The 91,189-nt window shown below is 69.9% G+C and carries 94 protein-coding genes, 2 tRNA genes and 1 pseudogene; 39 read left to right on the forward strand and 58 right to left on the reverse strand.

The window, feature by feature from the left end; translation table 11 throughout:
- A partial coding sequence (locus tag DJ75_RS14490) for a 3-keto-5-aminohexanoate cleavage protein (protein ID WP_094525140.1) occupies positions 1–790 on the forward strand: 790 nt, incomplete at its 5' end.
- A gap of 392 nt (positions 791–1,182) precedes the next feature.
- Here DJ75_RS14490 and DJ75_RS14495 read toward each other — a convergent pair.
- On the reverse strand, positions 1,183–3,054 hold the full coding sequence (locus DJ75_RS14495; protein WP_094525141.1) for a biotin carboxylase N-terminal domain-containing protein: 1,872 nt from the start codon (positions 3,052–3,054) through the stop codon (positions 1,183–1,185).
- Positions 3,055–3,195: 141 nt separating this feature from the next.
- On the opposite strand from DJ75_RS14495, the gene DJ75_RS14500 reads away from it, so the two are divergent.
- On the forward strand, positions 3,196–3,414 hold the full coding sequence (locus DJ75_RS14500) for a hypothetical protein (protein ID WP_094525142.1): 219 nt from the start codon (positions 3,196–3,198) through the stop codon (positions 3,412–3,414).
- 192 nt (positions 3,415–3,606) lie between these two features.
- Here the strand turns inward: DJ75_RS14500 and DJ75_RS19425 are convergent, their stop codons facing one another.
- Together DJ75_RS19425 and DJ75_RS14510 are read right to left on the reverse strand one after the other, a co-directional pair.
- Complete coding sequence (locus DJ75_RS19425) at positions 3,607–4,032, reverse strand: hypothetical protein (protein WP_094525143.1); 426 nt, start codon at positions 4,030–4,032, stop codon at positions 3,607–3,609.
- Positions 4,032–5,576 (reverse strand): acyl-CoA carboxylase subunit beta, encoded by a 1,545-nt coding sequence (locus DJ75_RS14510; protein ID WP_094525144.1) that lies wholly within the window; start codon positions 5,574–5,576, stop codon positions 4,032–4,034. The genes DJ75_RS19425 and DJ75_RS14510 overlap by 1 nt, the downstream gene beginning before the upstream one ends.
- A gap of 343 nt (positions 5,577–5,919) precedes the next feature.
- On the opposite strand from DJ75_RS14510, the gene DJ75_RS14515 reads away from it, so the two are divergent.
- The 4 genes from DJ75_RS14515 (at position 5,920) to DJ75_RS14530 (ending at position 8,278) form a co-directional block, all read left to right on the forward strand.
- A complete protein-coding gene (locus DJ75_RS14515; RefSeq protein ID WP_094525145.1) occupies positions 5,920–6,558 on the forward strand; it encodes a 50S ribosomal protein L1 in 639 nt (212 codons plus the stop codon).
- On the forward strand, positions 6,555–7,604 hold the full coding sequence (locus DJ75_RS14520; RefSeq protein ID WP_094525146.1) for a 50S ribosomal protein L10: 1,050 nt from the start codon (positions 6,555–6,557) through the stop codon (positions 7,602–7,604). The genes DJ75_RS14515 and DJ75_RS14520 overlap by 4 nt, the downstream gene beginning before the upstream one ends.
- An 18-nt stretch (positions 7,605–7,622) precedes the next feature.
- Positions 7,623–7,964: a 50S ribosomal protein P1 gene (rpl12p, locus tag DJ75_RS14525; RefSeq protein WP_094525147.1), complete on the forward strand. Its 342-nt coding sequence runs from the start codon at positions 7,623–7,625 to the stop codon at positions 7,962–7,964.
- A gap of 122 nt (positions 7,965–8,086) precedes the next feature.
- Positions 8,087–8,278, forward strand: a complete 192-nt coding sequence (locus DJ75_RS14530) for a hypothetical protein (RefSeq protein ID WP_094525148.1) — start codon at positions 8,087–8,089, stop codon at positions 8,276–8,278.
- On the opposite strand, the gene DJ75_RS14535 is transcribed toward DJ75_RS14530, so the two are convergent.
- Complete coding sequence (locus DJ75_RS14535; RefSeq protein WP_249269144.1) at positions 8,259–8,966, reverse strand: SWIM zinc finger family protein; 708 nt, start codon at positions 8,964–8,966, stop codon at positions 8,259–8,261. The genes DJ75_RS14530 and DJ75_RS14535 overlap by 20 nt on opposite strands.
- 171 nt (positions 8,967–9,137) lie before the next feature.
- Here DJ75_RS14535 and DJ75_RS14540 point away from each other — a divergent pair, with 171 nt between their 5' ends.
- Positions 9,138–9,353, forward strand: a complete 216-nt coding sequence (locus DJ75_RS14540; RefSeq protein ID WP_094525149.1) for a hypothetical protein — start codon at positions 9,138–9,140, stop codon at positions 9,351–9,353.
- Between the two features lie 13 nt (positions 9,354–9,366).
- Here DJ75_RS14540 and DJ75_RS14545 read toward each other — a convergent pair whose 3' ends face one another.
- Genes DJ75_RS14545 through DJ75_RS14555 form a run of 3 tightly spaced genes read right to left on the reverse strand, consistent with a single transcriptional unit; the run spans position 9,367 to position 11,884 of the window.
- Positions 9,367–10,593, reverse strand: a complete 1,227-nt coding sequence (locus DJ75_RS14545; protein ID WP_094525150.1) for a DNA primase — start codon at positions 10,591–10,593, stop codon at positions 9,367–9,369.
- A gap of 54 nt (positions 10,594–10,647) precedes the next feature.
- The gene (locus DJ75_RS19235) at positions 10,648–11,199 is read right to left on the reverse strand and encodes a DUF5518 domain-containing protein (RefSeq protein ID WP_249269145.1); all 552 of its coding nucleotides are present in this window, start codon (positions 11,197–11,199) and stop codon (positions 10,648–10,650) included.
- A 7-nt stretch (positions 11,200–11,206) separates the two neighbouring features.
- A complete protein-coding gene (locus tag DJ75_RS14555) occupies positions 11,207–11,884 on the reverse strand; it encodes an HVO_2922 family protein (protein WP_094525151.1) in 678 nt (225 codons plus the stop codon).
- Between the two features lie 122 nt (positions 11,885–12,006).
- On the opposite strand from DJ75_RS14555, the gene DJ75_RS14560 reads away from it, so the two are divergent.
- On the forward strand, positions 12,007–12,756 hold the full coding sequence (locus DJ75_RS14560; protein WP_094525152.1) for a pirin family protein: 750 nt from the start codon (positions 12,007–12,009) through the stop codon (positions 12,754–12,756).
- 43 nt (positions 12,757–12,799) lie between these two features.
- Here the strand turns inward: DJ75_RS14560 and DJ75_RS14565 are convergent, their stop codons facing one another.
- Both DJ75_RS14565 and DJ75_RS14570 read right to left on the reverse strand, forming a co-directional pair.
- On the reverse strand, positions 12,800–13,432 hold the full coding sequence (locus DJ75_RS14565; RefSeq protein WP_094525153.1) for a protein sorting system archaetidylserine decarboxylase: 633 nt from the start codon (positions 13,430–13,432) through the stop codon (positions 12,800–12,802).
- Between the two features lie 2 nt (positions 13,433–13,434).
- Positions 13,435–14,484: an AAA family ATPase gene (locus DJ75_RS14570; protein ID WP_094525154.1), complete on the reverse strand. Its 1,050-nt coding sequence runs from the start codon at positions 14,482–14,484 to the stop codon at positions 13,435–13,437.
- 498 nt (positions 14,485–14,982) lie between these two features.
- On the opposite strand from DJ75_RS14570, the gene DJ75_RS14575 reads away from it, so the two are divergent.
- The 4 genes from DJ75_RS14575 (at position 14,983) to DJ75_RS14590 (ending at position 19,377) form a co-directional block, all read left to right on the forward strand.
- Positions 14,983–16,140: an ABC transporter substrate-binding protein gene (locus DJ75_RS14575; RefSeq protein ID WP_094525221.1), complete on the forward strand. Its 1,158-nt coding sequence runs from the start codon at positions 14,983–14,985 to the stop codon at positions 16,138–16,140.
- A gap of 10 nt (positions 16,141–16,150) precedes the next feature.
- The gene (locus tag DJ75_RS14580) at positions 16,151–17,194 is read left to right on the forward strand and encodes a carbohydrate ABC transporter permease (RefSeq protein ID WP_094525155.1); all 1,044 of its coding nucleotides are present in this window, start codon (positions 16,151–16,153) and stop codon (positions 17,192–17,194) included.
- Complete coding sequence (locus tag DJ75_RS14585) at positions 17,191–18,138, forward strand: carbohydrate ABC transporter permease (protein WP_094525156.1); 948 nt, start codon at positions 17,191–17,193, stop codon at positions 18,136–18,138. Before DJ75_RS14580 ends, DJ75_RS14585 begins: the two co-directional genes overlap by 4 nt.
- A gap of 93 nt (positions 18,139–18,231) precedes the next feature.
- Positions 18,232–19,377 carry an ABC transporter ATP-binding protein gene (locus tag DJ75_RS14590; protein WP_094525157.1) on the forward strand — a complete coding sequence of 382 codons (1,146 nt, stop codon included), beginning with the start codon at positions 18,232–18,234 and terminating at the stop codon, positions 19,375–19,377.
- 52 nt (positions 19,378–19,429) lie between these two features.
- On the opposite strand, the gene DJ75_RS14595 is transcribed toward DJ75_RS14590, so the two are convergent.
- The 3 genes from DJ75_RS14595 to DJ75_RS14605 all read right to left on the reverse strand — a co-directional run bounded on the left by DJ75_RS14595 (position 19,430) and on the right by DJ75_RS14605 (position 21,250).
- Entirely contained in the window at positions 19,430–20,110 is a 681-nt protein-coding gene (locus DJ75_RS14595) for a DUF4013 domain-containing protein (RefSeq protein WP_094525158.1), read from the reverse strand.
- Between the two features lie 154 nt (positions 20,111–20,264).
- Positions 20,265–20,675, reverse strand: coding sequence for an SHOCT domain-containing protein (locus tag DJ75_RS14600; protein ID WP_094525159.1), 411 nt, complete (start codon positions 20,673–20,675; stop codon positions 20,265–20,267).
- Positions 20,676–20,770: 95 nt separating this feature from the next.
- Positions 20,771–21,250 carry a DUF192 domain-containing protein gene (locus DJ75_RS14605; protein WP_094525160.1) on the reverse strand — a complete coding sequence of 160 codons (480 nt, stop codon included), beginning with the start codon at positions 21,248–21,250 and terminating at the stop codon, positions 20,771–20,773.
- A gap of 61 nt (positions 21,251–21,311) precedes the next feature.
- On the opposite strand from DJ75_RS14605, the gene DJ75_RS14610 reads away from it, so the two are divergent.
- Positions 21,312–21,385 (forward strand) — tRNA-Val (locus DJ75_RS14610).
- A gap of 327 nt (positions 21,386–21,712) precedes the next feature.
- On the opposite strand, the gene DJ75_RS14615 is transcribed toward DJ75_RS14610, so the two are convergent.
- Positions 21,713–22,642, reverse strand: coding sequence for a hypothetical protein (locus tag DJ75_RS14615; protein WP_094525161.1), 930 nt, complete (start codon positions 22,640–22,642; stop codon positions 21,713–21,715).
- Positions 22,643–22,795: 153 nt separating this feature from the next.
- Here DJ75_RS14615 and DJ75_RS14620 point away from each other — a divergent pair, with 153 nt between their 5' ends.
- Positions 22,796–23,878, forward strand: a complete 1,083-nt coding sequence (locus DJ75_RS14620) for a CNNM domain-containing protein (protein WP_094525162.1) — start codon at positions 22,796–22,798, stop codon at positions 23,876–23,878.
- Between the two features lie 49 nt (positions 23,879–23,927).
- On the opposite strand, the gene DJ75_RS14625 is transcribed toward DJ75_RS14620, so the two are convergent.
- From DJ75_RS14625 to gvpA, 4 genes are all read right to left on the reverse strand, one after another.
- Complete coding sequence (locus DJ75_RS14625; protein ID WP_094525163.1) at positions 23,928–24,737, reverse strand: SDR family NAD(P)-dependent oxidoreductase; 810 nt, start codon at positions 24,735–24,737, stop codon at positions 23,928–23,930.
- Between the two features lie 6 nt (positions 24,738–24,743).
- Positions 24,744–25,427, reverse strand: a complete 684-nt coding sequence (locus tag DJ75_RS14630) for a haloacid dehalogenase type II (protein WP_094525164.1) — start codon at positions 25,425–25,427, stop codon at positions 24,744–24,746.
- 199 nt (positions 25,428–25,626) lie between these two features.
- Positions 25,627–26,196 carry a gas vesicle protein GvpO gene (gvpO, locus tag DJ75_RS14635; RefSeq protein WP_094525165.1) on the reverse strand — a complete coding sequence of 190 codons (570 nt, stop codon included), beginning with the start codon at positions 26,194–26,196 and terminating at the stop codon, positions 25,627–25,629.
- 43 nt (positions 26,197–26,239) lie between these two features.
- Entirely contained in the window at positions 26,240–26,551 is a 312-nt protein-coding gene (gene gvpA / locus DJ75_RS19430) for a gas vesicle protein GvpA (protein WP_094525166.1), read from the reverse strand.
- Between the two features lie 150 nt (positions 26,552–26,701).
- On the opposite strand from gvpA, the gene DJ75_RS14645 reads away from it, so the two are divergent.
- The 9 genes from DJ75_RS14645 (at position 26,702) to DJ75_RS14685 (ending at position 31,931) form a co-directional block, all read left to right on the forward strand.
- Entirely contained in the window at positions 26,702–27,328 is a 627-nt protein-coding gene (locus DJ75_RS14645; protein WP_094525167.1) for a GvpL/GvpF family gas vesicle protein, read from the forward strand.
- Position 27,329: 1 nt separating this feature from the next.
- Positions 27,330–27,581 carry a gas vesicle protein GvpG gene (gvpG, locus tag DJ75_RS14650; RefSeq protein WP_094525168.1) on the forward strand — a complete coding sequence of 84 codons (252 nt, stop codon included), beginning with the start codon at positions 27,330–27,332 and terminating at the stop codon, positions 27,579–27,581.
- Positions 27,578–28,513, forward strand: a complete 936-nt coding sequence (locus DJ75_RS18745) for a hypothetical protein (protein WP_176451467.1) — start codon at positions 27,578–27,580, stop codon at positions 28,511–28,513. Before gvpG ends, DJ75_RS18745 begins: the two co-directional genes overlap by 4 nt.
- The gene (gene gvpJ, locus DJ75_RS19435; protein ID WP_394338282.1) at positions 28,506–28,961 is read left to right on the forward strand and encodes a gas vesicle protein; all 456 of its coding nucleotides are present in this window, start codon (positions 28,506–28,508) and stop codon (positions 28,959–28,961) included. Before DJ75_RS18745 ends, gvpJ begins: the two co-directional genes overlap by 8 nt.
- The gene (gene gvpK / locus DJ75_RS14665; protein ID WP_094525169.1) at positions 28,958–29,284 is read left to right on the forward strand and encodes a gas vesicle protein GvpK; all 327 of its coding nucleotides are present in this window, start codon (positions 28,958–28,960) and stop codon (positions 29,282–29,284) included. Before gvpJ ends, gvpK begins: the two co-directional genes overlap by 4 nt.
- The gene (gene gvpL, locus DJ75_RS14670) at positions 29,277–30,098 is read left to right on the forward strand and encodes a gas vesicle protein GvpL (protein WP_094525170.1); all 822 of its coding nucleotides are present in this window, start codon (positions 29,277–29,279) and stop codon (positions 30,096–30,098) included. The genes gvpK and gvpL overlap by 8 nt, the downstream gene beginning before the upstream one ends.
- Positions 30,079–30,318, forward strand: coding sequence for a gas vesicle protein GvpM (gvpM, locus tag DJ75_RS14675; protein WP_094525171.1), 240 nt, complete (start codon positions 30,079–30,081; stop codon positions 30,316–30,318). The genes gvpL and gvpM overlap by 20 nt, the downstream gene beginning before the upstream one ends.
- Positions 30,319–30,588: 270 nt before the next feature.
- Complete coding sequence (locus DJ75_RS14680; RefSeq protein WP_249269148.1) at positions 30,589–30,972, forward strand: low molecular weight phosphatase family protein; 384 nt, start codon at positions 30,589–30,591, stop codon at positions 30,970–30,972.
- Positions 30,973–30,977: 5 nt separating this feature from the next.
- The gene (locus DJ75_RS14685; protein WP_094525222.1) at positions 30,978–31,931 is read left to right on the forward strand and encodes a halo transducer protein; all 954 of its coding nucleotides are present in this window, start codon (positions 30,978–30,980) and stop codon (positions 31,929–31,931) included.
- 118 nt (positions 31,932–32,049) lie between these two features.
- Here DJ75_RS14685 and DJ75_RS14690 read toward each other — a convergent pair whose 3' ends face one another.
- From DJ75_RS14690 to DJ75_RS14715, 6 genes are read right to left on the reverse strand one after another with little or no spacing between them, the layout of a single operon-like run.
- A complete protein-coding gene (locus DJ75_RS14690) occupies positions 32,050–33,090 on the reverse strand; it encodes an AbrB/MazE/SpoVT family DNA-binding domain-containing protein (RefSeq protein WP_094525173.1) in 1,041 nt (346 codons plus the stop codon).
- A 2-nt stretch (positions 33,091–33,092) separates the two neighbouring features.
- Positions 33,093–33,761 (reverse strand): phosphate signaling complex protein PhoU, encoded by a 669-nt coding sequence (phoU, locus tag DJ75_RS14695; protein WP_094525223.1) that lies wholly within the window; start codon positions 33,759–33,761, stop codon positions 33,093–33,095.
- 5 nt (positions 33,762–33,766) lie between these two features.
- On the reverse strand, positions 33,767–34,708 hold the full coding sequence (gene pstB, locus DJ75_RS14700; RefSeq protein WP_094525174.1) for a phosphate ABC transporter ATP-binding protein PstB: 942 nt from the start codon (positions 34,706–34,708) through the stop codon (positions 33,767–33,769).
- Positions 34,705–36,273, reverse strand: coding sequence for a phosphate ABC transporter permease PstA (gene pstA, locus DJ75_RS14705; RefSeq protein ID WP_094525175.1), 1,569 nt, complete (start codon positions 36,271–36,273; stop codon positions 34,705–34,707). Before pstA ends, pstB begins: the two co-directional genes overlap by 4 nt.
- Positions 36,270–37,397, reverse strand: coding sequence for a phosphate ABC transporter permease subunit PstC (pstC, locus tag DJ75_RS14710; RefSeq protein ID WP_094525176.1), 1,128 nt, complete (start codon positions 37,395–37,397; stop codon positions 36,270–36,272). The genes pstA and pstC overlap by 4 nt, the downstream gene beginning before the upstream one ends.
- A gap of 51 nt (positions 37,398–37,448) precedes the next feature.
- Positions 37,449–38,642, reverse strand: coding sequence for a substrate-binding domain-containing protein (locus DJ75_RS14715; RefSeq protein ID WP_094525177.1), 1,194 nt, complete (start codon positions 38,640–38,642; stop codon positions 37,449–37,451).
- 332 nt (positions 38,643–38,974) lie between these two features.
- Between DJ75_RS14715 and DJ75_RS14720 the strand changes: the two genes are divergently transcribed.
- The 3 genes from DJ75_RS14720 (at position 38,975) to DJ75_RS14730 (ending at position 40,107) form a co-directional block, all read left to right on the forward strand.
- Entirely contained in the window at positions 38,975–39,496 is a 522-nt protein-coding gene (locus tag DJ75_RS14720) for an Lrp/AsnC family transcriptional regulator (protein WP_094525178.1), read from the forward strand.
- Positions 39,497–39,638: 142 nt separating this feature from the next.
- Positions 39,639–39,773 (forward strand): hypothetical protein, encoded by a 135-nt coding sequence (locus DJ75_RS19240; RefSeq protein ID WP_254921650.1) that lies wholly within the window; start codon positions 39,639–39,641, stop codon positions 39,771–39,773.
- Positions 39,774–39,918: 145 nt separating this feature from the next.
- The gene (locus DJ75_RS14730) at positions 39,919–40,107 is read left to right on the forward strand and encodes a hypothetical protein (RefSeq protein ID WP_094525179.1); all 189 of its coding nucleotides are present in this window, start codon (positions 39,919–39,921) and stop codon (positions 40,105–40,107) included.
- A gap of 51 nt (positions 40,108–40,158) precedes the next feature.
- On the opposite strand, the gene DJ75_RS14735 is transcribed toward DJ75_RS14730, so the two are convergent.
- Complete coding sequence (locus DJ75_RS14735; RefSeq protein ID WP_094525180.1) at positions 40,159–40,674, reverse strand: redoxin domain-containing protein; 516 nt, start codon at positions 40,672–40,674, stop codon at positions 40,159–40,161.
- Positions 40,675–40,849: 175 nt separating this feature from the next.
- Here DJ75_RS14735 and DJ75_RS14740 point away from each other — a divergent pair, with 175 nt between their 5' ends.
- Positions 40,850–41,635 (forward strand): TSUP family transporter, encoded by a 786-nt coding sequence (locus DJ75_RS14740; protein ID WP_094525181.1) that lies wholly within the window; start codon positions 40,850–40,852, stop codon positions 41,633–41,635.
- Positions 41,636–41,739: 104 nt separating this feature from the next.
- Here the strand turns inward: DJ75_RS14740 and DJ75_RS14745 are convergent, their stop codons facing one another.
- The 5 genes from DJ75_RS14745 to DJ75_RS14765 form a co-directional block, all read right to left on the reverse strand.
- The gene (locus tag DJ75_RS14745) at positions 41,740–43,926 is read right to left on the reverse strand and encodes a type B DNA-directed DNA polymerase (protein WP_094525182.1); all 2,187 of its coding nucleotides are present in this window, start codon (positions 43,924–43,926) and stop codon (positions 41,740–41,742) included.
- Positions 43,923–44,186, reverse strand: coding sequence for a hypothetical protein (locus tag DJ75_RS14750; RefSeq protein ID WP_094525183.1), 264 nt, complete (start codon positions 44,184–44,186; stop codon positions 43,923–43,925). The genes DJ75_RS14745 and DJ75_RS14750 overlap by 4 nt, the downstream gene beginning before the upstream one ends.
- Positions 44,186–44,884 carry a hypothetical protein gene (locus DJ75_RS14755; RefSeq protein WP_094525184.1) on the reverse strand — a complete coding sequence of 233 codons (699 nt, stop codon included), beginning with the start codon at positions 44,882–44,884 and terminating at the stop codon, positions 44,186–44,188. The genes DJ75_RS14750 and DJ75_RS14755 overlap by 1 nt, the downstream gene beginning before the upstream one ends.
- Positions 44,885–45,186: 302 nt before the next feature.
- A complete protein-coding gene (locus DJ75_RS14760; RefSeq protein WP_094525185.1) occupies positions 45,187–45,555 on the reverse strand; it encodes a DUF5615 family PIN-like protein in 369 nt (122 codons plus the stop codon).
- Positions 45,552–45,896 carry a DUF433 domain-containing protein gene (locus DJ75_RS14765; RefSeq protein ID WP_254921999.1) on the reverse strand — a complete coding sequence of 115 codons (345 nt, stop codon included), beginning with the start codon at positions 45,894–45,896 and terminating at the stop codon, positions 45,552–45,554. Before DJ75_RS14765 ends, DJ75_RS14760 begins: the two co-directional genes overlap by 4 nt.
- A gap of 65 nt (positions 45,897–45,961) precedes the next feature.
- Between DJ75_RS14765 and DJ75_RS18750 the strand changes: the two genes are divergently transcribed.
- A complete protein-coding gene (locus DJ75_RS18750) occupies positions 45,962–46,102 on the forward strand; it encodes a hypothetical protein (protein WP_176451468.1) in 141 nt (46 codons plus the stop codon).
- A 70-nt stretch (positions 46,103–46,172) separates the two neighbouring features.
- Positions 46,173–46,502 (forward strand): hypothetical protein, encoded by a 330-nt coding sequence (locus tag DJ75_RS14770; protein WP_094525187.1) that lies wholly within the window; start codon positions 46,173–46,175, stop codon positions 46,500–46,502.
- Positions 46,503–46,710: 208 nt separating this feature from the next.
- On the opposite strand, the gene DJ75_RS14775 is transcribed toward DJ75_RS14770, so the two are convergent.
- Positions 46,711–46,783 (reverse strand) — tRNA-Arg (locus tag DJ75_RS14775).
- Positions 46,784–46,967: 184 nt separating this feature from the next.
- Here DJ75_RS14775 and DJ75_RS14780 point away from each other — a divergent pair.
- The 4 genes from DJ75_RS14780 to DJ75_RS14795 all read left to right on the forward strand — a co-directional run bounded on the left by DJ75_RS14780 (position 46,968) and on the right by DJ75_RS14795 (position 52,568).
- Positions 46,968–48,524, forward strand: coding sequence for a PAS domain S-box protein (locus DJ75_RS14780; protein ID WP_094525188.1), 1,557 nt, complete (start codon positions 46,968–46,970; stop codon positions 48,522–48,524).
- A gap of 82 nt (positions 48,525–48,606) precedes the next feature.
- A complete protein-coding gene (rimI, locus tag DJ75_RS14785) occupies positions 48,607–49,080 on the forward strand; it encodes a ribosomal protein S18-alanine N-acetyltransferase (protein WP_094525189.1) in 474 nt (157 codons plus the stop codon).
- Between the two features lie 91 nt (positions 49,081–49,171).
- The gene (pepF, locus tag DJ75_RS14790) at positions 49,172–50,971 is read left to right on the forward strand and encodes an oligoendopeptidase F (protein ID WP_094525190.1); all 1,800 of its coding nucleotides are present in this window, start codon (positions 49,172–49,174) and stop codon (positions 50,969–50,971) included.
- 439 nt (positions 50,972–51,410) lie between these two features.
- The gene (locus DJ75_RS14795; RefSeq protein ID WP_094525191.1) at positions 51,411–52,568 is read left to right on the forward strand and encodes an aminopeptidase; all 1,158 of its coding nucleotides are present in this window, start codon (positions 51,411–51,413) and stop codon (positions 52,566–52,568) included.
- Between the two features lie 21 nt (positions 52,569–52,589).
- Here DJ75_RS14795 and DJ75_RS18755 read toward each other — a convergent pair whose 3' ends face one another.
- The 3 genes from DJ75_RS18755 to DJ75_RS14805 form a co-directional block, all read right to left on the reverse strand.
- Positions 52,590–52,754 carry a hypothetical protein gene (locus DJ75_RS18755; protein ID WP_158217301.1) on the reverse strand — a complete coding sequence of 55 codons (165 nt, stop codon included), beginning with the start codon at positions 52,752–52,754 and terminating at the stop codon, positions 52,590–52,592.
- A 123-nt stretch (positions 52,755–52,877) separates the two neighbouring features.
- Entirely contained in the window at positions 52,878–54,614 is a 1,737-nt protein-coding gene (pheT, locus tag DJ75_RS14800) for a phenylalanine--tRNA ligase subunit beta (protein WP_094525192.1), read from the reverse strand.
- Positions 54,614–56,122 carry a phenylalanine--tRNA ligase subunit alpha gene (locus tag DJ75_RS14805; RefSeq protein WP_094525193.1) on the reverse strand — a complete coding sequence of 503 codons (1,509 nt, stop codon included), beginning with the start codon at positions 56,120–56,122 and terminating at the stop codon, positions 54,614–54,616. Before DJ75_RS14805 ends, pheT begins: the two co-directional genes overlap by 1 nt.
- 360 nt (positions 56,123–56,482) lie before the next feature.
- On the opposite strand from DJ75_RS14805, the gene DJ75_RS14810 reads away from it, so the two are divergent.
- The gene (locus DJ75_RS14810) at positions 56,483–56,788 is read left to right on the forward strand and encodes a HalOD1 output domain-containing protein (RefSeq protein ID WP_094525194.1); all 306 of its coding nucleotides are present in this window, start codon (positions 56,483–56,485) and stop codon (positions 56,786–56,788) included.
- A gap of 38 nt (positions 56,789–56,826) precedes the next feature.
- Here the strand turns inward: DJ75_RS14810 and DJ75_RS14815 are convergent, their stop codons facing one another.
- The 8 genes from DJ75_RS14815 to DJ75_RS14850 all read right to left on the reverse strand — a co-directional run bounded on the left by DJ75_RS14815 (position 56,827) and on the right by DJ75_RS14850 (position 65,058).
- Positions 56,827–57,543: a peptidase gene (locus DJ75_RS14815; protein ID WP_094525195.1), complete on the reverse strand. Its 717-nt coding sequence runs from the start codon at positions 57,541–57,543 to the stop codon at positions 56,827–56,829.
- Positions 57,544–57,604: 61 nt separating this feature from the next.
- Positions 57,605–58,255, reverse strand: a complete 651-nt coding sequence (locus DJ75_RS14820) for a P-loop NTPase (protein ID WP_094525196.1) — start codon at positions 58,253–58,255, stop codon at positions 57,605–57,607.
- Positions 58,252–59,019: a hypothetical protein gene (locus tag DJ75_RS14825; RefSeq protein WP_094525197.1), complete on the reverse strand. Its 768-nt coding sequence runs from the start codon at positions 59,017–59,019 to the stop codon at positions 58,252–58,254. Before DJ75_RS14825 ends, DJ75_RS14820 begins: the two co-directional genes overlap by 4 nt.
- Positions 59,020–59,071: 52 nt before the next feature.
- The gene (locus tag DJ75_RS14830) at positions 59,072–59,842 is read right to left on the reverse strand and encodes a hypothetical protein (RefSeq protein WP_176451061.1); all 771 of its coding nucleotides are present in this window, start codon (positions 59,840–59,842) and stop codon (positions 59,072–59,074) included.
- Positions 59,839–60,177 (reverse strand): hypothetical protein, encoded by a 339-nt coding sequence (locus DJ75_RS14835; protein WP_094525198.1) that lies wholly within the window; start codon positions 60,175–60,177, stop codon positions 59,839–59,841. The genes DJ75_RS14830 and DJ75_RS14835 overlap by 4 nt, the downstream gene beginning before the upstream one ends.
- Before the next feature lie 39 nt (positions 60,178–60,216).
- Positions 60,217–60,543 (reverse strand): hypothetical protein, encoded by a 327-nt coding sequence (locus tag DJ75_RS14840; protein WP_094525199.1) that lies wholly within the window; start codon positions 60,541–60,543, stop codon positions 60,217–60,219.
- Positions 60,544–64,602, reverse strand: coding sequence for an LAGLIDADG family homing endonuclease (locus DJ75_RS14845; protein WP_094525200.1), 4,059 nt, complete (start codon positions 64,600–64,602; stop codon positions 60,544–60,546).
- Between the two features lie 93 nt (positions 64,603–64,695).
- Complete coding sequence (locus DJ75_RS14850; RefSeq protein ID WP_094525201.1) at positions 64,696–65,058, reverse strand: TRAM domain-containing protein; 363 nt, start codon at positions 65,056–65,058, stop codon at positions 64,696–64,698.
- Positions 65,059–65,266: 208 nt separating this feature from the next.
- Here DJ75_RS14850 and DJ75_RS14855 point away from each other — a divergent pair, with 208 nt between their 5' ends.
- Positions 65,267–67,609 carry a DEAD/DEAH box helicase gene (locus DJ75_RS14855; RefSeq protein ID WP_094525202.1) on the forward strand — a complete coding sequence of 781 codons (2,343 nt, stop codon included), beginning with the start codon at positions 65,267–65,269 and terminating at the stop codon, positions 67,607–67,609.
- A 6-nt stretch (positions 67,610–67,615) separates the two neighbouring features.
- Here the strand turns inward: DJ75_RS14855 and DJ75_RS14860 are convergent, their stop codons facing one another.
- A complete protein-coding gene (locus DJ75_RS14860) occupies positions 67,616–68,965 on the reverse strand; it encodes a RimK/LysX family protein (RefSeq protein WP_176451469.1) in 1,350 nt (449 codons plus the stop codon).
- A gap of 130 nt (positions 68,966–69,095) precedes the next feature.
- On the opposite strand from DJ75_RS14860, the gene DJ75_RS14865 reads away from it, so the two are divergent.
- Entirely contained in the window at positions 69,096–69,851 is a 756-nt protein-coding gene (locus tag DJ75_RS14865; RefSeq protein ID WP_176451470.1) for a topoisomerase DNA-binding C4 zinc finger domain-containing protein, read from the forward strand.
- Positions 69,852–69,875: 24 nt separating this feature from the next.
- On the opposite strand, the gene DJ75_RS14870 is transcribed toward DJ75_RS14865, so the two are convergent.
- From DJ75_RS14870 to panB, 3 genes are all read right to left on the reverse strand, one after another.
- Positions 69,876–70,862, reverse strand: coding sequence for a tyrosine--tRNA ligase (locus DJ75_RS14870; RefSeq protein WP_094525203.1), 987 nt, complete (start codon positions 70,860–70,862; stop codon positions 69,876–69,878).
- Positions 70,863–70,961: 99 nt separating this feature from the next.
- Complete coding sequence (locus DJ75_RS14875; protein WP_094525204.1) at positions 70,962–73,022, reverse strand: DUF460 domain-containing protein; 2,061 nt, start codon at positions 73,020–73,022, stop codon at positions 70,962–70,964.
- Positions 73,023–73,553: 531 nt separating this feature from the next.
- Positions 73,554–74,360, reverse strand: a complete 807-nt coding sequence (gene panB, locus DJ75_RS14880) for a 3-methyl-2-oxobutanoate hydroxymethyltransferase (protein WP_094525205.1) — start codon at positions 74,358–74,360, stop codon at positions 73,554–73,556.
- Positions 74,361–74,495: 135 nt separating this feature from the next.
- Between panB and DJ75_RS14885 the strand changes: the two genes are divergently transcribed.
- On the forward strand, positions 74,496–74,924 hold the full coding sequence (locus DJ75_RS14885; RefSeq protein ID WP_094525206.1) for a DUF5822 domain-containing protein: 429 nt from the start codon (positions 74,496–74,498) through the stop codon (positions 74,922–74,924).
- Here DJ75_RS14885 and DJ75_RS14890 read toward each other — a convergent pair.
- The 8 genes from DJ75_RS14890 to DJ75_RS14925 form a co-directional block, all read right to left on the reverse strand.
- On the reverse strand, positions 74,921–75,520 hold the full coding sequence (locus DJ75_RS14890) for an HAD family hydrolase (protein WP_094525207.1): 600 nt from the start codon (positions 75,518–75,520) through the stop codon (positions 74,921–74,923). The two genes, DJ75_RS14885 and DJ75_RS14890, sit on opposite strands and share 4 nt — an antisense overlap.
- Positions 75,517–76,677, reverse strand: a complete 1,161-nt coding sequence (locus DJ75_RS14895; protein ID WP_094525208.1) for an acyl-CoA dehydrogenase family protein — start codon at positions 76,675–76,677, stop codon at positions 75,517–75,519. The genes DJ75_RS14890 and DJ75_RS14895 overlap by 4 nt, the downstream gene beginning before the upstream one ends.
- A 95-nt stretch (positions 76,678–76,772) precedes the next feature.
- A complete protein-coding gene (locus tag DJ75_RS14900; RefSeq protein ID WP_094525209.1) occupies positions 76,773–77,792 on the reverse strand; it encodes an AIR synthase family protein in 1,020 nt (339 codons plus the stop codon).
- Positions 77,789–79,129, reverse strand: coding sequence for an alanine--tRNA ligase-related protein (locus DJ75_RS14905; protein ID WP_094525210.1), 1,341 nt, complete (start codon positions 79,127–79,129; stop codon positions 77,789–77,791). Before DJ75_RS14905 ends, DJ75_RS14900 begins: the two co-directional genes overlap by 4 nt.
- 600 nt (positions 79,130–79,729) lie before the next feature.
- A complete protein-coding gene (locus DJ75_RS14910; protein WP_094525211.1) occupies positions 79,730–79,930 on the reverse strand; it encodes a dodecin in 201 nt (66 codons plus the stop codon).
- 56 nt (positions 79,931–79,986) lie between these two features.
- Positions 79,987–80,325, reverse strand: coding sequence for a hypothetical protein (locus DJ75_RS14915; protein WP_094525212.1), 339 nt, complete (start codon positions 80,323–80,325; stop codon positions 79,987–79,989).
- Positions 80,326–80,451: 126 nt separating this feature from the next.
- On the reverse strand, positions 80,452–80,697 hold the full coding sequence (locus tag DJ75_RS14920) for a DUF5816 domain-containing protein (RefSeq protein WP_094525213.1): 246 nt from the start codon (positions 80,695–80,697) through the stop codon (positions 80,452–80,454).
- A gap of 69 nt (positions 80,698–80,766) precedes the next feature.
- Positions 80,767–81,132, reverse strand: a complete 366-nt coding sequence (locus DJ75_RS14925) for an iron-sulfur cluster assembly accessory protein (RefSeq protein WP_094525214.1) — start codon at positions 81,130–81,132, stop codon at positions 80,767–80,769.
- A gap of 215 nt (positions 81,133–81,347) precedes the next feature.
- Here DJ75_RS14925 and DJ75_RS14930 point away from each other — a divergent pair, with 215 nt between their 5' ends.
- Positions 81,348–83,660: a glycoside hydrolase family 32 protein gene (locus DJ75_RS14930; protein WP_094525215.1), complete on the forward strand. Its 2,313-nt coding sequence runs from the start codon at positions 81,348–81,350 to the stop codon at positions 83,658–83,660.
- A 59-nt stretch (positions 83,661–83,719) separates the two neighbouring features.
- Here DJ75_RS14930 and DJ75_RS14935 read toward each other — a convergent pair.
- Positions 83,720–84,903: pseudogene (locus DJ75_RS14935) on the reverse strand (glycoside hydrolase family 68 protein).
- 224 nt (positions 84,904–85,127) lie between these two features.
- Here DJ75_RS14935 and DJ75_RS14940 point away from each other — a divergent pair.
- The gene (locus DJ75_RS14940) at positions 85,128–86,201 is read left to right on the forward strand and encodes a TrmB family transcriptional regulator (RefSeq protein WP_094525226.1); all 1,074 of its coding nucleotides are present in this window, start codon (positions 85,128–85,130) and stop codon (positions 86,199–86,201) included.
- A gap of 311 nt (positions 86,202–86,512) precedes the next feature.
- Here the strand turns inward: DJ75_RS14940 and DJ75_RS14945 are convergent, their stop codons facing one another.
- The 4 genes from DJ75_RS14945 to DJ75_RS14960 all read right to left on the reverse strand — a co-directional run.
- The gene (locus DJ75_RS14945) at positions 86,513–87,691 is read right to left on the reverse strand and encodes an ABC transporter ATP-binding protein (protein ID WP_094525216.1); all 1,179 of its coding nucleotides are present in this window, start codon (positions 87,689–87,691) and stop codon (positions 86,513–86,515) included.
- A 6-nt stretch (positions 87,692–87,697) separates the two neighbouring features.
- Positions 87,698–88,672, reverse strand: a complete 975-nt coding sequence (locus DJ75_RS14950) for a carbohydrate ABC transporter permease (RefSeq protein WP_094525217.1) — start codon at positions 88,670–88,672, stop codon at positions 87,698–87,700.
- A gap of 1 nt (position 88,673) precedes the next feature.
- Positions 88,674–89,651: a carbohydrate ABC transporter permease gene (locus tag DJ75_RS14955; RefSeq protein WP_094525218.1), complete on the reverse strand. Its 978-nt coding sequence runs from the start codon at positions 89,649–89,651 to the stop codon at positions 88,674–88,676.
- 184 nt (positions 89,652–89,835) lie between these two features.
- Positions 89,836–91,189 (reverse strand): extracellular solute-binding protein (locus DJ75_RS14960; RefSeq protein WP_094525219.1); only part of this gene is annotated, 1,354 nt, incomplete at its 5' end.

The following is a 91,189-nucleotide window of genomic DNA, read 5'->3' on the forward strand; positions in this document are numbered from 1 at the left end:
CACCGGCGGCGTCCACGGGAAGGAGGCCCACCCGGACCACCCGGAGACCCCCGGGGAGATCGCGTCGGCCGCGGCGGCCTGCGAGGCCGCGGGCGCCAGCGTGCTCCACCTGCACGCGCGCCGCGACAACGGGGAGCGCGCCTTCTCGGCCGAGCGGTTTCAGGCGGTCTCCGACGCCGTCCGCGAGGCCACCGACGACGCCGTCCTCCAGCACTCGACCGGCGGGACCGCCGCGCCTGACGCCCTCCGGCACGAGCCGCTCCGGACCGACCCCGCGCCGGAGATGGCGTCGCTCGACATGGGGCCGCTCAACCGCTACGAGCGGCTCACCTCGGAGAACACCCGCGAACTGGTCGCATCGCTGCACGCGGAGATGCGAGAGCGGGGAATCAAGCCCGAACTGGAGGTGTTCAACGACGGACATTTCAACGAGTCGCTGTCGATCTTAGAGGAGCTGGAGGACCCGCCGTACCTCAACTTCCTGTTCGGCGGCGGGACCACGTCGCCGCCGCACCCCCGGAACCTGGTGAACCGGGTCGAGGCCCTGCCGGAGGGCGTCGAGTTCAACGTGATCGGGTTCGGGCCGCACCAGCTCCCCATGACGACGCAGTCGCTGCTGCTCGGGGGGCACGTCCGGGTCGGGCTGGAGGACAACCGGTACTACGAGCGTGGGGAGCTGGCGACGAACGAGCAGTTGGTGGCGCGGGCGACGCGGATCTCCGAGGAACTGGGTCGGCCGGTTGCGACGCCCGCGGAGACGCGAGAGCTGTTGGGACTGCGCGGTCGGTAACGGGGCCCTTTTCGAGTCCGGCTGGTCGGATAGTTATAATCAAAGGCGGGATGTTGCTGCCGGCTGTTTATGTGCGGTCGACGATGCGGTGCCCACGTCCAAAGCCCCAGCCAGCGAAGCGGGCGCACGCTCGCTGCGGTCCTCAGTCGCTCGCTTCGCTCGCTCCCTGTGGTCCTTGCGTCGCCTCCGCCCGCTTCGCTGGCTGCCCCTTTGAATCCCACCCCGCACAGCACCGCAGCCTCACACCTCCCCAGCCTCGCCGCTCGCGCTTATCAGCGCTCGCGGCGTCCCTCGCACGCGCTCCTCGCGGCCGTCGATGGCGGCCGCTCTGAGGCGCGCGCCACCGCATCATAATTAAAACGCCGTTTCGCCGTTTCGTCGTGGTCGCCGATCTATTCGAGGACGACCAGCACGTCGCCCATGTCGACGCTGTCGCCCTCGCCGACGTGGACGCTCGCGACGGCGCCGCCGCGCTCGGCGACCACGTCGTTCTCCATCTTCATCGCCTCGAGGACGCAGACCACGTCGCCCGCGGCCACCTCGTCGCCCTCGTCGACGTCGACCGAGAGGATCGTGCCCTGCATCTCCGCCTCGATCGCCTCGCCGCCCTCGGCGACGTCGACGCCGTCGTCGCCCCCGTCGTCGGACGTCGCCTGCGGCGGTCGCTGCTTGCGGCCGCCCGCGCCGCTCCCGCCGCTCGCGGGCGTCGGGACCGCGGGCGCGCCGCGCTCCTCGAGTTCCACGTCGAAGCGCTTCCCGTTCACTTCGACGGTGAACTCGCGTTCGGTCACCTCCTCGTCGTCGTCGCTCGACGCCGACTCGGTCCCCCACTTCTCCTGCGCCTCGGTGACCAGCTCCCGGTCGAGCTCCTCGTCGAGGTACTTCGTGGTGTGGGTGCCAGCGACGAACCGCTCGTCGTCGAGCATGAGGCGGTGGAACGGGACGACGGTGACGACGCCCTCCAGGTCGTACTCCGCGAGCGCGCGCTTCGACCGGGCGAGACACTCCTCGCGGTCGGCGCCCCACACGATCAGCTTCGCGATCATCGAGTCGTAGTCGGTGACCAGCTCGTCGCCCTGCCGGAGCGCGTCGTCGACGCGGACGCCGATCCCGCCCGGCGGGTCGTACGTGTCGAGCCGGCCCTCGTTAGCGGGCTGGAACTCCTCCGCGGCGTTCTCGGCGTTGATCCGGAACTCGATCGCGTGGCCCTCCAGCTCGACGTCGCCCTGCGAGACGGAGAGCCCCTCGCCGCTGGCGACCCGGAGCTGCTCTTTCACGATGTCGATCCCCGTCAGCTCCTCGGTAACGGTGTGTTCGACCTGGATGCGCGTGTTGACTTCGAGGAAGTAGAACGGCGTGTCCGGGCCGAGCGGCTCCGACGGGTCGCGGTCGAGGTCCTCCTCGACGAGGAACTCGACGGTGCCGGCGTTCGTGTAGTCGGCCGCGGCGACCCCGCGGCGGGCGGCCTCGCCGATCCGATCGCGGAGCTCGTCGGAGAGCGCGGGGGAGGGGCCCTCCTCGATCACCTTCTGGTGGCGGCGCTGGAGCGAGCAGTCGCGCTCGCCGAGGTGGACGACGTCCGACTCGTCGGCGGGGACGTCCCCGTCGCCCGCGTCCGCGACGATCTGCACCTCGACGTGGCGGGGGTTCTCGAGGTAGCGCTCGAGGTAGACGGAGTCGTTCGAGAAGTACGCCTCCCCCTCGCGCTTGGCCGACGCGAGGGCCTCCTCGGCTTCCTCGGCGCTCTCGACGACCTTCATCCCGCGGCCGCCGCCGCCCCCCTCGGCTTTGATCGCGACGGGATAGCCGTGCTCGTCGCCGAACTCGGTGACCGCCTCGACCTCGGTGACGGGCTCCGTCGTCCCCGGGACGATGGGGACGTCCGCGTCGTCCATCACGCGGCGCGCGTGGGTCTTCTCGCCGAGCCGCTCCATCGCGTCGCTGGCGGGGCCGACCCAGGTGATCCCGTCGGCGTCCTCGACGCGGGCCGCGAAGTCCGCGTTCTCGGCGAGGAAGCCGTAGCCCGGGTGGATCGCGTCGGCGTCGGCCGCGCGCGCGGCCTCGACGACCGCCTCGCCGTCGAGGTACGAGTCGGCGGCGCGGGCCGGGCCGACGTTGTACGCCTCGTCCGCGTACCGGACGTGGCCGCCGTGCTTGTCGGCGTCGCTGTACACGGCGACGGTGTCGACGTCCAGCTCGGCACAGGCGCGCATCACCCGAACCGCGATCTCTCCGCGGTTCGCGACGAGAACCTTATCGAACATTCTTACACCGTCATTCCACGATAACCCACCTCATTCTATCGGTCCGCGACGACGGTCGGTGACGACGATCGTCGTACTCTGTCGGCGCGCGCCGCGGCTTCCCCCGAGACGGTTAAGGGCTGCCCGCTTCCATATCCCGACATGCTCTCGCCCGGAAACCCCTACGTCTTGCCGTCGACGCTGGTCGCGGCGGGCGCGTACCTCGCCGCGACGCTCCTGACGGACGCCTCGATACTCGTCCGAATCGGGATCCTCGTCCTCCTCGCCGGCGTCGTTCCGATCGTTCTCAACCGGGTCCTCGGCGGATCGCCCGCGGGGACCGCCGCGGAGGAGGGCGCCGAGGAGCCGCCCGAGGCGTGACCACAGATATATATGTTATCCAACGTATCTTCTAACGCTCCCTGAGAAGGGTTGGCGTGGCAAGGCGCTCGGCGGGCGTCTCGCCGGGGAATGCACGCGCTCGGGCGCTCTCGCGTCCGGGGTAGCCGTTCGAAACCCGGACAGCCGCGGCGCCGCCTCGATACGCCGGGTTCGGCGGACGGGGCGTCCCCGTCAGAAGCGGTCGGCGCGGCCGGCCGCCGTCCACGGGTCGGTCGGCGCCTCCGTCGGCACGCGGACCGACCGGCCAGTGAGGCGGTCGACCCGGTCGGCGAACGCCCACCGCTTCCCCTCCCACCCGGTCTCCTCGTCGGTCGCGGCCGCCGCCGCGGCCAACTCCCCGTCGCGGAGATGCGCCGCGACCGCGGCGGCGATGGCGGCGGCCTCCGCGTCGGCGGCGTCGTCGGGGACGGTCAGCCCGTCGAGGACGGCGGCGACCGCTGGGCCGTTCGGTCCGCTTTCCGCGTCGGCCGAGGCGGCGTCCGCGTCGGCCGAGGCGGCGTCCGCGTCGGTCGAGGCGGCGTCCGCGTCGGTCGAGGCGGCGTCCGCGTCGGTCGAGGCGGCGTCCGCGTCGGACGGGTCGGGCGAGTCGGTCGCCATCAGATCGGGATGTTGCCGTGTTTCTTCTCGGGCCGGTCCGAGCGCTTCCCCTTCAGCATCTGGAGGTCGTCGATCAGGCGCGCTCGCGTCTCAGCGGGCTCGATGACGTCGTCGACGAAGCCGCGGTCGGCGGCGCTGTACGGGTTCGCGAACTCCTCGCGGTACTCGTCGATGAGCTCCTGCCTTCGCGCGTCGGGGTCGTCGGCCGCCGCCAGCTCCTCGCGGTAGAGGACGTTGACGGCGCCCTTCGGCCCCATCACCGCGATCTCGGCCGTGGGCCACGCGTAGTTGACGTCGCCGCCGATGTGCTTCGACGACATCACGCAGTAGGCGCCGCCGTACGCCTTCCGGGTGATCACGGTGAGGAGGGGGACCGTCGCCTCGGAGAAGGCGTACAGCAGCTTCGCGCCGTGGCGGATGATCCCGTTGTGCTCCTGGTCGGTGCCGGGCATGAAGCCGGGCACGTCCTCGAAGGTGAGGATGGGGATATTGAACGCGTCGCAGAAGCGGACGAAGCGCGCCCCCTTCTGGCTCGACTCGATGTCGAGGGTGCCGGCGTTCACCCGGGGGTTGTTGGCGACGATCCCGATCGAGTGGCCGTCCAGCCGCGCGAAGCCGACGACGACGTTCTTCGCGAAGTTCTCCTGCACCTCGAAGAAGGAGCCCTCGTCGACGACGCTGCCGATCACCTCCTTCATGTCGTACGGCTTCCGGGGGGCGTTCGGAACGATCTCGGCCAGCTCCTCGTCGGCGCGCTCGGGGTCGTCCCACGGCTCGACGCGGGGCGGGTCCTCGACGTTGTTGGCGGGGAGGTACGAGAGCAGCCGCGCGATGTCGTCCAAGGCGTCCTCCTCGCTCTCCTCGGCGAAGTGGGCCACGCCCGAGGTCGACGTGTGGGTGACGGCGCCGCCGAGCTCCTCGAAGCTCACCTCCTCGCCCGTCACCGTCTCGATGACGTCCGGGCCGGTGATGAACATGTGCGAGGTGTCCTTCACCATGAACGTGAAGTCCGTGATTGCGGGCGAGTACACCGCGCCGCCGGCGCACGGCCCCATGATCGCCGAGATCTGTGGGATCACGCCGGACGCCTCCGTGTTGCGCCGGAAGATCTCCGCGAAGCCGCCGAGCGAGGCGACCCCCTCCTGGATCCGGGCGCCCGCGGAGTCGTTGAGCCCGACGACGGGCGCCCCCACGTCCATCGCCTTGTCCATCACCTTGCACACCTTCTCGGCGAACACCTCGCCGAGCGACCCGCCGAAGACGGTGAAGTCGTGGGCGAAGACGAACGTCTTCCGCCCGTTCACTTCGCCGTATCCGGTGACGACGCCGTCGCCCGGGATCTGCTGTTCCTCCATCCCGAACTTGTGGGTCCGGTGGGTGCGGAACCGATCGAACTCGTGGAACGTCCCGTCGTCGAGGAAGTAGTCGACGCGCTCGCGCGCGGTCATCTTCCCCTTCTCGTGTTGGGACTCGATCCGGTCCTCGCCGCCCCCCAGCGCCGCCCGTTCGCGGCGCTCGCGGAGGTCCTCGATGCGGTCGTCCATCGTCACGCCGGACCACCCTGAGTCATTACCTCGTGGGTCGACCAGCGGCGTCAAAAGGGTTCCCCTATCCGACGTTTCGGAGTTCGACGCGCGTCGAATCCGGAGACCGCGTCGGGTTCCGCGTCCGCCGCCGCGGCGGCCACCTCGCTTCGGCGGCGATCGCCTCTCTCCCGGTGCGGACGTCGCCCGTCCGGCCTCGACCGCCCGCACGAGCCCTGTCGCCGATTCGCACGGGCACGGGCGGTTCGACGCTTTTAAACCTCGGATGGACCACTCTCCGGTGAGACAGGCTTCGCCTGTTTCACTGACCCGTAGGAGCGACCTGCGTACTACGGAGGTGAAAATGGCAGACACAATACAAGAGGCCGTAACTCTCGCACTCGACGATGCGCCCGAGCGGAACTTCCGCGAGACAGTGGACATCGCGATCAACCTGCGAGACCTCGACCTCAACGATCCGTCGAACCGCATCGACGAGTCCGTCGTGCTGCCGGCTGGAACGGGGCAGGAGACACAGATCGTCGTCTTCGCGGAGGGCGAAACCGCCGTCCGCGCTCAGGAAGTCGCTGATGAAGTGCTTGACAGCGACGACCTCGAGGATCTCGGAGACGACGACGACCGCGCAAAGGACCTGGCCGGCGAAACCGATTTCTTCGTCGCGGAGGCCAACCTGATGCAGGACATCGGTCGGTACCTCGGTACCGTCCTCGGTCCGCGCGGGAAGATGCCTACCCCACTACAGCCGGACGACGACGTCGTCGAGACCGTCAACCGGATGAAGAACACCGTGCAGCTCCGGTCCCGCGACCGGCGCACGTTCCACACCCGCGTCGGCGCCGAAGACATGGGCGCCGAGGCGATCACGGACAACATCGACGTCATCATCCGGCGACTCGAAGCGGACCTCGAAAAGGGGCCGCTCAACATCGACGGGATCTACGTGAAGACCACGATGGGTCCCGCTAGGGAGGTGCCCGTATGAGCTCGGTCCGCAAGACCGAGACGATCCCGCAGTGGAAGCAGGACGAGGTCGACGAGCTCGTCGAGTTCATCGACTCGTTCAACTCCGTCGGGGTCGTCGGCGTCGGCGGCATCCCGAGCCGACAGCTCCAGGCCATGCGCCGCGAGCTGCACGGCTCGGCCGATCTCCGCGTGAGCCGGAACACCCTCACCGTCCGCGCCCTCGAAGAGGTCGACGACGGCGTCGAGGAGCTGACCCAGTACGTCTCGGGTCAGGTCGCGCTCATCGGCACGAACGACAACCCGTTCGGCCTCTACAAACAGCTGGAAGCCTCGAAGACCCCCGCCCCCATCAACGCGGGCGAGGTCGCCCCCAACGACATCCTCATCCCCGAGGGTGACACCGGCGTCGACCCGGGACCGTTCGTCGGCGAGCTCCAGACGATCGGCGCGGCCGCGCGCATCCAGGACGGCTCGATCATGGTCACCGAGGACTCCACGGTCCTCGAGGAGGGCGAGGTCGTCGACGAGGACCTCGCGAACGTCCTGGTCGAACTCGGCATCGAGCCGAAGGAAGTCGGGCTCGACCTCAAGGGCGTCTACTCCGAGGGCATCCTGTTCGAGCCGGACGAGCTCGCGATCGACGTCGACGAGTACGCGGCGGACATCCGGTCCGCCGCCGCCGCCGCGCGCAACCTCTCGATCAACGCCGAGTACCCGACGGCCGCCACGGTCGGCAGCCTTCTCGCGAAGGCGTCCGGCGAGGCGAAGTCCGTCGGCCTGTACGCGGAGATCGAGAGCCCGGACGTCGTGCCCGACCTCATCGGGAAGGCCGACGCCCAGTTGCGTGCGCTCGCGGCCCAGATCGACGACGAGGAGGCGCTCCCCGAGGAGCTGCAGGGGGTCGAGGCGGCCCCGGCTCCGGAGACGGACGACGCCGACGAGGAGGAACAGGCGGAGGAAGACGACGACACGGACGACGCTGAGACGACCGACGACGCCGCCGACGACGCCGACGAGGACGACGGCGACGACGGCGGCGACGGTCTCGGCGCGATGTTCGGCTAACACTACGAGGATACACCAATGGAATACGTTTACGCTGCGCTCATCCTGAACGAGACTGGCGAAGAGATCAACGAGGAGAACATCACCGGCGTGCTGGACGCCGCCGGCGTCGACGTCGAGGAATCCCGCGTCAAGGCGCTCGTCGCCGCGCTGGAGGACGTCGACATCGAAGACGCCATCGAGACGGCCGCCGCGGCGCCCGCCGCCGGCGCCGCCGCTGGCGGCTCCGCGGACGCCGCGGAGGCCGACGAGGCCGACGACGAGGCCGACGAGGCCGACGAGGCAGAGGAAGCCGCGGACGAGGAAGAGGAAGACGACGACGAGGACGGCGGCGAGGGCCTCGGCGAACTCTTCGGCTAACCTCGGACGCACCGCGACCGACCGTCGCGTCGACCGCATCCATTTTATGCCGACGCCGCTATCCGGAGTGATAACGTCGGGCGCGCCTTTTTATATCGATCGCCGGAAGTCACGGCCGTCCAATGAAGATCGTCGACGGCGACAAGGTCGAGTGCGACCGTTGCGAGTCGGTGCTTCCCATCGGAGACGCCTCGCTGCTCGAGAAGGAGACGAACCGCGACTACGAGCGGACGCTGTGCGCGGACTGCCTCGGCGCCGTCGGCGTTCCGCAGGGGTACACGCTGCGTCGCGACATCAGCCACCTCGCTGGGTGAGCCGCGAGGCGGGGAAGGCGTACCGCTCGCAGTCCGACAGGCCGCGCCCCGGCCGGACCGCGTCGACGTACACGGCCTCGACGACGGGCTCGTGCGCGCCGTACGCGGCGTTCGTGGCGTACTCGTCGACCGTCCGGTCCTCCTCCGTCCGGTAGGCGTCGGCCCGCTCGGTCGTGACCGCGACGACGACGAGGCGCTCGCCGCTCTCGCGGTCGCGGACGGCGTCGCCCGGATCGAACGCGTGGCGCGAACAGAGGTGCGATCCCGGGTCGTCGAGCGGGACGAACGTCTCCGCCCCGCAGACGGCGCAGGCTCCCACGCGCTCGTCCGGGGCGGGGACCGACCCCGCGGTCACCTCCATGGCGACCCGCCGGAGGTGTTTACACCGCGAGCCGCGGATCGCGTGGTCGGGACAGGTGCAGGTGCCGGCGTCGAGCGCGACGACGTAGGTGCCGCCGTCGGTCTCGACGACGTACCGCCGGTCGCGGAGGGGCCGCACCGTCATCTCCTCCGCGGCGGCGCGCGCCGACCGGTCGTCGGCGTCGGCGTCGGCGCCCGGCGAGCGGTCGGTCTCGTCGTCGACCGCGGCCGAGTCGCGTCGATCCGGCGTTCGCTCCGCCGGCGGCGCGGCTCGGGCGGCGTCCGGTTCGGGGACCGTCGACGCGGGCGGGTCTCGGGGGTGCGTCATGGGTGACCGCGAGGGGGACCCTCGCTTCCCGTGAAAATAGGCCCCGTAAACGGTTAAATTCGCCGCTGAAGGGGGTCGAGCGTCAGATATTCCGGACACGGTCGCCGGAGCCGTTGGACCCCGGCCGCCCTCATCGAAGTCCTTTTTTAGCGGCGACGGAAACTCGCGGGCATGGAAATCGACGCGGAGCTTCGTCGGCAGATCACGGTCTCTCTGGCGGCGGCCGCCGTTTTCATCGTCGGGCTGGTCGGGATCGGGGTCACCTTCGGCGGGTCGGCCGGACTGCCGGCGTCCGGCGCGCTCGCGCTCGTCGGACTGCTGGCCGGGTTCGTCCTGTTGATGGCGCTCGTCGGCGCGTACCTCATCCGCGCGAGCGACGAGGCGTAGGCCGGCGGCGCGGTTACTTCGTTCCGCCGGCGTCCGTGGTTTCTCCGGCGTTCGTGGATTCTCTGCCATCCGTGGCCTCGTCCGCTTCCGCCTCTCCGCTCTCGTTCTCCCCGTTCCCGGCCTCGCGCTCTCGCCAGTCGGTGATCTCGTCGGCGGCCGCGACCCGCTTCTCGTAGTACGCGAGGGGGTCGGCGGCCACCTGCATGTGGTCCTCCTCGTTGTGGCAGATCCCGTAGTTCGCCAGCGTCTCGCAGGTGGGCGGCGGGTACTGCGTGCCGCGGTCGTCTTTTAAATACTCCGTCTGGTAGCGGATCCCCTCGGCGTCGAGGCTCGTGTCGGCGCAGAACGTCACCACCTCGTCCGGGGTCATCCCGATCCCGACGAGGAACGCCATCAGCGCGAACGACTCCGGCGGCGAGAGGTCCGCGTCGCGCTCGGCCTTCTCGATCAGGTTCGTCATGCACGGCGGGAACAGCTCGGGGGCGACGACGTCGACCGGCCCCGTGTAGCTCCGCTCGGAGAGCAGGCGCTTGAGGTCGGCGACGCCCTCCTCTAACTCCGCGGCGATCCCCTCGCCGGCCGCCAGCTCGAACGGGAGCCCCTCGCGCACCCGCTCCTCGACCGCGGCCTCCAGCGCGTCCAGCAGCTCCCCGCGGGAGACGCGCACCGCGCCGTCGGCGAGCGCGCGGTTGACCAGCCGCCACGACTCGCCCCACGACGGCGACGTGAGCCGGAGGTACGGGCCGACGTCGATCCAGTAGTTGGCGGGGTCGCGGTCGGGGGCGCCGACGCCGGCGCCCGAGGCCGATCGCGGCGACTCCGGGCGGACCGCGTCGGCGAGCTCGAACTCGGCGAGCACGTCGCCGAGGGCGACGGTCGGCGTCGACACCGACCGAAGCTCGTCGTCGGTCGCGAGGTCCCCGCGGATCCGGTCGACCGCGGTCGCGGCCTCCGCGGCGGCGTACTTCTCGATGGCGGGCTCCGAGTCCAGAAGCGAGACGAGGATCCGCGCGACGGGGTACGAGAGCAGCTCCGCCTGCACGTCGTAGGCGGACTCCCCGGGGAACCCGCCGCTCTCGGACTCGACCGTCCCGTCCATCAGGGCGCGCTCGACGCGCTCGCGCCCGCGCTCGACAGCGGGCGCGTCGGCCGCGACGAGCTCCGGCAGCGACACCGCGGCGTTGGCGACGGCCTCGCGGGCGGCCGCGAAGAACGGGTACTTGGCGTCGAGCGCGTCCATGTCCGACCCGAGGTAGCGACGGGCGTCGAATAAGCGGTGCGGTCCGCGGTCGCGCTACAGCTCCCCGCGGAGGTAGTGGCCGAGGTAGCCGCCGACCACGCCCGAGCCGAGGGTGTAGGCGGCGCCGACCCCGACAACGAGGAGCGCGAAGACGCCGAACTCCGCCGGCGCTCCGGCGAACCCGAACAAGAAGAGGAGGAAGGCGACCACCGCGACGAACGGGAGCGTCATGACCGCGCCGGCGACCGCGCCCGTCTTGAGCGCGTCGGCCGACGTGCCGCCGCAGAGGTAGCCCGCGAGCGCGCCGCCGAGGACGGTCGCGAAGGGGACGAACGACAGCACCGACCCGGCGATCCCGCCCAGCAGACCGTAGAGGAGGATATCGCCCAGATCCGCGGGCGCGTCGTCCCCGGGCGAGAGGTACCCGCCCGAGTCGTCGTCCGGGTCGTATCGATCGCCGGCGACGCGGCGGTCCGAGGCGTCTCGGCTCTGCGCGTCGCTGGCAGTGGGGGCCGCTCCGGCATCACCGGTGGTCGGCTCTGCTCTCGTGTCGTCGGTGGAGGGCTCTACTCCCGCGTCGTCGGTAGAGGAATCGTCGGGGACCATGACCGCCTCACTCCTCGTCGTCCTCGGCCGGCTCGTCGCCGTCGAGCTCTTCGACGAGCGCCCCCGGTGCGTTCGACTTCACGCTGTTGAGCCCCTGTTTCGCCTTCTGCTTCGAGGCGTACCCCTGTCCGCCGTCGGCGATGACGTTGCCGTTGTCGTGGCGGAGCCGCCAGCGGTACTCGCCGGCCTTGTCCCTGAACAGCTCGAAGACGGCGTCGCTCCCGCCATCCTCGGGCGGCTCCTCGTCGCGGCTCTCGTCGATCACGTGCGCGCCCGGCGCGTTCCGCTGGACGCTCTCGATCCCCGACCTCGCGTCGCGCTTGTCCGCGTACCCCTCGCCGCCGTCGGCGATGATGTTCCCGTTGTCGTGGACGAGGCGCCAGCGCCACTGATCGGCGCTGTCGGCGTACAGCTCGAAGGCCGCCTTGCTCGCGGCGGCGTCGACGTCGACCGCGCCCTCCGCCTCGTCGAACTCGACCTCCACCTCGAAGTGGACGGTGCCGTCCTCGCGTTCGAGCTCGACCTCGACCTCGGACTCGGCGGCGGGGTCGACCGTCACCGTCCCGGCGTCGTCGACCGGGAGCGGCTCGCCGCGACCGAGCGCCTTCGCGATGCGCCGGAAGTACGTGGCCAGGGCCTGTCGACTCCGCGACCCCTTCGACTCGTGGATCGTCTCTTCGGGCATGCACGATCCGTGTCGCAGGGGGCACACAAAACGCTATGCCCGCGGGCCCGCCGCCCGTCGCTCCGCACCGTCTCGGCCACCGCCGACGAGACCGTTATGCGTGCCGAACCGGTGGGTCACGTATGGTCACCGACGAAACGGCGGGCGACGGCGGCGGAGTCGTCCCGGGCGAGCCGGTTCGCCACGGGACCGGCGTGAACTCGAACCGCGCGTTCCCGACCGGGAGTCACCCGGCGAACCTCGACCCGTTCGTGCTGTTCGAGCGGTTCCACATCGAGCCGGACACGGGGTTCCCGATGCATCCGCACAAGGGGTTCGAGATCGTCTCGTACATGATCGAGGGCGGCATGGAGCACGCGGACTCGCTCGGCGTCGAACACACCGCCCGCGAGGACGAGGCGATGCGGATCACGGCCGGGGGCGGCATCCGTCACTCGGAGTTCCCCGCCGACGGCGCGGCGTGCAATGGGCTCCAGCTGTGGGTGAACCTCCCGCGGGACGAGAAAGATGTCGACCCCGACTACGTCGACGCGAGCGCGGCGGCGCTCCCCACCCGAGAAACCGACGGCGCGACCGTCACGACCGTCGTCGGCGAGGGGTCGCCGATCGACCTCCACACCCCGACGGAGTACCTCGACGTCCGCGTCGACGACGAGTGGACGTGGGCGGTGCCGGACGGGTGGACCGGCTTCCTCTACGGGGTCGCGGGGAGCGGGTCCGTCGAGGGCGACGCGTTCGGCGAGGGCGACGTCTTCGCGACCCGCGAGGGCGGCGAGTTCGCGGTCGCGGCCGACGGCGACCTCCGGCTCGTCGCCGTCGCGGGGCGGCCGCACGGCGAGCCGATCCGCCAGCAGGGGCCGTTCGTCCTGTAGGCGACCGCCGTGCGAGGGGGTCGCTCACTCCCGCTCGGCGATCCTACTCCCGCTCGGCGACGATCGTCTCGCCCGCGCGGACGGTGTCGCCCTCGCGCGCGAGCAGGTCGTCCTCGTCCACGTCGGCGGGGAGGATCACGTCGGCGCGCGAGCCGAACGAGACGTGGCCGACGCGCTCGCCGCGGTCGACGGCGTCGCCGGGCTCTACGGCGGGGTGGATCCGGCGGGCGAACCAGCCGGCGATGACGAGCAGCTCGTACTCGCCGAAGTCGATCGCGACCTGCTCGTTGCGGTCAGACTCCTTGCTGAACGCGGGGCGGTTCGCGCCGGGGCGGTGTCGCACCTCGCGGACCTCGCCGGCGATCGGCGCGCGGTTCACGTGGACGTCGGTGACGTTCATGAACACGCCGACCCGCAGCCGGTTCCCCTCCTCGCGAACGACCGAGACGGTGCCGTCGGCGGGCGCGACGACGGTCCCGTCGGCTTCCGGCGGCTCCCGGTCGGGGTCGCGGTGGAACCAGAGGATCCCGAGCGCGAGCGCGACGAGGGCCGCGCCGACCGGGGGGAGGAGAGGGAGCGTCGCGGCCCCGACGAGGGCGGGGACGAGCGCGAGCCGCCACGCCTCGTCGACGACGTGGAACGGGAGGACGCGCGCGAGGGGCGGGTTCCGGGCCATCGTCAGGCCTCCACCGGGTCGCGGAGGTCGGGTCGGAGCTCCGTTCGGCCGGCCGCCCACGCCCCGAGCAGGTGCGTGAGGTGGATCCGGTCGTCGAGGCCGCCGGTGAGGTCGAGGTCGGCCTCGCCGGCGAGCACGTGGAGCCGCGCCAGGTCGTCGCCGCCGTACTCGGAGCCGGCGCGGGCGACCCGCAGGACCTCCCGGAGGAGCTCCTCGCCGTCGTACCCGCCCTCGTCGAGGAGGTCGTCGAGGGCGGACCGCGCGTCCTTTAGGTCGCCGGCGCGGGCGTCGGCGAGCGCCTCGCGGATCGCGTCGTCGTCGCCCACCTCGCCGAGCGTCTCGTAGGCGGTCGACATCGTGATCTCGCCGCCCTCGACCGCGGTCGCCTGCGCAGAGAGGACCGCCTCGCGGAGGTCGCCGCCGGCCGCGCTGGCGACGAACTCCAGCCCGTCGCCGTCGTAGTCGACGCCCTCGCGCTCGCAGATCGTCTCGAGGACGTCGATCGTCTCGTCGGTGGTCGGCGCGCGCACCCGCACCGGGAAGCAGCGCGACCGGATCGGCGCGATGAGCTTCGACGGCTGGCGGGTGGCGATCACGAACTGCGTGGTCCGGTGGTGCTTCTCCATCACGCGCCGGAGGGCCTGCTGGAAGTCCTCGCGGATCGACTCGGCGTTGTCGAGCAGGACCGTCTTGTACTCGCCCGACATCGGGGCGTACGACGCCGACTCCTTCAGCACGCGGTTGATCATGTCGCGTTTCGCCATCCGGCTCCGCCCCTGCAGGAACCCCTCGAAGCGCGGGTCGGTCCGGATCTCCTTTTTCGTCCGGCCGAAGAAGTCGGCGACGTTGATTTCGATCAGGTCGCTCTCGGGGTTCTCGTGGGCGGCGCGGGTCAGCGCGCGCGTCGCCGCCGTCTTCCCGACCCCCGGCGGTCCCTGCACGACGAGGTTCATCGGCTCGTCGACCGCGCGCTCCAGCCGCTCGCGGGCCTCGTCCTGGCGGATCTCGTCGAGCGCGGGAGCGTGCGCGTCGATCCACAGCGGTCCGTCCATGCCGCGTGTGTCCGGGCCGGGCGCTCAAGAATCGGTCGGTCGGTGCACCGACGCGGCGAGTCGGAGTCGCCGTCCTCGGCGACCGTCCGGACCGCCGATCGGCCCCAATTTGTTACGATCACCCCCGACTAAGTCGTTCAGAAAAGGGGTGTCGACGGCGTCCCGAATCGGGCGCTCATTTCCTCTTTCCCACGAAGAGCCCGTTTACGGCGGTTTAGTCTGCGATCCGTTTTTTAATAATATTTTGAGTAAATAAACATCAATCGTTAAGTATGGGGCATCCGAACCCGTGGACACATGTCACGTGACAACAGCGCAAGTTCGGAGGACCGACTCACCCGTCGCCACTACGTGGCCGGCGCCGGGTCCCTCGCGACCGTGGGGATCGCCGGCTGTTCCGGCGGTGGCGACGGCGGCGACGGGAGCGACGGCAGCGACGGAAGCGACGGCAGTGACGGAAGCGACGGGAGCGACGGCGGCTCCGGCGACCCCGTCGAAGTGCTTCACGGCTGGACCGGCGGCGACGGCGCCGCGGCGGCCGAGGCGCTCGAGGAGGCGTTCAACGAGGCCCACTCCGACGTCGGCCTCGAGATGAACCCCATCGGCGGCGGCGGCAATCAGAACCTCGACGCCGTGGTCGCGAACCGGCTCCAGAGCGACGACCCGCCGGGGGCGTTCGCCAACTGGCCCGGCCCGAACCTCCTCCGCTACGAGGGCGTCCTCGGCAGCGTCGACGACGTCTGGGAGGAGAACGACTTCGAGGACGTGATGGTCGAGGAGGCGATCGACCTCCACAAGCAGGGCGGCAGCTACCGCGCCGTGCCGCTCGGCTCCCACCGACTGAACTGCCTCTTCTACAACGTCTCCGTCGTCGAGGACGCGGGGATCGACGTCGACTCCCTCAACAGCCCCTCGGCGCTCATCGACGCCTTCGAGACGGTCTCCAGCGAGACCGACGCGATTCCGATGACTCACGGGATGTCCGGCACGTGGACGACGACGCAGCTGTGGGGCGCCGTGATGCTCGGCGAGAACGGCTACCAGCCGTACATGGACTTCCTCAGCGGTGAGGGCGACGAAAGCGCCGTCCGTGCGGCGTTCGAGCGGACCGCGGAGATGCTGGAGAACTACATCAGCGACGACGCGTCTTCGATCGGTCTGACCCAGTCGAACCAGAACATCATCAACGGCGACGCCGCCTTCATCCACCAGGGCAACTGGGCGGCCGGCGCGTTCCGGAACGCCGAGGACTTCGAGTACGAAGACGACTGGGGCTTCAAGACGTTCCCCGGAACCGAGGGCATGTACACCCTCCACTTCGACTCGTTCCTCTACCCGGCTGACAACCCGACGCCCGAGGCGTCGAAGACCTGGGAGGCGTTCGTCGGCAGTCCGGAGGCCCAGATCGCGTTCAATCAGTTCAAGGGGTCGATCCCGACCCGGACGGACGTGAGCATGGACGAGTTCGGTTCGTACCTCCAGGAGACGGCCGAGGACTTCGCCAACGCGGAGTACCGGCCGCCGAACCTCCAGCACGGGCTCGGGGTCCCCTCCGAGACGATGACGGCGCTCAACGAGGTCATCTCCTCCGAGTTCACCGGCCCGTACAACGTCGACGCGGCGACGCAGGGCTTCCTGGACGCGGTATCGAACTGAGCTCCACGCGATGCTCGATTTTTACCGTCGATTGCACCGGACGATCAGGCCCTCCTCGGGGGACGACGACGGAGAGGTCCGCGCGGACGGCGGCGTCGTGAGCGACGGCGCCGCCGGGTCCGCGGCCGAACCGGAGCGGGACCTCGTGGCCCGTATTAAGTCGGCGCTCGACCGCCGCTTCGGAAGCGACTTCATCGAGTCGTCCGTCTTCTGGCTCCCGCCGTTCCTGCTGATGGGGCTGTTCGTCTACGGTGCGGTCATCTGGAACCTCCTCATCTCGTTGACCGACTACGAGCGCTTCGCGAACGCCCCGGACTACTCGAACCTCGACTTCGAGATGTACACCCGGGCGCTCGCGGACTCCGGGTTCATCGACGCCGCGATCAACACGCTCATCCTGCTCGTCGCGTTCACCGCCGGGACGCTCGCGGTCGGCCTCGTGCTGGCGATCCTGATCGACAGGGGGATCCGGTTCGAGAACACGTTCCGGACGATCTACCTCCTGCCGATGAGCCTCTCGTTCGTGGTGACGGCCCAGTTCTGGCTGTGGATCTACAACTACAACAACGGGATCGCCAACAGCGTCATCGGGACGTTCGGACTCGGCCCGGTGAGCTGGCTCGGTAACCAAGAGATCGTCCTCTACGCGGTCATCTTCGCGTTGATGTGGCAGTTCTCGGGATACGCGATGGTCGTGTACCTCGCCGGCCTCCGCGCGATCCCGACGGAGCACTACGAGGCGGCCAAGGTCGACGGCGCGTCGACGCTGAAGATGTACTGGCGCGTGATCATTCCCCAGCTGAAGGGCGCGACCATCAGCGCCGCCGTGGTGCTGATGGTGTTCGGGATGAAGGCCTTCGACTTCCTCTACTCGCTGGTGGGGGGATACCGGCCGCCGAACGGCGCTGACATCCTAGCGACGAAGATGGTGCGCGAGGCGTACGCGAACCTCAACTGGGCGTACGGGTCGGCGATCGCCATCGTCCTGTTCGGGATGGCGCTCAGCGTCATCGGCCCCTACCTCGTGTACGAGTACCGGAGGGACAACTTATGAGCGACGCAGAACCTCGGACCGACGGCGGCGCAACGGCGACGACGACGGCGCGGCTTCGCCGGAAGGTCGACCGGCTGACGGTCGAAGACGTCGGCCTGTACGTCGTTTTGGCCCTCGCGGCTGCGTTCTACCTCGTCCCGATCGAATCCGGGCTGGTGACGTCGTTCAAGACCGGCACCGCGATCATCGAGACGGCGCCGTTCGCCCCGCCCGGCCCGTCCGGGCTCACGTTCAAGAAGTGGCGGACGGCGATCGACGTCCTGTTGCGCGGCATGGGGAACAGCCTGCTGTACGCCGTGCCCGCGACGGTGATCTCGGCGTTCGTCGGGAGCATCACGGCGTACGGCCTGACGATTCCGACGTGGAAGAAGTCGTACAAGGCGGTGGTGCTCATGCTCATCATCGCCGGGATCTTCATCCCGTACCAGGCCGTGCTGGTCCCGCTGACCCAGTTCTGGTCGCAGTGGGCCCAGCTCACCGATCTGCTGTCGTTCGTCTGGGCGCTCGGCATCCCGAACGACTACGTCGGTATCATCGAACTGGTGATCACCCACGTCGCCTACGGGATCCCCATCTGTACGCTCCTGTTCCGGACGTACTACAAGACGATGAGCGACGAGATGATCGAGTCGGCCCGCCTCGACGGGGCGACGCTCCGCCGGGTGTACCGGCGGATCGTCCTCCCGCTCTCGGGACCGATGTTCGCCGTCGTCCTCATCTATCAGTTCACCCAGATATGGAACGACCTCCTCTTCACGCTGGTGCTCGTCTCCACCGAGTCGAGCCCCGCGGCGCCCGTCGTGCTGATCCTGGCGGGCCTCGGGACCTCGATGGAGGGGCAGGACTTCGCGCTCCGGATGGCCGGAGCGTTCTTCGCGGCGCTGCCGACGCTGGCGGTGTACATCTTCTTCGGCGAGGAGTTCGCCGAGGGGGTGGCGGCGTGACCCGCACGCCCGATCCGTCCGGCGGCGGAGACCGTTCGGCGGGAGATTCGGCGCGTCGCGCACACGACCACTCATCGACCACAACTCAAAGATATGGCAACGCTTGAACTCGACTCGATAACGAAGACATTCCAGGACGGCGACGAGGAGATCGTCGCGGTCGACGATGTTTCGCTGTCGATCGACGACGGCGAGTTCCTCGTCGTCGTCGGTCCGTCCGGCTGCGGGAAGTCCACGACGCTCCGGATGATCGCCGGCTTAGAGACGATCACGTCCGGCACGCTCAGCATCGACGACCGCGTCGTCAACGACGTGAAATCCCAGGACCGGGACATCGCGATGGTGTTCCAGTCGTACGCGCTCTACCCGCATATGAGCGTCCGACAGAACATGTCGTTCGGTCTCGAAGAGTCGACGGACCTCCCGGACGACGATATCAACCGGATGGTGTCCGAGACGGGCGAGATGCTCGGTATCTCGGACCTGCTCGATCGGAAGCCGAGCGACCTCTCCGGTGGTCAACAGCAGCGCGTCGCGCTCGGTCGCGCCATCGTCCGCGACCCCGAGGTGTTCCTGATGGACGAGCCGCTCAGCAACCTCGACGCGAAGCTCCGCGCGGAGATGCGCACCGAGCTCCAGCGGCTCCAGAACGACCTCGGCGTGACGACGGTGTACGTCACCCACGACCAGACCGAGGCGATGACGATGGGCGACCGGATCGCCATCCTCGACGGCGGCGAACTCCAGCAGATCGCGACGCCGCTGGAGTGTTACCACGAGCCGGCTAACCGGTTCGTCGCGAGCTTCCTCGGCGAGCCGTCGATGAACTTCTTCGACGTGACGCTCGACGGCGACCGCCTCGTCGGCGAGGTCTTCGAGTACCCGATCGCCGAGGGGGTCCGGTCGGACCTCGGCGCCGCGACCGACCTCGTCCTCGGGATCCGTCCCGAGGCGGTGGAGCTCGTCGACGACGGCGGCGCCCACGAGTTCGAGACGACGGTCGACGTCGTCGAGCCGATGGGCGACGAGAACACGGTGTATCTTCACTTCGACCCCGACGCGGACCCCGAGACCGCGGCGACGCTCGTCGCGACGATCGACGGGTTCAACCGCGTCAGCGAGGGCGACGCGGTGACCGCGCGGATCCCGGAGGACGCGATCCACCTCTTCGACCGAGCCACGGGCGAGGCGCTCCACAACCGGTCGATGGCGGACGCGGCCGAGCAGATCGACCTCTAACTCGACGCTCGTCCCGCCGCTCCCTTTTCGAGCATCTCGATCGGCCCGCCGCTCACCAGTACCGGGTCCGATCGACGCCCTCCGCGAGCAGCGCCGCGGCGGCGACGTGGGCGTAGGCGCCCCACGCGAGCGCGAGGAGCGCCGCCGCGCTTCTCGCGGCCGTCGCCGCGAGCCCGGTCCACGCGACGACGACGAGGACGGTCCCGCCCACCCACGCGAGGAAGTACGAGCTCGAGGCCGTCCCGCGGAGGGCGTCCCGCTGGAGTCCGGCGCGGAGCCCCTCCCGCACGCTCGCGGCGGCCGCCGACGGGAAGAGGTACGCGCAGACGACCGTGACGAGCAGCGCGGCGGTCGCCAGCGTCGCGAGCGTCACGCCGCCCAGCGCGCCCGGGGCCGTCCCCCTCGCGACGACGTAGCTGACGGCGACGACGGTGACGACCGCGGGCGAGAGGTAGACGGCGCCGACGCCGAACAGGCGCCCGGCGAGCCGCGCCGTGGCGGCCGACGCGACGCGCGGGAACCCCTCGCCCGCGAGGACGCCGCCGACGAGGCCGAGAAACGCGGCGAGCGGGCCGGCGGCGAGCAGGAGGGGGGCCAGCAGCGCCCAGTCCGGCCAGAGCCCCGCCGCCGTTCGGAGCAGCGCGCCGGCGAGCAGCAGCGTCGCGAGGCACTTCGCCGTGCCGTTCCGCCGGGCCCGATCGGCGAACGGGTACCGGAGGGCTTCGAGGAACATCACTCGCCCTCCGGCCGCTCGACGGCGGCGCGTCTCCGTCGGTCGTCGCCGCCGCGTCCCGACCGCCCGGCCGTCGATATCGACGCGTCCGATCGCGTCGCCGCCGGCTCGCGATCCGATGTCGATCGCGCCCGCCGCGGGAGACGCCGGTCGGTCACTCCCGGATCCGTTCGACCTCGCGCCGGACTCCCTCGCGGACCCGGTCGGCGACGTCGTCGCCGGCCCGGTCGACGGTCTCGGCGTCCTCGGTCTCCAGCAGGCGGTCGAGCTTCCGCTCGAACTCCCGCTCGTCGATCTCGCCGCGCGCGTAGCGCTCGCGGAGGGCGTCGAGAGCGGGGTCGGCGTCCGAGCCCTCGTCGCCGCCGTCTCGGTCGGGGAGGGGCCGCGTCAGCGTGTGGAGCACGGGGAGCGCGACGAACAGCCCGAAGAACCAGACCAGCGGGAGGCTCCACCAGAGCCCGGTGACGAACGGGGCGGCGACGCCGGCGCCCACGACGAGGAGCGCGAACACCCGTCGCCAGCGGTGGCGGAGGTTCCACGCGATCCGTGCGGGGAGCCCGGTCATGATCGGGTCGACGACTGCGAGGGGGAAATCGGTTTCGTCGCGGGGCGGCGGCGCCCTCCGGGTCCGGTGCAGACGGGCCGCTCCCGCACCGGCCCTCATCCGCAGTCGAAGACGATCTGATCGCCCGGCTCGACGCCGTGGCGCTCGCTCCACCCGCGCGGCACTTCGAGGACGTACCGACCGGTGCCGCGGTACCGCGTGAGCGGCGCCGACTCCGGCTCCGCCCCGTGGATCGTCGTGACCGTCCCGTTCGGGGCGACGAAGACGATGTCGAGCCCGAACGCCATCTCCCGCATCACGTAGGCGCGCTCGGCGGCGTCGTCGTGGACGAACAGCATCCCCTCGTCCTCTGCCAGTTCCTCGGTCGCGGAGAGCCCGACGTACCGCTTCACGAACCCGTCGGCGACGCGGGCCTCCACCGTCGCGAGCGACTCGCCGGTCTCGCCGTCGACGGCCTCGACGGTCGTCGTCTCGTAGCCGGTGATCAGGAGGGCCGGGTTCGCCGCGGCGACGGCGACCGCGACGAGGACGATCAGCGCGAGGCCGGCGGCGACCCCGACGAGGCGGCGGTTCACGGTGGACCGTCGCGTCGGAGAAAGAAACCGTTTTCCGCTCCGGACGGGTTGCAACCCGTGAGGGCTCGTGGTCTAGCTGGTTATGACGCGGCCTTTACAAGGCTGAGATCGGCGGTTCGAACCCGCCCGAGCCCACTACCGGCGCCGCGAACACCACGTGAGCGGCGCCGCTATGACTGTCCGAGGGCGTGGTTCGAATCAGAGAGCGGGAGGTGAGCGAGCGTAGCGAGCGAACGGGAGCGACCGTGGTTCGAACCCGCCCGAGCCCGCTGTCGCTGTCGCGAACAGTCCGTGAGCGACAGCGTCGTGCGTGTCTGAGAGCGCGGTTCGAAGCAGGGAACGGAGCGAGCGTAGCGAGCGGAGTGAGTGAGGTTCGAACCCGCCCGAGCCCGCTGTCGCTGTCGCGAGCACCCCCGCGACCGACGGCGACACACGACTCGACCGAGCCGTCCCGACTCGCGGTCAGGACAGGTGACAGAAGTACCAGTCGCCGTCGTACCGGACCAGCGGCGCGGCCTCGTCGCCGCCGGTCGAGAGCCGGTCTCGGAGGGCGCCGAACGGCTCCGAGTACGGCTCGCACTCGGCGTACGTCCCGTCGATGGCCCGGTCCACGACGTCTCGCTGGTCGGCCGAGAGAGAGTCGAGGACGACGCCGCGCCGCTCGCCGACGTGTGCCCTGAACTCGTCCGGCGACGTCGCGACGCGTTCGGTTCGGACGGTCGCGCTCGCGATCTCGACGGGCCGCCGCTCCTCGAAGATCACCCGAATCGGGACCCCGTCCCACTCCAGATAGCGCGCGTCCGCTTCGGGGACGAACGCCGACCGGTCTCGCGCGTCGGCGTCTTCGTACGCGAACACGACCGAGAACGACGTGTAGTGCGGCGCGTGGAGGAGTCCCGGATTCCCGATCGCGCCGCGGAGCGACTCGCGGTCGTGAGCGGGCACCTCCGCGACCGAGCGGACCGGCCCGCCCCCGGGGAGCGCGGAGTCGTCGACGTCGATTTCGACCGCGTACTCGTACCCGGTCGTCTGCATCCGGTCGTGCTCCGTCACCCGAAGCCGGTAGTAGTCCGGTCCGGGACCCGCGACGACGAACTCCGTCCGCGGGTCGGGGCGGTAGTACCCGCGGGCCGTCGCTTCGCCGGTCTCGGTTTCCAGCGCGTCCGCGACGGGGACCCGCGTCGCGTGCGGCAGCATGTCGAGCGGCCTGCTGAACTCGTTCGAGACGCCGGTCGCGGTCGCGTCGTCCAGATCGAGGGTCCCCTCGTTCGAGCCCGGACAGCGGTCCGACCGCGAGATCGGCGAGAGACATCCCGAGAGGGAGGCGGCGCCGACGCCGCCGATCGCCCGCAGCGCTCGTCGCCGAGTGATATCCGTTGGAGGGCGGTTCACAGCGGGAGATCGGTCGCTCCGGTGATATATCCGCGGGTGTCGCTTCCGCCCCGTCGCACGCGACGGACGACCGATCCCCACTGCGGGGGTCTCCGCTCCGACCGCACGGGGATCGTGGCCATCTATTTGAGCCCCACGCGACCACCCTTCCGTATGAACGGCATCGAGGTCGCCGTCCGCCTGACGGCCGGGGCCCTGCTCATTCTGGCGAACGGGTTCTTCGTCGCGATCGAGTTCGCCCTGACCCGCGTCCGCCAGTTCTCGGAGTCGGAGTTCGACGCGCCCGGACTCCGGCGGGCGTGGGAGATGACGCAGGACCTGGAGATCTACCTCACGAGCTGTCAGGTGGGGATCTCGGCGACGAGCATCGCGGTCGGGATCGTCGCGGAGCCGGCGCTCCGCGAGCTCCTCGATCCGCTGTTCGAGAACACGGCGCTCGCGTCGGTCGGCGCCGGCGCGCTCGTCGCCTTCATCATCATCAACCTGCTCCACCTCACGCACGGCGAGCAGACGCCCACCTACCTCGGCGTCGAGCGCACGAAGTTCGTCGCCCGGTACGGCGCGACGCCGCTCTACTGGTTCGCGAAGCTGCTGTACCCGGTCATCGTCATCGGCGACGGGGTCGCCAAGTGGACGCTTCGCCGCTTCGGCGTCGAGATGACGGGGGCGTGGCTCGAGACGGAGACCGACCGGGTCGAGTCGCGAGCGGACCTTCGCAACCGGCTCGGCTCGCTCCTCTCCCGAAGCGACCTCACCGTCGAGCGACGCGAGGAAGTCCTCAACGCCCTCACGATCGGCGAGATAACGGTCGACAAGGTCATGACGCCCCGCGAGGAGGTCGTTTTCCTCTCGACGACGGCGAGCGCGGCGGAGAACATCGACCGGATCGGCGGCAGCCCGCACACGCGGTTCCCGCTGGTCGACGACGACATCGCCGACCCGGACGACTTCCTCGGGATCGTCTACGTCCCGTCCGTCGTCGAGCGGGTCGACGCGCTCCGCGACGGCGCGGCCGCGTTCGAAGACCTGGCCGCCCCGCCGATGACGCTCGGGCCCGAGGCGCACATCAGCGACGCCGTCGACCGGTTTCAGGACGCCAAACAGGAGCTCGCGCTCGTCGTCGACGACGGGCGCGTCCTCGGACTGGTCACGGCGACGGACGCGCTGGAGGCGGTCGTCGGCGAGATCGAAGACCCCCTCGACGTCGCGCTCGACGGCCGGCCGCAGTCGGCGTGAGACTCCGCTCGGCCGGCGACGACGCGACGCCGCGTTCGACCGACCCCCCTCACCGCGCGGTCCAGCCGCCGTCGGCGGCGAGCGTCTCGCCGGTGAGGAAGCTCGCCGCGTCGCTGGCGAGGAAGACGACGGGCCCGGCGACCTCCATCGGGTCTGCGAACCGGTCCATCGGGGTCCGGTCGAGGATCGAGTCCCGGAGCCGCTCGTTCTCCCGGAGCGGCTCGGTGAGGTCGGTCGCGACGTAGCCCGGCGCGACCGCGTTCACCCGGACGTCCGGCGCCCAGTCGATCGCCGCGCTCTTCGTGAGCCCGACGAGCCCGTGTTTGGAGGCGACGTACGGGTGTTGCCGCGGCAGGCCGACCTCGCCCGCGACGCTGGCGACGTTGACGACGCACCCCTCGGCCTCTCTCAGGTGCGGGCCGGCCGCCCGGAGCGTCCGGAACGCGCCCCGCAGGTTCACGTCGAGCACGTCGTCGACCGCGGCGGCGTCGACGTCGGCGGGATCGCCGAGCGCGCCGTCGGGGTTGAACCCCGCGTTGTTGACGAGCACGTCCAGCGAGCCGTACGCGTCGACCGTCTCCCCGACGAGCGCGTCGACGTCGGCGTCGCCCGTCACGTCCGCCGCGATCCCGCGCGCCTCGACGCCGAGATCGCGGGCCTCGTCGGCGACCGCCTCGACCTCGCGCTCGGTCCGCGCCGCGGGGACGACCGTCGCCCCCGCGGCGGCTAGCCCGAGCGCGATCGCCCGCCCGATCCCGCGGCCGCCGCCCGTGACGACGGCGACCTTCCCGGAGAGGTCCGGGAGCGCGTCGACCGGGGGACCGAACGGTTCCCCCGCCTCCGCGTGGCCGTCGGACATCGCGGCTCAGACCCCCAGCGCGTCCGCCAGTTCGTGGATCGACTCGACCGTGTCGTCGGGCTCCCCGTCGAACGGCTCCCAAGGGGTCCCCTTCCGGTCGAGGCGAACCGCCTGCATCCCCGCGTTGGCGGCGCCCATCACGTCGAACCAGCCCGCGGTGACGTGGACGATCTCGTCGATCGGCGTCCCGGTCCGGGCGGCCCCGTGGCGGTACAACTCCGCGGCCGGCTTGAACGTCTCCACCTCGTCGGCGCTTATGGCGTCCGCCACGAGGTCCTCGATCCCGGCGTGTTCGACCATCGACTCCAGCATCGCCGGGTTCCCGTTCGAGAGCACGTACGGCTCGTACCCGCCATCGCGGAGGCGCTCGATCCCCGACCGGACGTCGTCGAACACCTCCAGCTCGTGGTACACCGCGAGGATCTCGTCGCGTTCGGCGGTCGGGAGGTCGACGCCGTGCGCCTCTAGGGCGTACGTCAGCGCGTCACGGTTCATCTCGTAGAACGGCTGGTAGGCGTCGACCGCGTTCGCGACGAACGTGTACGCCAGCGAGCGCGACCGCCAGAGCCGCGACACCGGCTCGGGGTCGGCGACGCGGTCGGCCAGCGCGGCCTCGGCGGCCTCCACGTCGACGAGCGTGCTGTACGAGTCGAAGGTCACGGTCCGGACGCGGTCTGGGTCGAACGTCATTCGCGTCGGCCTACGGTCGCTCGCGTCATTACTCCCGGTGGTCGACGCGCTCGGCGTCGTCCCGTCCGTGACCTGGCTCGCGGGGCGGCGACGCGACGGGTACCGCTTCGACTATCGAACGAACCGGTCTTCCGGGACTGAAACGCACTGATTCGAGGGCCTCGATAACCGCTCGAAGACGAACCGGAGGCGGCGGTCGTCAGAGCTCGTCGGGGTTCGACTCCGTCCGCCGGTAGCGGTTCACGCGGCGGTAGCCGGCGACCGTTCCGTCGTCGGTGAACTCGATCTCGTACCGGCCGAGGATGTCTTGCGTGTCCGGAACGGACTTCCGTTCGATCGTCTCGACGACCGCGACCCATCCCTCGCCGCTGTTCGTGACCTCGATGATGCCGTCGAGGTCGCGTCCGGTGAGATCCGGGGCCACGTCGATCGCTTTGTTCCGGACCGTCATGAGCCCCGCCGTCTCCGGCGACGCCTCGTCGTCCGCGACGCCGGTCTCTCCCGGCTCGTCGTCCGATCGGTTCTCCGGCTCGTCGCCGCTCGTTTCGTCGGACACCGTCCCTTCGTCTTCAGGCGCATCGCCGACGAGCGAAACGAGTTCCGACGCGGTCGCCGCGCCGACGCCGCCGACGTCGTACAGGTCGCTCCGCTCTGCGCCGTGGAGGTCGGCGACCGTCTCGATTCCCTCGTCCCGGAGCTTCTCGGCCGTCTCCGGTCCGACCCCGTCGATCGACTCGACGTCTGCCGACCCGTCGGTGTCCGGTGTCACGAGCGGAACCCTCGGTCGAGCACGTGTTCAGCGGCCACCACTTCTAGGAGGCGTCGACGCCGGCTCGGCGCTTCTCCATCGCCTGCTCGTGTTCCCGGGCGGAGGTCGTTTCGATCTCGAGGTCGCGGATGTCGTCCAAGTCGCCCGTCTGGGTGGCCTGCTCTATCTTCGACATCTCCGAGGCGTACGTCAGGAACGTGTCGATCGACGCGGCGACGACGCGCGCTTCGATCGTCAGGATCTCGATACCGACGACCGAGATCCGCGCCCAGACGTCGATGACGATTCCCTTATCCAGGATGCGGTCGAGAACCTCCGCGAGACTCGATGAGTCGGGTGATGCTGAGGCGGGCATTGCAACTCCGGTCCCCCGCTTTGTTATTTATTATGCGGCTGCTAGCCGATCTCGGTCGAAATAAATCCCGTCTTACTCGCCGCCGTTCGTTTCAATGGAGGTAATAAATATTGATTCGGGGGAGCGAGCCTGTGTTAACATCGCGCTCTGATGAACGGAAATCACATCTACACCTACGGCGTCGTCGACGACGAGGAGTTCGAACTGGACGTCACCGGCGTCGACGGCGGGACGCCGATTCGGACGGTCCGGTACCGGACGCTCTCGGCCGTCGTCAGCGACATCGACACGCTCGACCCCGAGCGGTCGGACGAGAACGTCCGCGCGCACGACGAGGTGCTCCGGGAAGTCATGGCGTTCGGCGACGGCCGCACCGCCGTCCCGATGCGGTTCGGGATGGTCTTCAAGAGCGGACGGGCGCTCAAGAACGTCCTCCGGAGCGGCCGCCGGGCCTTCCGGAAGGCGTTGCTCGACGTCGACGGGACCGTCGAGCTCGGCGTCAAGGTCGTCGTCGACGAGGGCGAGGTCGTCGAGGAGGCGGCCCTGCAGAACATCGCCGACCGCCTCGCGGCCGCCGCCGAGCGCGACGTCGAGAACGACCTCTTCAGCGACCGCCTCGCGCTGAATCGGGCGTATCTCGTCGCCTCCGACAACCGCGAGGCGTTCTCGGAGACCGTCCAGGCCGTTCGGGACGATCACGACGGCGTGACCGTCCGGTACAGCGGTCCGTGGGCACCGTACAACTTCGTCGACATCGAGGTCGGGGCGGCGCAGTGAGATGTTTCTCGTCGACGACCTCCTCTTCAGGCCGTTCGTCTCGCTGCTTAACACCCTTCACTCGATGGCGATCGAGGAGCTACACGACGTCGATTCGATCCGCGACGAGCTCAAGGAGAACCGCCTGCTCCACGAGCTCGGCGAGCGCTCCGAGGCGGAGTACCGAGAGCGACGGGCCGAGCTGGAGGAGCGACTGGCGGTGGCCGAGGCCGCACACGAAAACCTCCAGGGGAGGGTCGAGGTGAAACGATGACGGACGGCGACCGCACGACGGACGATGGCGACGGCATCGACGATGTCGTCACCGTCGAGCACACGCCCGACGCCGTCGAGGAGGCGGGCGAACTCGTCCGGGAGGTCGAGGTCCGCCTGCGCGAACTGGCCGGTCTCGACGACGGCCCGGCGGAGCGCGAACGCGCCGCGGAGATCTTCGAGGGGTTCCGCGACGTCGCCGACGAGGCCGAGGACGTGCTGGAGACGATCAACTTCGGAGATCTCCCCGACGCGGTCGACGTGAGTGAACTCCCCGACGCCGTCGATGCGGGGGACGTCCCCGAGGCGGTCGCCGGCGGCGACCCGGAGGACGCCGTGGAACTCCGGAACCTCGGCGAACTCGTCGAACTCACGGACCTCTGGAGCGCGGTCGACGTCCGGGAGTTCTGGCGGAACAAACGCGAGTTCGACGCGGCCGTCGCCGACCTGTTCGCCGACGACGCCGAGGGCGCAAACGCCGAGACGGACGACGGGCACCTCGACGGCGCCTCGGGCTTCGACGGCGCCGACGAGAGCGATGACGCCGACGCGGCCGACGCCTCGGACGACGGGACGGCGCCGTCGAAGCCCGAACTCGGACTGCTGGAGACCGACGAGTCGAAGCAGGCCGCCATCCAGAAGGCGATCAGCGACTCGGTCGCCGAGTTCCGCGAGAGCATCCTCGACGCCCGCGAGCGGCTCAGCGATGTCGTCGAAACGAACCGAGACCGAACCGAGTCCGTCGGTCGGCCGAACTCGCGGAACCCGACCGCCGTCTCGACGATGGCGACGTCGCGGCCGGATCTCGGGGGCGCGACCCGCTTCTCGACGGTGCCCGAGGAGACGCGCTACTCGACCGCGCCGAATCGCCCCCGCGTCTACGGGCAGCGGTTCGAAGGCGCGAGCGAGCGAACGGGGACCGAGGATGACTGACGGAACGGCCCCGACCCGGCAGACGGATAACCTCGCCGACGTCGTGGAGATGCTCCTCGATAAGGGCGTCGTCATCAACGCCGATATCGCCGTCTCCGTCGGGGAGACGGAACTGCTCGGCATCGAGCTCCGAGCGGCGATCGCCTCGTTCGAGACGGCCTCCCAGTACGGACTGGAGTTCCCCGAGGGAACGGACACGGAGCGCGTCGAGGCGGCGTCTCAGCGGCGTGGACTCGGGGCGTCACCCGAACGAGGGGCGTCGACGGATGTCGAGACGGTCGACCTCGAGGACGGAACGACCGGCGACGGCGATGACCCCGACGGAACGACCGGCGACGGCGATGACCCCGACGGAACGACCGACGACGGCGATGACCCCGACGGGACGACCGGCGACGGACGGCCCGCCGAGCGAACGACCGAGGCCGACGGTACCGACGACCGATGACGACGATAGATATCGACGGCGACGAGGCGACGAACGGGCTGACGGCGCTCGTCGTCACCGTCGTCGAGCTGCTGGTCGAGGCGCTCGAGCGGGAGGCCGTCCGCCGGATGGAGTCGGAGTCGCTCACGGACGAGGAGATCGAGCGGCTCGGCCGTCAGCTCGCGGCGATGGAGGACGAACTGGAGCGACTGAAAGCGGAGGCGGAGATCGGCGACGACGTCGATCGGCTGCGCGGCGACCTCGACTCGCTGGTCTCGGACGCCGTTCGCCGACTGGACCGCGACCGACGCGGCGCGGTGCCGGGGGAGACGAGCCGTGACTGAGACCGCGTTCGACGAGGGGAGATATCTCTACTGCGTCGCTCCCGACGGCGACGAGTCGCTGTCGACGACCGGACTGGACGACGAACCGGTTCGGCTCGTCCGCGAGGCGGGACTGACCGCCGTCGTCCACGACTGCGGTTCGCTCTACGACTCGGACTCCGCGACGCGGATTCGACGCTGGATACTTGCCCACCAGTCCGTCGTCGACGACGCGGGCGAGGCGTTCGGGACGCCGCTGCCGTTCCAGTTCGACACCGTCATCCGCGGCGATGACGACGCAGTCCGCTCGTGGCTCGACGCGGAGTCCGAACGGTTGACCGATCACCTCGACGCGCTCGCCGAGCGGTGGGAGTACCGCGTCGAGGTCGTCTGGGACGAGGACGCCGCCCGCGACGAGCTCGAGGCGACCGACGCGGACCTCCGCGCCCTCGCCGAGCGCCGAAACGAGGCCGACGAGGGCACGCGGTTTCTGCTCACTAAGCGGTACGAGACCCGCCTCGACCGACTGCTCGACGAACAGCGTCGCGCGGAGGCGGCCGATCTCGCCGATCGTCTCGGGGGCGAGGCGACGGAGCTCGTCGACCTCGGCGACCGTTCGAGAGCGGGGTTGGACATCGGCGATGCCGACGAGAACGTCGACGTCCTCGCTCGCTTCGCCGTCCTCGCGACCGACGACGAACGGGAGGCCGTCGGACTACTGCTCGATGACGTCGCGGTCGACCCCGGTATCGAGGTGCGGTTCACCGGTCCGTGGCCGCCGTACACGTTCACGCCCGAACTCGACGGAGGGACGGATGCGTCCGACGAAGTCTGACGACGACGCCCTCGTCGACCTCGTCGACGCCGTTCTCCGGACTGGAGCGGTCGTCGAGGCGGACGTCGTCATCACCGTCGCCGACGTCCCGCTCGTCGGACTCAAACTCCGAGCGGCGCTCGCCGGAATGAAGACGATGACCGAGCACGGCGTCTTCGAGGAGTGGGACGAGGCGCACCGACTCGGGAATCGCGGGGCGGCCGGCGAGCGGATCGAGTAGCGCGCCGCGTCCCCGGGCCTCCCCCGGACCGCCTCGACGACGCCTCTGTCGATCCGGTGCCTGAGACGCCGTCGCGACGGTCCGGAACGTGACGACCCTGAAGCAGGGTTCCGACGCTCACGGATCGCTATATCGCTCTATAGCCCTCCGTATCGGTCCCGAGTAACGATTTTACTGATGCCGCGCGCATACCGTGTCGTGAGCCATCACAGCGATCGACCGGACCACCGGATCGCGTTCGTCTGCGTCCAGAACGCGGGACGGAGCCAGATGGCGGCCGCGTTCGCCCGTCGCGAGCGCGACCGCCGCGAGGCGACCGATCGGATCGAGATAGTCACCGGCGGGACGCGCCCCGCCGATCGCGTCCACGACGTCGTCGTCGAGGCGATGCGCGAACTGGACGTCGAGCTCGGCGACCGGACGCCGCGGGAGGTAACGCCGGACGAGCTGCGGGCGGTTGACCTGGTCGTCACGATGGGCTGTTCGGCGTCGAACGTCTGCCCGGCGGCGTGGAACGGCGAGAACCGCGATTGGGGGCTCGACGACCCGCACGGTCGCCCGCTCGCGGAGGTGCGCGAGATCCGCGACGAGATCGCCGAGCGGGTCGACGCGCTGTTCGACGAACTGCTGTCGGAGACGCCGTCCGCGGGGTGACGCGGATGACTGAGACGCCCGACGGCGAGCCGGCGGATCTCGACGGCGCGTCCGTCGAACGAGCGGCGGCCGTCGTCGACGACGGGGGAGGCGCCGGCGAGACGCGAGAGACGCTCGCGATCGTCGCCCGGGACGGGGTCGTCCGCCGGGCGGCCGTCGACGACGCGGTCGCGAACGCGTCGCTCGTGGTGACGACCGCCGAGACGCGGACGGAGCTCGCGGCCGGGAAGCTGGACGGCGCGCGGGAGGCGGCCGCTCCGGTCGCGGACCTGGCTCCCGTGTCCGGGCGCCTCGACGACTTCGACGCGCGTCTCGCCGACGTCGAGAGCCGCGCGGACGACCTCGGTGACGCCGTTCAGGAGGTGCTCGACATGAAGGGAGACGGCGATCTCTACGAGATCGCGCGACGGGTCAAGCGGGTGACGACCGCCGCGACCGAGGTCCAGCGCGCCGCCGACGACCTCCAGTTCGAGATCGATTCCTTCGAGGGATGGCTCGCCGACTCCGACCGGCGCGTCGAGGAACTCGACGCCGACGTCGACGCGCTCGCGGCGTCGGTGGACGAGCTCGACGCCGCCGTCGAATCGCTCGCCGCCGACGGGGAGGCCGCCGGGAGCGAGCGCGGCGCGGCGGCCAGATGGGCCGCGGCGACGGTTCGACACCGCGTCGCGTCGCTGCTGATCGCGGACGTCCGGGCCGAACTGGCGGCGCTCCGAACGTGGGCCGAGCGCGAGGGCGACGCCCCGCCGTCGGGGATCGGGCCGCGACTCGACGAGGTCCGCGCCCGTCACGAGACCGCCGGCGAGCGGCTCGCCGCGCGCGCCGAGCCCGAGTGGACCGCGCGGTTCGGCGACCGACTGGCCGCGCTCGACGAGGCGCTCGACTCGATGGAGCCGCCGGTCCCGTGGGCCGAGGTCGAGGCCCTCGTCGAGGAGTATCGCCCCGCGATCGACGGATAAGCGCGTCTCCCGGCAGTCGCGTGGATGCCGGAGAAGCGTCGAGCGTCGACGCCGCGCCCGCCGCCCGCGTCGGGCCGGCCGCTCTGTCCTACGCCGGACGACCGCGCCGTCCGAGCGGTCAGTTCCGCGTGTTCTCGTCGCGGATCGCGGCGGCGGCGGCGGTCTCCGTCACCGACCGACCGCAGTCGGCCGCCCGTTCTAGACGCGCGAGCGCGTCCGACAGCGCGACCGCCGCGGAGACCGGCCCCGGGACCGCGCCGCCGTACAGCCGCCCGTCGATCGACTCGATGCCCGCCGCGGCGTCGTCGCACCGCTCCCTCGCCCGCCGGGCCGCCGCTCCGTCGCCGTCGAGGACGGCCGTCACCGCGTCGTCGACGGCGAGGGCGACGTCGTCGGCCACGGGGCGCACGTCCGCGGCCGCCTCGTCGGCGAGCGGCTCAGACAGCTTCTCGCCGATCCCCGCTATCCGGACGGCCTGGTCGGCGACTGCCTCGAGACGGTGAGCGGCCGCGTAGTAGGCGAACAGGTCGGGCCGGGAGACACCGAGCGCGTCGAGCTCGGCGTGTGACACCAGTGACCGAGAGAAGTGCCGCGTGACCATCTCCGCGGAGCGGCGCGCCTCGTCGGCGCGGTCGCGGATCCTCGACCGCGCGTCCGCGGCGTCAACGAAGGCCTCGGTCGCGTCGCGGAGGAGCGAGACGACCGCGTATCGGAGCTGTACGACGGACTGACGGACCGAGACGGAGGCGGTGTCCAAGAGGTGTCTGATCGTGATCTCCGAGTCCGACTCGCTGAGCACGTTCGTCCCGACCAACCCGCGAACCGCGGACCGCGCGGCGCTGCGCTCCGCGTCGGAGAACGCCTCCGCCCGACGCAGCGTTATCGTCTCGAAGCCGACCGCGTGAGCCGTCCGAACCGCGCGTCGAACGGCCTCGGGACCGCCGCCGGCGTCGGTGTCGGCGTCGTCGCCGATGTCGATCGTCGCCTCGCCGAGGCGGTCGACGTTGGCGGCCGAGGACCGGACGAGGATCGAGCCGTCACGGTGGGTGTACAGCCGCAGTTCCATCCCCACCTCGAAGCCGTGGCTCTTCGCCCACCCCTTCGGAATCGAGACGGTGAACGTGCCGCCGCCGACCTCCTGCAGCTTTCTGGTCTCCATGGTCAGTAGACTAGTTCGAGGTCACCGTCGTTCATGTACAGCGTGCGCGCGGCGACGTTGACGGCGTGATCGCCGATTCGTTCCAGGTCGCGTATCGTGAGCAGCACCCGCGACACGTCGTCGAGCAGCCGCTCGATCTCCCAGCGATCGGGATCACTGGCGATCAGCTCGCGAACGACCGCGTCGCTGGCGTTCTGACACGCCGCGTCGAGCGCGTCGTCGCGGTCGGCGATCGCTCGACACGCCTCGGAATCGGCGTCGACGTACGCGTCGACGGCCGCCCGGAGCTGACCGGTGACGGTCTCGCCGATCCCCCCGACCCGGACGTCGGAGACGACGTCCGCGCTCCCGGCGAGGGCGTACCGGGCGAGGTTCGTCGCGAGGTCACCGACCCGTTCCAGATCCGTGAGTATCTTGAACGACGCGACCACGAAGCGGAGGTCCGCGGCGACGGGCTGCTGGAGCGCGATCAGCTCGACGCAGTCGCCCTCGAGGTCGAGGTACTGCCGGTTGACGCGTTCGTCGCCCTCGATCACCTCGCGGGCCAGCCCGCGGTCGCCGCCTTCGAGCGCGTCGAGTGCTCGCCGGAGCTGCCACAGCACGCCGTCCGCCATCGACTCTACGTCGGCCCGCAACTCGTCCAGCGACTCGCGGTACGCTTCGCGGGACACGGCGATCACCCGAACTTCCCGCTAACGTAATCCTCGACGCGCTGGCTCTCGGGATTCTCGAAGATCTTCTCCGTGTCGTCGTACTCGACGAGTTCGCCGCCGGTCAGGAAGACCGCGGTCTGGTCGGAGACGCGGGCCGCCTGCTGCATGCTGTGGGTGACGACGACGACCGTGTAGTCCTGCGCGAGGTCCTCGATGAGGTCCTCGATCTTCGCTGTGGCGATCGGGTCGAGCGCCGACGCCGGCTCGTCCATGAGGATGACTTCCGGGTCCACGGCGAGACACCGGGCGATACAGAGCCGCTGTTGCTGGCCGCCGGACAGTCCGAGCGCGTTGTCGTCCAACCGGTCGTTCACCTCCTCCCACAGCGCGGCCCGCTCGAGCGATCGCTCGACGAGCCGCGCCTCGCGTTCGGGCTCCGCGCGGCCGGTCAACCGCGCGAGGAGGCCCGTCTCGATGTCGCCGTGTTTCCGCGGTCCGTAGGAGACGTTCTCGCGGATCGATTTGGGGAAGGGGTTGGGGCTCTGGAACACCATCCCGACCCGCTTTCGAAGCTCGACGAGGTCGACGCCGTCCTGGTAGACGTCCTCGCCGTCGAGCTCGACCGTCCCGTCGACGCTGGCGGCGCGGATGCGGTCGTTCATCCGGTTGAGACACCGGAGGTACGTCGACTTCCCGCAGCCGGACGGACCGATGAGCGCCGTCACGCTCTCTTCGGGAATGTCCATCGAGACGCCCTTCAGCGCGTGGTCGTCGCCGTAGTGGACGTCGAGGTCCTCGACGGCGACCTTCGTCTCGCCGCTCGCCTCGTAGCTCGTCCACTCCGGCCGCGTCTCCTCGGCGGTCTCGCCGGCGGTCGTGGAGGCCCGCCGGCCGTCGGTGCGATTCGCCGTGACCGCTGTGGCGTCCGTGGCGTCTTCGGCGTCTGCGTTCTCTGTCTGACTCATTGGTGGAGTTTCCGTCTGAAGTAGTAGCGCGTCGCGATACCGACCGCGTAGAAGGCCAACACGACGAGCAGCAGCGTCAGCGCCAGTCCCCACGCGTACTCCTGCGGGTTCCGGATGTTCCCGCTCAGTCCCGCGGTGATGAGCGCGTACAGCTGGTACGGCAGCGCGCTCGTCGCCTCCAACAGCGCGGGGTTGCTGACGAACGGCGGGGACGCGCTCAGTCGGAAGCCGCTCAACACGTTCGGAGCGGCCGACTTCGCCGGGAGGACGCCGCCGCCCATGGTCAGCAGGATCGGGGCGGTCTCGCCGGCGATCCGTCCGACACCGAGGATGACGCCGGTCGTGACGCCCGGGATCGCCGCGGGGAGGACGACGCTGCGGATCGTCTGCCACTTGGAGACGCCGAGCGCCGCGCTGGCGTCGCGGTACTCGTCGGGCACCGCGAGTATCGCCTCCCGGCTCGTGATCAGCACCAGCGGCAACAGCATGAACCCGAGCGTCAGCATGCCGGCGATCAGCGACTTCTGGTTGCCGAATCTGGGGATCAGGAACGCGGCGCCGAACAGCCCGAACACGATGCTCGGCGTGCTCCAGAGGCCGTTGGTCGCCACCTCGACGGCGCCGGTGAACCGGCCCTGTTCGGCGTACTCGCTGAGGAACACGGCGGCGCCGACGCCGGTCGGCACGGCGAAGAGGACGGCGCCGATGACCAGCCACACCGTCCCCACGAGGGCGGGGAACACCCCCGCGACGTCGGCCAACAGCCCGGCGCCGTTGGTCAGGAACGGCCACCGGACGAGGGTCTCCCCGCCGACGCCGACCCCGTTCAACAGCCCGGGGAGTCCCTTCGCCGTGACGAAGGCGACGAGCCCGACGAGCACCGCCAGTATCGAGCCGACGACGAGGTAGATGAGCACGTACGCGCCGACGTTCCGCCCGCGAGCGCCGAACCCCCCGTACGCCTTCGCGGCGCTCCAGCCGGTCGCCAGCGAGGCGAACAGCACGACGGCGGGAACGACGGTGTCGCCGAACAGCGTCGCGTTGTATCCGGCGAGCGCCCGCTCCCAGCCGGGACCGACGACGCCGGTGAGGAGCGCCAGCTCGCAGAGAACGGCGACCGCCCCCGCCGGCACCGTCGATCCGACGTCTTCGCGCGGGAGCGCGGTCACCGCGAACGCGGCCCCGCCGAGGACCGTCCCGACGCCGAGCCGGCCGACCGTCCCGATCCCGGCCGCTCCGGCCGCCGTCACCCCCGCCGCGAACCAGATCGCGGTGAACGCGACCGCGGCGACGACCCCCGCGCTGGGCTGGGGGGCCGCGTCGACGAACCCCAGCCGCGAGGCGACGCCGAAGCCGACGACCGCCAGTCCCAACGCGAGCAGCACCGCACCCAACGCCACCGACAGCTCGACGCCGGCGACGGGGTCGCCGATCTCGACGGCGCCTACCAGCGCCGCCAGGCCGACGACGAAGGCGACGCCGGAGAGCCCGACCGCGGCCCCGGCGGCCGCCTCGTACGTCGTGCGGTCGTCCCGGACGAGCGCGGTCTGCGTGGCGCGGCTCATTCGGCGCCCCCCAGGCGGCGACGCATCCGCGCCTCGATGTACTGCGAGCCGAGGCTCAGACACAACACGGTGACGAAGAGGACGACGCCGGCGGCGAACAGCGCGCTCTCGTGAACCCCGTTCGCGCTGCCGTACCCCCGCGCGATGAGAGACGTGAGCGTCTCGTAGCCGTAGAAGACGTTCACGAGCGGGTCGCTGATCCGCGGAATTCCGGCCAGCATCACCGTCGCGGCCATCGTCTCGCCGATCGCCCGCCCGACCCCGAGGAGCACGGCCGCCGAGACGCCGGAGAAGGCCGCGGGCAGCGTGATCGAGGTCATCGACTGCCAGTCGGTCGCCCCGAGCGCGAGCGACCCGTTCTTCATCACGTCCGGCACGCTCGTCAGCGCGTCCTCGGCCACGGAGACGACCGTCGGCAGCGCCATCAGCCCGACGACCATCCCGACGAACAGGTACGTCGAGCCGCCGTTGAGGGCGAACGCGTCGCTCGCCCACGGGTTGATGACGGTGAACCCGATGAAGCCGTACACGATCGAGGGGATCCCCGCCAGTATCTCGATCCCCGGCTTCACGAGCTCGCGGACCCGCGGCGGCGCGATCTCGGCGATGAACAGCGCCGCGGCGACGCCGAGCGGCCCCGCCACCAGCGTCGCGATGGCGGTCACCATCACCGTTCCGTGGATCATCGGCAGCAGCGAGTACCGGACGGGATCCGAGACGGCGTCCCAGCGGGTCTGCGCGAACATCCCGAGTCCCGGAACGGCGACGCCGAAGACGCTCGCCGCCTCGTACCGGAACGCCGGGATCGATTCGACGAAGATGAACACGACGATGAGCCCGAGCGTGACGAGCGTCACCGTCGTCATCGCGAAGGTGACCGCGCGGGCGACGAGCGCCTGATGGCGTACCCAGCCGTAGCCGGTGGCGATCAGGAACGCTCCGAGCGGGACGGCCGTCCACGGCGACGCCAACAGGAACCCGACGAAGGCGGTCAAGAGCGACCCCATCGAGGCGATGACCACCGCCAGCGCCTCCGGGTCCGCGTCGTCGACGAACTCCCGCGTTCTGGTCAGCCGTCGCTCGATGCCAGCGCGCCAATCGGTTCGGGAGGTAGTGAGTGACATATAATGAGGTCGGACCGCGAGACGGGTGTCCGCGGGACCGAGGAGCCGGACTCAGGCCTGCTCGGGGAGCTTCTCGCGCTCGGCCTCGATGTCGGACGTGGGCAGCGTGATGTAGTTGACGTCCTCGACGAACGTCTTCTGGCCGAACTCGGTCAGGAACATGTTGAGGAACGCGGCCTCGCGCATGTCCGTGCCCTCGGGCGTCTCCTCCGTGATCCGCGTGTACATGTGCAGGTCCCGGTTCAGCGGGTACTCCGAGTCGAAGATGGTGTTCTCGGCGTCGGGGTCCGGGCGGTAGACCGTGCCCTCGAAGTCGATCGCGATCGCCTGGATCCCCGATCCGGAGAACGCCAGCGCCATGTAGCCGATGGCGTTGTCGTTGTCTTGGAGGACCTGTTGGACCTGCTGGTTCTGCCCGAGACGGGTGTCGACGTCCATCGGTGCGTCGGCGTCACCGAGCATGTTCAGGCGGAACGACGTGTCGGTTCCGGAGCCCTCGGCGCGGCCGACCACGTAGATCTCTTTGTCGGGGCCGCCGACCTCGCTCCAGTTGGTGACGTCGCCCTGGTAGATGCCGCGGATCTGCTCGCCGGTGAGCTGTTCGACGCCGGCGTCGTAGATCGCCTGACTGACGAACACCGGCTGGCCGTCCCGGCCGACGACGTGGTCGACGTAGTTCTCGTCGCGCTGCTCCTCGCTGATGTCGAGCTCGGCCGTGATCGGCCCGGAGGAGTTCCCGATGTCGACGAGGCCGTCTCGAACCGCCTCGCAGCCGGTCCCCGAGTGACTCAGCGCGACGCGGGTCGCGAACGGCGGGTTCGACCGCTCGCCGGTCGGCTCGAAGCCGTAGAGACTGGCGAAGTAGTCGGCGATGTTCTGGTCGGTCTCGATCTGGCCCCACCCGGCGACCGACGACTCGTCGTTGGACCCCCAGTACTCGCCGTCGCTCGCCGGCGAGTTCGAGTTCCAGTAGGAGCTCCCCTTGTTCGAGATGGGGTAGACCGTCGACGACCCCTCGGCCGTCACCGTCGCCGGCCCCGACGACCCGGACTCCATCGTGTTGCCGCTGTCATCGCTCTCGCTCTCGCTCCCCCCGTCGCCCCCGTCGCCGCCGTCGCTGCCGTCGTCGCTGTTGCCGCTGCACCCCGCGAGGCCGGCCGCCCCGATAGCGGCCGACGTGAGCAGGTATTTTCGGCGTGATACCGCGTCCGCCTGTCGTCCCGAATCGCGTGACGTCGACTGAATGCAGGCACAAATCCCTTAAACTGGTTTATAATAGGTTAATACAATGGTATTTTCTGATCCCGTGCGACCGGTATCGTATTATATCGATTATTACTGATACTGATCGATATATAGCAAGAACGAGGGGGCCGCGGCGAGCGGGGGACGAACCGACGCCTCCGGCCGTCCGTACCGTCGCGAGGCCGTCCGGATACCACCGGAGCTCCGGACCGAATCCTCGACTCCCGAGCGGGTCCGCGGAGGCAAGTCTATTTACTCAGCTACCGACACGGTACGAGTATGACTGACACTCGGTCGGCGCGCGGTCGGACCCGCTCAGAGGTGCGGGACAGATGAGCCTCGACGCCCGGGACGTTCGCATCCTGCGCTCGATCGCCGAGAACGACTCCACCAGCCCCGAACGCATCCAAGAGGAGACGGGTATCCCGAAGTCGACCGTTCATTATCGGATCAAGAACATGAAGGAACGAGGGGTGATCAAAAACGATCTGTTCGAGATCGACTTCGAGAAGGCCGGACTGGGTCTCACGGTCATCACCGAGGTTCTCGCCGAGTTCGGAGAGGGGTACCAGGAGAAGGTCGGGCGGGAGTTGGCCGATATCGAAGGCGTGAACGAGGTCTACTTCATGATGGGCGACACCGACTTCATCGTCGTCTCGCGGCTCCCGTCCCGCGACATGGTCGAAACCCTCGTCGAGGAGTTCGAGGCCGTAGACGGTATCCAACGGACGAGCTCGAAGTTCGTGATCACTTCGATCAAAGCCGACGAGAGCGTCGGGATGTTACGCGACTACGGCGAGGAGACCCTCCTCCGCTCGCACGGGCTCGAGGAGGCGGACGGCGACGTCGAGTGATCGGCCCCGCCGCGCCCGCAGCGGGCGACGAGTGAGGGTCTCTCTTCGAACGGGCGCCCGCATAGGGGTCCTAACGCCGTCGTCGGCCTCGACGACCCACGGGTACCGGACAGCCCCGTCGCTCGGCGTCTTCGAAGGCGCCTTGGATCGGACGGTCGACCTCGACGGGTACGGAACCGGCGACCCCTTCGAGTTCCTCGACGAGCCGAGCGAACCGGTCGACGAGTGGATCGACCGGGCCGTCGACCACCACCGCGACTCGCCCGTTTTCGACTAGCGGGGCGCCGCGATATCCCGGTCCGCCGTTTTTGTCCCCCCGATACGCCGTCTCTGACGCCCCGATACCCCCTCCCGGGGCCGCGTGTGTATCGCCGCCGCACTGCCCGACTATGTTTATCTGTTAATAAATTGTATGGTTGCGTATGTCTGACACACTTGAATGTCCGGAGTGCGAAGCGAGCATCGATTCGACCGACGACCTCGAAACGGAGGGCGAGGTGACGGAACTCGAACCGGCGGACGACGGGTCGTTCCAACTCTACGAGAACCACGACCTGTTCCTCTGTAAGAACTGCCGGAAGCCGCTCGGCGTCTCTCGGCCGTCGGAGTAGCGGTATCGCGCGACGGCGTGGGGGAAGAGCGGGGCGCGTCGCCGCCGGCGCTCACAGGTACGACTTCCCGTCCGGCAGGTCGCACTCGTCGCCGTGACACCGCGCGGCGTGTTCGACGGCCGTAAGGTCCGGCTCGTCGGCCGGCTCCTCGCTCCGCCACGCGTACCGGACGGTGCGGTCGGGGTCGACCACGAAGAGGGCCGACCGCGCGACCCCGCGGTGGTCGTCCATCTCGTCGGCGCGCACGCCGTACGCCTCGGCGACGCGACCGTCGCTGTCCGAGAGCAGCGGGAAGTCGATCCGGTGTTCCTCCGCGAACGCGCGGTGGCTGTAGACGCCGTCGGTGGAGATCCCGAGCACCACGGTGTTCTCCAGGAGGGACAGCGCCTCGCTGTCCCGCAGCGTACACATCTGGCTGGTACACACCGGGTGGAAGTCGAACGGGTAGAACACCACCACGACCGCCCACCCGCTGTCGACGTACTCGGCCAGCCCGTGCGTGTCGATCCGCCCGCCCCCCGCCCCGGGGAGCTCGAACGTCGGCGCCGTCTGTCCGGTCTGAAGCATGCGTGAAACACGACGGCCGAGCGGTATGAGCCTCGGCCGATCGTGCGGTGTGATCGCACACACCGTTACGCGGCCGAGCCCAAGGCGGATGCTCCGGAAACTCGGTTTCGCGCGCCCGTGCCCCGCCGCCGCACAGGCAACGGTCGTTTATAAATAGGGATCACGTCTCGAACGTATGACCCTCGCGCTCTCCGTCGAACTGGCGGCGGCGATAGCCCTCGTCGTCGCGGTCGCGGGCGCCGTCAACGGGGTCGCGGGGTTCGGCTTCGCCGTCGTCGGGACGATGGTACTGGCCACGACGCTCGACCCCGCGACCGCCGTCGCGTTCATGATCCTCCCGATGTTCGCCGTGAACGTCGCGCTGGTCGGCGACCTCACCCGCGAGGAGCTCCGCACGTGCGGAACTCGGTTCGCACCGCTGCTCGTCGCCGCGCTGGTCGGCACGATCCTCGGGATGGCCCTGCTCGATCGGCTCCCCGAGGCGCCGGTGCGCGCGCTGCTCGGACTCGTCTCGCTCGCGTTCGTGGCGAGCGCCCAGCGCGCCGTCCCGTTGCCTCCCCCGCCCGTCGTCAGCGACCGGGCGGTCGCCGACACGCCGCTCGTCATGGGCGCCGTCGGCGCCGTCTCCGGCGTCCTGTTCGGCGCGACGAACGTGGGGGTGCAGCTCGTCGCGTTCGTGCGGAGCTTCGACCTCTCGCACGGGCTGTTCGTCGGCGTCGTCGCGCTCGTGTTCGTCGGGATCAACGGCCTGCGCGTCGTCGCGGCGGGCGCGCTCGGACTCTACCCGGACCTCGGGCTCGCCCTCGCGTCGGTCGCCGCCGCGGTCCCCGCCGTCGCCGGCGTCGCGGTCGGAAAGCGCCTCCGCGAGCGCGTGAGCGAGCGGCTCCGACGCGGGACCGTCCTCGGGCTGTTGACGGTCATCGGCGTCCGGCTGATCCTCGGCGGCGCCGGAATCGCTTGAGCGGCGGTCCCGATCTCCGCCCCACGCCGCACTCTCCGTGCGCCGCAATCGACTGACTCGGACGGAGATCGTCTGACAAGCGGGGTCTCAACCGGACCGCGACCTCAGTATCCCGCTAGCGTCTCGTCCCTCGTTCCGGCGAGGTACCGCCTGATCGCTCCGTCGCGCCACCCTACCGGAGCGAGCACGCTCTCCACGGCGCGCACGGCGGCGTCCTCGTACCACTCGGTATCGTATCGGTCGACCTCCTCGAACTCCAGGCGGACGCGCGCAGCGCCGCGCGCGTTCGCGTCGACGACGACGTATCGCACGGGCTGTCCCGCTGCCACCCCGGCCCCCTCGATCCGTGCCCGTTTCAGGGCGGCCACGGTGAGCGTCTCCGCCGAGTAGTCGTCGACGTCCCTCGACACGCGGTTGTCGACGACGAGCCCGGTGGGATCGACCGCGCCGTCACGGAGCTCACGAAGCCGGCGCCGAAGCACGTCACACACCGCCTCCGGCGACCGCGTCTCGTCGAACGCGCGGAGCGCCTCGGCTTGCACGCCCTCGACCCACTCCGGCGTCGAGCGCTGTCGCCCCTCGATGCCGCGGGTCTTGACCGCGTCACCCAGCCCCGTCTCGGGATACTCCTCGCCCCGTCGCTTCCCGAAGTACCGGGTCAGCGCTCCCGACTCCGAGCTTCGCATCGGGCAGAACGCCACCCAGTCGAACGCGCACTCGTACTCCAGTTCGATGCCGGCGTCCCGGCTTATCTCGTCGGCGACCGCCGTCAGCGGACGCTGTTCGCGGCCCTCGGCGGGCGTCACCCAGACGGAGTCGACGATCCCGTGGACGACGCGCCATCCGGCATCCTCCAGGGCGGCCTTCGCGTCGAGGAGGAGCTCGCGAGCGTACGCGTTGATCGCTTCGTGACACTCGATGCGCCCGAACTTGGCGTTGCTGAATCCCTGATACCCGAAGCAAGACACGAGGATCCACTTGATTGCCGACGAGGCGGCTTCCAGCCGCTCGCGCTCGTCGTCGTCGGCGTCGGGAATCTGCGCCTTGATCGCGCGCCGAGCGTCGATCAGCGGCCCGAGCACGTCGGGGAGGTAACCGTCGCGCTCGCAGATTGAGTACCCCAGTCCCGGCACATCGTCGGTGTCACAGCACCCGCACCGAACGGTCTCGGGCGAGATGTTGCGCGTCCGGATGATGTTGGGATACAGCGACGCGAAGTCGAGTTCGTGAACGTTCTCGTGGACGCCCGCGTCGGGGGCGAACGTCGTTCCACCGCGGTCGGCGTCATCGAGCGTCGACGCCGGTTTGAACAGTTCCGGCCGCCACGCCCGCCACGGAACGAGCACGTCACGGTTCCGGGCCTCCCGGATCTGCATCGCCGTCAACACGCGTCCGATGGAGGCCCACCCGAGCTCTTGTAAGGGCAACCCGGAGCGCTTGACGAGGTCGAGACACCCCTCGAGCCCCGACTCGTGATAGAAGAACGAGTTGGACTTGTCGACGATGACGCGTCCGGGGACCGCGTACCGCGCCGGCGAGTGCCCCACGTTCCCGTAGGACGTGTACGTCGACTCGCCGGCGAGTTTCGTGTACCCCGGTCTCCGTCCGAGTTCGAGGTCGACGTCGTACGCGTCGGCCGCCTCGAACAGCAACGGAACGAGGTCGGCCGTCGACACGACTAGCACATCGGGGTCGCGCTCATCCAGCGCCGCCCGAACGCCTTCCACGACCCCTCGCGGTGACGAATCGATTCGGTCACCGCCGACGGAGAGCCGCGGCAGCGACTCGACGCCCGATTCGTGGCCGGGGAAATCCAGGCGTACCGTCCGGAGGTCGCGAACCGATCGGTCGGGGCCAGCCGGCGTGTCCGTTTCGAGGCAGTATCGCAGCTGTCGCGTGAGGTCGACGTTGTAGCAGGTGTACGCGTCCGGACGGTCGAACCGGCGGACCCGTTTCGCGACCGTTCGGACCGCCTCGATCGAGGTCGCGTCGATGCGGAGGAGCGGGCGGGCTGTCGTCCGAAACGTCTGGCAGTGTTCCTCGACGCCGAGCCCGGCGACCGCCTCCTGTCCGGCGAGAAACGACCGGAGTTCGCTCAGCGCGTGCGAGAGCCCGTCGCGAGCGGGCGGCGTCGGATCGGAGCCGCCCCGTCGCCCGTAGAGGTCGTCCGCCGAGTCGCCGACGAAGAGCGTCGGCCGGTAGCTCTCGCGGACGCGGCGAGCGACACCGTCCGACGCGAGCGTCCACTCGGCGACGCGACCGTCACCGAGGAAATCTACCGTGAGGGTCACGCTTCCCCGTCGGTGAGCGCTTCGACCCGCGTCTCGAGCTCGTCGATCCGCCGTTCCTGTTCAAGTAGGATCGCCATCCAGACGGGTGCCAGCGGATCCGGGTGGTTGAGAGTCCCCGCGGCGTCGGCGTGATCGCGGGCGTACACGAACAGGTCGTCGAATCGGCGCTGATCCGCTCGCCGGAGCGCGCGACGGAACGCCCCCCACTCGTCTTCGATCGCGCCTAACCGGTCTCGGTACGTCGGATTCGTCCGACCCATTACCGGAGTCCGGATGTGACCGGCGTGCGTTCGAGCGCCGACGCCTCGTGCATCCGGGCGCGGTGTTCGAGGACCTCCCGCCAGTAGGTGAGCGTCGTCTGGAGCCACCCGTCGTCCGTGTGGTACACGAGCGTCTCAGCGTCGCCCTCCGCGTCCTCGAAGCGGGGCCCGAACGGCGTCGCTCGGCACTGGAGGCACGTCGCCGCGGCGCGGCGTAGCGGCCGCGAGAAGTCGTCCTCGCGACGCCGCGTCACGACGACCGGTACGTCGTGGACGCGAGCGACGCGCGCGACCGACGCGATCGCACGGACGAACATCCGCTCCGCGAGTTCGCCGTCGACGTCGGCGGCGCGATACATCCCGTCGAGTCCGGTCGCGACGACGACCGACGGCGTCTCTCGGGCGGCCAGCCGACCGGCCAGCCGGTCGAGGAGAGCGGTGTGCTGATGGGCCGTGAACCCGCGTGCCACCTCGATGCGGTCGAGCACGCGATCGGCCGGTGCGAGCTCGCGGAGGCGCGTCGTGTTCGCGCTGTTCGCGCCGTCGACCCAGAACGCCGGGTCGTCGCCGCCGAGCACTCGGTCGAGGAGAAGCGCCTGGACGGGCGTGACACCGAGCTCGTCGTCGACGTCGACGAGCGTGACCTCGGGTGCGAGTTCCGGGAGGTCGGCGGTCGGTCGTCGGGAACGGGTGTGCATAGTGGTGGAGACGACGAGGCGTCTAAAAGGGGTGAGCCATGGACGGACGGTGAAAGTGGAAGTGGCGCTCACCGCAACTCCTGAACCGCGCGAAGGCGACGATCCCTCACGTCGCGTGACGAACTCAAACCCGCCACTGGGGGTTCAGTTTATATACACCCGGCCGCCGTCACGTTTGCTCCGATAAAAAACGTGACGGGCGCGACGGGCGCTACTTCGACTGTCGAACGACTAGACCTTTCAGTCGTGAGGCGGCTGAATTCAGGGGGTTGAGATCGGCATCTCGGCGGTCGGACTAAGCGCTACGCGTGAAGCCACTCGTACCACTCGCCGAGATCGACCAGTTCGTTCGTGACGCCGTCCGTTCCGTACTGGTTGAAGACCTCGTCAACAGTTCTGGCCAGCCCCTCGGGATCAGTGTCTGGAAGGGCCTGCTCGTAGTAGAGCAGTATCCCTGCGTGGTCGTGTTCCCGGTGCAGCGGTTCGAAGTCGCTGGCGTTGTTCGTCACGAGAACGACACTGTTGTCCGCACACCACTGCAGCAATGCGTCGTCAGTCGTGTATTCGCCGAACCGATCTTTCGCCTGTTCGACCTCGTGTCCGCGTTCCCGAAGCAGTCGCTCGAAGACGCGACCGACGTGTTCGTCAAGAAGGATTCGAGCGGTCGTCACTGAACTGTTTCTTTCGGCTTCAGCGACGACTCCCGAACGCGATCGAACGCCGCTTCGTTCTCTCGTTCAAGCTCGCGCATTTCCTCGATGTGCGCGTAGTAGTACGAGAGCGCCTCGTAGACATCGGAAAGTGAGAGGTCGAACTGGTCTGCGACGTGAGCGGGTGACTGACCGCCGTCGATCATCCGAGCAGCGACGTGGCGAACACCGACTCTCATCCCGTCAATTCGGGGTTCGCCGCCGAGAACGTCGTCGTCGCTGACAATAACCATGTCTGACAGTACGGTACCCTCGGTTATATTCTTTCGGCAGATGCCCTCAGCGACTCCGAATACCGACAATCGTCTATCGCCCGGCGATTCGTCGGACCCGAACGGATAACAGCGCTCGAAGCGTCCGTTCAGATGTGGCCACCGAGGAAGAGACAGAAACGACTTCCCCGCTTGACGGTGTGATGGAAAATATCCGCCGGGAATTGGTTCGGCGGGTCGCGGCGGACGATCAGGGTTCGAATCCGGACACCTACGACGTCATCGAAGACGAATAACACCGTTACCGGCCGTTAACGCTAGTAGAAGTAATTATACACACAGACGGACTCCCTCTACACGAGCAGTATGGAGCACGCAGATGACCGCGGAGCAAAGAAGGAACTCCGGAAGGAGCACCCGAGCGGGTGGCTGTACCTCACGCAGCACGATGCGATCCCGATTCTCGTAGACGCGCTGCTCGATCTCCCGCCGAACCGCGAGTTCAACAAGACCCAACTCGCAGAACACGCCGGCGTCACGCGTCAGACCGTCGGTAACTACACCGACCTCCTGATTGAGGTGGAACTCATCGAGGAAGTTCCGAACACGTCACCGCGTCGGTACCGGGTCGCGGACAGCGATGTCGTCCGAGAACTCTTCGAGCTGAACAGCGCGCTCAACAGCGTCGGCGAGTAGCAGCTGTCCACGAGGGTACGCTGAGTCTCCTGGGGTATCCGCTGCTCCATTTAATAAGTCAATCAACGATTGACTTTCTCTACTGAGTTCAGTTTGGATGTATGTGAACCCCACCGATACACCAGTGGACGACCACCTGTTGAACGAAAGAACGCGCCTCGCGCTATTACGGCGTCTACCCCGACGCAGTCATGCGATTAGAACGATACGGGCGCGACGGGATTTGAACCCGCGGCATCTTGGTCCGGAACCAAGTGCTCTGTCCGCTGAGCTACGCGCCCTCACGACCGGATATCCGCGGCGCGCGTTTAACGCTTCTGACTCGGGACGTTACTGTCGCCCGAGAGAGCCCGTTCGTCTCCGCCCGTCGCGCCGCAGTCTCCGGATCGAACCGCAAATTATCTCTGCTGATACCTACATCACGCACGTTTATACCCGCTCGCTCGTAGAGCGGATAGAACAACTGTGACTCTGCGTCCCAGCGACAGGCCGTCTGCCCCGCGGGGCGATTCTTCTCGCGACGACGAGGGACGGCCGCCGACGGATCGACGACGCTCCACCGTCGACGAGAGGGTGAGCCCCGAGCGGGCCGGCGCCGGCGACCGCGAGACGACGGACCCGACGACCGCGGGCGACGGCGGATCTGACCGCTTCGTCGCGGCGGTCGCCGTCGACGGCGAGGTGCTGTTCGCGGGCCCGTCGGTGCCCGCGGTGCTCGGCGTCGAACGCGAGGCGCTGCTCGGCGACAACCTGCTCGAGCACGTCCACCCGAACGACCGCGACCCCGTCTCCGACGCGCTCTCCGCAGTCGCGGCCGACCGCACCGTCACCCACCGACTCCGACACGCGAGCGGCGGCTTCGTCTGGGTCGAGTCCGTCGTCGACGAGGAGCTCGCTCCGGAGTTCGGCGGGCGCGTCGTCACCGCGCGCCGCGTCGACATCGACCGCGCCTTCCCGGAGCGGTTCCGCCAGTTCCTCGAGTACGGGACCGACCTCGTCACCGTCGTCGACGACGACGGGTTGGTCAGGTACGAGAGCCCGTCGATCGAGGAGGTGCTCGGCTACGAGCAGGGGTCGACCGTCGGCCGGTCGCCGCTCGGGTACGTCCACCCGGACGACCGCGAGCGCGTGACGGAGCGGTTCTACCGCGCCCTCGACGACCCCGAGGCGGCGCCCACGATGGAGTACCGGTACGGCACCGCCGACGGCGACTGGGTCTGGCTGGAGTCGCGGACGCGCTCTCTGCCCGACGACGTCGCGGTCGGTCGGCTCCTCATCAACTCCCGCGACGTGAGCGAGCGAAAGGCGCGCGAGCGCCGGCTCACCGACCGCAACGAGCGGCTCGACCGGTTCGCGAGCATCGTCTCGCACGACCTCCGGAACCCGCTGTCCGTGATCCGCGCGTCGATGGAGATGGCGCGGCTGAAGGAGGACACCGAACCGCTGGAGCGGGGCGAGCGCGCCGTCGACCGGATCGACCAGCTCGTCTCCGAGCTGCTGACGCTCGCTCGGCAGGGGTCGGGGATCGACGAGCCGACCGAGTTCGACCTCGCGGGGGCCGTCCGCGAGGCGTGGGCGACCGCCGGGAGCGACGGCGCGACCCTCGTCGTCGGCGCCGACGCCCGGGTCCGCGGCGACCGCGGACGCCTGCGGCAGGCGCTGGAGAACCTCTTCCGGAACGCGGTCGAACACGCCCGTGAGGCCGACGCCGACGCCGACGTCACGGTCGTCGTGAGCGCGACCGACGAGGGGATCGTCGTCGCCGACGACGGCCCCGGGATCGATCCCGAACACCGCCGGGACGCCTTCGAACCCGGATTCACGACCAGCGCCGACGGGACGGGGTACGGTCTCGACATCGTCCGCGAGGTCGTCGAGTCACACGGCTGGTCGATCGAGCTCCGCCCGGACGCGGAGCCCTCCCTGCCGGCTCAGGTCCCGCGGCCGGACGGCGCCTGCTTCGTCGTCGAGGCCCCCGCCCCCGACGCGGTCGCGGCGACGGAGCCGTGGATCGACGGGTGAACCGACGAGGCCGTTCGACGGCGGTCGGCGGGTCCCGATCCCGTCCCGTCGCGTTTATTCCTCCCGACTACCAATCTAAACCGTGACTCCCGTCGACGCCACGATCCGCCGGATCGAGCGCGCGGACTTGCTCGCGGTGGTGCGGATCGAGCGCGCGTGCTTCGCGGACCCGTGGCCGTACGACGCCTTCGAGCGCCTGCTCGACGAGCCCGCGTTCCTCGTCGCCGAGCGCGACGGCGGGGTCGTCGGCTACGTCGTCGCGGACGCCACGCCGAACCACGGCCGCGACATCGGCCACGTCAAGGACCTCGCGGTCCACCCGGACGCGCGGGGCGAGGGGCTCGGCCGCGGGCTGCTCCGCTCGGCGCTCGCGCGGCTCCGTGGCGTCGGCGTCGCGGTCGTGCGCCTGGAGGTCCGCGAGAGCAACGCGGTCGCCCGGTCGCTGTACGGGGACGAGGGGTTCGAGCCGGTCCGCCGCGTCTCGAACTACTACCGGGACGGCGAGGACGCGATCGTGCTCGTCGTCGACCTCGCCGAGTGGGCGACGGGCGTGTGAGCGCCGGCGCGATCGCGGTTCGTCGGCCCCTCGCCGCCCGCGTGCTTCCGCTTTTGACAACCCTTAGTGCCCGGGGCGCGAACCGGACGGTATGAGTTCGGTTCCCGAACGAGCGGAGATCGACGAGGCGTACAAGTGGGACCTCCAGAGCATCTACGCGGACGACGAGGCGTGGGAGGCCGCCTACGAGACGGTCGCCGACCGAGTCGACGAGCTGCGGGACTACGAGGGGCGCGTCACCGAGGACGCCGCGACCCTGCTGGAGCTGCTCGAGCTCCGCGAGGAGGTCTTCCGGGAGCTCCAGCAGGTGACGACGTACGCCCGCCTGCGCAGCGCCGAGGACACGCGCAACCAGGAGTACCAGGCGATGTCGGCGAAGGCGTCCTCACTGAGCTCCGAGGCGTCGAGCGCGGTCTCGTATCTCGAGCCCGAGCTGCAGTCGCTCACCGAGGGGGCGGTCGCGGAGTTCCTCGAAAGCGAACCCGCGCTGGAGACGTACGAGCACTACCTCGACGACGTGTTGCGCATGAAAGAACACACGCGCTCGGCGGAGGTGGAGGAGGTGCTCGCCGACCTCTCGGAGGTCACCGACGCCCCGAGCGAGATCTACTCGATGCTGACGAACGCCGACATGACGTACGGCGTCGTCGAGGACCCCGACGGCGAGGAGGTGGACATCACGCAGGCGAACTTCACGAAGCTCCAGACGAACCCGGACCGCGAGTTCCGCCGGCGCGTCCACGAGACGTTCTACGAGCAGTGGGGCGACGTGCGTAACACGGTCGGCACCGCCCTCGAAAAGGCGGTCCGCGAGCACGGGACGAGCGCCGAGATCCGCGGCTACGACAGCGCCCGCGCGGCCGCGCTCGACGGCTCGAACGTCCCGGTCGAGGTGTACGACACCCTCGTCGAGACGGTCGACGACAACCTCGACGTGCTCCACCGGCACGCGGGGCTGAAGGAACGTGCCCTCGGCGTCGATCGGCTGGAGAGCCACGACCTCTACATGTCGCTGACGGGCGACCAGGGTCCGGACGTCGAGTACGATCAGGCCCGCGAGTGGGTGATCGAGGCGGTCGCGCCGCTGGGCGAGGCGTACCAAGAGCGGATGGCGGAGGGGCTCGACTCGCGGTGGGTCGACGTGTACGAGAACCGCGGGAAGCGCTCCGGCGCGTTCTCGTCGGGCACCTACGACACCCAGCCGTACATCATGATGAACTACCAGGACGACATCGCCTCGATGTTCACGTTGGCTCACGAGCTCGGCCACTCGATGCACTCCGAACTGGCCGGGGACGCCCAGCCGTGGCACGACGCGAGCTACGAGATCTTCGTCGCGGAGATCGCCTCTACGGTCAACGAGACGCTGCTCACCCACCACCTGCTCGACACCGTCGAGGACGACGAGCTCCGGACGCACGTGCTCGACGAGTACCTCGAACGGTTCCGCTCGACGCTCTTCCGACAGACGATGTTCGCGAGCTTCGAACAGGAGATCCACGATCGCGTCGAGGCCGGCGACGCGCTCACGCCCGACGCCTTCGACGAGATCTACGCCGACCTGAAGGGCGACTACTACGCGCCCGCCGAGCTGACCGGCGGCATCGAGCGCGAGTGGGAACGGATCCCGCACTTCTACTACAATTTCTACGTCTACCAGTACGCGACCGGCATCTCCGCGGCCGCCGCGATCGTCGAGCGCGTCCTCGACGAGGGCGAGTCCGCCGCCGCCGACTACCGCGAGATGCTCGCCGCGGGCGGCTCCGACTACCCGCTGAACGTCGTCGAGCTCGCGGGCATCGACATGGCCTCGCCGGACCCGATCGAGTCCGCCGTCGGGATCTACGACGACTACCTCGACGAGATCGCCGCGCTGCTCGACTTGGAGTAGTCCGGCGGCGGCAATCTGACTGACGCTCTCTTTTATAAACAGAACTGCGGTGGCGCGTGCCTGCGAGGCCGCTTCGTGGCCGAGCAGCACGCGCGAGGGAGTCGCTGGCTCCCGGAGCGAAGCGGAGGGTGCCAGCGACGAGGCTGGGGAGGCGTGAGGCGCTGTGCGGAGGGGGCGGGACTCAAAGGGGCAGTCGCGCTCGGCGAACCTCGGCGACGCAAGCACCGCAAGGAGTGAGCGAAGCGAACGACTGAGGAGCACAGCGAGCCGCGGGAGCCGAGCGCGACTGGGGCTTTGGCGACGTTCTTCACCGATTCCGAGGAGTTATTTATGAATAAGCGACCGACGCGTCGTCGGAGTCCGCCGCCGTGTCGTCGATCGATGATAAATAATCACCGTCCCGGCACCGATTTACGCTTCCCCGAACACACACGGAGTAATGGACGAACGCGTACGCGAGCACGCCGAGGTGCTCGTCGACTGGAGCGCGCGGGTCGAGCCCGGGGACGACGTCGTCGTCAGCGTCGCCGAGGACGCCCACGAGCTGGGCGTCGCCGTCGCCGAGGCGCTCGGCGAGCGCGGGGCGACCGTCACGACGCTGTACGGCTCCGACGAGCTCTCCCGGGCGTACCTGAAGGGCGCCGAGGCGGGTGCCGACGGCGACGGCGCCGACGGCGACGGCGACGCGGTCCCCGACTTCGACGACGATCCGGCGGTCGACCGCGCGATCTTCGAGGCCGCCGACGCCTACCTCCGGATCGGGGGCGGTCGCAACACCACCGCGACCGCGGACGTGGCGAGCGAGACCCGGCAGGCGTACGCCAAGGCGCGAACGGGCGTCCGCGAGGCCCGGATGGACACCGACTGGGTGTCGACGGTCCACCCGACCCGGAGCCTCGCCCAGCAGGCCGGGATGGCCTACGAGGAGTACCGCGACTTCGTCTACGACGCGGTCCTCCGCGACTGGGAGGCGCTCGCCGCCGAGATGGCCCGGATGAAGGGGGTCCTCGACGCCGGCGAGGAGGTCCGACTCGTCACCGAGCGCGACGGCGCGCCCGACACCGACGTGACGATGTCGATCGCCGGCCGCACCGCGGTCAACTCGGCCGCCTCCGTGGCGTACGACTCGCACAATCTGCCGAGCGGCGAGGTGTTCACCGCCCCGTTCGACACCGCGGGCGAGGCGTTCTTCGACGTGCCGATGACGATCGACGCGACCCGCGTCCGGGACGTGCACCTCGTCTTCGAGGGCGGCGAGGTCGTCGACTTCGCGGCCGAGACCGGCGAGGACGCGCTCGCGGGCGTCCTCGACACCGATCCGGGCGCCCGGCGGCTCGGCGAACTCGGCATCGGGATGAACCGCGGGATCGACCGCTTCACCGACTCGATCCTCTTCGACGAGAAGATGGGCGACACGGTCCACATGGCGGTCGGTCGCGCCTACGGCGCCTGCCTCCCCGAGGGGGAGTCGGGCAACGACAGCGCGGTCCACGTCGACATGATAACCGACGTGAGCGAGCGCTCCCGGATGGAGGTCGACGGCGAGGTCATCCAGCGGAACGGGACGTTCCGGTGGGAGGAGGGGTTCGAGGGGTAACCCCGGTCTCGACTCGTCGCCCTACTGCACCACGGACCGTTCAGCGGAGTCCGCGGGCGTCGACGTGTCCGGACGCTCCGTCACCGCGCCCCACTCCTCGGAACACGTCACGCAGAGGTAGTAGGCGAACCCGTCGACGTCGCAATGGCGGACCGGCGCGTCGGTGCCGCACCTCTCACAGTTCATGCGAAGTTCCTTCGACAACCGACACAAATACTTTCTGTTCCTGATCTCACGATCCCGAACGATCGTGAAACCGTCGGATCGGGCGGTTTCGCCGGCAGACGGTTCCGCAGGGGAACGGTTCGGCTAGCGCAGCGCGTCGAGGTCGAACTCGAAGGCCGCGACCGGGACCTCGAGGTCGTGCTCGACGAGGACCGCGGGATGGACCTCGCCGATCACGCCGACCCGCTCGCCGTCGATCTCGACCGCGGCGGTCCGCCCGTCGATGAACGACGGGTGCTCGGTGCGGGGCGTCGCGAGCTCCGCCCCGAAGTCGTCGCACACCGCCTGTAGGCGCCCCTTCGCGGCCTCGTAGGAGGCGTCGCGCCGGGCGACCGCGCCGGCGACGTGGCGGCGCTCGGCGACGTTCGTGTTCTCCGAGTCGTCGCGCTCGGCGACGAAGCCCACCTCCGCGACGTCCTGCGGGTACGCGTTGTGAGTGTTCCGCTCCAACAGCAGCACGAGCGAGGGGAGCGCCCACGTGCGGAGCTGGGTGTACTCCTCGCTGTACGGCTCCGTGATCTCGACGGGCTCGCCGCCGCCGAAGGCGGCGGTCCCCGGCTCCACGTTCATCCGGTCGTAGTTCTCCGTCCCGCTCGTCATGTGGAAGTTGAGCAGGTCCTCGAAGCCGAGCCCGACGAGGCTCGTCCGGACCGCGTCCTCCAGCCGGGAGCGCTCGTGGCGCCCGCCGACGGTCCCCACGTCGGGGTAGCGCGGCTCCAGCTCGTCGAAGCCGTAGGCGCGACCCACGTCGTCGACTAAGTCGAGCGGGTGGAGGACGTCGACGCGGTACGGCGGGATCTCCACCTCGTAGGTGACGTCCTCGTCGAGCGTGTACGAGGCGTCGAGGCCGGCGCGCTCGAAGCAGTCCATGACCTCTTCCGGCTCGAAGTCGACGCCGAGCAGCGTCTCGATCCGGTCGTGGCCGACGGACTTCTCGTCGAGGTCGAGGTTCGGACGGACGAGCTCGGCGCCGTACTCGCTCGGGGCGGCCGCGCCGTCGGCGTAGTTCACTTTCACCTCCTCGATGGTCGCGCCGCGGGCGGAGAGCGCGTAACAGACGATGTTACACATTCGGTCGATCGTCCACTGGTCGGTGCCGGTGAGCTCGACGAACAGCTCGCGCGAGCCCGTCGTCACCTCGGTCCGCTTCCCGTTGATGACGGGCGGGAACGAGAAGAGGCCGAGCTCGTCGTAGATCGCGGGGTACCGGTCCAGGTCCGCGACGAGGTCGGCGTACGTCCGTCCCGTGTCGTGCTCGTCGAGCACCGCGGCGGGGGTCAGCTCGTCGTTCGCGTCCAGCGGAACGAACGTGTCGCCGTCGGGCTCGACGCCGCGGTAGGTGATCGACGGCTCCGACCCCTCCTGGAGCGGCGCGCCCTTGAGCATCGCGAGGTCGTGGATCCCGATCGCGCCCTTCGCGCGGCCGCGACCCATCGTCGCGTGGAGCTTCTCTTGGAGCTGGATCAGCGACTCGAGCGCGCCCTCGTCGAGGTCGACGCCGCGGATCACGGCCCCCGTCACGTAGGGGCGCTCGTCCGGCACGGAGTCGTCGACCTCGATCGTCCACTCGGGGTCGTTCGTCTCGGGGACGTAGACGCCGCGGTCGTCGCCGTGGTGGTAGCGCAGCGAGCGCGCCACGCCCTCCACGGAGAGGCGGTCCAGCCTGTCGGGCGCGAACTCGAACTGGAGGAGACCGTCGTCGGTCTCCCCCTCGAACTCTAAGCCGAGCCCGAACAGGTCCTCTTTGAACTCGTCGTCGCTCGCGTCGGTGCGACCGGTGAGCCCGCGCAGCTCGTCCGTGTCGATGTCGACGACGGGCATCAGTAGCTCACCTCCGCGTCCCGCAGGAACTCGATGTCGGCAAGGGTCCCGTGGAGGTCGCGGATGTCCTCCGCGCCCGTGGTGAGCATGGCGAGCCGTTCGAGGGCGAGCCCCCACGCCATCACGTCGCAGTCGACGCCGAGCGGCCCGGTGACCTCCTCGCGGAAGACGCCGGAGTTCCCGATCTCGATCTCTTCGCCCGTCTCCGGATGCTCGCCGAACAGCTCGAAGGAGGGCTCGGTGTACGGGTTGTAGTGCGGCTTGAACCGGATGTCGGTGATGCCGAACTGCCGGTAGAACTCCTCGAAGGTGCCCATCAGGTCGCGCACCGAGAGGTCCTCGGCCATCACCCACCCCTCGATCTGGAAGAACTCCAGCAGGTGCGTCGGGTCGAGCGTGTCGTTTCGGTACACCTTCTCCACGGAGAAGTAGCGCTGCGGGGGGTCGAGATCCGCGCCGGCGATCCCCGAGAGGTACCGCATCGACAGCGAGGTGGTGTGGCCGCGTAAGGCGACCTCGCGGGCGAACTCCTCGGACCACGGCGAGTGGTAGCCGTCGCCGTCCTCGCCCCACCCCTCCCGGTGGGCCGTCTCGACGCGGTCGATCAGCTCCTCCGGGATCTCGTCCATCGGGTCGACGTCCAGCGCGAACCGGTCCCAGTGGGTCCGCGCCGGGTGGTCCTGGGGCATGAACAGGCAGTCGTTGATCCAGAAGTCGCTGTCGGCGTGGGGGCCCTCCATCTCCTGGAACCCCATGCCGACGAGGACGTCCTTCACGCGGTCGGCCGTCCGGCGGAGCACGTGCTTCCGCCCGCCGCGCGTCGTCGGGGCGTCGGCCTCGACGTTGTACTCGGAGAACTCCACGTCGCGCCACTCGCCGCTGGCGAGCAGCTCTGGCGTGAGCTCCGAGACGGCCTCGGCCGCCTCGACGCCCGTCATCAGGGCGTCGACGCCGTCGTCGGTGAGCGTCACCGAGCGCGTCACCGACTCGCCGCGGTCGACGAGCCCGCGGGAGTCCAACCGCTCGAGGACGGCGTCGTCGGCCCCGGGGTCGTCGCCGGCGGCGAGCGCCGCGAGCGCGGCCCCCTCCGGGTCGGCGTCGGGGTCGGCGTCGGGATCGACCCGAAGCTCGCCGGAGTCGATCGACCCGAATCCCTTCCGGGCGAAGTTCGAGAGCGCGATGTCGACCTCGGGTCCGTCGAGGTCGGCCTCGCCGATGACCCGCCCCATCGATACCGGCGCCTCGCCGGCGTCGAGCGCGAGCCCGGCCCGGTAGAGCCGCGTCTCCGGAAGCCCGTCGTCGACGTAGCGTCGGCCTTCGTCGGTGAGATCGAGGGTCTCGGCGGTGCGCTCGGCGACGGAGCACAGCCCCTCGTCGCGGAGGTCGAAGGCGGCGCCGACGACGGTCTCGGGCTTCAACCCCGTCTCCGCCGCGATCTCGTCTATCGTCCGTTCGTCCGTCGCGCTCGCGGCCTCGAGGACCGCGAGCTGTCGTTCCGGGAGTCGCATTCGAGTTGTATCCATACGCGTGTGGCTGGTTGGTAACGGTTCCGGCACGTCGCCGTCGCGGGACGACACGGGTCGGTTCGGCTCCCGCCCGACCGTCCCGTCCGCCGAACCACGCGGTTTCGCCGCCCGGTCGCGGGGCGGGTCCGCCGCGCGTCAGTTAGTTAAAAAAGAACCCGAACGCGTCGCCGTCGGCTCTCCGGGCGATACCCGCCGTGGGGCGTCCGAGTGACATGTTACCTGATGTCTCGCGCAGGGCGTTAACGGTTTGTCTCCGGCCGATCCATCCGTCGGATCGCCCGAATTATCACCTTTGATTAACGACGGCGAGCGTTTATATACTGGTTCGCCGACAGGACGGGTATGAGCAGTGTTCCGTCAAACGCTTCCGACGCCGGTTCGCTCCCCGGACCGGTCCGGGTCGCCCACGGCTCCGACGACCGCCCGGCGAGCCAGGCGGTCGTCGAGGCCGTCGCAGACCTCGTCGGGGTCGATCCCGACGCGCTCGCCGACGAGGCCGACATCGTCCTGTACGACCACGTCGACCCCGACGCGCTCGACGCGCTCGTCGAGCACCGTTCGGACGAGGGATTCTCCCTCTCGTTTTCCGTCGCCGGGTACGACGTCCGAGTCGACGCCGGCGAGGCCGTCGCTCGGCCCGCCGAGTAACGACGGCCGAGTACCGACCGCCGACCGTTCCCGTCGCGTCAGTCGTCCGATCCCGCCCGTTCTCGAAGCGCCGCGATCCGATCGCCGAGCGGCGGCTGTACCTCGAACCACGTCGACCAGTCGCCCCTCGCTGGCTCGACCCCCTGAACCGCGGCGACGCGCTCGAAGGCGTCGGCGACGCGGCCCGCGCCGACCGCGTCCGCGGCGCGGTCGTCGGCGGCGTACTGCACCCGTCGGCCGACCCAGAACGCGACGAGCGCCACGGCGACGAGCGACGCGAACCCGGCCTGAAACGGCACCGCGACCGTCACGATCGCCGCCAGCACTCCGAGCACCGCCGCGATCGAGACCGCGCGGAACTCGCCGTAGTACGTCTCCACGCGCCCCGCCTCGGCCGCGAGGAGGCCGATCGCGACGTCCTCGTCGAGGCCGTCGAGCACGCTCTCCGTGAGGAACAGGACCCGCCTGCCGGGCGGTCCGCGAACGGCGATGTCGACACGTCCGATCCCCGCGCCGTCCCCGTTCGTCGCCGCCCCGTCGGCAGTCTCTTCGTCTCCCGTCGCCCCGCCGTCGGTCTCGATCGCGACCCGCTCGATGTCGAGCCCGGCGGTTTCGCGGAGCGAGGCGAGTCGCTTCCGCTCACCGTCAGTCGGCTCCCGCAGGTCGCGGAAGCGGTCGGCGGCGTACAGCGGTCCGACCTCGACCGCGAGGAAGCCGACGACGGCGACGCCGACGAGGAACGCGACCGTGAACATGGCTCCCCCTCGGTCCCGGACCGAATAAAGCGACCCGATGTTCCGCGCGCTCGGCGCTCAGTCAGCGGGGGACCCGCCCGGCCAACCCCCCGATCGCCCGCGCGGCGTCGCTCTCGGGGGCGGCGTCGACGACCGGCCGCTCCGCGGCGACGGAGTGACCGACCCGCGGGTCCGCCGGCACCACCGCCGCGGGCGCGCCCAGGGCGTCGGCGATCGCCTCGGTCGGCGGCTCCTCGGTCACTCGGTTGACGGCGCAGCCGACGAGCCCGGCGCCGAGCTCGCGGGCGAGCGCTCGGGTGCGGATCGCGTCGGCCAAGGCGAACGCCCGCGGGGAGACCACCAGCAGACACGCGTCCGCGACCGCGAGCGGAACGCCGGCGTCGGCCCGCCGGCCGGCCGGGCAGTCGAGGACGACGACGCCGTGGTCCCGCTCGATCGCGGCCACCGCGTCTCCCAGCGCCGACAGGTCGCAGGCGCGGGCGCCGGCGAGCGTCCGTCCGCAGGGAACGATGTCGACAGGGCCGGTTCGCACCGTCTCCGTCGGGTCGGCGCGCCCGGCGAGCACGTCGTGGAGGTCCGGACCCCGACCGCCGGGGAGGTCGGCCATGCCGAGGTCCGCGTCGACGACGACCGCGTCGAGCGCGGCGGCGACGTTGTACGCGACCGTCGTCTTCCCGACTCCGCCCTTCCCCCCGGCGACGGCGAGGATCACGCGAGCCGCTCCAGCGCGTCGACCGGGACATCGGTCTCCGCCGCGCGCTCCGCCAGCGACGCCGCGCGCTCGCTCACCGCCCGGAGCCGGTCAGCGTCGCCGTCGATCCGGTCGTCGACGCCGGCGAGCGCGTCGATACCCCCCGCGTCCGCGACTACCTCCGTCGCCGTCGCCACGTCGGCGTCTGTCAGCCGCTCCGCCCGGTCGATCCGGGCCTCGACCGCAGCGAACCAGTCGTCGACCGAGGCGGAAGCCGCTCGCCCGGAACCCCCGGCGTCGCCTCCGGTGTCCTCGCCCTCGCCGTCGGTACCGCCCGCCTCGACGCCGGGAGCGGTCTTCTCGGGGCGGTCGGCGGTCTCGCGATCCCCGTCGACGGCCGCCCGCGGCGGCCGGTGGTCGGCGAGGTCGCGGAGCGCGTCGGCCGGCGTCGCGTCGCCACCTCCGTCGATGCCGTCGGGACCGGCGGTCGCCCGGGGGGACTCGTCCGGGTCGGCCGCCTCGACGTCGACGATCTCGACCGGGGGATCGACGGGTGGCGCCGGAACCGCGAAGCCGAACCCGCGTCGGTCGCCCGGGTCGACCCGCAGCGTCACTCCGGTCGCGTCCCACCCGTCCGCCGGGACGCCGCCGCGTCGCGGCGGCAGCACCGGCGCCTCGAACCGACTCTCGACCCGCACCCGTCGCGGGACGGCCTCCTCGTTGCGCACCCGACAGCGCACCAGCGACGCGTCGCCCGCCCGGTCGACGGTCCACGAGAGATCCATACGCCGGCTGACGCGGTATCGCTGATAAATCTCTGTCCGACGCCGACCCCGATCACGGGTCGGGCGCGCGGTCCGGACGGACGACCGTCTCGTCGAGCACCGCCTCCGGCGACCGCTCCCCGCGCTCGGCGAGCCAGCGCGCGGCCTCGACGCCGAGCGCGACGGCGGCGTCCAGATCGGCGATCCGGACCGCCGCGAGCGACGCGGCGAGTCGCGGCCCCTCGTACTCCGACGGCCCCGCTCCGGCCCGCGGCGGATCGACGCCGGGAACCGACGCCAGAGCGGCGCGAAACGCCGGATACACGTCTATCGCGAGCTCATGGCGCGCCTCTCGCCGGCGGTTTCGCAGCCGGTCCTCGAGTTCGAGCCGTCGCTCCCGCTCGTCGCGGGCGCGGGCGGCCCGCTCGCGGGCCCGTTCGAGCGCCTGCTCGGCCGCGATCCGCTCGGTCTGCGCGTTTGAGAGCTCCGCCGCGGCGGACTCGAGGTCGCCGAGCGCCTCGTCGGTCTCCGCTTCGACGGCCCGACGCGCCCGCACGTCGCCGCGGAGCGCCGCGACGCGCTCTTTCAGCCGCTCCTCCTCGCCGCTCGCTTCCGCAACTCGCTGACGGGCCCCGGTGAGGTCGACCGACTCGACCCCGATCGCCGCGATCTCCTCCCGGAGTCGACCGAGATCGTCGCGCACCGACGACTCGCGTCCGCGCGACCGGGCCGCCGCCGCGAGCTCCCGCCGGAGGCTGGTCCCGGTCGGCACCTGGTCGAGGACCGCCTCCGGCGCGGGGGACGGGCGCTTCTCAGCCTCGTCCGACGCCGGCGCGCCGGTCACAGCTCCTCGCCTTTCAGTCGGTCCGGGTCGGGATGGTCCGTCCCGGCGGCGAACGCGGCGTACGGCGTCGCCGTCGCGTCTCGGTCCGCGTACGCGCTCGCCGCCTCGCGGACCGACTCGTCGAGCGCGACGAACTCGTTGAACGGCTCCGTCCGCTCGATCTGGACGTCGCCGCCGTGCGACTCCCGGAGCCGCACGGCGAGGAACGCGGCGTACGTCGTCGCGTCGAGCAACGCGGCTCGCCCGAACCGACGGACGATCGACTCCTCGTGGCGTCGACACAGGTTCCGGAGTCCGGTGCGAGCCGCTTCCGAATACGTCACGATCAGCAGCACGGACGCGGCTGATCGAGGGCCGAACTTATCGGTTCCGAACTATTCCGGATCGCCTACTCGTTCGACTTCGAACTCCGTGACTGCGTCGTTTTCGAGGTCTGTCAGATCGTCTGACCAGTCCACGTCAACCCCGGAGAGCGCGAGCACGCGCTCGCGGGCGGCCGGGGCCGAGGGCGCCACGACGACTCGCCCGTCGACCGGATCGTCGCCCACCGCGCGGAACACGTCGTCGTCGCCGTCGAACTCCGTGGCGTAGGTCCGGAGCACGGTCGCCACCCGCCGCTCCGTGTCGGCGAGGTCCGCCTCGCCGCTCTCGAACGCGCGCAGGGCGTCCTCGACGTTCCGTATCGCGGAGATCCGGTCCATCTACGTCGTCCGCAGGTGTCCCTGCTTCGGCTCGTACACCTCTCCCTTCGTGCGGAGCTTCTCGATCTCCTGTTCGGCCTTTCCGGGGTCCATCCCGATCTCGCCGGCGCGGTCGAGCACCTCCTCGACGGGCGCGCCCTCCTGATACTCCTCCTCGATGTCCGCGATGAGGCCCTTGATGTTCTTGATGCGGTCGCGCTGGCTCTTGGAGGTGCCCGTCTCGACCACGTCGGCGTCGAACTGCCCGGTCTCGGGGTCGACGCCGATGTCCTTGAGACAGGACTCCACGATGTCGGTCGCCCGATCGGCGTCCTCGCGCTCGACGGTGTCCGAGAGCCGGAGCCGCGCGCTCGCCTCCGCGAGCCGTACCATCGCCTCCAGCTTCCGGGCGGTGACGGGGACCGGCGCGTCCTCGTCGGCGCCCTTCGAGCGCAGGTCGACGTAGAACTCCTCGATCAGCTCCTTCGCCTCCTCCGTCATCGTCGGGTAACAGGAGCGCTTCGCGTGGGCGATGTACTTGCGGAGCAGCTCGGCGTCGATCTCCGGCGCGACCTCCTGAGTCACCTCCGCCACCTGGTCCGAGGTGAACTCGGAGCTCGCCAACTCCTCGCGCTGCGTGTTGAGCTCGCCGGCGTAGTTCGTCTTGATGATGTGTTTCGCCAGCCGGGAGTCGTGCTCGGGGTCCGGGCTGTCCGTCACCGTGAAGATCAGGTCGAACCGCGAGATGAGCGCGGGTTCGAGGTCGATCTGTTCGCCGATAGGCTCGTACTGATCGAACCGGCCGTACTTCGGGTTCGCGGCGCCGAGCAGCGAACACCGCGCCTTCAGCGTCGCGTTGATCCCCGCCTTCGAGACGGAGATCTTCTGCTGTTCGAGCCCCTCGTGCATCGCGGAGCGGTCGGAGGAGTTGTGAACGACGAGGCCGTTCGCGACGAAGTTGTGCGTCTCGTCGACGGTCAGGTCGTACACCTTCGGCTGCCGCCCGTCCTCGATCCGAGCCAGGAGCGAGCGCAGTTCGTCCTTGACGGCGTCGACTTCGGCTCCGATCGCTTCGCGGAGATCGCCGAGCCTGTCGGTCTCGACGCCCCCGGACAGCCACCGCGACACGGTCGCTTGATCCACGTCGAGCGACGAGGCCACGTCGGCCTGACTGACGCCGTACGCGTCGAGCGTCGCCGCCAGTTCCGATCGTACTTCGCTGACTTGACCGCGGTCGAGTAGCTCGCGAGCCCGTCGCTCTGCCGTTTCGACTGGCCCGCCGACGATGTCGGCGAGACGCTGCCGAAGTACCTCGCTACGGTGTTCCGTCGACTCCGGCAGCACGGTTTCGATCGACTCGACGCGGCGCCACTTCACGTCACCCCGTCCGAACTCTCGCAGACCATCGAGATCGGTCTCGCCGACCGCAGTGAGAACGTCGCGAAGCCGGCTCGCCACCGTTCGACGAACGTCGTCGCTCTCGCCCCATCCGCTGGAGATCCGCTGTTGTGACAGCGCCGTTCCCTCGGCGAGCTCGGACTGGGAGACGTGGTACCGCTCGCGTATCTCGGCGAGGGTTTCCCACGCCGCCTCTCCGTCGAGCACGCGACGGTCCTCGGCCGCCGCCTCCAGTCTGTCCTCGAATGCGGCGAGTATCCGGCGCGCTCGATGGAGCGACGCGTTCGCGGTTCCGCTCTCGAAGTCGTGATACGTGACCGCGTCGAGCCCGCATTCGCTCTGGTGAAGCCGAAGCGACTCGCGGCATTTCGCGAGTAGGCCGTCTATCTCCGGAACCACGTCGAGAATCGTACGGTCGCCGTCGGCGGCCTCGACGACGCGGTCGAGCGCCTCCGCCTTTCGGGTGGCGGTGAATCCGATAGCGCGGCGGAACGCCGCGAGCGATTCCGCGTCCGTCACCGTGAGGTAGTACACGTCTCTGCCCCCGTTTCGTTCGCGGTGTTGGAGCTGGCTCGACACGCCGAACTGTAAGAGGAGGTTCCGCGCCCCTCGAAGCAGGTCCCGGCTCGCCGACGCTATCCGAACGTTGCCCGCCGACTCGTCGACGTGGCCCTCGCTGTCGGCGAGCGCACGGACGAACGCGGCCTTCGCCGCGCGGCTTCCCGTCGAAACAGGGGTCGGGAAGCACTTCTCGTCGTACCGACCGAGGTTCATCCCCGCGTCGAGGACGGCGTCTGCGTACTCCTTTCCAGTGACGCGGACCGTCTCGACGCCGCCTTCACGCTTTTCGCTCGGCGGACGGGTCGGCTCCGCGCCGAACGCCTCTCGTGCCGCCCGCTCGAAGTCGGCGAGCAGTTCGTCGTCGGTGTTGGTGAACCGGACGCCGTAGACGCCCTCCTCGCGGTCGTAGTAGACGTTCCCGTCGCCCGAGAGATATCCGAGGACGCTCGCCATCGCGGCGTCGATTCCCTCGCCGGCATCGACGAGTTCGCCGTCGACGATCTCGGCGTCGACATCACCGCCTGCAGCCCCCACCGCTCCCGCACCGTCCGTCGCTTTCGCCGGAATCTCGCGGGGGACGTACACCCAGTCGCCGTCGTCGAGCGCCGCCGCCTCGCGCTCGACGCGCTCGCCGTCGTCGAGGACGAAGAACGGGTGGTCGGCCGTCGCGGTCAGCGACTCTCCGGTCTCCATCGTCACTCGCGTCAGCTCCGACGGCGCGTCGTACTCGTGCACCGCGGACACGGGACGCTCGACCAGCCGGCCGTCCTCGTCCATCGTCCAGACCTCGAGATCGACGTCGCGGATTCGTCGGCCGTTCGAGAGATCCTCGATTTCGCCGTCTTCCGCGGCATCCCGTGCCAGCTCGTCGATACGTTCCACGCGCCCGTCCGCGAGCGTGACCAGCGTGTCGCCGGTCACGCAGTCCATCTTGTCCAGCTCGTCGACCGCGGCGATCCCCTTGTCGGCGAGCACGAGCGCGCCGGCCTCGAGCGACCACTGCTGGCCGTCGCCGAAGTCGTCGCGTACCGCGGCCGCGGTGAGCCCCGCCGCGCTGCTGCCCTTCCCGGAGGTGTAGACCGATCGGGGCGCGATGTTTTCTACATACGAAATCATCTGAGATTTACCCGTTCCAGGGTCGCCAATAAGGAGCATGTGGAGGTCCCCGCGGATCCGCGAGCCGTCGGGGAGGTGTTTGGTGACGCCGGAGAACAGCTGGAGGATCATCGCGAGCTTCTCCTCCTCGTAGCCGTAGATGGCGGGCGCGATGGAGCCGACCATCGCCTCGTAGATGTCGTCGCGGTTGGAGAGCTCGATGATCTCGCGTTTGTCCGCCTCGGTGATGTCCATGTCCTCGAACTCCTCGTCCTCGATGGAGATGGAGACGCCGTCCATGTACAGGTCGAAGATGGCGGACTTCTCGTTGCCCTGCTCGACTTGTTCGATGTGGAGGACGCCGACGCAGGTGACGTGGTCGCCGGGGCTCACCTTCCCGGTGATGTCGTCGACGATGTCGACGTCGAGCGACTGGGGCGTCTCGCCGCCGCGAAGCCCCTCGGGCGACTCCTGGATGCGGAGCTTCTGAGAGTCGATGAACTCCGACTGGTCGAAGTTGACGCGGAAGGGGCCCTGTCGCTCGCAGCCCTGACACTCGTGGGGCTCTTGGAAGCCGCCGTCGCTCTGGGGGATGTACGTCATCGTGCCGCAGCGCTGGCACTCGAAGGCGGCCTCGGTGACTTTCGGGCGGACGTCGGTCGCCTTGCGGACGATCCCCTTGACGGAGACGAGTTTCCCGATGTGGTCGTCGTGAACGCGGATGCCGCGGATGTCGATGCTCTCGGGGAGGTTCTCGATCCGGACGTGCGCGCGGCCGAGGCTGACGTCGGCGGGGAGGTCGTAGAGCCGCAGCGCCTCTTCGGCGTACTCGCGCATCTGGTCCGGCTTCGTGCGGAAGTCCTCGGCGAGGTCGCGGTCGAACTGAAACAGATCGTCGTAGTCGACGTACAGGGAGCGCTGTTCGTTGGGGTATCGCTGCGCGAGGGTGCCGATCTCCTCGCGGTAGTAGTTGCGGTAGAACTGAATGAACCGCTCCGTGAGGTCCTGATTCCCGGCCTGAGCCATTACGAAACCCCTTCGTCGCCATCACGTATGAACCTCATGCTCGGGGCGGAGGTGGACCGCGCGGGTCGCGTTCGCCCCCGGGATCCGGTCCCGTTACGCCTTCGTCACGAACGTCGCGTCGGCCGAGGTGCGCCCCTCGTTGAACGAGAGCACCTTCGCGCGGATCACGTCGCCCGTCGAGAGGTCGCTCGGGATGTCCTCGGCGAAGACGACGAACCCCTCGACCTTGCCGACGGCGACCTCCGCGCCCGTGTGGTGGTCGGTGAGCTCCGTCACGCCGAACTCGTACGTCTCGCCGATCTCGACCGGCGGCTCGCGCTCCTGTGCGGCCTCGTGGGCGCGCTTCGACTCGCGGGCCTCCCCGGACGGCCCTCGCAGGCGACGGACGACGGTCACCAGGACGAGCAGGGCGATCACGGCCGCGGCTCCGACGACGATCGGGTCCGACGGTATCATACCGGGCGGTCGACCCCCGCTCACGTAAACGCCCGGGGTCGACGGTGGGGATCGATCCGAGGGGCGGCCCGAGACGGCGGGCGCGTCCGTTCGCGTCGACAGTCCCCCGCCGCCCACATGAGAAACGCCTTTGGGCTGGAGCCCCCCGACTCGACGTGATGCGAACACCGCTCGGTCGCCGTCGAGTCCCCCGCGAGCGTGGTGCGGCGTGAAGGTCGCGGACGCGGTGCCGGAGTTCGCCGACGCGTTCGGCTTCGACGAGTTCAATCGGATGCAACGCGAGGCGCTCCCGGGCATCCTAGAGACCGACAACAACGTCGTCGCCTCCGCGCCGACGGCCTCCGGAAAGACCGCGCTCGCCGAGCTCGCGATCTGCAAGACCCTCTCGGAGGGCGGCACTGCCCTCTTCATCGCTCCGCTCCGCGCGCTCACCAACGAGAAAGAGAGCGAGTGGGAGCGGTTCGAAGCGCTCGGCTACTCCGTGTACGTCGTCTCCGGCGAGCGCGACCTCAACCCCCGCCGCGCCGAGCGCGCGGACGTGCTCGTGACGACGCCCGAGAAGGCCGACAGCGCGACGCGCAAACACGACTCAGCGCGCTACTCGTTCGTCACCGACGTCGACTGCGTCGTCATCGACGAAGTCCACCTGCTCGACAGCGAGAAGCGCGGCGCGGTGCTGGAGGTGACCGTCTCGCGGCTCCGCCGGCTGCAGGACCCCCGCGTCGTCGCGCTCTCCGCGACCATGCCGAACGTCGAGGACGTCGCCAAGTGGCTCGACGCGCCCGCGGAGACGACCTACGAGTTCGGCGACGAGTACCGCCCGGTAGACCTTGAAACGGGCGTGAAGACGTACTCGCACGGCTCGAACGCGTTCGCCGATAAGTACCGGCGGCTCTACCGCGCGCTCGACCTGGCCGAGCCGCACGTCCGCGAGGACGGGCAGGCGCTCGTGTTCGTCTCCTCGCGGCAGGACACGGTGCAGGCGGCCAAGAAGGCGCGCGACGAGATCACGGACCGCGACATCCCGATCGACTCCCGGGGCGACTACGACTTCCACAACGAGGCGAAAGATCTCACCAACGACACGCTCCGGCAGTCGGTCACCGACGGCGTCGGCTTCCACCACGCCGGGCTCGGGAAGGCGGACCGCGACCGCGTCGAGGAGTGGTTCAAACAGGGGAAGATCAAGCTGCTCTTCTCGACGTCGACGCTCGCGTGGGGCGTGAACCTCCCGGCGCGCTGCGTCGTCATCCGCGACACGAAGTACCACGACCCGCTGGAGGGCGAGACGGACATCTCGCCGCTGGACGTGCTCCAGATGCTCGGCCGCGCCGGCCGCCCCGGCTACGACGACGTGGGCTACGGCTGGGTGGTCTGCGACCGCGCGGACGCGGACAAGTACCGCGCGCTGCTCCGAGAGGGCAAGGAGATCGAGTCCCGCCTCGCCGCGGAGTTGGAGTCGCACCTCAACGCGGAGATCGCGATGGGGACCATCCGCGGACTGGAGGACGTGATGGCGTGGCTAGAGACGACCTTCTACTACGTCCGCGCCGAGTCGAAGCCGGACGCGTACGACTTCGGCACCCTCCGCGACCGCGTGCGAGACACCCTCGACTCGCTCGTCGACGACGGCTTCGTCGCGGCCGACGACGAGCTCGCGATCGAGCCGACGGGGCTCGGGCGGCTCGCCTCCAAGTACTACCTCCGTCTGGACACGGCTCGCCGCTTCCGGCGGCTCGCCGACCGCGAGACCCTGACGGTCGACCGCATCCTGGAGACCGTCGCGTCGGCCGGCGAGTTCGACTCGGTGTCGGCGCGGTCGGCGGAGTCGGACGCGATCGACCGCATCCTCGACGGCCATGACACCGACCTGGAGGACGGCCACCGGAAAGTGTTCGCCATCCTCCTCGCCGGGATGGCCGATTCCGTTCCCTCGGACCTGCGCTCGGACGCGTGGGTGATCCGACAGAACGCGCTCCGCCTGCTCGCCGCGCTCTCGGAGTTCCTCGACCGATTCGCCGGCCCCCGCGCCGCGAACCTCGCGTGTCGCGTCGAGGCGCGCGTCGAGCACGGCGTCTCGCGGGAGGCGGTCGCGCTCACCGCGATCGAGGGCGTCGGCTCCGGCCGCGCCGAGCGGCTCGCCGACGCCGGGCTCACCTCGCCCGCGGCCGTCGTCGACGCCGGCGCCGCGGCCCTCGAGAACGCCGGCATGAGCGGCTCCGTCGCCGAGCGGATCGTCGACGCCGCGCGCGACTGCCCGCGGATCGACGTCGACTGGGGGGACTTTCCGGGCGACATCGCCGTCGGGGAAAACGAGATGTGCGAGGTCGCCGTCGCGACCGTCTCGGGGAGCGCTCGGACCGGTATCCGGGTCACCGTCAACGACGTGGAGATGACGGCGACGACGACGTACCTCGACGGCGAGACGACGGTCCCGGTCGGCGTCTTCGGCCCGCCCGACGCCGACGAGCTGGAGTTCGTCGTCGAGGTCGTCTTCCCGGACCTGCCGCTGATGCCCGTCAGGGCGACGCGGACGGTCCGGGTGGCGTAAGTACGGTCACTCCTCGCGTTCCCGCCTCGTGACGTCCACGTGGTAGCCGTCGAGGATGTCCCGACCGAGGAGCACGGGGTAGGTCATGTGGTTCCGGTTCTCGATGCTCGCCGTCACGGTCCGCCACCGATTCCCGATCTTCAGGTCGATCTCGACCAGCGGCCGCTTCTGTCGCCCGGCTCGCGACCCGGATTTCACGCGGACCGTGTCGACGATGGGACCCGCGCCGATCTCCGCGGCGACGTCGAGGTCGATGCTCGTTCGCCGGGCACCGGTGTCCGACTTGCCGATCACCTCGATCGCCCTCTGGCCCGCGCTCACCGTCACGCGTTCGGTGTAGCCGATCGTCGTCGACGCCTCCGGTTCCGGATCGAGCGACGGCTTGCACTCCGGGACCGAGTCGTCCAGGACCGCCGCGAGCGACGCGACGCGGTCGGGGTCGACGCGGCCGCCGCCCCGCTCGATCGCGAGGGCGGCGATGTACGGTGCGGGGCTGACCCCCGTCGCCTCGAAGAGCCCCTTGAACCCCGCCGTCGTGTTCACCTCGAGAACGTACCACTCGCCGTCGCGGCACAGCAGGTCCACGCCGGCGTAGTCGAGGTCGAGCGCGTCGGCCGCCTCGCGCGCGAACCGCGCCGCCTCCTCCGGGAGGTCGCCGGTGAAGTCTTCGACCTCGCCGCCGACGGCGACGTTCGTTCGCCACTCGTCCGACGGCGCGTACCGTTTCATGGCGCCGACGACGCGGTCGCCGACGACGTACGCGCGGACGTCGAACGGCCGCTCGGCGCCGGTGTCGATGAACTCCTGGATGAACGCCCGGCGGCGGGCGATGTGCGGCGCGACGACGTCGCCCGCGTCGATGACCGCCATCCGGTCCCCGTTCGTCCCGATCGCGGACTTGTGGACCGCCTTCTCGCTCGTGAGGCGGTTGCCCTCGTTGATCGTCCGGTTGCTGAACGCGATGTACGCGTCCGGAATTCGGATGCCGGCGGCGGTGAGGGTCGCCGCGGCGCCGTACTTGTGCAGGGCTCGGACGACGACGGCCGGCGGGTTCAACACGGGACGCGAAGCGGTGTAGCCCGTCGCGATCCCGACGTCGTCGAGCGGCTGAGCGGCCTTCGTCATCAGTAGTCGGTTCGCGACGACGTCCACGTCGGGGTCGAACCGGAGGTCTCCGGCCTCGATCCACGACCTAGTGTTCTCCTCGCGGAGCCAGACCGGCTCGTGCCCCAACGCGCGAACGGCGTTGAGGATCGCTTTGGTCTCCTTGCTGTTGTGGAAGCTCAACACGCCGACCCGGACCGGTGAAGCCGACTCCGCTGTTCCCGACGAGTCCGCTCCAGGGACCTCGCTCATATGTAGCCTTACAGAAACGATCTTGTTAAGTTAAACACACGATTCTCCCGTCCGAGGAACGCGGGCCGGTCGCTCCCGGCCCGACCTCGTCGCCCGCCGCTTAAATCGGAAAGCGAGGCAACCCCGCGGCATGCCCGAACGACTCCGCGTGTTCGCCGGCGACTGTCGCGTGACCGAACGCGGCGACCGCTCCCGCACCCACCGCGGGCGCGTCGTCGTCCTGATCAAGCCCGACGACACCACGCTCGTCCACGACGCCGACGGCTACCAGCCGGTCGCGTGGCTCACCCGCCCCGACTCGGTCGTCGTCGAGGGCGACGGCGACGGCTTCTCCGTCACGGCTCGCGACGGGACTCGACGGCTCCGGGTCGTCGCCGAGGAGGCGACCGCGGGCCGCGCGCTCCCGGTCACGGAGGCCGGCGTTCCCGTCGGCACCTGCCCGGCGGACGGCGGGCCGCTCGTGCGCTCGCGCGGCGACGTGGTCTGTCTCGACTGCGAGGAGCGGTGGGGGCTCCCCGCGGGCGCGAGCGTCACCGACGGGGTCTGCGACGACTGCGGGCTCCCGAAGATCCGGGTCGAACGTGGCGAGCCGTTCCACCTCTGTCTCGATCCCTCGTGCGACCCGATGGAGGCGGCCGTCACTGACCGGTTCGACCGCGTCTGGGACTGCCCGGACTGCGACGGCGAACTGACCGTCAACTCCGCGCCGGGCCGCGTCTACCTCGGCTGCGAGAGCTACCCGGACTGCGAGACGACGTTCTCGATCCCCTCGGGCGTCGTCGTCGACGAGTGCGACTGCGGGCTCCCCGTCTTCGAGACGGCGACCGGTCGCGACTGCCTCGACGGGCCCTGTGAGTACGCGGGGCACGCGGCGGGCGAGAAATAGCGAGACGGGCCGAAGCGACCCCGGCTACTCCGCGAGCTGCTCGCGGCCCGGCGCGATGAGCCGGTCGAGGTACTCGGAGAGCGCGCCCTTCGCGTCGGCGGGGTGGAGCTCGCCGGACTCTAGGTCGGCCTCCAGCGCGTCGTACGCGTCGTACGCCAAGTCGCCGCCGTACTCCTCCGGTCGCTCGACGCGGACCGTCTCGAACCGCGGGAACACGTGGTACTCGAACACCTGCAGGACGGGGTTCTCCCGCGACTCGCCGTCGTCGGTCGGCTCGGGGTCGGCGGTCGGCGGGCAGTACGCGTCGTTCACCTTCGACTCGATGTCCTCGCGGGAGTCCTCCATCGAGATGGTGACGCCCTCGCTGGAGGACATCTTCCCGCGGCCGGTGCCCAGGTCGGCGATGAGCGGCGTGTGGAGGCTCGTCGGCGGCTCGCGGTCGATGCTCGGGAGCACGTCGCGCGCGAGCATGTGGACCTTGCGCTGCTCCATCCCGCCGACCGCGAGGTCGACGCCGAGGTACGGGATGTCGAGCGCCTGCATCAGCGGGTACACCGCCTGCGACACCTTCACCGAGTCGCCGGAGGTGATCTCGGCCATCGCGCGCTCGGCCCGCACGAGCGTCGTCTCCAGCTCCAGCGCGTGCAGGTCGAGCGTGTAGTCGTCGTCGAGCTGGAAGTCGGAGCCGAGCACGAACTGCGTGTTCGACTCGTCGAGCCCGTACGCGATGAACTGGTCGCGCATGCGCTCTGCGGTGTGGCGGATCTCCTCGAACGACCCCTTGTCGTTGAGGTAGGCGTGCACGTCCGCGAGCAGCACCGTCACCTCGAACCCGGCCTCCTGGAGGTCGATGAGCTTGTTCGCGGTGAGCATGTGCCCGATGTGGAGGACGCCCGAGGGCTCGTAGCCGACGTACGCCCGCTTCCCGTCGGGGTCGTCGGCCAGCGCCTCGATCTCCTCCTCGGTGACCACCTCGGCCGCGTTCCGGGTGATCCGCTCGTAGGCGTCCATACGAACGACTGTGCGGTTGTCGGACATATGACTTCTGGAAGCGCGCCGGCGCGTGACGGGCAAAATTCCCGCGGAACGGCCCTCTTGTCTTCGCCGATGCTACTCCTCGGTCTCCGGCAGCGTCCGCCCCGCTCGGTGCTCCGAGATGATCCGGTCGAGGTGCTCCTGTTTCTCCGCCTTCCGCCGTCGCTCGGCCCGCCGCTCCCAGTCGTCGACGGCGGCCTCGAGCGTCGCCTCGTCCGCGACCGCCAGCTCGTCGACCTCGCGGACGGGCACCGCGTCGGCCGGGACGACCGGGACGTCGTGGTCGAAGAGGACCTGATCGGCGACGTCGGAGAGGTTCCCGTCGCGGATCACCGCTCGCGGGTCCGTCTCGGCCAGCCGCTCGGCGGTCCGGCGGCCCGCGCCGGAGGCGTCGCGGAGGTAGACGACGTCGCCGGCGACCAGCCCGTACGCCTCGTCGGCGGCCTCCAGCGCGTCGAGCGTGAACTGCTCGACCGCCTTCACGCTGACGAGCCCCCGGTCCGCGGCCACGTCGTCGAAGTTGGAGTGGTCGAGCCGCCACAGCTCCTTCAGCGTCTCCACTTTCCCCTCCAGCTCCTCGACGGCCTCGCGCGCCTCGTCGCGCTCGCGTTCCAACCGGTCCGTCTCGCGTTCGAGCCGGGAGACGGCGCGCCGGGAGCGCGCCTCGATCCGCTCCTCGCGTTTCGCCTCCTCCAGCTCCCCCTCCAGTTCAGCGATCCGCTCGTCGCGCTCGCTGAGGTCGTCCTCCAGCGACTCCGCGTGGGACTCCAGCCGGTCGACGCGTTCGCGGAGCCGCCGGATCGTCTCCTCTTCCTCGGTGCGCTCGGGCTCGGTGGGGTCCGACTCGTCCGCGTCGTCCCCGCCGTCTCCGCCGTCTCCGCCGCTGCCCCCGTCGTCCTCGCTGAGGTCCGCGATGACCGACTCCACCGAGGCGCCGCCGGCGACGACGCCCGCGATCACCGCCTCGCGGTCGAGCCGCGGCGGGGTCTTCGCCGCGATCCGGTCGAACTGGTCCTCGTGGTCGTCGTAGGCGTACAGCGCGGCCGCCAGCGCGTCGCGCTCGTGGTCGTTGTCGTAGCCCGCCTCCCGGGTCCGGTGGAGCTTCTCGTCGACGGGGAGGTCCGTCGTCGGCCGCCACCCGGCGGCGTCGAACGAGCGCCGAAACTTCTCGACGGTCTCGGGCATCGGCTCCACGTCGGCGGCGACGATGATCGGGCGGCCCTGTTCGATGATCCACTCGGTCACCTCCGCGGTGTCGGCGGTCCGCGAGGAGTACAGCGCGTGGACGGTGCCGTCGAGCCCGACGACGGCCGCCGCGGTCGTCGTCCCCGGATCGATGCCGACGATCACTCGGTCGCGCCGCCGGACGAGCGGCTCGTACTCGATCCCGTCGCGGCGCTCGCGCTCGACCTCGACGCGCACGTCGCCGGCCCGCGAGTTCGACACGGGGATGTCCTCCGGGCGCGCCTCGACCGCGAACGTCGCGTTCGCGTAGCCGCCGTACTTCTCGGTCACGTCGCGCTCGAAGTCGAGGTTCGCCTCCTTCAGCTTCGACTGGACCTGTCGCGTCCGCTTCCGGACGTTGCCGTGGATCCGCCGGGTGTAGCGGTCCTGGCTCCAGCCGCCCTTCCCGGTCGATCGACCGCGGGACACCTTCACCCGCGTCTCGTCGGTGAACGCGGTCACCTCGTGGCCGACGTTGGCGGCGGCCAGCCGGGCCGACGCCTCCGCCTCCTTCATCGGCTTTTTCCCGTACGGGATCCCGTGGCGAGAGGCGACTCGCGAGAGCGGCTCCGGGCGCTCCGCGCCGGTCACCTGCACGAGCCTGGTGCCGTCGGGCAGCGACCGGAGGAAGCCCACCAGCTCGTTCTTGTTCGCCGCCAGCTCGTAGGCGTTGTCGGTGGCGACGTACAGCGGCTCGCGGTCGTCTATCAGCCGGCAGAGCTTCCGGAACGACACCACGTCGCGGGTCACCCGCGCCATCGGCCCGTCGGCGTCGGGCGCGTCCGGGTCGTCTTCGTCGACGGGATCCAGGATGACGAGGGCGTACGAGGGGTCGTCGCCGCGGACGTCGCCGCTGTGTACGTCGACGCCGAACACCGGCCGGTCGCGGGCGCGGATGGTCCGGGTTGTCACGGGTTCACGTAGGCCGTTCGCGCGTATATACCCCACGCCGAGTGTGACGGTTTCGTCGTGGGATCCGGTTCAGTAGCTCCGTTGGGACCCGACTCTTCGAACGTGAGGTCGCTCGAAACGGAGGTCGATGCGGTATTTAAAAATCGACGAGCCGCAGCGAAGATAGCTTATAAAATCGGATGCGGTGGCGCGTGCCCGTGAGCGGCCGGCAGGCCGCGAACGGCACCGCGCGAGGGAGTCGGTGGTCCGGAGCGAAGCGAAGGACCACCGACGAGGCTGGGGAGGCGTGAGGTGCGGTTGCGGTGCGGTCGGGGTGGGACTCAAAGGGGCAGCCGTGAGGCGGGCGCAGGTGACGAAAGCACCGCAGGGAGCGAACGGAGTGAGCGACCGAGGAGCGCAGCGAGCGTGCGCCCGCCTCACGGCTGGGGCTTTGGAGGTGTTCACCACAAAGGAACCAGTCATGTAAATCCGAGCGACTGGGGCTTCGGAGGTCTTCTCCGCATCGCCGCCGTTCGCTTATAAATGTCCGACTCAGTACAGGTCGTCGAGCTCCTCCTCGACGTGCCAGTGCTCGTCCGCTGGAAACTCGCCGCTCTCGACCGCCTCGCGGTACGCCGTGACCGCGTCGAGCATCTCGCCGCGCACGTCGCCGAACTGCCGGGAGAAGGGCGGCGACCAGTCGCCGAGCCCGACCGCGTCGTTGATCACGAGCACCTGCCCGTCGCAGTCGGGGCCCGCGCCGATCCCGATCGTCGGGACCTCGAGCGCCTCCGTGACGGCCCCCGCGAGGTTCGCGGGGACGTGTTCTAACACGAGCGCGAACGCGCCGGCCTCGGCGTGCGCGCCGGCGAGGTCGACGATCTCCTCGGCGGCGTCCTGATCGGTCCCCTGTCTGGCGTAGCCGCCGAGTCGGTTGACGTGCTGGGGGGTCAAGCCGAGGTGCGCCATCACCGGGATCCCGACTTCGGTCATGCGCCGCGTCATCTCGACGGTGTGTGGGCCGCTCTCGATCTTCACCGCGTCGGCGTCGGCCTCCTTCAGCAGCCGGCCGGCGTTACGCACGGACTCGGCCGGCTCGACGCCGAACGAGAGGAAGGGCATGTCGGCGACGACGAGGGCGTCCGCCGTCGCGCGGGCGACCGCCGCGGTCCGGCTCGCGATCTCGTCGAGCGTCACGGGGAGCGTGGAGTCGTAGCCGAGGACGGCGTTGCCCATGCTGTCGCCGACGAGGATGACGTCGACGCCGGCCTCGTCGACGACCGCGGCGGAAGGGGCGTCGTACGCGGTCAGCATCGTGATCGGCGCCTCGCGGTCCCGGAGTCCCCGCGTCGTGGTCATACCCGAACTCACCCGCGCGACCGGTTAAAATCGCCGGGATCCGGAAACCCGACGCGTCGGCGCCGCCCGTCTCTCTCGCGTCGCTCCCGCCCGGCGACCGCCACCGATTTGCCACTCGGCGCCCGAGGCGGAGGCGTGCAACCTGTCGAGCGGGCCGAGTTCGAGGGGGTCGACTACGGTTGGGTGATGCAGACGACGTTCGTGCTCACGATCGTCGTCGGCGCTCCGGTCGTCGCGGTCCTCTCCGCGTTCGTCACCCTCGAGTCGTGGGGGGCCCGCGCCGCCTTCGCGGTCCGCGTCGGCGCGCCGATCTGGTTCCTGACCGCCGTCGCCGTCGCGCTCTACGCGCGCCGCACCGACGCCGGCGACGGCGGCGTGACGAGAGACGACGCGGACGCCGAGAGTGAAGTGGGAAGCGCCGGCGACGGCGGAGTGGCGGGAGACGACGATGACGCCGAGGGTGGAGTGAGAATCGCCGAGGACGACGGTGACGCCGCCGAGGACGACGGTGACGCCGCCGAGGACGACGAACGCGATCGCGCGAGCGAGGGCGCCGGGAGCTAGATCAGGTCCGCCGCCCACGCGAACGCGACGCCGGCGCGCTCCGCCGCCTCCGCGTCGCGCGGCGAGTCGCCGACGAACAGCGCGTCCCCCGGCGCCGCACCGAGGCGCTCTACCGCCGCGAGCAGCGACTCCGGCTCCGGTTTGTGCGTCCCGACGGTGTCGCGGCCGACGATCGCGTCCGGATCGAGGGCGTCGCCGAGCCCGTGCGTGTCGACGGCGACCCGGCACGCCTCCTCGCAGTTGAGCGAGCAGACGCCGGCCGGCGGCGTGCTCGGCCGATCGCCCGCTCCCTCGACCAGTCGCTCGCCGAGCGGGAGCAGCGTCGAGTCGCGCGCGCCGGCCCGCTCGTGGAGCCCGATCGCCTCCTCTACCGGCTCCCGGATCCCGTACTCGTCCGACGCCTCCAGCAGGCCCCAGAGATCCCTCGTCGGCGGCTTGACCGCGTGCTTGGAGTACACGTCGAGCACGGACGACGCCACCGTCCCCCAGTCGACCGCGAGCTCGACGAGCGTCCCGTCGAGGTCGTAGACGACGGCGTCGTATCCCGCGGGACCGGTCGGTCCGCCGTCGCCGGTCGCCGGCTCGTCACCCGTCATTTGCCCAATACCCCCCGCGCGATGATCGTCTTCTGGATCTCCGTGGTCCCCTCGTAGATCTCCGTGATCTTCGCGTCGCGGTAGAGCCGCTCCACGTCGAAGTCGGTCGTGTAGCCGTAGCCGCCGTGGATCTGGACCGCCTCGTTGGTCACCGACATCGCCGCTTCGCTGGCGCGGTACTTCGCCTTCGAGGCCGCGACGCGGTTGTCCTCGCCCGCCTCGGCCTGCCGGCACGCCTCGCGCACGAGCAGGCGGGCCGCGGAGACGTCCGTCGACATCTCCGCGAGCTTATGCCGGATCGTCTGTATCTCGGCGATCGGCTCCCCGAACTGCTCGCGCTCGGCGGCGTACGACGTCGCCTCGTCGAGCGCGGCCTGCGCGACGCCGACCGCCTGCGCCGCGATCCCGATCCGGCCGCCGGTCAGGGTCCGGAACGCGGCCGAGAGCCCCTTCCCCTCCTCGGTGAGCCGGTTCTCCGCCGGGACCCGACAGCCGTCGAAGCTGATCCCGGTCGTGTCGGAGGCGCGGAGTCCGAGCTTCTCCTCTTTCCTCCCGACCTCGAACCCCTCCGCGTCGGCCGGGACGAGGAACTGAGTGATCGAGTCCGGCTCACCGGCGTCGGCCCTCGCGAAGACGATCGCCACGCCGCCCCGCTTCCCGTTCGTGATCCACTGCTTCTCGCCGTTCAGCACGTACTCGTCGGTCTCGGGGTCGTACTCGGCCGTCGTCGACATCTCCGCCGGGTTCGACCCCGCGTGCGGCTCGGAGAGACAGAACATCCCGACCGGTCGGCCCGCGGCCGCCATCTCCGGGAGCCAGCGCTCCCGCTGGGCCTCGCTCCCGAACTCGGCGATACAGGACGTGGCGAGGCAGTGGACGGACAGCGCGGTCGCGACCGCGAGGTGCCCGTACGCCAGCTCTTCGTTGACGACGGCGTACGTCGTCTCGTCGGCGTCGAAGCCGCCGTACGCCTCGGGGACGGTCAGGCCCGTCAGCCCGAGCTCGGCCAGCCCGTCCCAGGCGTCCTCCGGGAACGACTCGGCCTCGTCGGCCTCGCCGGCTCCGGGCCGGAGCTCCTCGACCGCGAACTCCCGGACGAGCTCCCGGATCGCCTCCTGTTCGTCGGTGAGCGACGAGCCGACGCGTGCGCCAGTCATGACACTCGGTTCGGTCTCACGCGGAAAAAAGGTGAGCGATCGGGGTGTGGGGTCCGACGCGGCCGCCCGCTCCCCCGAGGGCTCCTCCGCCTCCGCTACTCCCATAACGGGTACAGCTCGTCGCGAGGCGGCTCATCGATCCGATCGCCGTCGAGGAGGACGGCGCCGGCGTCGGAGGCGTCGGAAGCGTCGGAGGCGTCTACACCGCCCGCCCCGTCCGCCGCCCGCACCTCGCCGATCTCGCCGACGGCGATCCCGGCGGCCGCCAGCGCGTCGATCGCCTCGCCGACGCGTTCGGGCGGCACCGCCGCCAGCAGCGCGCCGGAGCCGAACGTCGCCAGCGGGTCGACGCCCACCGCCGCGCAGCAGGCCTCCGTTTCGGGTCGAACCGGGACCCGGTCGCGCTCGACCGCGAGGACCGTCTCGCTCGCGCTCGCGGTCTCGACGAGGGCGGTGAGCAGACCGCCCTCGGTCGGGTCGTGCATGGCGGTCGCGGCGTCGCGGACCGCGGCCGCGTCGGGGACGACGCCCACCTCGTCGAGGAACGCGGCGGCGGAATCGAGCGTCGCGGCCGACACGCCCGCCTCGGCGCACTCCTCGCGGAAGTCCGTCGCGAGGATCGCGGTCGCCTCGATCCCGGCGCCCTTCGTGAGGAGGAGCCGGTCGCTCGGCTCGGCCCCGCCGGTCGACACGAAGCGGTCCGTCGTTCCGAGCGCGGTCATCGAGCAGAGCGGGCGCTCCAGCGACGGCAGCACCTCCGTGTGGCCGCCGACGACCGCGACGCCGAGGTCGCGGGCGGTCGCGTCCACCTGCTCCGCGACCGTCCGGAGGCGCGCCGGGTCGTCGTCGGGCAGGAAGAGCGTGTGCGTGAGCCACCGCGGGTCCGCGCCGCTCGCGGCCACGTCGTTGCAGGCGACGTGGACCGCCAGTTCGCCCACGGCGTCGGCCGCCAGCGAGAGCGGGTCCGCGGCGACCACCAGCGTCGACTCCGCGCCGGTCAGGTCGATCGCGGCCGCGTCCTCGCCGTAGGCGGGTCCCGCCTCGATCGCGTCGTCGTCGGCCCCGGTCGCCGCGAGGACCGCCGCGAGCGCCTCGGGGCCGAGCTTGCCGGTCATCGGTCGCGCAGCCACGCGACGACGGCGTCGGCGTCGGCGTCGAGCCCGCCGCCCTGCGCGAACGTCGGGCCCCCGCCCCCGCCGCCGCCGAACTCGTCGGTGACCGCGTCCACGACCGCGCCGGCGTCGGGGCTCGCGCCGTCCGAGCCGCCGTCGCCGTCGACCCCGTCCGCGACCGCCACGACCACGAACGGCGCGCTCCCCGTGCCGACCGCCGCGACCGCGTCGGGCGCGTCCGCGGCCCCGTCGCCGTCGTCGAGGAGGCGCTCCGCCGGCCCCCGCAGGTCGTTCGGGTCGGCGCCGTCGACGGTCCCCACCGCCCACGTCGCCCCGTCGACATCGGTGGTCGGGAAGTCGCCGAGCCGGGCGGTCAGCAGGTCGGTCCGGGCGTCCCGGAGCTCTCCCTCCAGCCGGTCGACCTCGTCGCGGAGGCGGTCGACCGCGTCCGGGAGGTCACCGATCCGCGCGTCGAGGCTCGTCGCGGCGTCGAGCGCGGCCGCGTGGACCGCGGCGTCGTGGTCGATCGCGGTCGGGCCGACCGCGAACTCGACGCGGGTCACGCCCTCGCCGGGGTTCGACCGGTCGAGCACGGAGATCGGCCCGATCTCGCTCGTGTTCCGGACGTGGGTGCCGCCGCAGGCGGCGACGTCCCACGCGGACGCGGCGTCGCTCTCGCCGCCCGCGCCGTCTTCGCCGCCCCCGCCGCCCGCGCCGTCCTCGTCGCCCTCGCCGGCCGGGCCGTCCCCGCCGACCGTCACGACGCGGACCGCCTCGCTCCCGCTCATCGCGCCCTCCTCGGTCTTGGTGTTGAAGGCGATCCCCTCGATCGCGCGGGCCTCATCCTCCGGGAGCGTCTCCCACGAGACGGGCAGCGAGTCCCACACGGCGCGGTTGGCGAGTCGCTCCAGCTCGACGAGGTCCGCGTCGCCGATGGGGTCGGCCGTCGTCAGGTCGACGCGGACCTTCTCCGCCGCGATGTCGAAGCCGGCGTAGCCGAGGTCCTCGCAGGTCCGACGCGCGGCGCCGTAGAGCACGTGCGAGGCGGTGTGCGCCCGGGCGCAGTACGTCCGGAACGCGTCGTCGACGATCCCCGAGACCGTCTCGCCGACCGCGATCGACCCCGGCGGCTCCTCGCCCAGCACGTGGACGACCCGGCCGCCGCGCTCGGTCACGTCCTCGAGGAGGACGCCGTCGATCGTTCCCCTGTCCGCCGGCTGGCCGCCGGACTCGGCGTAGAAGAACGTCTCGCTCAGGACGACCTCGCGGCCGTCGACCGACTCCACCGTCGCCTCGAACTCCCTGACCTCGGGATCCGCCGGCGCGCGTGACGCTGTCATGGGCGACCCGTGGTCGCGGTCGGATAAATAGGTGTTCGCCTCGGCGTTCGTTTATAAATCATCCTGCGACGGCGCGTGCCGACGAGCGTCCGAGGGGCGCGAGTAGCGAGGGACCGAAGGTCCCTCTGACAGCCGGCGCGTGGCGCCGGCGATCGCACGCGCGAGGGAGGCGGCGGCCCGGCGCGGGCGGAGCCGCGCCGGGCCGTCCGCCGAGGCTGGGGAGGTGTGAGGCTGCGGTGCCGTGCGGTCGGGTGGGACTCAAAGGGGCAGCCGCGAGGGCGAGGGCGGCCGAAGTAAGCACCGCAGCGAGGGAGCGGTAGCGACCGACCGAGGAGCGCAACGAGGCCTCCGAGCCGTCGCGGCTGGGGCTTTGGAGGCGTTCAGCGTCGAGTCGCCGATCGCGTATCGCCGAGCCGCCGGGGCTTCGGGGCTCTTCACCGTCGCTTTGCACTCGGTCAGTTATAACCGAACGACCGGGACGCCGAAGACGTTCTCCGCGGCGGCGACGGGACGCGGAGGGACGAATGCCACCGTCGAGCCCCCTCCCGAGACGGCAAAAGAAGTGTCACGACTCCTCGGCGACCGATTCGCGTCGATCCCTCAGCCCTCGAGTTCGAACGCGACCTCGACCTCGGCCTGGTACTCCCGGGTCGGCGCGTTCTTGATCTCCACGCCGAACTCCTGTACCTCCGCCCAGTAGACGTTCTCGAGCGTGTCTTCGGCGCGGTCGATCGCCTCGTCCGCGGCGTCGTCGAAGCTCTCCTCGCTCGTCCCGATCAGCGTGATCTTTTTAAACACCATGTCGCGTGCTACTTGCACGCACGTTCACATAAAAGGGGTGGAGTCCCGGGGCGCCGTCAGGGACTGCCGGGCGCGCCTTCCATCACGGCGAAGTCCTCGCCGTCGGCCTCGATACCGATGACCGCCCAGTCGTACGGGGGCTTCTTGGAGACGAGGCGGTCGCGCAGGTCGCCGGCCCGGTTGCGCCACGTGACGAAACAGCGGAGCCGCGGCGTCTCGCCGCCGTCCGTCAGATACGGGTCCAGATCGTCGTCGTCCATACACAACACCGTCACGAGCACGCGTCGCCATTTCCGCTCCGCGATGAACTCCTGTCCGCCCTCGGAGACGGTGTATCCGAGTTCGCGAAAGACATCTCTGGCCTCCGTCGTCGGTGGGATGCTCGCAGTGGCCATCTACCTCATCGTTCGCCTCCATCCGTGATAAAGTTTCTCACGATTCCGCGGACGCGGTTATTCGTCCACCAACGCGGCCGCTCACGACCGTTTTCCGTCAGATCACCGTCGGCCGTCTGTGACCGGTCACTCGTGGGCGGCGTCCCACTCGTCGGGCTTCCGGATGTTGCCGCACTCCGTGCACTGGATCCGGCCCATCGTGTCCATCGCGGTGTCGAACGAGTCGCAGTTCCCGCAGCGGAACCCCCACCGGGCCGACCCGTCCGCGTCGGCGAACACGACGTAAAAGGGGCCCTCGGCGCCGCGCTCGATCATCGTCCGGTCGGTGTACACGCGCTCGCCGTCGGCCGTCGTCGAAGCGTCGAGACTCATACCAGCCCGTATTCGACGGAACCGCTTAAAAGCGAGAGTCGACGGCGGGCGGGCCGCCCGGACGCCGCGCTACGTCCGGAACGACTCGCCGCAGCCGCACTCGGAGACGACGTTCGGGTTCTCGACCTCGAAGCCGGCGGCCTGGAGGCCGTGTTCGTAGTCGAGCCTGCTCCCGCCGATGTAGTTCCGGCTCGCGGGATCGACGAACACGCGGAGCCCGTGGTGTTCGACCACGAGGTCGTCCTCTTCAGGCTCCGTGTCGAACCGCATCCCGTACGAGAGGCCCGCGCAACCGCCCTGTTGGACGAACAGCCGGAGTCCGGCCTTCTCCGTGTCGAGCCCCTCTCCCTCCAGCAGCGAGAGGGCCTCCTCCGCGGCGTCGGGCGTCACCTCGATGGCCGGGTCGCTCCCCGCTTCGACCGTTTCGGTACTCATGCGAACGCCTTCCGCTCCCACGGTAAAAACCCTGCCGGCGGATCCCCGCCGGTCGTTGCCGCTGACGGTTACGTTCCCCCGAGCGATCCCCCCCGATCGACCCGTCGACGGTTACGCGGTCGCCACTTGGTGACCGCTCCGACGCGACCGCTCCGTGGCGCCGGCTCCGCCGCGGGGACGACACGGTTTTGATTCGGTGGCGAGTGAACACGGGTATGACGGATTCGTCGCTCCGCGTCGGGCTGTTAGTCGACGGGGATCCCACGGCCGAGCAGCGCGCCGCCGCAGAGTGGATCGGGGCCCGCGACGGCGCGGCCGCCGACGTCGTCCCGTTCGACGCCCTCGACGAGCGCGGCGCGGTCGCCCCGCCGACGACGCCGACCCCCGGGGACGCGGACGGTTCGCAGTCGCTCGGCGAGTCGTATCCGGGGGCCGGCGTCGGCGACGGCGCCGGTCGGTTCGACGTCCTCTGGTGGCACCGCGACCGCCCGCTCGGCGGCGCGACTCCCCTCGCCGACGCGGCGCCCGCGATCGAGGCGTTCCTCGCCGACGGCGGGGGCCTCTGTCTCAGCCTCTACGCGTTCGCGGCGGTCGACGCGCTCTCGGTCGAGTCGGTCCCCCCGGACCGCGTCGGCGACGACGCGCTCGGGGAGCCGACGGGCGTGCTCTGGCGCTCGCTGCGCGCCGACCACCCCGCGCTCGACGCGCTCGACGGGCTCCGCCACGCGGTCCGGCGGCGCGGGACGGTGCCCGGGGTGCGATACGAGCGCGTGCTCCCCGCCGACGGCGAGCCGCTCGCCTCGACGGTCCGCGGCGGCACCGAGGTCCCGGAGGAGGTGACGGTCGTCTCGTGGCCGGCCGGCGACGGCGCCGTCCTCGGGATCGGCGCGCCCGTGCTGTTCGCCGAGCCGCCGACGGACGGCCACCCCGAGAGCGACCGGGACCTCGGCGCGACTCGGGACCGGCTGCTCGCGGGGTGTCTCCGGAGCCTCGCGTCGTCCGGTCCGGTTCCGAGTCGACCCGAGACCGCCGCCGACATGCGTCGGCTCCGCGAGCGCGTGGACGAGACGGGCGAGGACGGCCCGGGCGGCCGCCCCGCCTACCACCTCACGGCGCCCGCGAACTGGCTGAACGACCCGAACGGGCTCGTCCGATGGGACGGGCGGTACCACGTCTTCTACCAGTACAACCCCGGCGGCCCGTACCACAACACCATCCACTGGGGCCACGCCGTCAGCGACGACCTGGTCACGTGGCGCGACGAGCCGGTCGCGCTCGCCCCCTCGCCCGACGGCCCCGACCGCGACGGCTGCTGGTCGGGCTGCGCCGTCGACGACGACGGCACGGCGACGGTCCTCTACACCGGCGGGCGGGGCCGCGACCAGCTCCCCTGTCTCGCGACCGCCGACGACTCCGGGCTCCGATCGTGGGAGAAGTACGACGGCAACCCCGTCATCGAGGCGCCGCCGGCCGACCTCGACGTCTTGGAGACCGACGACTGGCGCGCGGAGTTCCGCGACCACAACGTCTGGCGCGAGGGCGACACGTGGTACCACCTCGTCGGTACGGGGCTCTCCGACGGCGGGGGCGCCGCGCTGCTGTACACCGCCGACGACCTCCGCGAGTGGACCTACGAGGGCCCCCTGCTCGCGGGCGGTCCCGACGCCGGCGCCGTCTGGGAGTGCCCGGAGCTGCTCGACCTGGGCGACCGGCGGCTCCTCCACGTCTCCGACTACGAGAACGTCGTCTACTTCCTCGGGACCCTCGAAGACGGCGAGCTCGACGTCGACGCCGAGGGCCTGCTCGACCACGGCGACTTCTACGCGCCGCAGTCGCTGGAGGACGGCGACCGGACGCTCACGTGGGGGTGGCTCCCCGAGGCCCGCGACCCGGCCGGCCAGTGGGACGCCGGCTGGTCCGGCGCGCTGTCGCTCCCGCGGGTGATCGAACTCGGCGACGACGGCGACCTCCGACAGCGCCCGGCCGCGGAGGTGACCGACCTCCGCGCGGACCGGATCGCCGACCACCGCGACGTGCGCCTCGCCGACGGCGACCGACGGCGGCTCGACGCCGCCGGGGCGACGATCGAGATCGACGCGGAGATCGCCTTGGAAGACGCCGAGGCGGTCGAGCTGTCGGTGTTCGAGGCGCCCGACCGCGCGGAGCACACGCCGATCCGCTACGAGCGCGACGGCACGCTGACGGTCGATCGGGCGCCGTCGAGCGGCGACTCCGAGGCCTTCACCGATCCGCAGTCGATGTCGGTCCCGCCGTACGACGAGCCGCTGTCGCTGCGGGTGTTCGTCGACCGATCGGTCGTCGAGATATACGCCAACGAGCGGCACTGCCTGACCAGCCGCGTCTACCCGACCCGCGAGGACGCGGTCGACGTCTCCGCGGTCGCCGAGGGCGGGCGCGCGTCGATCCCGCGGCTGACGGCGTGGCGCCTCGACGGCGCGATGGAACCGCCGGAAGACGGGGCGTCGAGCGGAGACGCCGCGGGCGACCCCGCCGCCCGCGAACAGTAGTCGTCGCCGCTTCGGTCGTCGCCCGGCCGTCGCCGCTTCGGTACTCCCCGACCGTACCCTCAGTACTCGCCGAGGTACTCGGCCCCGACTCCCGCCTTCGCCTCGGGGACGCCGCCGTCGAGGTCGTCGGGGAGCTCCGAGCCGTCCGCCACCGGGAGCGGTTCGTCGGGGGTCGGCACCCGCCAGGCGTCGAGCGTCCCGAGCAGCCGGGTGCGGTCCCCGTCGACCGCCAGTCGGAGCGTCGGCGCGAGCGTCCCGCCGAACCGGTCCCGCTGTTCGGCCTCGGGCAGCTCGGCGATCGCGTCGAGCGAGTCGCCCCCGAAGTCGTGGTAGTTGAGGAAGCTCTGGACCAACACCTCCTCCGCGTGGGGGAACGCCATCCACGAGTACGCCTGGTACGGCGCCTCCGGCGGGTTCGTCGCGACGAGTCCGGTCCCGTTGAGCGGGCGGTACGGTCCCTCGAACGCGTCGGCGACGAAGCCGTACAGCNNGGGTCGCCGGAGGGGGAGCCCGCCACTCCGACGCAGCCGTTGAACGCCCGCCGCTCCGTCGTCTCGGCGTCGTCGCCCTCACGCTCCGGCGCCGGGACGTTCGCCTCGAAGAGGAGGTGCGTCTCGCCGGTCGCGGGGTCCTCGAAGAACCATGGGTCGCGGAACGTGTACGTCATCCCGCGCGACTGCGCCTCCGTCTCGTACCACTCGCCGTCCGGCTCCAGCAGCGTCTCGTGGGTCCACGGCCCCGCGAGTTCGACCCCGTCGTCCGTCGCGGCGACCGCGCCGCCGTGCGCGACCGCGATCCGCTGGGTGTAGGTCAGCTCGTCGGCGTCGTCGCGGCCGGCGGCCGTGTAGTAGAGGTAGACGTCGCCGTCGTCGTACAGCGCGGATCCGGCCCACTGACGCTGGCCGAGCGCGCCGCCGTCGAACACCGGGCCGGCGTCGCGCCAGCGCTCGCCGTCGGCCGAGTAGAAACAGCGGATCGCGGCGACGTCGTGACGGGTGCCCGGGAGCAGGTCGGCCGTGGCGGTCAGCGAGAACGCCAGCCGCCAGCCGTCGACGTCGGCGATCTCGCCGCGGCGGTCGCGGAGCAGCCACGTGTCCCAGACGTGGAGGTCGGGGAAGGGGTCGACGGTCGGATCGCCGGCCGCCGGCGCGACGTTCCCGCGGCGGCGCTCGATCCCCGCGGCCTGATCGCGGGTCCAGCGCGATCGGGACGGCGAGTCACCTTGGGGGCGCGAATCGTCCATACGATCCGTCCGCGACGAACCGAATAAAGCCTTTTCAGTCGCTCCGACCCGGCGCCGGCGCTCGCCCGGCGGGGCCCGACGAACGACGGAGGAGAGCGACGAGCGCGCCCCCAATCTCCGGTAATAAAACGTTTTATTACGGCCGTGGTAGTTCGAACCATGACCACACGATCGACCGGCCGAACCGGCGAGGGCGACCGCGTCCGCGGCGACGGGTGGCCGCCGTGAAACGCGCGGAGCTGACCGACACGCTTGAGGACGCGGGGCTCTCGCCGTACCAGGCGGACGCGTACGTGACGGTCCTCGAACTCGGCGCGGCGCCGGTGACCCGCGTGGCCGACGCCAGCGGCGTCCCCGACCCGCGCATCTACGACGTGCTGCGGGACCTCGAGAGCGCGGGGTACATCGAGACGTACGAGCAGGAGTCGATGTACGCCCGCGCGAACGACCTGGACGAGATCACCGACGACCTGCAGTCGCGGGCGAACCGACTCACGGACGCGACCGAGGAGATCGAGCGCCGCTGGAACGAGCCGAGCGTCGAGCGGTCGACGGTGAGCATCGTCACGCGGTTCGAGACGGTGATCAAGAACGCCGACGAGTTCATCCGCGGCGCGGAGTCGCAGGTGAACGTCTCGCTCGGCGTCGACGACTTCGAGCGGCTGCGCGACGCGCTCCGCGAGGCGACCGAGCGCGGCGTCCGCGTGAACCTCTCCATCCACACCCCCGACGGGAGCGAGGAGGCCCTCCCCGACCCGGCGGAGCTGAGCGACGTCTGCTCGGAGGCGCGCCACCGGCGGCTCCCCTCGCCGTTCGCGGTGATCGTCGACCGGACGAAGACGTGTTTCGCGCCGCACGCGGGGTCGACGAACGAGTACGGCGTCCTCGTCGACGACCGGACCCACACGTACGTGTTCCACTGGTACTTCCTCACGACGCAGTGGGACACGTGGGAACCGATCTACTCGTCGATCGGCGACGAACCCCCGATCGAGTACGTCGACATCCGCTACTGCGTCCGTGACGTCGCGCCGCTCCTCCGGGACGGCGCGACCGTCAGCGTTCGAGTCGAGGGGGCCGACACCGAGACGGGCGCGGACAGGGTCGTCGAGGGTCCGATCGCCGAGGTCATCGTCACCGGCCCTGAGGACGCGACCGACGCCGAGGTCATCGCGAGCTACGGCGGACAGGTCGCGATCGTGGTCGAGACGGACGACGGCCCCGTCGAAGTGGGGGGATGGGGCGCGATGATCGAGGCGGTCGAGGCGCACCAGATCACGGTCGTAGACATCGACTGACGTAACTGTACGCGTACACGCGGACGCTCGGCGACGAGCGGGTACTCGTCGTTCTCAACTGGTCCGCGGATCGCCCGACGTCCGAGTCGACGGCGGTCGAAACCGCCGCCGCCGCGGTGATGGCGAGCAACTACCGGGGCTCGCCTTCGGATCCGTCCGGGAGCGAGTTCCGACCGTACGAGGCGGTCGTCTATCGGCTCTGAGGGACGTTCCGACTGTTCGAGAGCGAACCGGCCGGGAATCGATCGCGAGGCGGCGGTCACTGACCGCACATCGCAGAAGGGGACCACAGGGAAAATGCGAGCGGCCGCTCAGTCGGCCTGCACGCCGTCGTCGGCCGTCCCGATCTCCGAATCGGCCACGATCCCGTGCGAGATCGCGTCGCCGGAGGCGTCGTCGAACAGGTGGAGGCGCGCGCGGTCGATGACGATCTCGACGTCCTCTTCCTCGCTGATGTCGCTCGACGGGTCGACGCTCATCAACAGCCCCTGTCGCTCCTCGAAGTCGGCCGCTTCGCCCGACGCGCCGAGGATCGGCTTCAGGTAGACGAAGATCTCGTCGCCCATCGGTTCGAGCACGTCGGTCGTGACCGAGAACGTCCTGCTCGGGTCCTCGGCCTCGGCGCTGTTGCTCTTGAGGTAGATGTCCTCCGGACGGATGCCGAACTCCACCGCGTCGCCGGTCCCGACCCCGTCGATCGCCGTGGTGTCGAAGGAGATGGAGTAGCCGTTCGCGTCGAGAGTGCCGTCGCCGACGGTGGCGTCGGCGAAGTTCATCGAGGGCGATCCGATGAATCCCGCGACGAACCGGTTGGCCGGCTCGTTGTAACAGGTCAGCGGCGGCGCGATCTGCTGGAGCTGTCCCTTGTCGAGGACGGCGATCCGGTCCGACATGGTCATCGCCTCGGCCTGGTTGTGCGTGACGTAGATGATTGTCGTGTCCAGCTGCTTGTGGAGCCGCTGAAGCTCGGTCCGCATGTTGACGCGCAGCTTGGCGTCTAAGTTCGCCAGGGGCTCGTCCATCAGGAACACGTCCGGGTCGCGGACGATCGCTCGCGCGATCGCGACGCGCTGACGCTGACCGCCGGACATCTCGCTCGGCATCCGGTCGAGCATCCCCTGCATTCGGACGACTCGCGCCGCCTCGTCGACGCGCTCGTCCATCTCGTCCTGCGGGAAGTCTCGAAGCCGCAGGCCGAAGGAGATGTTGTCGTACACGTCCATGTGCGGGAACAGCGCGATGTTCTGGAACACCATCGCGATCCCGCGGTCCTTCGGCGGGAGGTTCGTCACCTCGCGGTCGCCGATCAGGATCTCACCCGACGTCGGCTTGGTGAGGCCGGCGATCGTCTCGAGCGTCGTGGACTTCCCGCACCCCGACGGACCGACCAAGCAGATGAACTCGCCGTCTTTCAGGTCGAGGTTCATGTTATCAACCGCCGTTACGTCGTCGTACCGTTTCGTGACGTCAGTAAGTTGTACTCGTGACATGTGTGGTCACTCCTTGAGTGCTCCTTGGGTGAGCCCGCTGATGATCTTGTCCTGTGCGACGACGACGAGGATCGCGACCGGAACGATCGCGATCAGACTCGCCGCCGCCTGAAGGTCGTATCGGACGGTGTACTGCGTCTGGAACGCGATGACGCCGTCGACCACCGGCGCCCACTCCGCCGCGCTGTTGCCGGTCATCAGGAACGAGAAGAAGAACTCGGTGTACACCGTAATGAAGGTGAGAATGCCCGCGGTCGCGACGCCGGGGGCGGAGAGCGGCATGATCACGCGGAACAGCGCGCCGAGCCGGGTCGTCCCCTCGACTCTGGCGGCGTCTTCGAGCCCGTCCGGGATCTGGCCGTAGAACGTCGTCAGTATGAAGATCGCCAGCGGCATCGTGAACGCGCTGAGCGGCGTGACGACCGCGCCGGGCGTCCCGTATATCTCGACCGGGAGCGTGAAGAGCCCGAGCATCGGTACCTGCTGGTTGAACGCCCGGAACAGCGGGATGAACAGCGTCGCCGGCGGGAAGAAGCTGAGCACCAGCAGCGAGAACAGGAGCGGCGTCTTCCCGCGGAACTCCAAGCGCCCGAACGCGTACCCGGCGAGGCTTCCGACGAGGAGCACGAACACCGTCACCGTGAACGCGTAAAACAGGCTGTTGAACATGAACCGCGCGAACGGGACCTGCTGGAACACTTGGATGAACACCGACAGATCGATCGTCGTCGGAAGGAGCGGGATGTCGGTCTGTCCGGGCGGCGCCATCGAGACGTTGAACAGCCAGTACAGCGGGAACAGCGAGGTCGTCAACAGCACTCCACCGAGGAACACCAACATCACGGCGTACGCCTTCTCCGGGTTCTGGATCCAGTCGTTGGCCCACCGCGCGATGCGGGATTTGTTCTCTTCGTCGCCGGTTCCGTCGCCGGAGCCGTCGAACGTTTCCGCGTCGTCGTGGTTGCGTGCGTCGATGCTCATATTACGCTAACCCCAGGCTCTGGTTGCTCCGTCGGATGAATCCGAGGTACACCATGATGAACAGTCCCACGACGATGGCGATCAGGACGCTCACGGCGGCCGCGGAGCCGTACAGCGTCGCGGACCCGAACATAAACTGCGTCACGAGACAGGTCATCGACGGGACGGTCGAACAGCCGACCGTGGTCGACTCGATGATGCCGTACACCCGGAGCGCGCCCATCGTCCGGAACAGCATCGCGACCATCAACACGGGGAAGACCAGCGGGAACGTGATGTATCGGAACCGCTGCCAGCGCGACGCGCCCATCACGTCGGCCACCTCGTAGAGGTCCTGGTTGACGCTCTCTAACCCCGCCAAGATCAGGAGGGCCATGAACGCCGAGGTCTTCCAGATGTCCGCCACCGTCACGATGACGAAGCTGTCGAAGGTGGTGTTGAGAGGCAGATTCGAGAAGATTCCGAGCTGCTGGAGGGGCTCGGTCAACAGCCCGTACCCGGGCCGGAACAGCAGGAAGAAGATCATTCCCTGAATGACGATCGGGATCGCCCACGGCAGGATGATGAGGAGCCGAACGAGCCGTCGGCCCTTGTACTCGGCTTTCATCAGCATGGCGTAGAGGAACCCGAGCAGCGTCTCGCCGGTGACGCTCAACACGGCGAACAGTATCGTCATGAACAGCGCCTGTTCCAAAACCGGCGTCTGGAACGAGGGGTCCACGAACGCCGCCGGCGCCAGCGCGTTGGTGTTCGTGAGCAGTTGGACGTAGTTCGTTATCCCGGAGAACTCGCCCAGCTGACCGCCGGTGAGCACGTCGGCGAAGAACGACATCCTGATCGCCGACGCGAGCGGCCAGAACGCGAACAGCAACAGCACGAGGAACGCCGGTACCAGCAGCAGATACGCGTACGCCTGCTCGCTCAGGTTCTCCGTCCACGTCGCGAGTCCCGTCAGGACGCCGTCTGACCCGCCCGACATCTGCGTCCTGCCCTGTTCAGTTGCCACGGCGATCAACACCCCCCGTGACTGCCCGCCGTTGTGGTACGAGCATCGCCCGCCTGTTTTCCGTGCGAATATTTATCATTGTTGGCTGTTTTACATGTATTTCGACTCCTTCCCCCCGCGACGCCGCCGGGGAGGGGAGCCGGTCAATCGGACGCCGTCACCCCGACTGCTCTTCGATTGCGGCGATCTGTTCCTGCATCGCGCTCGCGGCTTCCTCGGGCGTCTTCTCCTGTCGGAGCGCCGAGTTGACCTCGTTGGCGACGACCGTCCGCTGGTTCGGCCACACCGAGGTCGTCGGCCGCGGGATCAGGTTCTCCGCCGAGTACTGGAGCGCCTCGAAGTACGGCCCGTACGTGTCGCTCTCTTCGACGTAGCTGAACAGCTCCGGCTTCGGCGGCATGTAGTTCGCCGCGTCGAACTGCTGCTGGAGGACCGAGTCCTCCCACCACGCCTTGATCACTTCCTTCGCGGACGCCATGTTGTCGGTGTACGGGTTCATGGACATGATCCATCCGCCCTGCGCGTGCCAGGACCCGTTCGGGCCCTTCGGCAGCGGCATCACGCCGAGCTCCATGTCCGACCCCTCGAAGGCGCTCACGGCCCCGCCGATGGAGTAGGTCCAGTTGCGCTGCGTGACCGCGCTCCCGGCCTCGAAGGTGCTCTTCGTGTCGGGTTCGATCCAGCCGGCCACTTCCGGGGGGGAGACCCCAGCGATGTCCATCGGCGAGAGGCCCTCCCCGTGGATGAGGTCCACTGCGGCTTCGATCCCGTCGATCGACTCCTCCGAGTCGAGGGTGACGGGGCGGTCACCGATCGGTCCGAAGAGGTTGTCCTCACCGCCGAAGAAGGCGCCGCCCATGCTCGTGAGGAACTCGTTGAACGTACAGCAGGCCAGCCCGATGTAGTTGTTCCCCTGCCAGAGGTGACCGTAGTCCACGTCAGAGGTCTGCGCCTCGGAGACGATCTGTGAGAACTCCTCCCACGTCGGCGGGTCGGTCCGCCACGTGTCGAAGTCCGAGTCGCCGTATCCGGCGTTCCGCAGCAGGTCCTTCCGGTAGGTGATGACCGGGTAGTCCGGGAAGGTCGGGATCGAGTACAGATCGCCGGTCTCGGGGTGCGTCCCCGTGTCGATCATCGACTGGACACCTTCCTCTTTGACTCGAGAGATGAACTCGTCGTCCATCTCCTCCTCGAGATTGACCAGGTCGTCGCGGACGATGAACGGGATCGTCCATCCGTTGTCCGTCAGAACGAGGTCCGGGTCCGACTCCTCAGCGTTGATCGCGGTCCGGAGCTGCTGTTGCTTGCTGCCGGAGTCCTGCGGCGGCACGACCATCTCGATCGTGATCGAGTCGGGCACGCCCGCCTCGTGTAAGGCCTCCTCCATCCCGGCGTCGACGAACGCCGACCCCGAAAAGACCGTGACGGTCCCACCGATCTCGTCGCCCGAGGATCCCGAGTTCGATCCGTCGCCGCCGCCCCCACCGCCGGAACAGCCCGCGAGGCCGGCC

Source organism: Halorubrum sp. Eb13, from assembly GCF_002252895.1.
Lineage (GTDB): Archaea > Halobacteriota > Halobacteria > Halobacteriales > Haloferacaceae > Halorubrum.

Bases quoted from the DNA above. Each gene is read 5' to 3' on its own strand.
- DJ75_RS14530 (WP_094525148.1), top strand. From the start codon at position 8,087: ATGAAGATCGTCGACGGCGACAAGGTCGAGTGCGACCGTTGCGAGTCG.
- DJ75_RS14905 (WP_094525210.1), bottom strand. From the start codon at position 79,129: ATGACAGCGTCACGCGCGCCGGCGGATCCCGAGGTCAGGGAGTTCGAG.
- DJ75_RS14770 (WP_094525187.1), top strand. From the start codon at position 46,173: ATGGAGCACGCAGATGACCGCGGAGCAAAGAAGGAACTCCGGAAGGAG.
- DJ75_RS14865 (WP_176451470.1), top strand. From the start codon at position 69,096: ATGCCCGAACGACTCCGCGTGTTCGCCGGCGACTGTCGCGTGACCGAA.
- gvpM (WP_094525171.1), top strand. From the start codon at position 30,079: ATGCGTCCGACGAAGTCTGACGACGACGCCCTCGTCGACCTCGTCGAC.
- DJ75_RS14545 (WP_094525150.1), bottom strand. From the start codon at position 10,593: ATGGACGCGCTCGACGCCAAGTACCCGTTCTTCGCGGCCGCCCGCGAG.
- DJ75_RS14740 (WP_094525181.1), top strand. From the start codon at position 40,850: ATGACCCTCGCGCTCTCCGTCGAACTGGCGGCGGCGATAGCCCTCGTC.
- DJ75_RS14815 (WP_094525195.1), bottom strand. From the start codon at position 57,543: ATGTTCACGGTCGCGTTCCTCGTCGGCGTCGCCGTCGTCGGCTTCCTC.
- DJ75_RS14920 (WP_094525213.1), bottom strand. From the start codon at position 80,697: ATGAGTCTCGACGCTTCGACGACGGCCGACGGCGAGCGCGTGTACACC.
- DJ75_RS14930 (WP_094525215.1), top strand. From the start codon at position 81,348: ATGACGGATTCGTCGCTCCGCGTCGGGCTGTTAGTCGACGGGGATCCC.
- DJ75_RS14900 (WP_094525209.1), bottom strand. From the start codon at position 77,792: ATGACCGGCAAGCTCGGCCCCGAGGCGCTCGCGGCGGTCCTCGCGGCG.
- DJ75_RS14630 (WP_094525164.1), bottom strand. From the start codon at position 25,427: ATGACGTTCGACCCAGACCGCGTCCGGACCGTGACCTTCGACTCGTAC.
- DJ75_RS14945 (WP_094525216.1), bottom strand. From the start codon at position 87,691: ATGTCACGAGTACAACTTACTGACGTCACGAAACGGTACGACGACGTA.
- DJ75_RS14580 (WP_094525155.1), top strand. From the start codon at position 16,151: ATGCTCGATTTTTACCGTCGATTGCACCGGACGATCAGGCCCTCCTCG.
- DJ75_RS14950 (WP_094525217.1), bottom strand. From the start codon at position 88,672: ATGAGCATCGACGCACGCAACCACGACGACGCGGAAACGTTCGACGGC.
- DJ75_RS14540 (WP_094525149.1), top strand. From the start codon at position 9,138: ATGGAAATCGACGCGGAGCTTCGTCGGCAGATCACGGTCTCTCTGGCG.
- DJ75_RS14535 (WP_249269144.1), bottom strand. From the start codon at position 8,966: ATGACGCACCCCCGAGACCCGCCCGCGTCGACGGTCCCCGAACCGGAC.
- rpl12p (WP_094525147.1), top strand. From the start codon at position 7,623: ATGGAATACGTTTACGCTGCGCTCATCCTGAACGAGACTGGCGAAGAG.
- DJ75_RS14720 (WP_094525178.1), top strand. From the start codon at position 38,975: ATGAGCCTCGACGCCCGGGACGTTCGCATCCTGCGCTCGATCGCCGAG.
- DJ75_RS14845 (WP_094525200.1), bottom strand. From the start codon at position 64,602: ATGGCTCAGGCCGGGAATCAGGACCTCACGGAGCGGTTCATTCAGTTC.
- DJ75_RS14560 (WP_094525152.1), top strand. From the start codon at position 12,007: ATGGTCACCGACGAAACGGCGGGCGACGGCGGCGGAGTCGTCCCGGGC.
- gvpG (WP_094525168.1), top strand. From the start codon at position 27,330: ATGTTTCTCGTCGACGACCTCCTCTTCAGGCCGTTCGTCTCGCTGCTT.
- DJ75_RS14680 (WP_249269148.1), top strand. From the start codon at position 30,589: ATGGCGGCCGCGTTCGCCCGTCGCGAGCGCGACCGCCGCGAGGCGACC.
- DJ75_RS14895 (WP_094525208.1), bottom strand. From the start codon at position 76,677: ATGACTGGCGCACGCGTCGGCTCGTCGCTCACCGACGAACAGGAGGCG.
- DJ75_RS18745 (WP_176451467.1), top strand. From the start codon at position 27,578: ATGACGGACGGCGACCGCACGACGGACGATGGCGACGGCATCGACGAT.
- DJ75_RS14750 (WP_094525183.1), bottom strand. From the start codon at position 44,186: ATGGGTCGGACGAATCCGACGTACCGAGACCGGTTAGGCGCGATCGAA.
- DJ75_RS14565 (WP_094525153.1), bottom strand. From the start codon at position 13,432: ATGGCCCGGAACCCGCCCCTCGCGCGCGTCCTCCCGTTCCACGTCGTC.
- DJ75_RS14955 (WP_094525218.1), bottom strand. From the start codon at position 89,651: ATGTCGGGCGGGTCAGACGGCGTCCTGACGGGACTCGCGACGTGGACG.
- DJ75_RS14825 (WP_094525197.1), bottom strand. From the start codon at position 59,019: ATGGATCTCTCGTGGACCGTCGACCGGGCGGGCGACGCGTCGCTGGTG.
- DJ75_RS14645 (WP_094525167.1), top strand. From the start codon at position 26,702: ATGAACGGAAATCACATCTACACCTACGGCGTCGTCGACGACGAGGAG.
- DJ75_RS18755 (WP_158217301.1), bottom strand. From the start codon at position 52,754: ATGAACTGTGAGAGGTGCGGCACCGACGCGCCGGTCCGCCATTGCGAC.
- DJ75_RS14840 (WP_094525199.1), bottom strand. From the start codon at position 60,543: ATGGACCGGATCTCCGCGATACGGAACGTCGAGGACGCCCTGCGCGCG.
- DJ75_RS14795 (WP_094525191.1), top strand. From the start codon at position 51,411: ATGGACGAACGCGTACGCGAGCACGCCGAGGTGCTCGTCGACTGGAGC.
- DJ75_RS14925 (WP_094525214.1), bottom strand. From the start codon at position 81,132: ATGAGTACCGAAACGGTCGAAGCGGGGAGCGACCCGGCCATCGAGGTG.
- DJ75_RS14600 (WP_094525159.1), bottom strand. From the start codon at position 20,675: ATGACCGGGCTCCCCGCACGGATCGCGTGGAACCTCCGCCACCGCTGG.
- gvpJ (WP_394338282.1), top strand. From the start codon at position 28,506: ATGACTGACGGAACGGCCCCGACCCGGCAGACGGATAACCTCGCCGAC.
- DJ75_RS14860 (WP_176451469.1), bottom strand. From the start codon at position 68,965: ATGAGCGAGGTCCCTGGAGCGGACTCGTCGGGAACAGCGGAGTCGGCT.
- DJ75_RS14810 (WP_094525194.1), top strand. From the start codon at position 56,483: ATGAGCAGTGTTCCGTCAAACGCTTCCGACGCCGGTTCGCTCCCCGGA.
- DJ75_RS14730 (WP_094525179.1), top strand. From the start codon at position 39,919: ATGTCTGACACACTTGAATGTCCGGAGTGCGAAGCGAGCATCGATTCG.
- DJ75_RS14915 (WP_094525212.1), bottom strand. From the start codon at position 80,325: ATGGCCACTGCGAGCATCCCACCGACGACGGAGGCCAGAGATGTCTTT.
- DJ75_RS14890 (WP_094525207.1), bottom strand. From the start codon at position 75,520: ATGACGGGTGACGAGCCGGCGACCGGCGACGGCGGACCGACCGGTCCC.
- gvpK (WP_094525169.1), top strand. From the start codon at position 28,958: ATGACGACGATAGATATCGACGGCGACGAGGCGACGAACGGGCTGACG.
- DJ75_RS14850 (WP_094525201.1), bottom strand. From the start codon at position 65,058: ATGATACCGTCGGACCCGATCGTCGTCGGAGCCGCGGCCGTGATCGCC.
- DJ75_RS14690 (WP_094525173.1), bottom strand. From the start codon at position 33,090: ATGGAGACCAGAAAGCTGCAGGAGGTCGGCGGCGGCACGTTCACCGTC.
- DJ75_RS14570 (WP_094525154.1), bottom strand. From the start codon at position 14,484: ATGGACGGACCGCTGTGGATCGACGCGCACGCTCCCGCGCTCGACGAG.
- DJ75_RS14735 (WP_094525180.1), bottom strand. From the start codon at position 40,674: ATGCTTCAGACCGGACAGACGGCGCCGACGTTCGAGCTCCCCGGGGCG.
- DJ75_RS19425 (WP_094525143.1), bottom strand. From the start codon at position 4,032: ATGGCGACCGACTCGCCCGACCCGTCCGACGCGGACGCCGCCTCGACC.
- pstC (WP_094525176.1), bottom strand. From the start codon at position 37,397: ATGTCACTCACTACCTCCCGAACCGATTGGCGCGCTGGCATCGAGCGA.
- pstB (WP_094525174.1), bottom strand. From the start codon at position 34,708: ATGAGTCAGACAGAGAACGCAGACGCCGAAGACGCCACGGACGCCACA.
- DJ75_RS14755 (WP_094525184.1), bottom strand. From the start codon at position 44,884: ATGCACACCCGTTCCCGACGACCGACCGCCGACCTCCCGGAACTCGCA.
- DJ75_RS14685 (WP_094525222.1), top strand. From the start codon at position 30,978: ATGACTGAGACGCCCGACGGCGAGCCGGCGGATCTCGACGGCGCGTCC.
- DJ75_RS14520 (WP_094525146.1), top strand. From the start codon at position 6,555: ATGAGCTCGGTCCGCAAGACCGAGACGATCCCGCAGTGGAAGCAGGAC.
- pstA (WP_094525175.1), bottom strand. From the start codon at position 36,273: ATGAGCCGCGCCACGCAGACCGCGCTCGTCCGGGACGACCGCACGACG.
- pheT (WP_094525192.1), bottom strand. From the start codon at position 54,614: ATGCCCGTCGTCGACATCGACACGGACGAGCTGCGCGGGCTCACCGGT.
- DJ75_RS14870 (WP_094525203.1), bottom strand. From the start codon at position 70,862: ATGGACGCCTACGAGCGGATCACCCGGAACGCGGCCGAGGTGGTCACC.
- DJ75_RS19235 (WP_249269145.1), bottom strand. From the start codon at position 11,199: ATGGTCCCCGACGATTCCTCTACCGACGACGCGGGAGTAGAGCCCTCC.
- DJ75_RS14625 (WP_094525163.1), bottom strand. From the start codon at position 24,737: ATGTCCGACGGCCACGCGGAGGCGGGGGAACCGTTCGGTCCCCCGGTC.
- gvpA (WP_094525166.1), bottom strand. From the start codon at position 26,551: ATGCCCGCCTCAGCATCACCCGACTCATCGAGTCTCGCGGAGGTTCTC.
- DJ75_RS14495 (WP_094525141.1), bottom strand. From the start codon at position 3,054: ATGTTCGATAAGGTTCTCGTCGCGAACCGCGGAGAGATCGCGGTTCGG.
- DJ75_RS14500 (WP_094525142.1), top strand. From the start codon at position 3,196: ATGCTCTCGCCCGGAAACCCCTACGTCTTGCCGTCGACGCTGGTCGCG.
- pepF (WP_094525190.1), top strand. From the start codon at position 49,172: ATGAGTTCGGTTCCCGAACGAGCGGAGATCGACGAGGCGTACAAGTGG.
- DJ75_RS14515 (WP_094525145.1), top strand. From the start codon at position 5,920: ATGGCAGACACAATACAAGAGGCCGTAACTCTCGCACTCGACGATGCG.
- DJ75_RS14510 (WP_094525144.1), bottom strand. From the start codon at position 5,576: ATGGACGACCGCATCGAGGACCTCCGCGAGCGCCGCGAACGGGCGGCG.
- DJ75_RS14585 (WP_094525156.1), top strand. From the start codon at position 17,191: ATGAGCGACGCAGAACCTCGGACCGACGGCGGCGCAACGGCGACGACG.
- panB (WP_094525205.1), bottom strand. From the start codon at position 74,360: ATGACCACGACGCGGGGACTCCGGGACCGCGAGGCGCCGATCACGATG.
- DJ75_RS14910 (WP_094525211.1), bottom strand. From the start codon at position 79,930: ATGGTGTTTAAAAAGATCACGCTGATCGGGACGAGCGAGGAGAGCTTC.
- DJ75_RS14590 (WP_094525157.1), top strand. From the start codon at position 18,232: ATGGCAACGCTTGAACTCGACTCGATAACGAAGACATTCCAGGACGGC.
- DJ75_RS14555 (WP_094525151.1), bottom strand. From the start codon at position 11,884: ATGCCCGAAGAGACGATCCACGAGTCGAAGGGGTCGCGGAGTCGACAG.
- DJ75_RS14805 (WP_094525193.1), bottom strand. From the start codon at position 56,122: ATGCGACTCCCGGAACGACAGCTCGCGGTCCTCGAGGCCGCGAGCGCG.
- DJ75_RS14595 (WP_094525158.1), bottom strand. From the start codon at position 20,110: ATGTTCCTCGAAGCCCTCCGGTACCCGTTCGCCGATCGGGCCCGGCGG.
- DJ75_RS14620 (WP_094525162.1), top strand. From the start codon at position 22,796: ATGAACGGCATCGAGGTCGCCGTCCGCCTGACGGCCGGGGCCCTGCTC.